The following is a 113,642-nucleotide window of genomic DNA, read 5'->3' on the forward strand; positions in this document are numbered from 1 at the left end:
TGTCTTGAGTCAAGAAGTTGGCAGGTTTTTTTGGTTAATTGGGTTTAGGTATGCCTGCTGTGGGGTGTGGTCCTGGATGGCTTGGTGTGGTCGGATGGTGTTGTAGATGATGCGGAAGCGGTGGGCTTCCATGTCGAGGGCGTCGCCGTCGCCGATATAGCCGCGGAAGAGGTGCTCGTATTTGAGGGTCTCGAAGAATCGCTCGATGACGCCGTTGGTCTGTGGTGTTTTGATGCGCGTGCGGATATGTCGGAGCAGCGGGTCTTGGCCGGTGAACAGTGTCTGGAAGTCTTTGCCGCGGTAGCAGGGGCCGTTGTCGGACACGATGGCGATAGGGGCCGGGGTGTGTCCGATGATGTTGTCCTGGTCGTCGAAGACGTCCATTTCGCCGCGATCGAGGCGCAGGTCAGCAAGGTTCAATATGTGAGTCGCCTCCTCGACGGCAAGCCGAATGCAGCGCACGGCATCGCGGCCACGCGAAGTCGGGGTGACGGTGATGGCCAGGCAGTACTTGCTGACGTAATCAATGACGGCGCTGATGCGCCAGATTCCGCCGTTGGCGGTTTCGAACTCGGAGAAGTCGGTCTGCCAAACCCGGTTGCGTTCGGTGGGCGGATCGTGAAAAACCCGTCGCCGCAGCGCTGCCCACGATTTGCGGTCAGCGCGGAAGCCTTGCGGCAACAACAGGCCACGGCGTCGCAATGCTCGTTGGACCGAGGAGTTGGTGACCTCGTGGCCGTCCGCCCGCATCAAAGCACCGATTTTGCGGTAGCCCCAGGCGGGCCATTCTTGGGCGTACTTGGCGGCCAGGTCCTCGATGCGGTCGACGACCGGGGCCGGCCATGGCCCCTTCGGTGGGTCACCGGCGCGCAGACGTGCCAGTCGGCGCCGGTAGGTCCGCTCCGGTATACGGGCTAGGAAGGCGAACCTCGAAACCGGCAGACCGGCTGCTTCTCTTAGGGTTTCGAGGTCTTGGAAGGGACCTGGTCGGCCATCTCCGCGCCGCGCCGCCAAATCCGCAGTTGAACGGTGGCCTCAGCCAACGCGAGCTTGAGTTCCTGGTTCTCCAACTTCAGTCGGCGTTGTTCGGGGCTCCCAGCGCGGCCGGCCGGGCCGCTGGGAACCTCCTGCATGCGAGCCGATCCGGCCTCCAGAAACTGATGCTTCCATTTGGTCACCTGCACCGCCGACACTCCGCACCGACGCGCGGCCTCTGCTCCGGTCATTTCCCCGGCCAGGATCGACAATACGATCCGGGCCTTGTCCTCAGCCGATACTTTCGACTGCCGTGATCTCGTCATCTGACACTCCTTCTGACATGTCGCCAGTCTTACCCCGACGAACATGACAAGAAGTTTGAGTCAGTAGAGAGGATACTTTCGACTGCCGTGATCTCGTCATCTGACACTCCTTCTGACATGTCGCCAGTCTTACCCCGACGAACATGACAAGAAGTTTGAGTCAGTAGAKCGGYGTATGATCGAACATAAGTTCGAATTGAGAGAGTGCTCCCGATCAGTATCTGGTGAGCCGTTGCTTGCGACGTATGTCGCCGATGGAGTTTGATCGCCCGCTTAGGGCTGGTCGAACAAGTGTGGCCTAGTTGGCCGAAGTGTCTGTCTATCTGTACCTTTCGTGAAAGGTTGGGTATCTGGCATGGACGCCGCCCATCTCGATACGTTCATCGACGCGCTCATTGATGACCTCACCCCCGCACCCCCACCCGATGACGATGACGATGCCGATCGCCGGCTGGTTGATCTGCTGGATAGTCCGCGGCGGGTGCTCGATGAGCAGCCCCTGCTGGCGGTGTTGGTGGCCGCGGTCACCGTCCGCAATCTTCTGGATCATGTGATCGCCCAGGCGGTTGCGGCCACCGAGCGGCTCGGGATCCCGGCACGTAAGCATCTTCGCTCGGGAGCTGATCTGCTCATGAGTTGTGGTGTGGCGCCCGGCGCGGCGCACCGGGCGGCGCGGGTGGGGCGCGCGGCGCACACGCTGCCGGCGTTGACCGCGGCCCAGCGCCTCGGTGGGATCGGTATCGAGTTCGCGGACGCCGTCGGCAAAGGAGTCGCCCACATCAACAGCCGAGTCCCGTTGTCCGAGGAGGACCGGGCCGCGGTCGTCACCAAGCTGATGATTCAGTCGACGCCCTCGCAGGTGGCCGAGAAAGCTCGCGCGATCGCCATCGACAAAGCTTCCAAGCAACCGCCGGTGGCCGGGGCAGTGCCCGTCGCCGAGAACGCTGACCTCAATGAGATGACTGCGGTGGTCACCGACGAAGGGCGGGTCAGCGCAAACCTGGACCTCGATGCGCTCACCGGCGAGGAACTGCTCACGGCATTNCCAGCGCCTCGGTGGGATCGGTATCGAGTTCGCGGACGCCGTCGGCAAAGGAGTCGCCCACATCAACAGCCGAGTCCCGTTGTCCGAGGAGGACCGGGCCGCGGTCGTCACCAAGCTGATGATTGAGTCGACGCCCGCGCAGGTGGCCGAGAAAGCTCGCGCGATCGCCATCGACAAAGCTTCGAAGCAACCGCCGGTGGCCGGGGCAGTGCCCGTCGCCGAGAACGCTGACCTCAATGAGATGACTGTGGTGGTCACCGAGGAAGGACGCGTCGCTGCCACCCTGAACCTTGACGCGTTCACCGGTGAGGAACTGCTCACCGCACTGGACCCGCTATGCCGGCCGATACCGCTGCCGGACGGTTCGCCGGACCCGCGCCCGGTCGGTAAGCGTCGCGCGGACGCCTTCGGTCTGGTGATGCGGACCTACCTGTCCAACTCACGACGCCCAGCCTCCGGGGGCGTGCTCCCACACGTCACCCTCATCCGGCCCACCGCAGCAGGATTCGTCGACACCCTCGGATTCACCGGACCGGTCACCGCCAGCACCGCCGACTTGATCACGTGTGACAGCACCATCACCTCGCTGATTGTCGACGGTGCGGGGGCGCCGTTGGATGTGGGGCGCAGCGAGCGACTATTCACACCCGCGATCCGAAAAGGCTTGGCGGTACGCGATGGTGGCTGCGCACACCCGGGCTGCGGACGCCCGGTGTCGTGGTGCGATGCCCACCACATCCAACCGTGGAGCAGCGGGGGCGCCACCAGCATCGACAACGGCGTGTTGCTGTGCCGACTGCACCACACCGCCATCCATCACGGCGGCTGGCAAGTCTATTTGGGCCCGGATCGGCACCCCTGGTTCATCCCACCCCACGACACGGATGGAGCAGAACCGGCACACCTGCGATCCCACGCACGACGCACCATGACTGATCTGCCCGCCGCCGCATAACCGACTTTCCAGGCACCTTGAAAACTACACAGAGAACACCGCCCACGCAGTGGGTCCGGCGGGAGATCACGCCGCCGGACCCACCGCGACTAGCGACCCTGCCGGCGCCGCACCAGCACCGACTGCTGGATGGCGCCGACGGCACCCTGTTCGTCGAACAGAGTGCCCAGGGTGGTGCCGATACCGTCGGGCCCGTAGTTCGTCTCGGCTCGGATGCCGATCCACGGCCCCTCCGGCACCCGGTGGATGTGCACCACCAGGTCGGTGTTGAGGAACGTCCATTGCCGGATGTCGATCTTGGTGCCGATCCCGTTCGCGTCATCGGCCACTGCGAACAGTCGCTGCAACGGCGTCATCGTTTCGCCCTTGACCACGTCCACGGTGGGCCTCAGCCAGGATTCCCCGGGTCCGTCGACCAAAGGCTCTGTCAGCCAACGCCAGTCGATGCTGTGCACGTAGTTGGTATCCCAGTCCTTGGCCATGTCGCGGCTGCGAGCTTCGGCAAGCGGACGCAGCGGTGGGGCGGGGGCGTGCTCGACCTCGGTGGTGTCCTGCTGCTGTAACCGCCACCCACTGGCACGCGCAACGGCTCGCGGGGCGCCGTCCGGCCCGGGGGCCAGCATCTCAGCGGTGATCAGTTCGATCTGCTTGCCCGCGCGTTCGCGGCGCGCCCGCACCCACAGGTCGCCCTCGGCAGGCACCGGCCCCAGCAGGTCGATCAGCACCCGGCTCAGCCGGGTGTCGTCGCGCTGTTCGCAGCGTTCCAGGGCACGCACCAACAGCGCCGACGGTGGCGCGCCGTGCTGAATGGACGCCGACCAGGTACTGCGCACCAGATCGGTGGCGGCGAACCGCTCGCCGACGGGTTCGTCGGCGTCGAGGAGTTCGTAGTAACAGTCCGACACGTGCGTTTCTCCAAAAGGTCAGGGAGCGGGGACATCGACGCTGATCGCATCGAGCCGGGACAACTTGGTGCCGATCAGGCGCTCCGGGTAGGCGTCGGTGCTGGACAGCAGGAAAAGGGTTCGCCCCTCCGGTCCGCCCAGTGCGCAGGCGATGGCGGTCCGCCCATCCATGTCGACACGGTCGGTGACGCCCTCGGGAGTGATGCGCTCGAACGTGTGCGCCAGGGTCATCGCCGCCCACACCCCGCCGTCGGCGTCCACGGCCAGCCCGTCGGGCGGCCCGCCCAACCCGTCGGCGAACACCCGCCGGTCGTGCAAAGCTCCGCCATCGCCGACGGTGAAGGCGCTCAGCAGCCGGGCCGTCGATTCGGCCACCACGAAGGTGCCGTCGGGGGTGATCACCATGCCGTTGGGAAAGCTGAGATCCTCGGCGACCACCGACACCCGGTCATCGGGGTCCAGGCGGACGATCACCCCGCCGTCGCGGGCCTGCGATCCGATGTACGCCCGGCCTGCGGAGTCGACCACCATATCGCCGAGGTCGGCCGGCACCAGGTTCGCGAGATCGGCCAGCACCGTGACGGTTTCACCGTCGTAGCCCAGTATCTGGCGCCGCCGGGTGGACGCGATCAGCAAGGTACCGTCCGGCCGGAACCCCAGTCCGGACGGCGCGTGGCCGGGCAGCGGCAGGGTTGACATCTCACCGTGCAGCGTGACGGTGTGCACGGCCTCGCCGAGCATGTCGGAGAACCAGACCAGGCCCTCGAACCAGCGCGCGCCCTCACCGAAGCAGAACCCGTTGGCCAACGGCTGGATGGTCATGAGGCCACGATAGCGGAACCGGCGGCCGCACCTTTACAAAACACGCCTCAAATGTCACGCTCGCTGGGTGCGTAAATACCACCGCCACACACTGCTGTATCTGCACGAGACCATCGGGCTGGGCAGCGGCGGCAGCGATGAGTTCAGCGAACGCTTCACCGGCGTCTACCACCCCATGATGGAAGAGCTGGGCGCCCGGTTGTTCGCACTCTGGGAGACGACGCCGTACAACGGGCACTGGCCGCAGGTCACCATCATCTGGGAGATCGACGCGTTCGCCGACTACGCCCGCATCGGTAAGGCGCAGGCCCGCGGCGGCAGCCACGCCGCCGCCGCCACCGAATGGGCGGCCTACCTGTCTGGGATCGGTGCGCACGGCGAGGGCCGGATCATGTATGCCGCACCGCAGAACCGCAACCTCGCACAGTTGCGGGAGGAGGGCTTCACCGCCGAACTGGTGATCCAGGAGGTCATGCAGACCAAGCCCGGCAAGCAGGATGACTACATCCGGGAACTGGAACGCCTCTACGTGCCGTGGTCGGAGAGTACCGGCAAGCGCTGGCTCGGATCGTTCACCACCACCTTCCGGTTCAACGAGGTCATCCACTACTGGGCGCTGGACGGCGGGTGGGACTGCTTCGAGAACCACTACCCGTCCTGGAAGGACGCCCCGCCCGCGGAGATCGTCACCTGGATGTCGGTGGCGCCCGCGCTGCGCGACGGCTGGGAGGACTCGATCCTGGCCGCGCTACCGGCGTCCCCACTGCAGTGAAAGCCACTGTGATGTCCGACTTCTCGTACGATCCGTTCGACCCGGCCGTGATGGCGGATCCACTGCCGTACTACCAGGTGCTGCGCGATGAGCACCCGGTGTACTACCTGCCCAAGTGGGACACCTACGCGTTGTCCCGGTTCGCCGATATCTGGGAGGCGCTGCGGCTCSCCGACGGCACCTTCGTGGCGTCGGAGGGGACGTTGCCGTCCGCGGCCGTGCTGGAGCAACACAACACCGGCCCGGTCGCGGATCCGCCGCTGCACCCCATGCCGTTTCACGCGAACTTCGATTCACCGATGTATGAGAACGTGCGGCGCTGCACCTCGTCACAGTTCCGGCCGCGGTCGGCGGCCAAGCTCGCCGACCGGATCCGGACGCTGGCCAACGAACGGCTCGACGAGTTGCTGCCCCGCGGGACCTTCGACCTGACCCAGGACTACGGCGGGCATGTCGCGGCTGCGATGGTATGTGAGTTCGTCGGCCTGCCAGTCGAACTGGCTCCCGAGGTGCTCGCCACCGTCAATGCGGGCAGCCTGGCGCAGGAGGGGGAGGGCGTCGAGGTCGCCAAGGCGCGGCCGGGTTTCCTGTCCTATCTCACGCCGATCATCGAGCGCCGCCGCGCGGAAGGCGCCGACGGCAGTGTCCCGATCGCCGACAGTCTGATCAACTTCGTGCTGCCGGACGGTTCGGGATTCAGCGACACGGAGGCCGCCACCCAGATGCTGGGGGTCTTCATCGGCGGCACCGAGACCGTCCCCAAGATCACCGCGACCGGTCTGTGGCAACTCGCCGAACACCCAGATCAGCTCGCTGCGGTGCGCGCCGACCTGGACGGCAACGTGCCCATCGCGCGGGAGGAGATCCTGCGCTACACCGCACCCGCGCAGTGGTTCGCCCGAACTGCCCGGCGCCCGTACGAGATTCACGGAAAAACCATCCAACCCGGCCAGCGCATCATCGCGTTGATGGCCTCGGCGGCCCGTGACGAACGCGAGTACCCGGACCCGGACGCGTTCATCTGGAACCGGCCCATCGAACGGCTGCTGTCCTTCGGGCACGGCCAGCACTTCTGCCTCGGGGTGCACGTCGCGCGCCTGGAAGTGACGATCATGATGCAGGAATGGTTCAAACGGGTCCCCGAATACCGCATTCTGACCGAGTCCGCCTCCCGGCCACCGTCGAGTTTCCAGTGGGGCTGGAATAACATCCCGGTGGAGGTCTAGATGTGGTGTTACCGACTGGTCGCCCCGTTCACGTTCGAACGCACCGATCTGCCCGAACCCGACCCGGCGCAGCTGGCCGACGGGCAGGTGCTGCTGCGCTTCCTGGCAGCCGGCATCTGCGGTAGCGATCTGCCCGGCTTCCGCGGCACGCAGGGCAAGCTGCCCGGTGACACCGGGTGCTGCGCCGCGGAGATGGACGGTTTCCCCATCCACGAGATCGCCGGTGGGGTGCTGGCCAGCGCCCATCCGGCGCACGCGGTGGGGGACCGGGTGGTCGGCTGGGCTTCCGGGTTCGACGGGCTGCAGGCGCAGGTGGTGGCCGATGGGGACGGATTGTCCAGCTACCACTCGGATCTGACGCCGCAACACGCCATCGGGCTGCAGCCGCTGGCCTGCGTGCTCTACGCCGTGGAACAGCTCGGTGACCTGACCGGCAAGCGGGTCGCGGTCATCGGTCAGGGCTCCATCGGCCTGCTGTTCTCCTATGTGGCCAAGGCCGCAGGCGCCGCCCATGTCACCGGTGTCGACCCGGTCGACCGCGAGGCGATCGGCCCGGTGTTCGGTGTCGACGACGTGGTCCGCGCGACCAGCGACCGGTGGGTCCGCCACCTCGGTGACAAGTTCGATGTCGTGGTGGAGACGGTCGGTCACCAGGTGGCCACCCTGAACCATGCCCTCGACGCCGCCGCGTTCGGCGCGACGGTGTTCTACTTCGGGGTGCCCGATGACGACAGCTACCCGATCAGCATGCGCACCATGCTGCGCAACAACCTGACCCTCAAATCCGGGGTGACGCTGGAACGCCGACGGGTACTGGCCGCCGCCGACGAGTTCGCCAGACAACATCCGCAGCTGCTGCCCGCCTACCTGACGCACACCTTCGGCGCCCACGAGGCGCAGGCAGCGTTCGAGCAGGCCTGCCGACCCGACCCGAAACGGGTCAAGATCGCGATCGTGGCATGAACACCCGGTTGCAGGCGGCGCTGGCGGCCAAGGATCAGATCTGGGGCGGCTGGGTGGTCGGGCCGACCATCATCGGGCCTGAGGAGTTCGCGCAGGCCGGGTACGACTACGTCGGATTCGATGTGCAGCACGGCTATCTCGATGACGCCGATGTCGCACTGCTGCTGCGCCGCCTGGAGCATGTACCGATTGCCACGGCGGTGCGGTTGCCGTCGGCGGACCCGGCGCCGATCGGCCGGGTGCTCGATGCGGGCGCCGACGCGGTGATCATCGCCATGGTCGAAACGCCGGAGCAGGCGGGTGCCGCGGTGGCCGCCACCCGCTACGCGCCGTCCGGTGTGCGCAGCTTCGGGCCGCTACGGGCCTCCCTCGGACTGGACACCGCCGCGCTGGAGGCCGCCGCCGACGTCTACGTGATGATCGAAACCGCGCGGGGGCTGGCCGCGCTCGACGAGATCTGCGCGGTGCCGGGACTGACCGGCGTCTACGTCGGGCCCGCCGACCTGGCCATCTCCATGGGCCACCGGCTCGCCGACGCCTGGACCCACCCGGATGTGCACGCGGCGATGGCCCAGATCCAGTCCACCGCCGGCGCAGCCGGACTGGTCACCGGCATCCACGCCGGCGCGGGCCAGCCCGGCAAAGCCATGGCGGAGCTCGGTTTCCGGATGATCACGCTGGCATCGGAATCACAGGCGCTGCGCCGCGGAGCGGCCGCGCATCTGAGCGAGGCGACCGCCGGCTCCGCCGCACCGACCCGACAGGACGGATACCTGCAGTGACAACGCAACCGGTGGCGCTGGTGACCGGAGCCGCCCGGGGGCAGGGGGCCGCGATCGTCGCACGCCTGCACGCCGACGGGTTCCGGGTGGCCGCCTGCGATCTGCTGCGCGACGAATTACACAGCAGCACAGCACAGTACGGTGACGCTGTCCTCGCTCTCGAACTCGACGTCACCTCCGAGGCACACTGGAGCTCCGCGGTGGCCGCGACCGTCGAACGCTTCGGTGCGCTGAGCGCGCTGGTGAACAACGCCGGCGTGCTGCACCGCGCCGCCATCGCCGACGAGACCGCCGCCGGGTTCGAACACAGCTGGCGGGTCAATTGTCTGGGCCCGTTCCTCGGCATCCGGGCCGCGCTGCCGCATCTGACCGAAGCCGAGGGCGCCTCGATCGTCAACACCTGCAGCACCAGCGCCATCCGGCCGTTCCCGAACCACACCGCTTACGGCTCGTCGAAGTGGGCGCTGAGAGGACTGACCCAGGCCGTCGCGGTGGAACTCGCGCCGGCGGGCATCCGGGTCAACGCGGTGTTCCCCGGACCCATCGCCACCCCCATGCTCGACGAACGCACCCAGACCCGGCTGGCCGAGACCTCCACTGCGGGCCGGCTGGGCACCCCGGCCGAGGTGGCCGACGCGGTGGCGTTCCTGGTGTCCGCCAACGCCTCCTTCATCACCGGGTCGGAGCTGGTGATCGACGGCGGCCAGATTTTGCGGATCGGTTGACCGGGATGGACATCACCGACCGCCTCGATCCGGCGCTGCGGCACCTGGTCGCGGCCCGCACCGACCTGTCCCCGGAACTACTGCCCTCGGTGCGCGACTTCCTGAATCAGCGCCGCGCCGAGGGTGCCGCCCAACTCGACACCGCCGGTGTGGTTATCGAGGACGCGGTGGCCTTCGAAGAGGTGCGGGTCCGCATCTACCGCGGCGGCACCGGCGGCGCGCTGGTGTACTGCCACAGCGGTGCCTTCGTGCTCGGCAATCTGGACACCGACCACCGGCAGTGCGTCGAACTGGCCCGCCGCGCCGCCGTCACGGTGATCTCGGTGGACTACCGGCTGGCCCCGGAACACCCCTATCCGGCAGGGATCGACGACGCGCTGGCGGTGCTGCACTGGACTGCCGACTGCGCCCCCGACTGGGGTATTGCCGCCGATCGGCTGGCGGTCGCGGGCAGCAGCGCCGGGGGAGCGCTGGCCGCCGGGCTGGCCCAGTGCGCCGCCGACGGGTCCGCTCCGCCGATCCGTTTCCAGCTGCTGCACCAACCGGTGCTCGACAACGGCGCCACCCCGTCCAAGCAGGAGTTCGACTGCACGCCCGGATTCGACGGCCCGGCAACGGAATTGATGTGGCGGTACTACCTGGCCGGAGAGCCACCGCCGGCCGGTGCGGTGCCGGCCCGGGCCGCCGACCTGACCGGTCTGGCACCGGCCTTCCTCAGCTGCTCGGAGCTCGATCCGTTGCGCGATGAGGCCGTCGACTACGCGCTGCGGCTCATGTGGGCGGGCGTGCCGACCGAGCTGCATGTCGTCCCGGGCACCTGCCACGGGTTCGACTCCCTGGTCCCGGAGTGGGAGCTCAGCAGACAGCTGTTCGACCTGCAGGGCGCGGCACTGCGCCGCGCCCTGGCGCTCAGCTGAGCGCGTCGAGCTCGCGGGCCACCGCGGCGTGATAGGCGTCGATGTGCGACGGGTTGACGATCCGGAAGAAACCGTCCCCCATCGGCGCATCGCGATAGGCCTCGATGGTCATGGTGCGCTTGAACAGCGTGACTCTCGGATCGGGTTGGCTGAAGTGATATTCGATGGTCATCCGGCCCTCGAATCCGCCGGCGCCGTCATAGTCGGCGCCGAGGCGGCCCACCGAACTGAACACCCACATCCGCGGTCTGGTGGCGATCGCCAGCTGCCAGGTGAACACCCTGTCCTCGGTGGGGTGGGCCTCCTGCCAGGTGTCACCCACCTGCAGCGGCAACGTCTCCCGTACGCCGGTGATACGCGGCCCGCCCGGGTAGGTCTTGGCCCAGTTGACCGGGTTGGTGACGAAATCGTAGATCGCCTCCGCGGATTGGGTGAACGCGGTTTCCGAACTGGTGGTGACGATGCCCAACAGGGTGCCTTCCTCGTGTGGTGAAAACTCAGGTGTGGCCGGTCGGCAGCTCGGCGAGGATATCGGTACGGGTGTCGTCGAAGCTCAGAAACCCGGTGATGGCAACCGATTCCGGCAGAGTCTCGGCATAGCTCCACGCCACGTCCTCGACAACCTGCTCGCCGACGACCGCCGACCAGTACGTCGCGTGCCCCTTGTAGTTGCAGTAGCTGGTGGTCTCGCTGCGGCGCAGCAGATCGGTGCGCACGGCGGCCGGATCGACGTACAGCCGTGGCGCCAGCGAGGTCTCGTACACGATCACGGTATCCACGGTGTCCACCAGCACGGTGCCGCCGACGCTCACCCGCAGACCCCGTTGCGTGGGCAGGCAGTCCACCCGGTGGTACGGATTCGGCGGGTAGTGCACCAGGGTGCGCCCCTCCTCGATCCAGCTGTCCACGGCATCCCAGGGCACCCGCACGTATCCCGGCTTCTCCGGTACCGCTTCGGTGAGCAGTCCGTCGATCTCGGCGACGGGGAAGGCATAGCTGAGCGGGTGGTCGCGGCGGTGCACCAGCAGGGCGGTCTCGGTGTCGATCACCGTGTGTCCGTCGAGCACCGCCTGCACCCGCCGCGGGTGGGGTTCGATGAACACCACATCCTCGGGGATCGCCGGAAAGAACCAGCCGGCGGGATCACGGCTGAGCGGGCCGCGTCCGGCGTAGAGCGTCATGTCGAGAGCTTTACAGATTGACGAATAAATGTCACGCTGATGGCACGGCCCTGCCGACTCCGCCCCGTTCCGGATTGTTGAAGGAGACGCCCCAGAGTGAAAGCCAACTCGATTCGGCGCGACGAGCGTCATCTGTTCGCCGAGCGCCGCGGTGTGGGGGTGCGCGCATCGGCGACCACCCTGCTGTCCTATGACCTGACGGTGGTGGCCACCGGCGCGACCGACGTGGTCGCCGGAGCCGGTGGCTGGCTCTACGACCGGGTCCGCGCCGGCTGGAAGGTCAGCGTCGTCGTCCCGGCGTCCTGCGATGTGCGGCCGTTGGAGATCCTCGGCGTGCGTGCCTACAGCGCCGGACGTGACGCCAGGGATCTGCCCGCCGAGCCCGCCGCGCTGGCCGTGCCCGCGCGGCTGTTCGAATCCGATCAGGGACTGCGCCGTCATGTCACCGGCGCTCTCAAGCGCGGCACCGCCGAGGTGACCATGTGGGGCGACTGTGCGACAGCTGATGTCGGCTACCGCGTCGATCGCACCCAGTACCGGCTCAGCCCCGCCGCGCGGGCCTTCAAGACCCACGCACTGTCCGCGGCCGGGGTCACCACCACGGTGGCGGCCATCGAGCAGTTCCACAGCTGCGCGCTCTGGTACCCCGCGGACGGACCGGATCTCACTGCCGTCCGCTAGCGGGCGCAACGAACCAAAAAGAAGCGCCCCGGAACCTGAGGTTCCGGGGCGCTTCGACGTCTGACGGGCTAGCGGTACCAGCCCCGGCTGCGCGCGATCCAGTCCCGCGCCACGATGCCCAGAATGATCACCGCGAAGAAGATCAGGAAGATGTCCTCGACATGCCCGACGTGATTGCCGTGGGTCATGGTCACCAGGAAGAGGGCGACGAAGATGCCGATGATGTGCAGGACGCGCGGGTTCTCGGTGGACCAGCCCCACTTCGCCGACGGCACGTCTTCCACGTCGACGCCGTTGTAGCGCTCGACCTCGGTCTTGCCCACGGTTACTCCTCACGCGAATGCCCGGAAATACTTGCGGCCATTCTGACATACCGCGGCGATATCGCCCGATGGGGCATGAGGGCGGGCCGTCAGTGGGTACCTTGCGAGCGTGATAACCAGTTGGCGCAGGAAATCGGTCGAACAGTCGATCGCCGATACCGACGAGCCGGGAACCCGGCTCCGCAAAGACCTGACGTGGTGGGACCTCACCGTGTTCGGGGTGTCGGTCGTCGTCGGTGCGGGCATCTTCACGGTCACCGCCTCGACCGCCGCCAACATCACCGGCCCGGCGATCTCGGTGTCGTTCCTGCTCGCCGCGGTGACCTGCGGCCTGGCCGCACTCTGCTACGCCGAGTTCGCCTCCACCGTCCCGGTGGCGGGCAGCGCCTATACGTTCTCCTACGCCACCTTCGGTGAGTTCGTCGCCTGGATCATCGGGTGGGACCTGATCCTGGAGTTCGCGATCGGTGCCGCCGTGGTCGCCAAGGGATGGTCGAGCTATCTGGGCACCGTGTTCGGGTTCTCCGGCGGTATCGCCCAGATCGGGCCGCTGAACTTCGACTGGGGCGCGCTGCTGATCGTCGCGGCGGTGGCGGTCCTGCTGGCGATGGGCACCAAGCTGTCCTCGCGCTTCAGTCTGGTCATCACCGCGATCAAGGTGGCGGTGGTGCTGCTGGTCGTCATCGTCGGGGCCTTCTACATCAAGATGGCCAATTACGACCCCTTCATCCCGCCCGCCGAGACCGGCACCGACGCGGCCGGTTCGGGGCTGGACCAGTCGGTGTTCTCGCTGCTGACCGGCGCGGCCGGCAGCCACTACGGCGTCTACGGTCTGCTGGCCGGCGCGTCGATCGTGTTCTTCGCGTTCATCGGCTTCGACGTGGTGGCCACCACCGCCGAGGAGACCAAGGACCCGCAGCGCGATGTCGCCAAGGGCATCCTGGCTTCGCTGGCCATCGTCACGGTGCTCTACGTGGCGGTCGCGGTCGTCCTGGCGGGCATGGCCCCGTATCTGGAACTGCGGGAGGCCGGTGAGGGACACCCGAACCTGGCGACCGCGTTCGAACTCAACGGGGTTGGCTGGGCCGCCAAGGTGATCTCCATCGGCGCGCTGGCCGGACTCACCACGGTCGTGATGGTGCTGATGCTGGGCCTGTCGCGGGTGCTGTTCGCGATGTCGCGGGACGGGCTGTTGCCGCGCCCGCTGGCACGTACCGGTGAGCACGGCACACCGGTGCGCATCACCGTGCTGGTCGCGGTGCTGATCGCCATTGCGGCGTCGGTGTTCCCGGTCGGCAAGCTGGAGGAGATGGTCAACGTGGGCACGCTGTTCGCCTTCGTGCTCGTCTCGGCCGGCGTGATCGTGCTGCGGCGCACCCGGCCCGACCTCAAGCGCGGGTTCCGGGTGCCGTGGGTGCCGCTGCTGCCGATCGCCTCGATCGTGGCGTGCCTGTGGCTGATGCTGAACCTCACCGGCCTGACCTGGTTGCGGTTCATCGCCTGGATGGCGCTCGGGGTGGTGGTCTATCTGTGCTACGGCAAGCGGCATTCGCTGCTCGGCAAGCGTGCGGCCGGCATCTCGCCGGGAGCAAACTGACGTGCAGTTCTGGAGTGGGACACCGTTCATGCCCACCCGTCAGGCGCTGACACTCGCGCAGATTCTCGACGAGGCCGAGTTCGACGGCGTGATCTGTGCGGACCACATGATCTACCCGCGCGAGCTGACGTCGCGGTATCCCTCCGACAGCGGGAAGCCGGGCTGGGCTCCCGAGACCGCGTGGCCGGACTCCTGGGTGATGATCGGTGCGATGGCGGCCCTGACGACACGGTTGCGCTTCTCCAACGCCGTCTACGTGGCGCCCTCGCGGCCGCTGCTCGAGGTCGCCAAGGTGGTGGCGACGGCCGCCGAGGTGTCCGAGGGCCGGGTGTCCCTGGGTGTCGGGGTGGGCTGGATGCGTGAGGAATACGAGCTGATGGGGCAGGACTTTTCGACCCGCGGCAAGCGGCTCGACGAGATGATCCCGGCGCTTCGGGCACTGTGGCAGGGCGGGTGGGTGTCCTGGAGCGGCGAGCACTATCGGGTTCCGGAATTGATGCTGGAGCCTCATCCGCCCGCACCGGTCCCGATCCTGTGCGGTGGTGAGTCCGAGGCGGCGCTGCGCCGGGCCGCCCGGCTGTGCGACGGCTGGATCGGCACCGCGTACGTGCTGGAGGAGGCGGTGCGCCATGTCGACCGGCTGACCGGGCTGCGCCGCGAGTACGGGCGCGCCGACGAGCCGTTCGAGGTGCTGCTCGCGCTGCTGGATCCGCCGTCGGTGGAGCTGTATCAGCGGGCCGAGGAGGCCGGCATCACCGCCGTCATGGTTGCCCCATGGGCTGCGGGACACGCCGCCGAGGATCAGCGCGGCGCCACACTGCGGTTCGCCGAGAAGGTCATCAGCCGCTTCCGGTGACTCAGCCGTAGGTGAACGAATACGCCTGCAGGCCCTTGCTCAACGACACCTCAAGGGTGCCCGCGCCGTCGGTGTCGTCGGCGACGATCTGGCGCATGTTGGGCGGGCCGCTGACGGCCAGTTCGGTGCTGACGCCGTCGCGGGTGATGCGCACGGTGCCGGTGCCGCCGACCACGAGATAGACGTTGCGTGCGTGGTAGTTCAGCGTGATCGCGGCGCCGTCGGACTGCGCGGTGACACCCTGGTAGTCCAGCGCCCATGGCCCGCGCAGCGCGAAGCGGTCCTCGGCCAACTGGGCAGGGAAGTCGAAGGTGTGGGTGCCCTCGTCGTAGACGCCGGTCCCGCCGTAGTTCACCACCTTGCCGACACTGAAATACGTCTCCGGGGTGGTGGGTGCGGTCGGGGTGGTGTCGGAGCGCTCGGTGGCGGCGGGCAGCGTGCGGTCATCTCCATCCGAAAGGAGTTGGCGGATCAGCTTTTCGGTGTTGGCGTAGTCACCTTCGCCGAACTTGATGTGCCGCACGACGCCCTGTTTGTCGATGAGGTAGTGCGCAGGCCAGTATCGGTTGCGGTAGTTGGTCCACGTCGAGAACGCGTTGTCCATCGCGACCGGATAGGTGATGCCGAGGTCCTCGGCGCCGCTGACGACGTTGGCCTGCTCCTTCTCGAAGGCGTACTCGGGGGTGTGCACGCCGATCACCTCGAAACCGCGCTCCCGGTAGGCGTCATACCAGTCGACCAGATGCGGTGTCGCGCGCTGGCAGTTGATGCACGAGTACGCCCAGAAGTCGATCAGCACGACCTTGCCGCGCAAGGACTTCAGGTCGACCGGCGCACCGCCGGGGGTGTTGAGCCACGTGGTGATGCCCTTGATATCCGGTGCGGTGCCGCAGCTTTCCAGCTCGGGGGCACCGTTGGTGCAGTTCGAGAGCTCGGCGTTCTGGTCGTTGACCAGGCCGCCGAGGTTGAGCTTCTCGCGCAACTGGTCCTCACCGCCCACCTGCTCCTGCAGGGCGCCGGTGTAGTCGGGGATCGCGCGCTGCAGCACGGCGGGCAGATTGAACACCAGCGCGACGGCCAGCAGGATGGTGACGATGCCTGCCACGACGCGGATTTCGCGCTGCCGACGGCGGAACGCGGCGACCCGTTCGGTCACCCGCCGGCCGGCCAGTGCGAAGAACAGCAAGGGCAGTGCGGCACCGACCGCGAAGGCGAGGGTGAGGGCGATGATGTCGGCGCCGATGGTGCCGGTGGCACCGGCGACGACGATCGCGGCCAGCACCGGACCCGCACACGGCACGTACAGCACACCCAATGTCAGCCCGAGGACGAAACCACTGCTACCGGAACCGAACTGCTTCTGCGGCAACCGGGCAAACGGCTTCTCCAGCAGGGCTTCGAACTGCGGGAAGATCAGCCCCAGGCCGATCGCCACCAGTGCGATCAGGGCCACCCAGCGGATGGTGTCCTGGGGCAGGTGCAGCAGCGACAACAGGGCCGACCCGGCCAGGGTGACCAGACTGAAGCTCAGCACCAGGCCCGCGATCACGAGATAGGGCCGCAGTCTCGACGACAACGCCGGCGCGGTGGCCACCGCGCCCGACCCTGCGGCTGCGGTGGTCCCGGCCGGGGTGCCGGAGAAGAAGATCACCGGCAGCACCGGCAGGATGCACGGCGAGATCCCGGTGATGAGACCGCCGAGAAAGCCGATCGCGATCAGAGTCGTCATATGAGTTATTCGTCACCACAACACTTTTGGATGGCCACGTACCGAATCAGCCCGGCCGTGGGAACGGCCGGGCTGATATCGGTGAGTGTGGATCACATCGGGGGCATCAGCACCGTGTCGACGAGGTAGACGGTCGCGTTGGCGGTCTGCACGCCACCGCACGCCACGGAGGCGTCGTTGACCTTGAGGTCGGCGGGCATCATTCCCATGGCCGCGTTGGTGACGGTCACATCGGCGCCCTGCATGGTCTTGTGCACGCCGACGACCTGCTCGGGGCTGGCCTGACCTTCGACCACGTGATAGGTCAGGATGCTGGTCAGCAGCGCCGAATCGGTCTTGAGCTTGTCGATGGTGGCCGGATCGATCTTCGCGAACGCCTCATCGGTGGGCGCGAACACCGTCAGCGACGGCGCGCTGTTGAGCGTGTCGACCAGGTTGACGTTCGGGTTCAGCTGACCGGAAAGGGCCTGCGTCAGGGTCTTGAGCATCGGGTTGTTGGACGCCGCGACGGCGACCGGATCCATGGCCATGCCGGTCACCGAGGCCGGGCCCTCCGGGTTCTGCGCAGCGTAAGCGGCACAGCCGGGGCCGACGAGTTCGGCGTTCGCCACACCGGTGGAGGCGAACAGCAGGCCGGAGGCCGCTGCCGCGGCACATGCGACGCCGGCGATCTTCTGGGTGTTCATCGAGAAATTCATCGAGTTGATCCTTCGTGTGATCGTCTTGGCTTCTGGTTGGTGGGAACGGTTCCGATGGGGCGAGGCAGCCAGGTCGGGGGAAAAGGCTGCCTCGCCGGCTCATCGGTCACCCGGGCAGCGCGGCTCAGGCTGCCGGGGGCATCAACACCGTGTCGATCATGTAGACGGTGGCGTTGGCGGTCTTCACGCCACCGCACACCAGGCCGGCGTCGCCGACCTTGAGGTCGTCACCGGCACCGGTGACGGTGACGGTCTCGCCCTGCACGGTCTTGTGGTCACCGGCGACCTGTTCGGGGCTCGCCTGGCCCGGCACCACGTGGTAGGTGAGGATCGACGTCAGCAGGTCCGAGTCGGTCTTCAGGGTCTCCAGCGTGGCGGGGTCGATCTTGGCGAACGCATCGTCGGTCGGGGCGAAGACGGTGAACTCGCCGCCGTTGAGCGTGTCGACCAGGTTGACATTGGGGTTCAGCTGGCCGGAAAGGGCCTGCGTCAGGGTCTTGAGCATCGGGTTGTTCGACGCGGCGACGGTGACCGGATCTGCGGCCATGCCCGTGACCGAACCGGGGCCGGTCGGCACCTGCTCGGCGTAGGCGGCGCATCCGGTGCCGATCAACGCACCGGCGGGCGCGGCTGCGGCGGAGCTTGTGGTCTCCGGCGCCATCGACGACGTCATGGAGGAGACCGACGAGCTGGCCTCACTGGCACTGCTTTCGGTGGACGAACTTCCGCCCGAACACGCGGACAACCCGAGAGCTGCCACCGCGGCAACTCCGGCGATGGCGATCCGATGGGGTGTGAGAGTCATAGGGCTCAACTTCCTTGTTGGCGGGCCGGCCGGTGCCGGGCCCGTGTCGCCGTACATCAGTCATTCGGCGCACCGGGGCGTCCGGATGGGTCGGACTTCACATCAGGGGCACAATGAACCGGTGACTTCTTCCACCGCACGCTGTCGCGTCCTGATCCTGGGCAGCACGGGATCCATCGGTACCCAGGCGCTCGAGGTCATCGCCGCCAACCCGGACCGCTTCGAACTCGTCGGGCTGGCCGCCGGCGGTGCCAACCCCGAGGTGCTCGCCGCGCAGCGCGCGCAGACCGGGGTGACCAACATCGCCGTCGCCGATCCGCGGGCCGCCGATCAGCTCGGCGACGTGCCGTATGTCGGGGAGCAGGCGGCCACCCGGATCGTCGAGGAGACCGAGGCCGACGTGGTGCTCAACGCACTGGTCGGCGCGCTCGGGCTCAAACCGACGCTGGCCGCGCTGCACAGCGGAGCCCGGCTGGCGCTGGCGAACAAGGAGTCACTGGTCGCGGGCGGGCCGCTGGTGCTCAAGGCCGCCGCGCCCGGTCAGATCGTGCCGGTGGATTCCGAGCATTCCGCGCTGGCGCAATGTCTGCGATCGGGGGGCGCCGATGAGGTGGACCGGCTGGTGCTGACCGCCTCGGGCGGGCCGTTCCGGGGCTGGGCCGCCGCGGACCTGGAGGCCGTCACCCCCGAACAGGCCGGCGCGCATCCGACCTGGTCGATGGGCCCGATGAACACCTTGAACTCGGCGTCGATGGTGAACAAGGGCCTGGAGCTCATCGAGACGCACCTGCTGTTCGGGATCGACTACGACCGCATCGACGTGGTGGTGCACCCGCAGTCCATCGTGCATTCCATGGTGACCTTCACCGACGGTTCGACCATCGCCCAGGCCAGCCCGCCCGATATGCGGCTGCCCATCGCGCTGGCGCTGGGCTGGCCGGAGCGGGTGCCCGGCGCCGCCACGGCGTGTGACTGGACGACCGCGTCGACCTGGACGTTCGAGCCGCTGGACGATGCGGTGTTCCCGGCGGTGAACCTGGCCCGGGAGGCCGGGCGGCGGGGTGGGAGCCTGACCGCCGTCTACAACGCCGCCAACGAGGAGGCCGCCGAGGCGTTCCTGTCGGGGCGCCTCAAATTCCCCGCGATCGTGCGGACCGTGGCCGATGTGCTGCACGCCGCAGATCAGTGGGCGGCCGAACCCGCTACCGTGGAAGAGATACTTGATGCGCAGGACTGGGCCCGCGACCGGGCCCGGAGTGCGGTAAACCGGGAGGTAGTAGCAAGCCGATGATGTTCGCGTTCGGCATCGTGGCGTTCGCGCTGGCCATCCTGGTGTCGGTGGCTCTGCACGAATGCGGCCACATGTGGGTGGCCAGGGCCACCGGAATGAAGGTGCGCCGCTACTTCGTGGGCTTCGGGCCCACGTTGTGGTCGACGCACCGGCCCAACAGGCTCGGCAGCACCGAGTACGGCGTGAAGGCAGTGCCGCTGGGCGGCTTCTGCGATATCGCGGGCATGACCTCGGTGGAGGAGATGGCCCCCGAGGACCGCCCGCACGCGATGTACAAGCAGAAGGTGTGGAAGCGCGTCGCGGTGCTGTTCGCCGGACCGGCGATGAACTTCATCATCGGGCTGGTCCTCATCTACTCCATCGCCATCATCTGGGGCCTGCCCAACCTGCATCCGCCGACCACCGCGATCGTCGGTGAAACCGCTTGTGTGGCACCGCAGGTCGCCAAGGGCGGGGAAGATCCCTACGGTCCCTGCCCGCAGCCGGGACCGGGGCCTGCCGCGCTGGCCGGCATCCAAGGCGGTGACACCATCGTCAAGGTCGGTGACACCGATGTGGCGACGTTCGCCGATATGGCGGCCGCCATCCGTCAGCTCGACGGCCCCGTACAGGTGGTCTATGAACGCGACGGGCAGCGCCTGTATACCGTCGTCGACGTCGCGCAGACCCAGCGCTTCACCTCGACCGAGGCCGAGACCCCCGACACCGTCGGTGCCATCGGCGTCAGCGCCGCGCTGCCGCCGGGCCCCACGCACTACAACCCGCTGTCGGCGATCCCGGCCACCTTCGCGTTCACCGGCGACCTCGCCGTCGAACTCGGCAAGGCGCTGGCCAAGATCCCGACCAAGATCGGCGCCCTGGTGGACGCCATCGGCGGCGGCGAACGCGATCCCGAGACGCCGATCTCGGTGGTCGGTGCCTCCATCATCGGCGGCGACACCGTCGACCACGGTCTGTGGGTGGCGTTCTGGTTCTTCCTCGCGCAGCTGAACTTCGTCCTCGGCGCCATCAACCTGATCCCGCTGCTGCCGTTCGACGGCGGTCACATCGCGATCGCCGTCTTCGAGAAGATCCGCAATATGATTCGAGCGGCTCGCGGCAAAGTCGCCGCGGCGCCGGTCAACTATCTCAAGCTGATGCCCGCCACCTATGTCGTGCTGGTGTTCGTGGTCGGCTACATGCTGTTGACCGTGACTGCGGACCTGGTCAATCCCATCCGACTCTTCCAGTAGCTCTGCACAGCCAGTAGGAGACGATCCATATGACGTCCATCGGTCTGGGCATGCCAGCCCCGCCACCGCCCACGCTGGCCCCGCGCCGCAAGACCCGTCAGCTGATGGTCAAGGATGTCGGCGTCGGCAGCGAGTACCCGATCGCGGTGCAGTCGATGTGCACCACCAAGACGCACGACATCAACGCGACGCTGCAGCAGATCGCGGAACTGACCGCATCGGGCTGCGACATCGTCCGCGTCGCGTGCCCCCGGCAGGAGGATGCCGACGCGCTGCCGGCGATCGCGAAGAAGGCCAACATCCCGGTCATCGCCGACATCCATTTCCAGCCCAAATACATCTTCGCCGCCATCGACGCGGGCTGCGCCGCGGTCCGGGTGAACCCGGGCAACATCAAGGAGTTCGACGGCCGGGTCAAGGAGGTCGCGAAAGCGGCTGCGGCAGCCAATATCCCGATCCGTATCGGGGTGAACGCCGGTTCGCTCGATCCCCGGCTGATGAAGAAGTACGGCAAGGCCACCCCGGAGGCGCTGGTCGAGTCGGCGCTGTGGGAGGCCTCGCTGTTCGAGGAGCACGGCTTCGGCGACATCAAGATCAGCGTCAAGCACAACGACCCCGTCATCATGGTGGCCGCCTACGAGCAGCTGGCGGAGCGGTGTGACTACCCGCTGCACCTCGGCGTCACCGAGGCCGGGCCGGCCTTCCAGGGCACCATCAAGTCCGCGGTGGCCTTCGGTGCGCTGCTGTCCAAGGGCATCGGCGACACCATCCGGGTGTCGCTGTCCGCGCCGCCGATCGAGGAGATCAAGGTCGGCAACCAGATCCTGGAGTCGCTGAACCTGCGTCCCCGCGGGCTGGAGATCGTGTCCTGCCCGTCGTGTGGGCGGGCCCAGGTGGACGTGTACAAGCTGGCCAACGAGGTGTCGGCGGGCCTGGAGGGCATGGAGATCCCGTTGCGTGTCGCGGTGATGGGCTGCGTGGTCAACGGACCCGGAGAGGCGCGCGAGGCCGATCTCGGGGTGGCCTCGGGTAACGGCAAGGGCCAGATCTTCGTCAAGGGCGAAGTGATCAAGACGGTGCCGGAGGCGATGATCGTCGAGACGCTGATCGAAGAGGCGATGCGGATCGCCGAGGAATCCGACGCGCAGGGAAGTCCCAGCGGCCCGCCGGTTGTCACCGTAAGCTGAAGCTCGACCCTGTGAGCGGGGTCACCTGATCCGGCTGGCCAAGAAAGAGTGCTCCAATGTCGGCTCCACCGCTGTCACGTGTCACTGACGACCGACAGGTGTCGGTGGTTCGCGACCTGGATGCGGTGCGTGGGGTGCTCGAAGCCGATCCGGTCGCGTCGTGCATGGTGGCCTGCCGGGTGCTCGACTTCGGTGTCGACCCCAATGCGATCGGTGGCGAGCTGTGGACGCGCCGGAACCCGGCCGAATCCCTGTGCTACGCCGGAGCGAACCTGATTCCATTGCGCGGCAGTGCCGATGACCTGTCAGCCTTCGCCGACAAGGCGCTCAGTGCGCCGCGCCGATGTTCCTCGCTGGTGGGCCGGGCCGAACTGGTGCTGCCGCTGTGGCAGCGGCTGGAGCCGGGCTGGGGAACCGCCCGCGATGTGCGGGCCGATCAGCCACTGATGGCGCTGAACGGGCCTTCGCACTGCGAGGCCGACCCGGCCGTGCGGCCGGTCCGGATGGAGGAGTTGGACGCCTATCTGGTCGCGGCCATCGAGATGTTCATCGGTGAGGTGGGCATCGACCCGCGTCTCGGTGACGGCGGCCGCAGCTACCGGCGCCGGGTGGCCGGGCTGATCGCGGCGGGCCGGGCCTGGGCGCGCTTCGAGCGCGGCGAGGTCGTCTTCAAGGCCGAGATCGGTTCGCAGTCCCCGACGGTCGGCCAGATCCAGGGCGTCTGGGTGCACCCGCGGTGGCGGGGCCGCGGCCTCGGAGCGGCCGGCACCGCCACGGTGTCGGAAGCGGTACTGCGCAGCGGGCGGATCGCCAGCCTGTACGTCAACGGGTTCAACGAGGTCGCCCGGGCCACCTACGCGAAGATCGGCTTCACCGAGGTCGGCACGTTCGCGACCATCCTGCTCGACTGAGTCTCAAGGCCGTAACGGTTCCGTCTCGGTGCGCCTCCGACGGATGCGGCCGTCACACTCTTAACATCAGCCACAATGACATCGCTGGCATCAATAACCTCAACAGCATCACGGGCATCGCGCGTGCTGAGTACGGCCGCGATCCTCGTCGCCGTCGCGACGGTTGCTTCTCTGACTGCCTGCACCCCCAAACCCGATGGGCCCGAACCGGTTGCCGCGCAGTTCTTCGAGGCACTGGTCACCGGGGACACCGCGGGTGCCGCCCACCTGTCCGACAAGCCTGCCGAGGCGCAGTCCGCCCTCAACGAGGCCTGGTCCGGGCTGCAGGCCCGGCGGCTGGACACCCAGATCACCGGCTCCAAGTACGCCGTCGACACCGGCACCGTGAAGTTCCGCTACACCTGGCACCTGCCCAAGGACCGAACCTGGACCTACGACGGCGAGCTGAACATGGTGCGCAACGAGGGCCTGTGGCAGGTGCGCTGGAACACCACCGCGCTGCACCCCGGCCTGGGCGCCAACCAGACGCTGGCGCTGCGCGCCGATCCGCCGGGACGGGCCTCGGTCAACGAGCGCGGCGGCAGCGATGTGCTGGTGCCCGGCTACCTCTACCACTACGCGCTGGACGCCCGCGCCGCCGGCGCCGACCTGATGCCGACCGCCCGCGCGGTGGCCGATGCGCTGCGCCCGTTCGACCCCGCCATGGACGCCCAGCGCCTCGCCGAGGAGGCCAGCTCGCGCACCACCCCGCTGAGCCTGATCACCCTGCGCAAGTCCGACTACGACCGGGTGTTCCCGGCCCTCGGCAACCGGCCCGGTGTGGTGATCACCCCGCAACCCGAAATGCTGGCCACCGACGACACTTTCGCGCCCGCCATCGTGCAGGAGGTCAAGAAGGCGGTCACCGAGGACCTGGTCGGGGAGCCCGGCTGGCGGGTGGTCAGCGTCAACCAGAACGGCGTCGACGTCGCGGTGCTCAACGAGCAGTCCGGCACCCCGGCGCCCTCGGTGACCATCAGCCTGGACCGTGCCGTGCAGAACGCCGCCCAGGATGCGGTGGACATGGTCGGCAAGAAGGCGATGATCGTCGCGATCAAACCGTCGACCGGTGAGATCCTGGCCGTCGCGCAGAACTCCGCCGCCGACGTCGACGGGCCGACCGCCACCATGGGCCTGTACCCACCGGGCTCGACGTTCAAGATCGTCACCGCCGCCGCGGCGCTGGAACGCGATATGGCCACCCCGAACACCCTGCTGGGCTGCCCGGGCACCCTCGACATCGGCCACCGCACCGTCACCAACTACAACGCCTTCGATCTCGGTACGGTCCCGCTGTCGCGGGCCTTCGCGAACTCCTGCAACACCACCTTCGCCGAACTCGCCAGCACCATGCCGCCGCGCGGACTGACCACCGCGGCCGCCCGGTACGGGCTGGGTCCGGACTTCGTCGTCGACGGGGTGCCCACGGTGACCGGGTCGGTGCCCCCGACGGTGGATCTGGCCGAGCGCACCGAGGACGGCTTCGGGCAGGGCAAGGTGCTGGCCAGCCCGTTCGGCATGGCCATGGTCGCGGCGACCGTCGCGGCCGGCAGGACGCCGGTGCCACATCTGATCGAGGGACGCGAGACCGAGGTCAAGGGGGAGACCGGTGAGCCGGTCAGCCCGGAGATCATGGACGGCCTGCGCCCGATGATGCGGCTGGTGGTGACCAACGGCACCGCCAAGGATCTCAACGGCCTCGGCGATGTCCGCGGCAAGACCGGTGAGGCTGAATTCAACGGCGGCTCGCACGCCTGGTTCACCGGGTACCGCGGCGACATGGCCTTCGCGGCCCTGATCGTCGGCGGCGGCAGTTCGGAGTACGCGGTGCGGATGTGCCGCGACATGCTCAACGGATTGCCGCCGGATTATCTGGCCTAATCTGTCTGTGGGATGAACAACGACGACCTCACGACACTGCGGGTGTCCGACGCCGACCGCAACGGCACCCTGCGCCGGCTGCACAATGCGGTGGCGCTCGGGCTGATCGACATCGGTGAATTCGAGGAACGCTCGGCGCTGGTGTCACAGGCCCGGCTGCACACCGATCTGGAAGCACTCGTCGGCGACCTGCCCGGACCCGGCGCCATCATCACCTCGGCCGCCGACCGGGTGGAACTGCGCGGTGTGCTGGGTTCGCTGAAACGTCATGGGGAATGGGTGGTTCCGACCCGGCTGGCGCTGCACCGCCGGATGGGTTCGGTGGATCTGGACCTGACCCGGGCGCGTTTTGCGGGCCCGATGATCGTGGTCGAACTCGATCTGCGGTTCGGTGGGCTGGACCTGCGTCTGCCCGACGGCGCGAGCGCCTCCATCGACGATGTCGAGGTGGTGGTGGGCAGTGCCAATGACCACCGCCGCGACGCGCCGGCCGAGGGCTCCCCGCACATCGTGCTCACCGGCAAGGTGGTGTGCGGTTCGGTGGATATCCGCGGGCCACGCCGGAACTGGAAGCCCGGTTTTCGCCGGTCCTAACGCGGTTCGAGCACCGCGAAGGTCAGCGTCGCGCGCGCGGCGAGCCGGTCGCGGGTGACATCGGTGACATCGACCGAGGTCACGATGAGCCGTTTTCCGGCCCGCACGATCTTGGCCTCGGCGCGGGCGGTGCCCATGATCGGGGCCAGGAAGTGGATGTTGAGATCGGCGGTCGTCACGTCGTGGCCGACGCCGGTGGCGTTGCCGGCCAGGATGCCCGCCGCGATATCGATGAGCGTCGCGACCAGCCCGCCCTGCAGTGCGCCACGGACATTGGCGAGATCGGGCCGGTTCTCCATCTCCAGCACCAGCCGGTCATCGGTCGATTCGATCTCCCGGTAGCCCAGCCGGTCCAGGATGTGCGTTTGGCTCACCGCCGTACGGTAACACCATTACCGCATCCGGAGAATGGTGCTCTCCGCGGGTCGGTGCCCCGCGCTGCAGGCACCGCCCGTGAGCCGACGATTAGGCTGTCCCCATGCCTGTGCGCGCGCCCCTTCGGTCCGGTGAGCTCTCCCCGACACTGCCGGTGCCCAAGTCCATCCCGCGTCCCGAGTACGCATGGAAGCCGACGGCGGTCGAAGGCCACGAACCGTGGGTGCAGACGCCGGAGGTCATCGAGAAGATGCGGGTGGCCGGACGGATCGCGGCCGGCGCCCTCGCCGAGGCCGGCAAGGCGGTCGCGCCCGGGGTGACCACCGACCACCTGGACCGCGTCGCGCACGAGTACATGCTCGATCACGGCGCGTACCCGTCCACCCTGGGCTACAAGGGATTTCCCAAGTCCTGCTGCACCTCGCTGAACGAGGTCATCTGCCACGGCATCCCGGATTCCACCGTCATCGAGGACGGTGACATCGTCAACATCGACGTTACCGCCTACCGCGACGGGGTGCACGGCGACACCAACGCCACCTTCCTGGCAGGCGATGTCTCCGAGGAGCACCGCCTGCTGGTCGAACGCACCCACGAGGCGACCATGCGTGCCATCAAGGCGGTCAAACCCGGCCGGGCACTGTCCATCGTCGGCCGGGTCATCGAGGCCTACGCGAACCGGTTCGGCTACAACGTGGTACGCGATTTCACCGGTCACGGCATCGGCGAGACCTTCCACAACGGCCTGGTCGTGCTGCACTACGACCAGCCCGCGGTGGAGACCGTCATCGAACCGGGCATGACCTTCACCATCGAACCGATGATCAACCTCGGCGCCCTGGACTACGAGATCTGGGATGACGGCTGGACGGTGGCCACCCGCGATCGCAAGTGGACCGCCCAGTTCGAGCACACGCTGGTGGTCACCGAGGACGGTGCCGAGATCCTGACGCTCGTGTGAGCGCACTGCTGATCGCCGGCACCACCTCCGACGCCGGCAAGTCGATGGTGGTCGCCGGGCTGTGCAGACTGCTGGCGCGCAGGGGAATTCGGGTCGCGCCGTTCAAGGCGCAGAACATGAGCAACAACTCCGCCGTCACCGTCGAGGGCGGTGAGATCGGCCGCGCCCAGGCCATGCAGGCGCGTGCGGCCGGGCTGGCGCCCAGCGTGCGGTTCAACCCGGTGCTGCTCAAACCGGGCAGCGACCGGACATCGCAACTGGTGGTGCGCGGTCAGGTCGCGGGCACCATGGCCGCCGGCGACTACCTGACCAAACGGCGTCAACTCGCCGATATCGTCAACGGCGAATTGGCAGCACTGCGAACAGAATTCGACGTGGTCATCTGCGAGGGCGCCGGGTCGCCGGCGGAGATCAACCTGCGGGCCACCGATCTGGCGAACATGGGACTTGCCCGCGCCGGCGATCTGCCGGTGGTGGTGGTCGGCGACATCGACCGCGGTGGCCTGCTGGCCCACCTGTTCGGGACCGTCGCGGTGCTCGAACCCGAGGATCAGAAGCTCATCAGCGGATTCCTGGTGAACAAGTTCCGCGGTGACCCGGCGCTACTGGAACCTGGGCTGCACCAACTGCGCGACCTGACCGGGCGGCCCACCTACGGCGTCATCCCGTACCTGGACGGGCTGTGGCTGGACACCGAGGATTCGCTGTCGGTGCAGGCCGGGCAGAGCCTCGGGCAGCCGATCCCGCCCCGCGGCGCGGAGTGGCTGACGGTGGCCGCGGTGCGCCTGCCGCGCATCTCGAACTCCACCGACGTCGAGGCGCTGGCCTGTGAGCCGGGGGTGGCGGTGCGCTGGGTCGCCGACCCCGCCGAGGTCGCCGAGGCCGATGTGGTGGTGCTGCCCGGCAGCAAGGCGACCGTCTCCGACCTGGCATGGCTGCGCGAGCGCGGCCTGGCCGCGGCGGTGCACGCGCACGCGGCGGCGGGCCGGCCGGTGCTCGGTGTGTGCGGCGGCTTCCAGATGCTGTGCCGGTCCATCGACGACCCAGTCGAATCCGGCGCCGGTGCCGTCGACGGGCTCGGCCTGCTCGACGCCGACATCGTGTTCGAGCCGGAGAAGACGTTGCGGCACTGGGAAACTCCGTTGCACGGCTACGAGATCCACCACGGTCAGGTCCGTCGCAGCGGCGACGACGACTGGCTGGGCGTCGGGATCCGCCGCGGTGCGGTCTACGGCACGCACTGGCACGGCCTGCTCGACAACGACGAGGTCCGGCGCGCCTGGCTGACCGAGGCCGCCGCGGCGGCGGGCCGGTCCGGCTTCGAGGTGGCCGGCGACGTCAGCGTGGTCGCCCGCCGCGATGCCCAGCTGGACCTGATGGCCGATGCGCTGACCACCCACGTCGATCTCGATGCGCTGCTGGGTCTGCTCGGCGGTGCTCCGCGGCGACCGGTCATCGCCTCGGCGCTGGGTAGCCTGGGCCCATGACGCCCATGGTTCGGTGGCTGCCGGCACTGCTCGCGGTGATGGCCACCGCGCTCACCGGTTGCACCAGCGCCGTACAGGGCAGCCCGACCTGGCCGGGGGAGCGACTGGAACGCGTGCTGCTGAGCTCGGCCGACTTCCCGGCGGGCGTGCAGTTCGACCGCATCATCGAGAACCCCGGCGAACCCGACGGCACCGGGGCGCCGCCGGCGATGCTGTCCGATCCGCCCGGGTGCAGCGAGGGCTTCACCAAGGTGATCACCGCGTCCGCCGAGCGCGGCGCCGGCAGCGCGGCCAAGTACACCGTCAGCTACGACGGGGCCCGGACGCTGGTGACGGTGCTGAGCTGGCCGCTGGACATGGAGGGGCTGGACGCCACCGCGCAGCGGTGCGCGAGCTTCGCGACCTACTTCGACCGCAACGCCGCACCCATCCCGATGACCACCGAACGACTGGACACCGAGCGCCCCGACGCGCTGGTCTATCAGCAGACGATGGATCTCGCCGGTGCGCAGAGCAGTGTCTGGTTCTCCTTCGAGAACGTCGATTCGATGGCCGTTTTCGCCGTCGCGTTCCCGACGGCCAACCCGTCGATCCCCGTCAAAGCCACGCTGCCGCAGACCTTTCTGGATGTCACCGGCAAACAAGCGCAACGTCTGCGGACACCCTGATGGCCGACGTGCAAGACCGGGAAAACGCCTGCGCCGAGCCCGCGGATGTCCTAGCGTGACCGACATGCCCCCCGAGACCGCTGGGTCGACCGTGACCGTCGACGGTTTCGCATTCCCGGTCGAGGTCGCAGGTCCGGAGAACGCCGGAGTGGTGGTGCTGCTGGGGTCCGTCCAGCATGCGCCGGCGGCCTACAGCGCGGTGTGTGAGCGGCTGCACACCGCATCGCTGCGCACCGTCGTCATCGCCCCGTCGCCCCGCCTGACCGCGGTTTCAGTTATCGCCATCCTGGACGCGCTGCAGGTGCGCTGGGGCACCCTGGTCGGCGACCGGGTCGGGGCCGAACTGGCCTGGGAGCTCGCGGCCACCCGGCTGGACCGGTTCACCGGGCTGGTGGTGATCGACCGCGGACATCCGCGCGCCCCCGATGAGGCCGGCGCCATCCGCGACGAGAACTGCCCGCCGGTGGAGGTGGCCACCACCGCGTTGGTGAGCACCGCCGCGGCGGCGAAAGTGGCGCGCGCCAGCCAGCGCTTCGTCTACGGCGACTTCCGTCTGGTCGAGCTGCTGGGGCGGCGCAACGCCGGCGAATCCACCGCGCAGCTGGCCGCCGAGATCGTGATGCGCACCAGCACCTGGTGACGGCGGGGCCCTCTCGCATTCCATTGGTCTGATGGCCTACCTTTAGAGGTGGCGCCGGGTCACCGCCGATCCCGCGCCGTAGCCGACGAGGGAGTGCGCCCCATGGTTGACACCGGAATGCTGTCGCAGGCCGATCTGGAACAGCTCGTCGCCGCCCGCGAGATCGACACCGTCATCGTCGCGTTCCCCGACATGCAGGGCCGTCTCATCGGTAAACGGGTGTCGGCGCGGCTGTTCGTCGAAGAGGTCGCCGCGCACGGCGCCGAGTGTTGCAACTACCTGCTGGCCGTCGATGTCGACATGAACACCGTCGACGGCTATGCGATGTCGAGCTGGGAGACCGGCTACGGCGACATGGCCATGACCCCGGATTTCGCCACCCTGCGCCTGCTGCCGTGGCAGCCGGGCACGGCGCTGGTGATGGCCGACCTGTCCTTCACCGACGGCCGGCCCGTCGCGGTTTCCCCGCGCACCATCCTGCGCACCCAGCTCGACCGGCTGGCCGAGCGCGGCCTGAGCGCGTTCGTCGGTACCGAGCTGGAGTTCATGGTCTTCGACGACACCTACCGCGAGGCCTGGAAATCCGGCTACCGCAACCTGACACCGGCCACCGATTACAACATCGACTACGCGATGCTGGCGTCCACCCGGATGGAGCCGCTGCTGCGCGACATCCGCCTCGGGATGGATGGCGCGGGCATGTACTGCGAGGGCGTGAAGGGCGAGTGCAACCTGGGTCAGCAGGAAATCGCGTTCCGCTATGACGAGGCCCTGGTCACCTGCGACAACCACACCATCTACAAGAACGGCGCCAAGGAGATCGCCGATCAGCACGGCAAATCGCTGACCTTCATGGCCAAGTTCGATGAGCGCGAAGGCAACAGCTGCCACATCCACATCTCGCTGCAAGCCACCGACGGGGCGGCGGTCTTCGCCGACGAGGATGATCCGGACGGCATGTCGGCGATGTTCCGCAGCTTCGTGGCAGGCCAGATCGCCACCCTGCGCGAGCTCACCTTCTTCTACGCACCGAACATCAACTCCTACAAGCGTTTCGCCGACGGCAGCTTTGCCCCGACCGCGATCGCCTGGGGGATGGACAACCGCACCTGCGCGCTGCGGGTGGTCGGTCACGGCCCCGGGATGCGGGTGGAGTGCCGGGCACCCGGCGGTGACGTCAACCAGTACCTGGCCGTCGCGGCGCTGATCGCCGGCGGTCTGCACGGTATCGATGAGGGCCTGGAACTGGAGGAAGCCTGCACCGGCAACGCCTACACCGGTGGCGCGCAACGGCTGCCGAGCACCCTGGCCGAGTCGGCGGCGCTGTTCGAGCACTCCGAGATCGCCAAGGCCGCGTTCGGTGACGAGGTGGTCGCCCACTATCTGAACAATGCGCACATCGAGCTCGCCGCGTTCAATGCCGCGGTGACCGACTGGGAGAGGGTGCGCGGCTTTGAGCGACTCTGAAGCCAGAGCGGTCCCGAGACCTGTCCTGGGCCTGACCACCTACCTGCAGCGCGCCCAGACCGGCGTCTGGGATGTCGACGCCAGCTTCCTGCCGGCCATCTACATCGACGGGGTGAACCGCGGCGGCGCCACCGCGCTGCTGCTGCCGCCGCAACCCGGCGGCACCGAGGTGGCCGACCGCGTCCTCGACGGCATCGACGGCGTGATCATCACCGGCGGCCGCGACGTCAACCCGGAAAGCTATGGCAGTCAACGGCACCCGACCACCGATGAGCCGATGGGCGAGCGGGACTCCTGGGAGTTCGCACTGCTCAACGCGGCGTTGCGGCGCGGTATGCCGGTGCTCGGAATCTGCCGCGGCGCCCAGGTGCTCAACGTCGCGCTCGGCGGCACCCTGCACCAGCACCTGCCCGATGTGCTCGGGCACAGCCGCCACCAGCAGGGCAACGCGGTGTTCAGCACCTCCTCGGTACGCACCGTGGCCGGGACCCGGCTGGCGGCCCTCATCGGTGAGACCTCCGATGCGCAGTGCTATCACCATCAGGCCATCGACGCGCTCGGTGCCGGGCTGATCGTCAGCGCCCGCGACACCGCCGACGGTGTCATCGAGGCGGTTGAACTCGAAGGCGACAGCTTCGTGCTCGCCGTGCAGTGGCATCCCGAGGAGCGCCTCGACGATGTGCGGCTGTTCACGGCGGTGGCCGACGCGGCACGCGAATACACAACAGAAAGGGTGTCCCGATGAGCACCTCGACGGTCATCAACCCGGCCACCGAGGACGTACTGCGCGATGTCGAACTGCTCGACATCGAGGCGGTGGACGATGCGGTGGCCCGCGCGGTCGCCGCGCAGCGGCGGTGGGCCCGGCTGGCGCCCGCCGAACGGGCCGGCGCGCTGCGGGCCTTCGCTGCGGTCGTCGACGCGCATATCGGTGAGCTCGCCGCCCTGGAGGTCGCCAACTCCGGGCACCCGGTCGGGCAGGCCGAATGGGAGGCCGGGCATGTCCGCGACGTGCTGACCTACTACTCGGCCGCCCCGGAACGCCTGCTGGGACAGCAGATCCCGGTGGCCGGCGGTATCGACATCACCTTCAACGAGCCGCTCGGGGTCGTCGGGATCATCACCCCGTGGAACTTCCCGATGACCATCGCGTCGTGGGGTTTCGCCCCGGCGCTGGCCGCCGGTAACGCCGTGGTGCTCAAACCGGCCGAATGGACGCCGCTGACCAGCCTGCGCCTGGCCGAGCTGGCGGTGGCGGCCGGGCTGGACCCCGACCTGTTCCAGGTGCTGCCGGGCGCCGGAGGGGTGGTCGGCGAACGCTTCGTCAGCCACCCCGATGTGCGCAAGATCGTGTTCACCGGATCGACCGCCGTCGGCACCCGGGTGATGGCCGGTGCGGCCGCGCAGGTCAAACGCGTCACCCTGGAACTCGGGGGCAAGAGCGCCAATATCGTGTTCGACGACTGCGACCTGGAGCGCGCGGCTGCCACCGCGCCCTACGGCGTCTTCGACAATGCCGGCCAGGACTGCTGCGCGCGCAGCCGAATTTTGGTGCAGCGCAACGTCTACGACCGGTTCATGGAACTGCTGGAACCCGCCGTCGCGAGTGTGAAGGTCGGCGACCCGACCTCCCGCGACACCGAGATGGGACCATTGGTGTCGCGCACACACTGGGAATCGGTGCGCGGCTACGTCCCCGACGATGCCCCGGTGGCCTTTCGCGGATCGGCACCGTCAGGTCCCGGCTTCTGGTTCCCGCCAACGGTGTTGACGCCGCAGCGCACCGACCGCACCGTCACCGAGGAGATCTTCGGGCCGGTGGTCACCGTGCTGCCGTTCGAGGACGAGGCCGACGCCATCGCGCTGGCCAACGACACCAGCTACGGGCTGTCCGGCTCGATCTGGACCGAGAACGTGTCACGGGCGCTGCGGGTCTCGCGTGCCGTGGAGGCCGGGAACCTCAGCGTCAACTCGCACTCCTCGGTGCGCTACAGCACCCCGTTCGGTGGCTTCAAACAGTCCGGCCTCGGCCGCGAGCTGGGCCCCGATGCGCCACTGCACTTCACAGAAACCAAGAACGTCTTCATTGCGATAACGGAGAACATCTAATGGAAAACGTAGATCTGACCCAGCGACTCAAGGACAAGGTCGCCGTCATCACCGGCGGCGCCAGCGGTATCGGGCTGGCGGCCGCCAAGCGCATGCAGGCCGAAGGTGCGATCGTCGTCATCGGCGATGTCGATCCGGCCGCGGGCAAGACCGTCGCCAACGATCTCAATGTCCAGTTCGTCCAGGTCGATGTCTCCGACCCAGCTGCGGTGGACAACCTGTTCGACACCGCCTTCGACGTGCACGGCGGGGTGGACATCGCCTTCAACAACGCCGGAATCAGCCCGCCCGACGACGATCTGATCGAGAACACCAGCCTCGACGCGTGGCAGCGGGTACAGGACGTGAACCTCAAATCGGTGTTCCTGTGCTCGAAGGCGGCGCTGCGGCACATGGTGCCCGCCCAGAAGGGGTCGATCATCAACACCGCATCGTTCGTGGCGGTGCTCGGCTCGGCCACCTCGCAGATCTCCTACACCGCCTCCAAGGGTGGGGTGCTCGCGATGTCGCGCGAGCTCGGCGTGCAGTACGCCCGCCAGGGCATCCGGGTCAACGCGCTGTGCCCGGGCCCGGTGAACACTCCACTGCTCAAGGAACTGTTCGCCAAGGATCCCGAGCGCGCCGCGCGCCGGCTGGTGCACGTCCCCGTCGGCCGGTTCGCCGAGCCCGAGGAACTGGCGGCCGCGGTGGCGTTCCTGGCCAGCGACGACGCGTCCTTCATCACCGGGTCCAGCTTCCTGGTCGACGGTGGTATCAGCTCGGCCTACGTCACGCCGCTGTGAGATAGCGGACACCATGACCTCCCCGCCGGATCCGCAGACCACCTCGGAGAGCCTGCTGCGACCGGTACGGCTGGGCAATGCCTTCGAGGACACCGTGGCGCGGCTGCTGCAGACCATCCGGCTCGGGGTGCTGGCGCCCGGCGAGTCGCTGCCACCGGAACGCGAGCTGGCCGCGCGGCTCGGCGTCAGCCGGGACACCGTGCGGGAGGCCATCAAATCACTGGCCGAGGCCGGCTATCTGGTGTCGCGGCGCGGACGGTACGGCGGCACGTTCCTGGCCGACGAGATACCCAGGCTGGCACCCGGCACCGAGGACGTCACCCGGGCCGACATCGACGATGCGCTGCGACTGCGCGAGATCCTGGAGGTGGGCGCCGCGCGGTCGGCGGCCGGCCGCACGCTGACCGAGGCCGAGCGCGGTGAGCTGTGCGCCCGGCTCGACGATGTGCGCGGGGCCGCCCCCGAGGACTACCGCCGGCTGGACTCCCGGCTGCACCTGGCGATCGCGGAGGCGGCGGGTTCGGTGTCGCTGGTGCCGCTGGTGGCCGAGAACCGGATGCGGGTCAACGCCCTGCTGGACCAGATCCCGCTGTTGCCGCGCAACATCGCGCACTCCGACGAGCAGCACGAGGCGATCGTCGGCGCCATCCTGGCCGCAGACGCCGCCGCGGCGGCCGACGCCATGTGCGCGCACCTGGCCGGCTCGGCCGCGCTGCTGCACGGCTTCCTGGACTAGATTGCCTTCCATGGAGGACGCGTCGGTGGTGCAGAAGGCGTCATCGGCGCTTGCCGACGTCGACACCTCCGAATGGGCGCGCCGGTTCGACCTGCTCTCGGACCCGCATCGCCTCGAGATCCTGCTCAGCCTGCACCGGGTTCCGGGCATCTGTGTCAGCGACCTGGCCGCCGCGCTGGGGCGATCCGAAAACGCGGTGTCGCAGGCACTTCGGGTGCTGCGCGGGCAGGGCTGGGTGACCAGCAGCCGAGCGGGCCGTTCGGTCAGCTACCGGCTCGCCGACGACATCGTGCATGACCTGCTGCATTGGATCGGTGCGGGTCACAACTGATCCGCGATTTCCGGACATTTCCGGCCAGGTTCGGATCAGCATGGATTGATGAACGCCACCGAGACGGATTCCGCCGACGCCGACCGCGCACTCAAGCTCAGACACCGCGCCCTGTGGGCCTCCGGCGACTACGTCGCGGTGGCCACCGAACTCATCCCCGAACTCGGCTCCGAACTGGTCGAGGCCTGCCGGGTCGGCGCCGGTGACCGGGTCCTCGACGTCGCCGCCGGCGCGGGTAATGCCGCCATCCCGGCCGCGTGCGCCGGGGCATCGGTCACGGCCGCCGACCTCACCCCCGAACTGTTCGCCGCGGGCCGCACCCGCGCCGCGCAACAGGGCGTCGAGCTGGACTGGGTGGAGGCCGACGCGGAGGCGATGCCGTTCGCGGACAACGCCTTCGACATCGTGATGTCCTGCGTGGGCGTCATGTTCGCGCCCCGGCACCAGGCCAGTGCCGACGAACTCGTGCGGGTATGCCGTCCGGGCGGCACCATCGGGCTGATCAACTGGACGCCGACGGGTTTCGTCGGGCAGCTGTTCGCCACCATGAAGCCCTTCGCGCCGCCGCCACCTCCCGGTGCGAGTCCGGCACCGTTGTGGGGGGACGAAACCCACGTGAGCGAATTGTTCGGTGACCGGGTCACCGGCGCCGACATGCAGCGCCGGACGGTGCGCCTCGATCACTGCAGCGAACCGCTGGAGTTCCGCGAGTACTGGAAGCGCAACTACGGACCCACCATCGCGGTCTACGCAGCCAACGCCGACCGGCCCGACCGGCTTGCCGCGCTGGACGACGCCTTCCTCGAATTCCTGGCGTCATCCCGGCGGGATGACGGCTGGGAGGCGGAGTACCTGCTGGTGACGGCGACCAGGCGCTGAACTCAGTCCAGCAGACCCAGCAGTGCGTTCTCGATCACCTCGGGCAGCGCGGGGTGGATCCAATACTGGCCGGTGGCAACCTCTTTGGCGGTCTGGCCGAAGCTGATCGCCTGGATCAGCGGCTGGATGATGGAGGACGCCTGATGGCCCATGATGTGGGCGCCCAGCAGCTTGCCGGTGGCGCGGTCGCCGATGAGTTTCGCGACGCCGGTGTGGTCCTCCATGGCCCACCCGTAGGCGGTGTCGCTGTAGTCCTGCACCTTGACCACGATGTCGTGGCCGGCCTCGCGGGCCTCGGCCTCGGTCAGCCCGACGGTGGCCATCTGGGGGTCGGTGAACACCGCCGACGGTACGAAACGGTGATCGCTGGCCACCATGGCCGCGGTGTCGTCCCAGTCGCGCAGCAGGTTGTGCCGGACCACCCGCATCTCGTGATTGGCCACATGCTTGAGCTGATACGCCGAGGACACGTCGCCCAGCGCCCACACCCCGCGCGCGGAGGTGCGCTGGTACTCGTCGACCACGACCATGCTGCCGTCGAGCTGGACCCCGGCCAGATCGGCGTCCAGCTGATCGCCGTTGGGCTTGCGGCCGGTGGCCACCAGCAACATGTCCGCGACCAGCTCGGAACCGTCGTCGAGTTCCAATACGACACCGTCACCGCCCTGCGGGCGCGACCCGACCACGTTGGTGTGCGTGCGCAGATCCCACTTGGCCGCCGCCAGATCGGTGAACCGGTGGCAGACCGTCTCATCGCAGTGGGTCAGCATTCCGGGTCCGCGCACCACGACGGTGATGCGCACTCCGAGCGCGGAGAACACGTGCGCGAATTCCGCGGCCACGAAACCGCCGCCGACGATCACCAGGTGCTCGGGCAGCGCCGCGATCCGCATGATGTTGTCGCTGGTGTAGTACTGCACACCGCATTCGGTGATGGCCGGCGGCACGACGGCGCGGGCCCCGGCGGCGATCACCACCTGATCCGAGCTGAACTCCGCACCGTCCTCGGCGCGCAGTGTGTAGCGTCCGTCGGCGGCGCCGGTGAACCGGGTGTGGCTGCCGTACACGTCGATGTTGGTCATGCTGCGCTTGTAGGCTTCGCCGCCGGCCGCGATCGGGTCGATACGGCCGAAGACCCGCGACACGATGTCGGGCCAGCGCACCTTGTCGATGTGGGAGTCGATGCCGAAGCGGGAACTCTCCCGGATGGTCTGCGCGACCTCCGCGGCGTAGACGAACATCTTGGTGGGGATGCAGCCGACGTTCAGGCAGGTGCCGCCGAAGGTGCCCTGTTCGCAGATCGCCACGCGCATATCGCCGTAGCGGGCGTCGAACTCGGCGTTGGGGATGCTGTTCCCCGAGCCGGTCCCGATGATGGTCAGGTCGTAGTGCTCCACGCGGGCCGTCCTTATCCGGAATGTGGTGTGGTCGATGGTGCCCCGGTCCTGAGATACCAGTCCAGCCACCTGTCCAGCTCGTAATAGGCGGCCGACCGCGGCTCGGCGAGCGACAGGAAGACATCGTGTTTGGCGTCGGTGATCGGTACCACCGTAAGCCGGTTGCCGACACAGCCCGCCCACCGGGCGATCTGGGCGACGTCGAGCACGGCGTCGCCGCGCTGGATGAGTTCCGGTTCGGGGGATTCGGTGACGCTGTGATCCGAGCGCAGGATCAGGCTGGGCACGCCGACGTCCAGGCCGCGGTGCAGTCGCAACTGGGCGCGCCGGATCGCGTTGATCCAGCCGAACGTCACCGGGAATCCGCCGACCGGCTTCCACTCCAGGTTGTATTCGAACTCCCCGGAGTAGTCGCGGTGCAGGCTGGTCCCGTATCCGCCCGCCGTCGGTTTGCGGACCACCTGCATCTTGCGCAGCCGAGCCAGCGCGATCAGCGCGGCCGAGGTCGGCGGGGTACGCAGGATCGCCGGTCCGTGCAGGTCGAGGAACGGGCTGTTGAGCACCAGCCCGCTGATCGGGGTGCTCACCTGGCGGCTGCGCAGCCGGTCCAGCCACAGCGACACGATCAGCCCGCCCGCCGAATGCCCGTACATCAGCACGTCGGCGGCGCCGATGGCGTCCAGCGCGGCTTCCAGCGCGCCGTCATAGTGCGCCAGATTGGAGGTGAAGTGCGGGGTCTGGCCGTCCCGGCGGGACCGGCCGCACTTGGGCAGATCGAGGGCATAGAAGGCGAATCCCCGGCCGGCGAAGTGATCGGCCAGCTCGGTGTGGAAGAAATAGTCGGTGTAGCCGTGCACCGCCAGCACGGCGCGCTCCCGGTGATTCTCCCCGTCGCTTCGCTCGCCCCGACCCGGCGGTTCACCACGACGGATGAGGGTGGCCACGAGGTCGCCCTCCCCATCGGGATCGGCGCCCAGGGCCAGCGGCCGCTGCCAATAGCCAGGTAATACGTCAGGCTCCCAGCCGGTCACCTCAGCCACTCTAGTGACCTGCACGGCCCGACCGCTTCTCTTGTCACCGGCGGGATAACCTTATTGCGTGTCTGACCCGAAAGTAGCCAAGACAGACGTCGTGCTCGTCGGCGCTGGAATCATGAGCGCCACGCTCGGTGCGCTGCTGCGCCTCCTGGAACCCGACTGGTCGATCACCATGATCGAACGCCTCGACGGTGCCGCCGCCGAGAGCAGCGATCCGTGGAACAACGCCGGTACCGGTCACTCCGCGCTCTGTGAGCTGAACTACACGCCGCAGAAGTCCGACGGCTCCATCGACACCGCCAAGGCCATCACGGTCAACGAGCAGTTCCAGGTGTCGCGCCAGTTCTGGGCCTACGCGGTGGAGAACGGTGTGCTGCCCGATGTGCGCAGCTTCCTCAACCCGATCCCGCACGTGAGCTTCGTGCACGGTGCGGCGAACGCGCAGTACCTGAAGGCCCGGCACGCGGCGCTGGTGACCAACCCGCTCTTCGCCTCGATGGAGTACATCGACGACAAGGACGAGTTCGCCCGCCGGCTTCCGTTGATGGCGGCCAAACGCGACTACACCGATCCCGTCGCGCTGAACTGGACACAGGCCGGCACCGATGTGGACTTCGGCTCGTTGTCGCGTCAGCTGATCGGCTACACCGCCAACAACGGCATGACCACCCTGTTCGGCCACGACGTGCGCGATCTGCACAAGGAATCCGACGGCAGCTGGACGGTGAAGGTCGTCAACCGGCGCACCGGCGCCAAGAGCAAGATCAACGCCAAGTTCGTGTTCGTGGGCGCCGGTGGCGGCGCGCTGCCGTTGCTGCAGAAGGCCGGTATCCCGGAGGCCAAGGGCTTCGGTGGTTTCCCGGTCGGCGGGCAGTGGTTGCGTACCGACAATCCCGAGCTCGCGGCAGCCCACCAGGCGAAGGTGTACGGCGCACCGCCGCTGGGTGCTCCGCCGATGTCGGTGCCGCACTTGGACACCCGCGTCATCAACGGCCGGTCCTACCTGCTGTTCGGTCCTTTCGCGGGCTGGACGCCGAAGTTCCTCAAGCAGGGAAAGTTCACCGACCTGCCGCTCTCGGTCAAGCCGAACAACATCGGTTCCATGCTCGGCGTCGGGCTCACCGAGATGAGCCTGGTGAAGTATCTGCTCGGCCAGCTTGCCCTCAGTGAGGCCGACCGTGTGAACGATCTGCGGGTATTCGCGCCCAGCGCACAGGATTCCGACTGGGACCTCGCCATCGCCGGTCAGCGGGTCCAGGTGATCCGCCGCAAGGGTGCCGGTGGTGTTCTCGAGTTCGGCACCACCGTGCTCACCGCCGGTGACGGCAGCATCGCCGGTCTGCTGGGCGCCTCCCCGGGCGCCTCGACGGCCGTGCCCGCCATGCTGGAGGTGATGGAACGTTGCTTCGCCGATCAGTACAAGGGCTGGCTGCCCAAGCTCAAGGAGATGGTCCCCTCGCTCGGCATCAAGCTGTCGGGGGAGCCCGCGCTGTTCCAAGAGGTGTGGGATTACGGCACCAAGGTCCTCAAGCTGGATGCGCCCGCGCCCGTATGACGGTCGCGCTGCGCCGAAGCTGGGCCAAGGATCTGGATGCGGCGACGCTCTATGAGCTGCTGAAGCTGCGCGTCGAGGTCTTCGTCGTCGAGCAGGCCTGTCCGTACCCGGAACTCGACGGCCGCGATCTGCTCGCCGAGACGCGCCATTTCTGGCTGGAAGGCGTTGACGGTCAGGTGATCTCGACGCTGCGCCTGATGGAGGAACATCCCGGCGGGGAGAAGGTGTTCCGGATCGGCCGGGTGTGCACCAAACGCGCCGACCGCGGGCACGGGCACACCTCACGGCTGATGCAGGCCGCCATCGCCGAGGTGGGCAACTATCCGTGCCGCATCGATGCCCAGGCCTATCTGCAGGACATGTACAGCGCGCACGGGTTCGTGCGCGACGGCGACGAATATGTGGAAGACGGTATCCCGCACGTGCCGATGATCCGGCCGGGAGCAGTGGCGCTGTGACGCGATCTGTTGCCCCCGTGCACTATCCCTTCAGCGCGCTGGTGGGCCACGACCGGCTGCGCCTGGCATTGGTGCTCTGTGCGGTGCGCCCCGATATCGGCGGTGTGCTGATCCGCGGCGAGAAGGGCACCGCGAAATCGACTGCGGTGCGCGCGCTCGCGGCGGTCTTGTCCCAGGTCGACGACGATGCGCGACTGGTCGAGTTGCCGATCGGCGCGACCGAGGACCGGGTGGTCGGTTCACTGGACCTGCAGAAGGTGCTGCGCGACGGCGAGCACGCCTTCTCACCGGGCCTGCTTGCCCGTGCCCACGGTGGCGTGTTGTACGTCGACGAGGTCAACCTGCTGCACGACCATCTGGTCGATGTGTTGCTCGACGCGGCCGCGATGGGCCGGGTGCACATCGAACGCGACGGCGTATCGCATTCCCACGACGCGCGTTTCGTGCTGATCGGCACGATGAATCCCGAAGAGGGTGAACTGCGCCCACAGCTGCTCGACCGTTTCGGGTTGACCGTCGACGTGGCCGCCTCGCGTGATGTCGATGTCCGGGTGCAGGTGATCCGCTCCCGGCTGGCCTTCGAGGCCGACCCGCCGGGATTCGCCGCCCGCTACGCCGGGGCCGATGCCGAGCTGGCTCGGCAGATCGCTGCAGCGAGGCTGGCATTGGCCGATGTGGTGCTGCCGGACAACGAGTTACGGCGCATAGCGGCCCTGTGCGCCGCCTTCGACGTGGACGGTATGCGCGCCGATCTGGTGCTCGCGCGCACCGCGGTGGCGCACGCGGCCTGGCGGAGGAGTCAGGACGGGGCGAGCGAAGCGACGGGGAAGATCACCGTCGAAGAGGAAGACATCCGGGTGGCTGCCGAGCTGGCGCTGCCGCACCGCCGCCGGCGCGACCCCTTCGATGACCCGGGCCTGGACCCGGATCGTCTCGACGAGGCGCTCTCGCAGACCGAAGAGGCCCCCGAGGACCCCGAACCCGACCCGGAGCCGCCCGGTGGCGGCGGCGTGGATGATCCGGCGGAAAGCTCAGCGCCACAGACCGATTCGTCGGGCAACGGCCAGCAGAAGGACGGCGGGCAGCCGTCGGGTAACGGTGCCCCGCCCACCCGGTCCAGCGCACCGCCGTCGGCCACCTTCCGCACCAAGGCGCTGGTGGTCCCCGGTGTCGGCGAGGGCGCCCCGGGCCGGCGTTCGCGGGCCCGCAACCGCACCGGCAGTACCGTGGGCTCCACCGAGGTGCCCGGCGAGGGGCACGGCACCCACGTGTTCGCGACGCTGTTGGCCGCGGTCAACAACCAGCGCCGGCCGGGCCGGCCCCGGGTGCAACCCGATGACGTCCGCCGCGCCGTGCGGGAGGGCCGGGAAGGCAACCTGGTGATCTTCGTGGTCGACGCCTCCGGGTCGATGGCGGCGCGGGACCGGATGTCCGCGGTCGGCGGCGCCACGCTGTCGTTGCTGCGCGATGCCTACCAACGCCGCGACAAGGTCGCCGTCATCACCTTCCGCGGTCAGCGCGCCGATGTGCTGCTGCCGCCCACCTCCTCGGTGTACATCGCCGGACGGCGGCTGGCCCGCTTCGACACCGGCGGCAAGACGCCACTGGCACAAGGGCTGCTGGCCGCCCGCGATGTGGTGCTGCGAGAGAAGGCTCGCGATCGGGCCCGTCGCCCGCTGGTCGTGGTGCTCACCGATGGGCGGGCCACCGGTGGCCCGGACCCGCTGGGCCGGACCCGGACGGCCGCCCGCCTGCTTGTCGCCGAGGGCGCCGCTGCCGTCGTGGTGGACTGCGAGACGTCCTTCGTGCGTCTGGGTTTGGCCGAGCAGTTGGCCCAGCAGCTGGAAGCGCCCGTGGTCCGCCTGGCCCAGCTGCAGGCCGGCGAGCTGACATCGCTGGTCAAGACCGCCGCGTAGGAGGCACCGTGCCACAGGGACAACCGCTGACCGTGCCCGATGACGGGCTGACCACCAGGGCGCGCCGCAACGCCCCGCTGCTGGCGGTGCACACCGGTCCCGGTAAGGGGAAGTCGACGGCGGCGTTCGGGATGGCGTTGCGCGCCTGGAACCAGGGTTTCGATATCGCGGTGTTCCAGTTCGTGAAGAGTGCGAAATGGAAAGTGGGCGAGGAGAGCGCCTTTCGGGAGCTCGGCAAGCTGCACGAGGAGCACGGCACCGGCGGGCCCGTGCAGTGGCACAAGATGGGGTCGGGCTGGTCCTGGACCCGTAAGCAGGGCAGCGATGTCGACCACGCCGAGACCGCGCGCGACGGGTGGGCCGAGATCAGCCGCCGGATCGCCGAGCAGCGCCACGACTTCTATGTGCTCGACGAGTTCACCTACCCGCTCAAGTGGGGCTGGATCTCCACCGACGAGGTGATCGCGACCCTGGCCGACCGCCCGGGTAACCAGCATGTGGTGATCACCGGCCGGGACGCCCCGCAGGCGCTGATCGAGGCCGCCGACCTGGTGACCGAGATGACCAAGGTCAAGCACCCGATGGACGCCGGCCGCAAGGGGCAGCGCGGTATCGAATGGTGAGCACCCCCGCCGTCATCATCGCCGCGCCCGCTTCCGGTAGCGGAAAGACCACCGTGGCAACGGGTTTGATGGGCGCGCTGCGCCGCGTCGGGCACCGGGTGGCACCGTTCAAGGTCGGTCCCGACTTCATCGATCCCGGCTACCACGCGCTGGCCACCGGTCTGCCCGGCCGCAACCTGGACCCGGTGATGCTGGGGGAGTCGTTGATCGGCCCGCTCTACCGGCACGGCACCGCGGGTGCGGACATCGCCGTCGTCGAAGGGGTGATGGGGTTGTTCGACGGCCGCATCTCCGAGGACGGGGTGGGCCCGGCCCGCGGATCCACCGCACACGTCGCCGGCCTGCTCGGCGCCCCGGTGGTGCTGGTGGTCGACGCGCGCGGCCAGAGCCACAGCATTGCCGCGCTGCTGCACGGCTTTTCGACCTACGACACCTCGATCCGGCTGGCCGGGGTGATCCTGAACCGGGTCGGGACCCCGCGCCACGAGCAGGTGCTGCGCCAGGCGTGCGAACACGCCGGTGTGCCGGTGCTCGGGGCGATTCCGCGCACCGCCGAACTCGAGGTGCCCTCACGCCACCTCGGACTGGTGACCGCCGTCGAATACGGTGCGCTGGCCGAACGTGCCGTGGGCGCCATGACCGATCTGGTGGCCCACCATGTCGATATCGCGGCCCTGGTCGCCGCCGCTGCCAGCGGGGTGAGCGCCGATCCGTGGTCGCCGGCGGCCGTCGAGCCGAGCAGCAGGGTGACGGTCGCGCTGGCCGCGGGGCGGGCGTTCAGCTTCGGCTATGCCGAACACCGGGAGCTGCTGACCGCCGCAGGCGCCGACGTCGTCGACTTCGATCCGCTGGTCGACGGGCTGCCCGAAGACACCGCCGCCCTGGTCATCCCGGGTGGCTTCCCCGAGCAGTTCACCGCCGAACTGTCGGCCAACGAGACCGTGCGTGCCCAGATCCGGTCGCTGGCCGGCGCCGGTGCCCCGGTGCACGCCGAATGCGCCGGCCTCACCTATCTGGTCGATGATCTCGACGGAGTGCCGATGTGCGGGGTGCTCGCCGGTTCGGCCCGGTTCACCGAGCGGCTCACCCTGGGGTACCGGGATGCCGTGGCGGTCACGGATTCGCCGCTGCACACCGTCGGCGAGCGCGTCAGCGGCCATGAATTCCACCGCACCGCAGTGACTTTCGGCCAGGATTATCCCAGTGCCTGGGGTTTCAGCTCGGCAGCCGGCGCGCGGGTGGCCGACGGCGCGGTGCTCGGCGGTGTGCATGCCGGTTACCTGCATACACACCCGGCGGCGCACCCCCATGCCAGCTCCCGCTTCGTCGCGGCGGCCGCAACCTTTAAGCTCGGCGGGTGACAGAGAACGCCTACCTGGTCGGCTTGCGTCTGGAAGGCCGCAAGGTCGTGGTGGTGGGCGGCGGCACGGTGGCCCAGCGGCGGCTCCCGTTGCTGATCGCCGCCGGCGCCGATGTCCATGTGATCACCCGCGCGGCCACCCCGTCGGTGGAGGCGTTCGCGCCGATCACGTTGACGTTGCGCGATTTCCGTGACGAAGATCTCGACGGCGCCTGGTATGTGCTGGCGGCCACCGATGATGCCGACGTCAACGCCGCGATCGTGGCCGGCGCCGAACGCCGCCGCATCTTCTGCGTGCGTGCCGACGTGGCCATCGAGGGCACCGCCGTCACCCCCGCCTCCTTCGACTACGACGGACTGTCGGTCGGCGTGCTGGCCGGCGGCGAACACCGCCGCTCGGCGGCCATTCGCAACGCGATCCACGACGCCCTGCAGACCGGCGTGATCGCCGACCGCAGCGGTGAGCCCGACGATGTGGTGCGCGAGGGCGTGGCGCTGGTCGGTGGCGGGCCCGGCGACCCGGAGCTGATCACGGTGCGCGGCCGCCGGCTGCTGGCGCACGCCGACGTGGTGGTCGCCGACCGGCTCGCCCCGCCGGAACTGCTCGCCGAGCTGGGACCGCATGTCGAGGTGATCGACGCCGCCAAGATCCCGTACGGCCGCGCGATGGCGCAGGAGGCGATCAACAACGTCCTGATCGACCGCGCCAAGGCGGGCAAGTTCGTCGTCCGGCTCAAGGGCGGGGACCCGTTCGTCTTCGCGCGTGGCTATGAAGAGGTGATCGCGTGCGCCGAAGCCGGGGTTCCGGTCACCGTCGTGCCGGGTGTGACCAGCGCCATAGCGGTTCCCGCGCTGGCCGGCGTCCCGGTCACCCACCGCCACGTCACCCATGAGTTCGTGGTGGTCAGCGGCCATGTTGCGCCGGACCACCCCGAATCGTTAGTGAATTGGGATGCGCTGGCCGCGATGTCGGGCACGATCGTGCTGCTGATGGCCGTCGAGCGCATCGAGCTTTTCGCCGCCGTGTTGCTGGCAGGCGGTAGACCAGCGGATACGCCGGTGATGGTGGTCCAGCACGGCACGACCGCCGCGCAGCGAACAGTGCGCGCGACGCTTGCCGATGTCGGCGAGAGGGTGCGTTCGGAGGGGATTCGACCGCCCGCAATCATCGTGATCGGGCCCGTGGCGGGCTTCGGCAGTTAAAGGATTCTTAAGATTACTGTAAGGTAACCCGGTATGACTGCTCTCAACGACGCTGGGCGCAAAGCCGGCCGCCGAGACGACGCAGATGGCAGCAACCGGGCCCTTCCAGTACACGTCGGCCGGGGGGATATGCGGCAAAACAGCAGGTTACCGGCATGGGTGCCGCCCTGGAACTTCATCGCCGCGGTCATTGCCATCGGCGGTATGCAGCTGCTCGCGACGATGGACAGCACCGTTGCGATCGTGGCGCTTCCTAAGATCCAGGATGAGCTGGGCCTCTCCGATGCAGGTCGTAGCTGGGTCATCACCGCCTACGTGCTGACCTTCGGTGGCCTGATGTTGCTGGGTGGACGCCTCGGCGACACCATCGGCCGCAAGCGCACCTTCATCGTCGGCGTCGCGCTCTTCACCATCGCCTCCGTGCTGTGCGGCGTCGCGTGGGATGAGGCCACCCTGGTCATCGCGCGTCTGCTGCAGGGCGTCGGCGCCGCCATCGCCTCACCGACCGGCCTCGCGCTGATCGCCACCACCTTCCCCAAGGGCCCCGCCCGGAACTCGGCCACCGCGGTGTTCGCCGCCATGACCGGCGTCGGCTCGGTCATGGGTCTGGTCGTCGGCGGCGCGCTCACCGAGGTGTCCTGGCGCTGGGCGTTCCTGGTGAACGTGCCGATCGGCTTGATCATGCTGTACCTGGCCCGCACCCACCTGACCGAGACCCACCGCGCCCGGATGAAGCTGGACGCCACCGGCGCGATCCTCGCGACGCTGTTCTGCACCGCCGCGGTGTTCGGATTCTCGATGGGACCGGAGAAGGGCTGGCTGTCGCCGCTCACGCTGGGCTCGGGTGCCGCGGCCTGCGTGTTCGGACTGGCATTCCTCTACGTCGAACGCACCGCGGAGAACCCGGTGGTGCCGTTCTCGCTCTTCCGTGATCGCAACCGGGTGGCCACCTTCATCGCGGTGTTCCTGGCCGGCGGCGTGATGTTCACCCTCACCGTGCTGATCGGCCTGTACGTGCAGGACATCATGGGTTACAGCGCGCTGCGCGCCGGTATCGGGTTCATCCCGTTCGTGGTCGCCCTCGGCGTGGGCCTGGGGTTGTCCTCGCAACTCGTCTCGCGGTTCGCGCCGCGCTGGCTGGTGATCTCCGGTGGCGTGTTCGTGCTCGCCGCGATGATCTACGGCTCCACGCTCAACGGCGACATCCCGTACTTCCCGAATCTGGTCATCCCCATCACGGTCGGTGGGTTCGGTATCGGCATGATCGTGGTTCCGCTGACCGTCTCGGCGATCGCCGGGGTGGGCTTCGACGAGATCGGCCCGGTCTCGGCGATCGCCCTGATGCTGCAGAACCTCGGTGGACCCGTGGTGCTGGCCATCATCCAGGCCGTCATCACCTCGCGGACGCTGTACCTGGGCGGCACGACCGGCCCGGTCAAGAACATGAACGAGGCGCAGCACAACGCGCTGGACGCCGGCTACACCTACGGCCTGCTGTGGGTGGCCGCGGTCGCCGTCGTGGTCGGTGCGGTGGCGCTGTTCATCCGCTACACCGCGGAGGAAGTGGCGCACGCCCAGGAGGTCAAGGACGCGATCGACGCCGGAGAGCTGGACGGCTGAGGAAGTCCCGCACCAGCGGCACGACCTCACCCAGATGCGTCTCCAGCAGCCAGTGCCCGCCGTCGAAGGTGTGCAGCTCGGCGTCCGGCAGATCGCGTAGATAGGCCCGCGCGGACGCTTCGGGCATGTACCCGTCGTGGACACCCCACACGATCAGCATGGGTGGACGGTGCTCACGCAGATAGGCCTGTTCGGCGTCGAATCGCTGCAGGGTGGCTGGCTGGTCCTCCAGCAGCCGGATCAGGTTGGCGATGCGCTCCGGGGTGGACATCAGACTCCAGTGCAGGGTCCACAGATCGGGGCTAATCCGGTCTGCGAGTGCCGCGGGCAGTTCGCCGACGAACTCGCTGCGAAACCCCTCCGGTGTCACGTGCTCGGCGATGGTGCGCCGGGCCTGCGGGCCGGGGTTCTCCCACGCCGCTTTGAGGAAATCGTATTTCGGGCCGAACGCGTCGGGGTAGATGTCGCCGTTCTGGATGATCAGACCGGTGACGCGGTCGGGCGCCGACATCGCCAGCTGCAGACCGAATTGCGAGCCGTAGTCGTGCAGCCAGAGTGTGTAGGAGTGCAGACCCACACCGTCGGCGAAGCCGCCCAGGAAGCGGGCGTAGGCATCGAAGGTGTAGCCGAAGTCCCGCGGCGCGGGCGTCGCACTGTGGCCGAAGCCCGGCAGGTCCGGCGCCAGCAACCGCCAGCGATCGCCCAGCGCCGGCAGCAGATTGCGGAACGCGTAGGACGAACACGGATAACCGTGGGGGAGCAGCACCACCGGCGCATCCGCGGGGCCCGCCTCCCGGTAGAAGGTGTCGATCCCATCGATGACGATGCGACGGTGCCGGACGGGGACGGGTGCCGGATCGGTCATGTGAGGTGTCTTGCCCACCGCCCAGGACGCCAAACACGGAGCGAAAAAAATTCGCGGAATGCATGTTTGGCCCCGTGCGTTACAGGGTAAAGGCTGGTTGATGCCATTTTCGTGCGCCACATTGTGCGCACCCGGTAGTGCTGTGCGTCGAAATCACACCCATGTAACTTGTCCACACCTGTGCATGAATCCTGTGGATAACCTTCCCGTCGGTTGCCGTCGGTAGGGTTGGAACCCATGTCGGGGTCGCAGAGTTCGGGTACGCGGCTGTCGGAAAGCGTGCTCGGTCCGGCCATCGTCGCGATCACCGGAATGCAGCTGATGGCCACGCTGGACGGCACCATCGTCATCGTCGCCTTACCCCGCATGCAGGCCGAATTGGCGCTGTCCGATGCCGGCAAGAGCTGGGTCATCACCGCGTATGTCCTCGCGTTCGGCGGCCTGCTGCTGCTCGGCGGCCGGATCGGGGACGCGGTCGGGCACAAGCGGGCGTTCCTGGCCGGCGTCGGCACCTTCACCATCGCCTCTCTGGTGTGCGGCCTGGCCACCGACGAGATCACCCTCATCGCCGCCCGTGCGCTGCAGGGCGTGGGCGCCGCGGTGGCCGCGCCCACCGGCCTGGCTCTGATCGCCACGACCTACGCCGTCGGGCACGCCCGGAACAAGGCACTGGCGGTATCGGCCGCGATGCAGGGCCTCGGCTCGGTGCTCGGGCTGATCCTGGGCGGTGCGCTGACCGAGCTGTCGTGGCGCTGGGCCTTCCTCATCAATGTGCCGATCGGCATCGCCATCATCTTCGTCGCGACGGTGTGGCTGGCCGAGACCCGGCACGAACGGCTGACTCTCGATGTCTCCGGCGCGCTGCTGGCGACGCTGGCCTGTACCGCCGCGGTGCTGGTGTTCACCCAGGGCCCGCCGCGCGGCTGGGTTGACCCGTGGGTCTTCGCCGCGGCTGCCGCGACGGTGCTGGCGCTGGTCGCCTTCGTCGTCGTCGAACGGCGGGCCGACAACCCGCTGGTGCCGTTCTCGGTGTTCGACAACCGCAGCCGCGTCGCGACCTTTGTGGCGTACTTCCTGGCCGGTGGCGTGATGCTGACGGTCAGCGTGATGATCGGCCTGCTGGTCCAGGATGTGCTCGGTTACTCCGCGCTGCACGCCGGCATCTGCTTCATCCCCTTCGCGCTCGGTATGGGTGTCGGCAACCTGGCGGCCACCCGGTTCGCGCCGCGCTTCGCACCGCGCTGGCTGGTCATCGGGGCGGGCAGCCTGGTGCTGGCCGCGATGCTGTTCGGGTCGACGCTGGAACGCGATGTGCCGTACTTCCCGGATCTGGTGGTGCTGTTCGTGCTGGGCGGCCTCGGCATCGGGGTGATCTCGGTGGTGCTGCCGCTGTGCGCGGTCGCCGACGTCCCGCCGCGGGACATCGGACCGGTGTCGGCGGTGACCCTGATGGTCTACAACCTGGGTGGCCCGATCGTGCTCGTCGTCATCCAGGCGGTGCAGACTTCCCGCACGCTCTACCTGGGCGGGACGACGGGCCCGGTGCACGATATGACGCCGGCCCAACTCGACGCGCTCGGTCACGGGTACACGTACTCGCTGCTGTGGGTGGCCGGTATCGCGGTGTTGGTCGGTGTCGCCGCGCTGGGCATCGGATTCACCGCCCGCCAGATCGCCAGCGCGCAACACACCAAAGAAGCCGTCGAGGCAGGGGAACTGTGAACCCGACCCGTCAGCAGATCTCCGATGCCACCGGCGCGCTGGGCTGGCGGCTGGTCCTGGGGGCGCTGCGGGCCCAGGTGCGGGTGAGCACACTGGCCGAAGCGGCCGAGGTCGCCACGCTGGCCGCGGCGGCGTGCCCGGATGCCCCCGGGCAGCTGTCGCTGGACCTGCGCGACGATCGCGTGCTGCTGGCAGTGCAGTCCGAGGCGCACGGTGCGGTGACCGATCAGGATCTGGAGCTCGCCGGGCAGCTGGCCGGCGCGCTGCAGGCCGCGGGCAGGACACTCGAACCCGGCGCCGGTCTGCAGGCGTTCGAGATCGCCATCGACGCCCTCGACATCGCCGCGGTGCGGCCGTTCTGGAAGGCCGTCACCGGCTACACGGATGCGCGCAGCACGACAGACCTGCACCGCGGCCTGGTCGACCCGGCCGGGCGCGGACCGGCGATCTGGTTCCAGCAGATGGATTCGCCACGCCCGCAACGCAATCGGATTCACATCGATGTCGACGTTCCACACGACGTGGCCGCCGCTCGCATCGAGGCGGCGCTGGCCGCGGGCGGTGTCCTGCTCAGCGATCACGCCGCACCGGCGTTCTGGGTGCTCGCCGACGCCGAGGGTAACGAGGCATGCGTCTGCACCTGGCAGGGGCGCGACTAGGCTGGCCCGCTGTGATCACCCGTATGTCCGAGCTGTTCCTGCGAACCCTGCGTGACGATCCCGCAGACGCCGAAGTCCCCAGCCACAAGCTACTGATCCGCGCCGGCTACGTGCGCGCCATCGGTCCCGGGATCTACAGCTGGCTGCCGCTGGGCCTGCGGGTGCTGCGCAAGATCGAGAACATCGTGCGCAGCGAGATGAACGCGATCGGCGGCCAGGAGATCCTGCTGCCCGCCCTGCTGCCGCGCGCCCCCTACGAGACCACCAACAGGTGGACCGAGTACGGCGACACCCTGTTCCGGCTGCAGGACCGGCGCAACAACGACTACCTGCTGGGCCCGACCCACGAGGAACTGTTCACGTTGACGGTCAAGGGGGAGTACTCCTCCTACAAGGACCTGCCGGTGCTGCTCTATCAGATCCAGACCAAGTACCGCGATGAGGCGCGTCCGCGCGCAGGCATCCTGCGCGGCCGCGAGTTCGTCATGAAGGACTCCTATTCCTTCGACGTCGACGAGGACGGACTCAAGACCGCCTACCACGCGCACCGCGAGGCCTATCAGCGCATCTTCAACCGGCTGAAGGTGAAATACGTCATCGTCTCGGCGGTGTCCGGGGCGATGGGCGGGAGCGCATCGGAGGAGTTCCTCGCCGAGAGCGAGGTCGGTGAGGACACCTTCGTGCGCTGCCTGGAATCCGGCTACGCCGCCAACGTCGAGGCCGTGATCACCAGGGCTCCCGCCGATGTGCCCATCGAGGGCCAGCCCGCCGCGCAGGTCCACGACACCCCGGACGCCCCGACCATCGCCACCCTGGTGGACTGGGCCAACTCGGCCAACCTCGCGCAGTTCGAGGGGCGCGCGGTCACTGCGGCGGACACCCTCAAGAACGTGCTGGTCAAGACCCGTGAACCCGGGGGCGAGTGGGAGCTGCTCGGAATCGGTGTGCCCGGTGACCGCGACATCGACGAGAAGCGCCTCGGTGCGGCGCTCGAACCGGCCGAGTTCGTGCTCCTCGACGAGGCCGACTTCGCCGCCAACCCCTTCCTGGTGAAGGGTTATGTCGGTCCGAAAGCGCTGCAGGACAACGGTGTCCGCTATCTGGTGGACCCGCGGGTGGTATCGGGCACGTCCTGGATCACCGGCGCCGACGAACCCAACAGGCATGTGGTGGGCTTCGTCGCCGGCCGCGACTTCACTCCCGACGGCACGATCGAGGCCGCCGATGTGCGCGACGGCGATCCATCGCCGGACGGCGCCGGGGTGCTCACCTCCGCCCGCGGAATCGAGATCGGCCACATCTTCCAGCTGGGCCGCAAATACGCCGACGCGTTCGGCGCCGATGTGCTCGGCGAGAACGGCAAGCCGGTGCGGCTCACCATGGGCTCCTACGGCATCGGGGTGTCACGGATGGTCGCGGTGATCGCCGAGCAGCAGCACGACGAGATCGGGCTGCGCTGGCCGGCTTCGGTCGCGCCGTTCGACGTGCACGTCGTCATCGCGAACAAGGACGTCGGTGCCCGCGAGGGCGCCACCGAGTTGGCCGGCGAACTGTCCCGGCTGGGATTCGAGGTGCTGTTCGATGACCGCACCGCCTCTCCCGGGGTGAAGTTCAAGGACGCCGAACTGCTCGGTATGCCGTGGATCGTGGTGGTCGGGCGCGGCTGGGCCGACGGTGTCGTGGAACTGCGCAACCGGTTCACCGGTGAGGCCCGTGAACTCGCGGCCGACGGTGCGGCCGCCGAGGTGGCCGCCCAGCTGCGGGCCTAACCGGTCTTCTCTGGCCCGCCCGGGAAAGCCGTGGTGATCTGGGGGACACCCAGCACCTGGTTCCAGCGGGCGGCCAGCACCGCGGCCTGGGTCATCGCGGTCACCGCGAAGCCGCGATCCTCCGGTGTCTGTGCCTGTTCGGCCACGGCCCGCCACGCGGTGGCGGTGTCGGACTCCATCCGCACCGCCAGCTCGGCGGCGTCGCCGGGGTCGGTCACCTCCAGCGGCAGCTCGTAACCGGCCGCGGGCAGCGGCGGGGTCACCGAGTTTTCGGCCAGCATGACCAGCGCCTCCTCCCGGCGGGTCCGGTGCTGGGTCATCGACTCGGCCACCAGGGCATTGTCTTCGGGTGTGGAATGCGCCGACACCACGCCGTAGCCGTAGATCGCGCCGTGTTCGTTCGCGACCGCGTCGAACAACGCGGCCCGGGCGGCGTCGGCCGGCCGGTCCGGGTCGGGAGCGGGCTGCGGTGAGGTCATGCCTTCTTCTCCGGATCACCCAGTGCCACTTGGTAGGCGGCGGTGCAGGAGGCAGCGATGGAGCCCAGTAGTCCGGCCCGGTAGCCGGCCATCTGGGTGGCGACCCGGGCGGCATCCTCGGCCGACATGCGCAGCGCCTTGGCGACGTCGGTGACGGTCGGTTTCGCGGCCGGGGCCGTCGCGGCGCCGGTGGTCGTGGTCGGTGCTGCACTGGTGGTGGGCGTCTCGCCGTCGGTCAGCCGGGTGATCTCATCGGCGAGGGCACGGGCGTGCGCGGTGCGCTCGGCGGCGATGGCGGTGAGGGTGGCCACCGTGTCCGGTGTCAGGGCCCGTCCGGGCGGCACCGTGGCGGCCTCACCGGCGAGCAGACTGTCGGCATTGGCGCGGTCGAACTGGGTCCGCAGGTCGGCGAGATCGGCCGGTGGAGGGGGCGGTGAACAGGCCGTCGTCCCGGCGAGCAACCCCACTGCCAACGTCGCGGGGACCGCGGCGATCAACAGGCGGCGCCGGGTCAGGGTGGGTGGGGCGCTCGGCACGCCCACATCCTGCCATGTTCTCCTGCACCCCTCGTTTGGTGATTGGCGGGACGCGCCTGGCGTATCGTTTGGTAACCGAACCCGGGTCCAGTCGACCGGGGAATGTGTCCGCACAACTCAAGATGAGGAGCTCGCCGTGGCATCGGATGACCCGCTGCGGTCTGCGCGATTACCGTCGCGGGAGCAGGTGATCGAACTCCTCGACGAGGAGTTCGCCCGGGCGGGCTACGAAGTCGAAGACGTAGTGCTCGGCGGTGGGCGTCCGCCCCGCCTCACCGTGATCGCCGATGCCGATGACGGTGTCGATCTGGATGCCATCGCCACCCTGTCGAAGGTGGCCTCGGCGGCCCTGGATGCCGCTGAGCAGGCCAATGGTGACTACGGCGCATACGTGCTGGAGGTGACCTCCCGCGGCGTCGACCGCCCGCTGACCACCGAAAAGCACTTCCGCCGGTCCCGCGGCCGCAAGGTCGAGGTCGCGCTGGCCGACGGATCGAGCCTGACCGGCCGGATCGGGCAGACCGCCGACGGGGTGGTGCACCTCGTCGTGGCGGTGGGCAAGGATTACGAGGTCCGTCCCATCGACGTCAGCGGGATCACCAAAGCGATTGTGCAAGTTGAGTTTTCGCCGCCGAATCGGCGTGAGTTGGAATTGTCCGAGCAGTCTGGAAAGGGGGGCGACGAATGAACATCGACATGGCGGCGCTTCATGCCATCGAGTCCGACAAGGGGATCTCGGTCGATATCGTCGTGGACACCATCAAGTCTGCGTTGCTGACCGCGTATCGGCACACCGAGGGCCACGAGGCCGACGCGCGTATCGACGTCGACCGCAAGACCGGTGTGGTCAAGGTGATGGCCAGGGAAACCGATGACGACGGCAACCTGATCAACGAATGGGACGACACCCCAGAGGGATTCGGCCGTATCGCGGCGACCACCGCGCGTCAGGTGATCCTGCAGCGGCTGCGCGACGCGGAGAACGAGCGGATGTACGGCGAGTTCTCGGCGCGCGAGGGCGATATCGTCGCCGGCGTCGTGCAGCGGGACGCCCGGGAGAACACCCGCGGCAACGTGGTGGTCCGGGTCGGCACCGAGGCCAAGGGCTCCGACGGCATGATCCGGCCCGCCGAGCAGGTGCCCGGTGAGGGCTACGAGCACGGCGATCGGCTGCGCTGCTACGTCATCGGGGTGTCCCGCGGTGCCCGCGAGCCCAAGATCGAGCTGTCGCGCACCCACCCGAACCTGGTGCGCAAATTGTTCGCGCTCGAGGTGCCCGAGATCGCCGACGGATCCGTCGACATCGTCGCGGTGGCGCGGGAGGCCGGACACCGCTCCAAGATTGCCGTGGCATCGCGGGTGCCGGGTCTGAACGCCAAGGGGGCGTGTATCGGCCCGATGGGCCAGCGGGTCCGCAATGTGATGAGCGAACTGTCCGGCGAGAAGATCGACATCATCGATTACGACGAGGACCCGGCCCGGTTCGTCGCCCACGCGCTGTCGCCGGCCAAGGTCGTGTCGGTGACCGTCATCGACGAGAGCACCCGGGCGGCCCGGGTGGTGGTGCCGGACTTCCAGCTGTCGCTGGCGATCGGCAAGGAAGGGCAGAACGCCAGGTTGGCGGCCCGTCTCACCGGCTGGCGTATCGATATCCGCAGTGACGCGGCACCCGAACCCGCGGCCGGGTGAGCTATCCCGACACGCGATTGAAGTCTGGACGTCCGGGAACGGTAGACTGAGCCGTGATCCAGCGCGAGACTTCGGCCATCCCGGCTCGTGCGCATCGGAGCCCAGACGGACCGGTGCGGACGTGTGTGGGATGCCGGAAGCGAGAACTGGCCGTCGAACTGCTTCGAGTGGCCGCTGTATCCGACAGGCCCGGCAATTGCGCCGTGACTGTGGACTCAGCGGGTAACCTGCCGGGGCGGGGTGCTTGGTTGCATCCCGACCAGCAGTGTCTTGATGCGGCACTCCGTCGGCGAGCGTTCGTCCGAGCGTTGCGCATCACCGGTTCACCGGACACATCCGCGGTGGTCGAGTACGTCAACGCCTCACCGGGCGCTGAGGAATCCGGCCCCACCGGCTAGAGAACAGGTAGCGAAGAACATGAGCACACCGTGAAGTCCCGATGACCATGCGTCATAGCTAAACCCGAGGCGCGGCCCCACCACCGCTGTCGCCTCCAAACGAGGAGAAGTAGTGGCAGGTAAGGCCCGCGTGCACGAGTTAGCGAAGGAACTCGGTGTCACCAGTAAGGAAGTTCTCGCCCGTCTGAGCGATCAGGGCGAATTCGTCAAATCGGCGTCGTCGACGGTGGAAGCCCCCGTCGCACGCCGTCTGCGTGAGTCGTTCGGAGGCGGAAAATCCGCCCCGGCAGATGCTCCCGCAGCCAAGGCGCCCAGCAAGCCGGCATCGTCCGGTGGCGGCCCCAAGCCCGGCCCGAAGCCGGCACCGCAGGCTCCGCCTGCACCCCCGGCCCCGGCGGCCCCGGCCCCCGTTGCTCCCGCAGCCCAGGCCCCCGCGCCTGCTGCACCGGCGGCTCCCGCAGCTCCGGCAGCTCCGCCCGAACCTCAGGCACCGGCTGCACCGGCGGCTCCCGCCGCATCGGCCGGTACCCAGACCCCCGGGCCCCGTCCGGGACCGACTCCGGGACCCAAGCCCGCGCCGCGCGCCCCGCGCGTCGGCAACAACCCGTTCTCCTCGCAGGCACCGGCCGAGCGTCCGGCCCCGCGTCCGCAGGCCGGCCCCGGCGGTCCCCGTCCGGGCCCCGGCCCCGGCGGGCCGCGTCCGGGCGCACCGCGTCCCGGTGGAGCCTCACCAGGCAACATGCCTCCCCGCCCGCCCGGCGCGCGTCCCGGTGCGACCGGTCGCCCAGGCGGTCCGCGTCCCGGTCCGGGCGGTCGTCCGGCTCCCGGTGGCCGTCCCGGTGGCGGTGGCGGCGGCGGTAACTACCGCGGCGGCGGCGCAGGCGGCGGTGCCGGTGCAGGTGCCGGTGCCGGCGGAGCAGCAGCCGGCGGTTTCCGCGGTCGTCCCGGCGGTGGTGGCGGCGGTGGTCGTCCCGGCCAGCGCGGCGGTGCCGCAGGTGCCTTCGGTCGTCCCGGCGGCGCGGTCCGTCGTGGACGCAAGTCGAAGCGGGCGAAACGCGCCGAATACGAGAACATGCAGGCCCCGGTCGTCGGTGGTGTGCGGTTGCCGCACGGCAACGGCGAGACCATCCGGCTGGCCCGCGGCGCATCGCTGGTGGACTTCGCCGACAAGATCAACGCCAACCCGGCATCGCTGGTGCAGGCCTTGTTCAACCTCGGTGAGATGGTCACCGCAACGCAGTCGGTGGACGATTCGACCCTCGAACTGCTCGGCAGCGAGATGAATTACGTCGTGCAGGTCGTGTCCCCGGAGGACGAGGACCGCGAACTGCTGCAGTCCTTCGACCTCACCTACGGCGAGGACGAGGGCGGCGAGGAAGATCTCGAATTCCGTCCGCCGGTCGTCACCGTCATGGGTCACGTCGACCACGGCAAGACCCGCCTGCTGGACACCATCCGGAACGCCAGCGTGCGCGAGGGTGAAGCCGGTGGCATCACCCAGCACATCGGTGCCTACCAGGTGGCCGTCGAGCATGAGGGCGCCGAGCGTCTCATCACCTTCATCGACACGCCCGGTCACGAGGCCTTCACGGCCATGCGTGCCCGTGGTGCGAAGGCCACCGATATCGCGATCCTGGTGGTCGCCGCCGACGACGGTGTCATGCCGCAGACGGTGGAGGCCATCAACCACGCGCAGGCGGCCGATGTGCCGATCGTGGTGGCGGTCAACAAGATCGACAAGGAAGGCGCGGACCCGCAGAAGATCCGGGCCCAGCTCACCGAGTACAACCTGGTGGCCGAGGAGTATGGCGGCGACACCATGTTCGTCGACATCTCGGCGAAGAACGGCGTCAACATCCAGGCGCTCGAGGAAGCGGTCCTGCTGACCGCCGACGCGTCGCTGGACCTGCGGGCCAACCCCGACATGGAAGCCCAGGGTGTGGCGATCGAAGCGCACCTGGACCGTGGCCGTGGCCCGGTGGCGACCGTGCTCATCCAGCGCGGCACGCTGCGGGTCGGCGACTCGATCGTGGCCGGCGATGCCTATGGACGTGTTCGTCGCATGGTCGACGAGCACGGCGAGGACATCCACGAGGCGCTGCCGTCTCGTCCGGTCCAGGTCATCGGCTTCACGTCGGTGCCCGGTGCCGGTGACAACCTGCTGGTGGTCGACGAGGACCGGATCGCCCGGCAGATCGCCGATCGCCGCAGTGCCCGCAAGCGCAACGCGCTGGCGGCCCGCACCCGCAAGCGCATCAGCCTGGACGATCTCGATGCAGCGTTGAAGGAGACTTCGCAGCTGAACCTGATCCTCAAGGGCGACAACTCCGGCACCGTGGAGGCGCTGGAAGAGGCCCTGCTGGGTATCGAGATCGACGACGAGGTGGAACTGCGCGTCATCGACCGCGGTGTCGGTGGTGTCACCGAGACCAACGTCAACCTGGCGTCGGCGTCGAATGCCATCATCATCGGCTTCAACGTGCGTTCCGAGGGCAAGGCCACCGAGCTCGCCAACCGCGAGGGTGTCGACATCCGGTACTACTCGGTGATCTACCAGGCCATCGACGAGATCCAGAGCGCGCTCAAGGGCATGCTCAAGCCGGTCTACGAGGAGAAGGAGCTCGGCCGCGCCGAGATCCGGGCCATCTTCCGGTCGTCGAAGGTCGGCAACATCGCCGGCTGCCTGGTCACCTCCGGCATCATGCGCCGCAACGCGAAGGCGCGCCTGCTGCGTGACAACGTGGTGGTCGCCGAGACGGTCACCATCTCGTCGCTCAAGCGGGAGAAGGACGATGTCACCGAGGTGCGCGACGGCTACGAGTGTGGTCTGACGCTGACCTACAACGACATCAAAGAGGGCGACGTCATCGAGGCGTACGAACTCGTCGAGAAGGAACGCACCTAAGTCATGGTTGATGTTGGACGTGCACGCCGCCTGTCGAAGCGCATCGGCACGGTTGTGGCCTCTGCCATCGAGTTCGAGATCAAGGATCCCCCGTTGGCCTTCGTGACCGTCACGGACACGAAGGTGACGGGAGACCTGCACGACGCCACCGTCTACTACACGGTGCGCGGTGCGACGTTGCAGGACGAACCCGACTACGAGGGTGCGGCCGCCGCGTTGGAGCGGGCCAGGGGCATTCTCCGGAGCAAGGTCGGTGCGGCCACCGGAGTGCGCTTCACGCCGACGCTGGCTTTCGTGCTGGACAAGGTGCCCGAGACCTCGGCGCACATGGAGGCCCTGCTGGCCCGGGCCCGGGAGGCGGACGCCGATCTGGCCCGGATCCGGGAAGGCGCCAAGCCGGCGGGGGAGGCCGACCCGTACCGCGTGACCACGGTCGAGGGTGACGTCGAGGGTGACGAGGCGACCGATGATGAGGATGCCGACGAACCGCGATCGAACTGACCGTTCTCGCAACTGATTCGCGTACCGGAAACGGGAAGGCCTTGTCGGCCTTCCCGTTTCCGTCGTTGACGGCCTGATTTCGGCCATTGCCAACGGGTTTCACCGGGGACGGCGGACCCGTCGCTGATCATCCACAGCCGACGTTGACGCTGAGCCCGCGGCCGATCAGAATTTGCTGAACCGTCAATCCGGTGTGGCTGCCCGGGGGGCGGCGATACCGAACCGGCCACGGCGGTGGCATGTGGCGAACGGTTTCCGGTGCGTCGTCGACGGCGATGTTTTGACATATCAGTTAATTCTTCTTGTCCATGGATGGTCGTTGTGCGGCCATTTCGCGAAAGTGCCTGAATCGGCAGTTTTGGGCGTATAGGGTCCTTCGCTAGTTAGCTATCAATTGCCAAATAGCTACTGATGAGCGCATTGACGCGCGAATGGGGGGATTGCTGATGAGTCCGATGAAGCCGCTCGGTGGCGTACCGAAAGCCGCGACGCCGAGGCATTCGATGCCAAAACGCGCGACGTCGAAACAGCTGACAGCAAAGCAACTGGCGCAGAAGGTGAGCGCTGGCCCGTCAAGCTACATCGGCCGCGTCGGAGCCTTGGCCGTCGCTTTGGGCATCGGTGCGGCGATCACGACCTGGATGCCGGTGGCGTTTGCGGACACCACGGGTACCAGTGATTCCTCGGACAGCCCGAGTTCATCGGGAGGCACTTCGCCGGACGACGCCGGGTCACCCGGTGGTGCACCGTCCGACCATGCGGATTCCCCCAACGGCGCCGGACCGTCGGACGGCGAGAGCTCATCGCACGACGACACGGACACACCATCACCGAAGACGAGGGCACGGGCCGGTCAAGACCACCGCAAGACAGCGCTGTCGCGCGCGCCCCGCGAGGTGAGAGCGCCGGTGGCGAGGTCGGCGTCGACCGCCGCCCCCGAGATGAAGTCGGCACCGGCGACCGATGCGAAGAAGGAGTCGGTCGCCGTTGACGAGTCGCAGGTGATCACGGCGGCGCCCAGCGCAGCGGCTCCCGCCCTCGCTGCACCGGTGGTGGCTGATCCGGTGATCGCGCCGGTATCGGTGGTGGCCGTGCCGGCGATCGCTGTTCCGGACACCGCCGGCGGCGGTCCCTCCGGCGCTCCGGTTGCGGATTCGTTGGTCTGGGCCGCCGCGGCGGGTGCGGTGCGGCGGGAGGAGACATCGCGGGCCCGCAGCGTCATCGACGAAACGGCCGCCCTGTACTCGGCCGATCCGGCCGAACCGGCACTGGTGACCGGTGATGACGCCGAGATCGCGCCGCTGGGACTGGTGAACGCGGCCGCGGTGCCGGCACTGCAGAGTTCGGTCGGCGCGCCCTTCCAGATCTGGATCGGTCAGGTGCTGCTCATCGGCAACGGCACGGCGGCACATCCCGACGGCGGCCTGCTCATCGGCAACGGCTACAACTGGACCGCGGTGACCTGTGTCGCGGTGGTCTGTCGCGGTGGCAACGGCGGGCTGTTCGGCGACGGCGGCGCCGGCTTCAACGGCGGCGACGGCGGGTCCGCAGGCTGGATCGGCAATGGCGGTGACGGTGGGGCCGGGGTCATCATCTTCAGCGCCGGCGCCGGTGGGCACGGCGGCACCGGCGGGCTGTTCTTCGGCAACGGTGGCCGCGGCGGTGCGGGCGCGACCGTCCTCACCGGCGTCGGCGGCGATGGCGGAAACGGAGGCAACGCCGGACTGCTGTCGATCGTGGGATCGGGCGGTCGTGGCGGTGCCGGCGGTAGCGGTGACGACGGTGGCGCGGGCGGTGACGGTGGCGCCGGCGGTCTGATCGGCGTGATCTTCGGCCCAGCCGGTGAGGGCGGTGTCGGCGGTGCCGGTGCCCTCACCGGAGTTGGTGGTGCCGGCGGCGACGGTGGCGCGGCAGGCCAGTTCAGTCTGATCAGTTGGGGTGCTGCCGGCGGGGCCGGCGGTGTGGGTGGTACCGGCGGCGAGGGCGGTACCGGAGGCGGCGGTGGGCTGTTCATCGGCAACGGCGGTATCGGCGGCGCAGGTGGCGAAGCACTCGACGTGAGTGCCCTCGGTGGCCGCGGTGGCCAGGGCGGCAATGTGGGCGCACTGTCCCTGTTCGGCAGCGGCGGTGCCGGTGGGGCAGGCGGCGCCGGTGCGAACGGTCTTGCCGGCACCGCGATTTCGGCAGCGGGCGCGGGCGGTACGGGTGGCGCGGGCGGTAACGGCGGGGCCGGTTCGTTGATCATCGGTCTGGGCGGCCTCGCCGGGATCGGTGGCCGCGGCGGCCGTGGTGGTGCCGGCTTCGGGGGCACCGACACGCTGTCGGCCGGTGCCGGCGGCGCAGGCGGACAGGGTGGCGTCGGCGGAACCGGGGGCGCGGGCCGTTTCCTGCTGGTGTTCGACACGAGCACCGGCTACGGCAACGGCGGCACGGGCGGAACCGGCGGGGACGGCGGCAGTACCGGTGCCGGTGCGGTGGCAGGTGCGGGCGGCGCAGGCGGCGCGGGCGGACTGGGCACGGCGGCCGCACCCGGTCTCGGCGGCGGCGGCGGTGGTGGCGGCGGCGGCGCCACGGTCCGAGAGTCCGATGGCGGTGCCGCCACCGGCAGCACCGCGCAGGGCGGCGCCGGAGGCACGGGCGGTGCCGGTACCACCACGGTGGCCGGCGGGCGCGGCGGCACCGGCGGAAACGCGTCGATTCTGTCCGACGGTGCGGGCAGCAGCGTGACCGGTACGGCGACCGGCGGGGCCGGCGGTGATGCCACCGGCACCGGTACGGGCGGGATCGGCGGATCGGCGCTTCTCGGGGCGGGGCTGGGTGGCGTGGTGACCGGCAGCGCCATCGGTGGCGCCGGGGGCGACGGTCTCGAGGGTGGCACCGGTGGCAACGGTGGTGGCTCCGCGGTCACCGCCGGCCGCGAGGGCGGCACTGGTGGCACCGCGTCCGGCGATGGTCTCGGCGGTGCCGGCGGCGCCGCCGTCGGGGTCGGCAGTATCGGCGGCAACGGCGGCAGCGGCAATGTGCAGGCCGGGTTCGTTCGGACGGGCATCGGCGGAAATGACGGCACGGCAATGGGTTCCGGGACCGGCGGCGCCGGCGGAAACGCCACCGGCGGTGGCACCGGGGGCAACGGCGGAACCGGAAGTGTGGTCGCCGGCGGAGTTGGCGCCGAAGCCACCGGTGCGGGCATCGGCGGCAACGGCGGCGACGGTCTTGTCGGCGGCGTCGGCGGTAACGGCAGTGCCGGCCAGGTGGGGGCGTTCGCGGCCGGGGCCACGGCCGCCGGCACCGGCCGCAGCGGCGACGGTGGTCAGGCCACCGGCGTCGGCAGCGTCGGCGGTAACGGCACCATCGGCAACATCCAGGCATTCGGTGTGGACAGCGCGGCCAGTGGCACCGCCACCGGCGGTGACGGCGGCGCGGCCGCAGCCGGTGGCCGTGGTGGCACCGGTGGACAGGGCCGGATCGTCGCCAACGCCACCGGCAGCATTGCCACCGGCAATACCGCGACGGCCGGCGCGGGCGGTGACGCCACCGACGGTGCCGATCACTCCACGGCGCTCGGTGGTCAGTCCTATGTCTTCGCAGGGGTGTTCGGTGACGCCGGCAGTGCCGGCGCGATCACCGGCAGCACGGCCGTCGGCGGCGCTGCCACCGACGTCAACGGAGGAATCGCCGAGATCACGGCGGTCAACGGGACGATCGTCGACAGCAGCGCCACCGCCGCCGACGGTGGCTCCGGCGGTCTGGGCGGCTATGCCACGGTGAGCGTGACCGCGGGCGGCAGCATCGTCGACAGCCACGCGATCGGCGGCGAGAACACTGACACCGCCGCCGGCGGCAATGCCACGGTCTCGGCTGCAGGCGCCGGTAGTTCGGTCACCGATGCGACCGCCACCGGTGGGGACGCCGGCAGCGGTGATGCCGACGGCGGTATCGGCGGGGCCGGCGGTGCGGCCACCGTCTCGGCCACCAACGGTGGCGATGTCCTCGACGCCGAGGCCCGCGGCGGCCACGGCGGTCACGGAAGCCACGGTGGTGTCGGCGGTGCCGGTGCCGCGGGCGGGGTGGTCGCGCAGCGCGCGGGTAGCACCGCATCGGGGACCGCCATCGGTGGTGCCGGCGGTGACGCGGACGGCACGGGCAGTGTGGGTGGCGCCGGTGCCGGCGGCACGGTGCAGACCGGCCTCACCGCCGGCATCGGCAACAACAGCGAAGCCATTGGCACCGCCGTCGGTGGCGCCGGTGGGGACGCGTCGACCGGTGGCAGGGGCGGTGCCGGCGGTTTCGCCACCGTCATCGCGTCCGGCACCGCTTCGACAGCCGATGGCAGCGCCTACGGTGGTGCCGGCGGAGCGGGCAGTGCCGGCGGGACCGGCGGCGCCGGGGCGCGGGCGCAGATCACGGCGCAGGGCAACGGATCCACCGCCACCGGCACGGTGACGGCCGGCGCCGGTGGGAGCGGCGCGGGTGCCGTCGGTGGTGCCGGCGGCCAGGCCGTCATCGGCTCGGGACAGAGTTCCGGTGTCGCCGGCGTGAACAGCACCGCCGAAGGTGTGGCGACCGGCGGCGCGGGCGGGTCGGGACTCGGCGGCGTCAACGGTGGTGCGGGCGGAGGGGCCACGATCACGGCCCGGCAGAACAACAACTCCATCACCGGCGGCATCGCGAGCGGTGGTGACGGAGCGACCGGAAGCGCCGGCGGTGCTGCGAGTCTCAACACCGCCGGGGGAACGATCATCGACAGCACCGCGATCGGCGGTGACGCGGGTGCCCGCGGCGTCGACGGTGGTCTTGGTGGCAAGGGCGGCGACGCGGTCGTCGAGGCGCTCAGCGGCGTCGTCATCAACGGCGGTCAGGCCACCGGTGGTGCGGGTGGCGTGGGTGGTGCCGGCGGCGTGAACGGTGCCGCCGGCGGAACCGGTGGAGCAGGTGGTGCGGCGAGCATCCGGCAGGGCACCGGCCTGATCGGATTCGGCGGTGACGGTGGTGACGGCGGCGCCGGCGGAACCTTCGTCGATGCCGGCCTCAACGGTGCGGGCGGTAACGGCGGCGTCGGCGGCGCGTCCGTCAACGTGGGCGGGACCGGCGGCGACGGTGGGGACGGCACGCCTGGTCAGGCCGACGGCACGCCCGGAACCAACGGCGTAGCCGGAACGCCGGCGCCGTAGGCTGCGGGTACAGCTGGAAGGTCCCGCACACCCCGGTGTGTGGGACCTTTCTGTGGGGAGGGTGCCGATGTCCACCGCGGCCTCGACCCGTAACGTGGACCGTGCGGTGGGGAAGCGGGGGACCGAACGCGTACGACTCCGAGGACAACGATGACGGCGATCGATCCGATGACTGATACAGCCTCAGTGGGCTCCCGTGTCGATGCGGGCGGGGCCGCCGACGTGCTGAGCGGGGCTGAAACCGTCGTCATCGTGGCGCACGTCTATCCCGACGCGGACACCATCGGTGCCGGACTGGCCCTGGCGCAGGTGCTGGAGCAGGCGGGCAAGAGCGTGGCGGTCAGCTTCGCCACACCCGACGAACTGCCCGAGTCATTGCGCACGCTGCCCGGCGGGCACCTGCTGGTCGCCCCGGAACTCCTGCGCCGCGACGCCGATCTGGTCGTCACCGTGGACATCCCGACCATCAACCGGCTCGGCAGTCTGAGTGAACTGGCCGAGGAAGCCCGCGAGCTGCTGGTGATCGATCACCACGCCTCCAACACCCTGTTCGGCACCGCTAATTTCGTGGATCCCAAGGCAGATTCGACGACCATGCTGGTGGCCGATCTGCTCGATGCGTGGGACAAGCCGATCGACGGTGCCGTCGCGCACTGCCTCTATGCCGGGCTGACCACCGATACCGGTTCCTTCCGGTGGGCCAGCGCGCGGGCCCATCAGCTGGCGTCACGGTTGCTCGACATCGGCGTGGACAACGCCGGTATCAGCCGGACCCTGATGGACACCCACCCGTTCGCGTGGCTGCCGATGCTGTCCCGGGTGCTGGGCTCGGCCCGGCTGCTGGAGGAGGCGGCCGACGGACGCGGCCTGGTCTATGCGGTTGTGGCGCATGAGGAATGGGCGAAGGCGCGGCCGGAGGAAGTCGAGAGCATCGTCGACATCGTGCGGACCACGGCCCAGGCCGAGGTTGCGGCGGTCTTCAAGGAGATCGAGCCGCAGCACTGGTCGGTGTCGATGCGTTCGAAGTCACTGGACATCGCGGCGGTGGCCGGCCGGTTCGGGGGTGGCGGGCACCGCAAGGCGGCCGGCTACTCGGCCACCGGTTCCGCCGATGAGGTGGTTGCCGCCCTGCAGGGTGCACTTGGCTGACGAACCTGTCACCGCCCGGCGGATCGCGGGTCTGGCGCTGCCCGCTCTGGGAGTGCTTGCCGCCGAACCCGTCTATCTGCTGTTCGACCTGGCGGTCGTGGGGCGCCTCGGTGCGCTGAGCCTGGCCGGCCTGGCGATCGGCGGGCTGGTGCTGGCGCTGGTCAGCTCGCAACTGACGTTCCTGTCCTATGGCACCACGGCCCGTTCGGCGCGGTTCTTCGGCTCCGGTGACCGGCAGGCGGCGGTCGGCGAGGGGGTGCAGGCGACCTGGCTGGCGCTGGGTCTGGGACTGATCGTGGTGGTCGCCGTCCAGGCATTGGCCGTCCCGATTCTGGACGTGATCTCCGGTGGCGGCGAGATCGCCGACGCGGCGCTGCCCTGGCTGCGGGTGGCCATCCTCGGCGCCCCGGCGATCATGATCTCGATGTCGGGGAACGGCTGGATGCGCGGGGTGCAGGACACCATCCGCCCGCTGCGCTATGTCCTTGTCGGCTTTGGTGTTTCGGCGGTGCTGTGTCCTTCGCTGGTGTTCGGTTGGCTGGGGCTGCCGCAGCTGGGGCTGACCGGGTCGGCGGTGGCCAATGTCGTCGGGCAGTGGATCGCCGCGGTGCTGTTCTGCCGGGCCCTGTTCGCCGAGCGGGTGGGGCTGCGGGTGCAGCCCGCGGTGCTGCGCGCCCAGATGGTGATGGGCCGCGACCTGGCGCTGCGCACGCTGGCGTTCCAGGCCTGTTTCGTATCCGCCGGCGCGGTGGCCGCGCGGTTCGGTGCGGCGGCGGTGGCTGCCCACCAGGTGGTTCTCCAGCTGTGGAATTTCCTTGCCCTGGTGCTGGATTCACTGGCCATCGCCGCGCAGTCCCTCGTCGGCGCCGCACTCGGCGCGGGCCAGTTCGCCCACGCCAAGTCGGTGGCCTGGCGGGTCACCATCTTCTCCACCGCCGCGGCGGCGGTGTTCGCGCTGGTGTTCGCCGCCGGTTCCGCGGTGCTGCCGGGACTGTTCACCACCGATCGGGCGGTACTCGACGAGATCGCGGTGCCCTGGTGGTTCCTGGTAGGCCAGCTCACCGTCGCCGGCATCGTCTTCGCCCTCGACGGGGTGCTGCTCGGTGCCGGTGACGCCAGGTTCATGCGCAACGCGACCCTGCTGAGCGCCCTGCTCGGGTTCCTGCCGCTGATCTGGCTGTCCCTCGGGTACGGCTGGGGGCTGGTCGGCATCTGGTCCGGCCTGTCCCTGTTCATGGTGCTGCGGCTGGTGTTCGTCGGCTGGCGCACCTTCTCGGGTCGCTGGCTGGTGGCCGGTACCGGTTAAGCCCCCAGGGTGCGCTGGATCTCGCCCTTCATGGCGTTGAGCTGTCCGCCCCAGTAGCCCCAGCCGTGGGTGCCGTTGGGCGGGAACTCGAAGGTACCGTTGGTGCCGCCGGCGTTCTGGTACTGACGGGCGAAATTGCGGTTGCTGTCCAGGGTGATGGTCTCGAGCACCTGCCCGGCGATGTCGCCGCCGCCGCCCAGCTCACCCGGGCGCCCGGTGCCGCAGTACACCCAGATGCGGGTGCCGTTGGCGACGAGCTTGCCGACGTTGACGGTCGGATCGTTGCGCCGCCAGGCCGGTCCGCCACCGAGTCCCCACATGGCGACCGAGTTGAAGCCGCCCGCGTCGCCCATGGCGAAGGTGACCAGCAGCGGCCACAGGCCCTGAGAGAGGTTGAGGTAGCCCGAAAGCGATGCCGCGTAGCTGAATTGGCCGGGATGGTAGGCGGCCAGCGTCAGCGCGGCGCTGCCCGACATCGACAGCCCGACCACGGCGTTCCCGCTGGGGGAGATGCCCTTGTTGGCGGCCAGGTAACCGGGCAACTCGGAGGTGAGGAACGTCTCCCACTGGTAGTTCTGGGTGGTGCCGTTGCCGACGGCCGGTCCCTGCCAGTTGGTGTAGAAACTGGACATGCCACCGACCGGCATGACGACCGAGACACCGGACTCGAAGAAGGTCTCGAAGGCGGCGGTCTCGATGTCCCAGCCGCTGTTGTCATCGCGGGCCCGGAGCCCGTCGAGCAGGTAGACCGCGCGCGGGCCGCCGCCCTGGAAGCGCACCGGGATATCGCGGCCCATTGCCGCCGAGGGCACCATCAGCGTCTCCACCGGAAGACCGGGACGGGAGAACGCCGCCGCGGTCGCAGACTGGCCGGCGACCGCGATCAGACCTGGCAGCAGGATCGCGGCCAGCAGGCCGGCCAGCAGCCGGCGGGGCAGGTTGTGCAAGGGTTTCATGGGTGCAGTCCTGTCTGAGCGAGCCCCCCGACCCACCGAATACGTCGTGTGGTGACCACTTTTCGTTACGGCGATGAGTTCACTGTCGGCGAACAGTCAGTACTGACATGCGCTCCTTGATCATCACGCAGAACATGACCATCGACGGCTCGGTCGAGATGCTGGCGGACTGGTTCGATCCGCAGTCGCAGGACGATGAGCTGCTCGCCGAGATGAGACGCCAGGATTCGACCGCGGATGCGCTGCTGCTGGGCCGCAAGACCTTCGAGGACTTCCGAAGCTACTGGCCGGCGCAGACCGACGACACCACCGGTGTGACCGACTACCTGAACACCGTCGACAAGTATGTGGTGTCGGCCACGCTGTCCGAGCCGGGCTGGCAGAACTCCACGATCCTGACCGGCGACCCGGTGGACCACGTACGCAAGCTGGTGGCAGGCCGGGGTGGTGACATCGTGGTCACCGGGAGCATCACCCTGTGCCAGGCCCTGATCGCCGCCGATGTCGTCGACGAGTACCGGCTGTTCCTGTACCCGTGCGTCCAGGGTGCCGGCCGACGGCTGTTCCCGGACGGCACAATGCTGTCGGGGTTCTCGCCGTCGGCCGCACCGCGCAGCTTTCCCGGCGGCGTGACCCTGGTGCGCTGGTCCCGCATCCGCTGATAGAGCGGGTCAGTCCGCGGTGCTGGAGCTGCCCAGCAGGTCGCGGACCCGGTTGGCCACCTTGATGAACTCCGGGCGTTCCATCGTCTCGGCGTACTCGCGCTCGGCGGGCAGGTCGACATCGAGGGTCTCGACGATGCGGCCCGGGCGGGGGCTCATGACGACGACCCGGTTGGCCAGGTACACCGCCTCGGCCACCGAGTGGGTCACCAGCACGACGGTGGTTCCGGTCTCACGCCAGATGCGGTGCAACTCGACGTTCATCTTCTCCCGGGTGAGCGCGTCGAGCGCACCGAACGGTTCGTCCATCAGCAACACACCGGGCTCGTGCAACAGCGCGCGGCACAGCGAAACACGTTGCTGCATACCACCGGACAGCTCGTGCGGCAGGGCGTTCTCGAATCCGGTGAGCCCGGTCATCTCGATCAGGTAGTCGCAGCGGGCCTGGGCGGCCTTGCGGGGCATGCCGCGCATCTCGGCCTGCAGCAGGATGTTGCGGCGCACCGAGCGCCACTCCAGCAGGGCGGCCCGCTGGAAGACGTAGCCGATCTCGCGCTGCGGGCCGCGCACCGCCTTGCCGCGGAGCCGGACATCGCCGGAGGTGGCGTCGGTCAGACCGGCCACCACCTTGAGCAGTGTCGATTTGCCGCAGCCGGAGGGCCCTGCGATGGAGACGAATTCACCGTCGGTGACCCGCAGGCTGACGTTGTCGACGGCGGTCACGGTGGACCGTTTCGACGAGAAGGTCACGGTGAGGTTGTCGATGGTGATGGCGTCGGAGGTCACGGTGGTCCTCGGTGCGGTGATGGTTGCGGAGGTCATGGTGGGTTTCCCTATTCTCCGGCCGCGGGAACGAACGAGGAGGCCCAGTAGTCGGCCGGGGCCTTGTTGGACGTGAGCAGGCCCGCCTCGTTCAGCGTGGCGATGGTCGAGGTCCAGTCCTCATCGGCGTTGGTGCCGGGGGCCTTACCGGTGGTGGCCGGCGTGGTCAGCAGCGGAATGGTCTCCTGCCACTGCTGCAGCAGGACGTGCTCGGGCGGGGTCTGCGGATCCACGCCGACCATGGCCTTCGCCGCGGCCTCGGGGTCTTCCTTGGCCGCCGCATAGGAAGCGCTGACGGCGTCGAGCATCGACTGGACCAGTTCGGGCTTGTCGCTGATCGTCGAATTGTGGGTGATCAGACCGTTGCTGAAGAAGTTCAGGCCGGCATCGGAGTAGCGGAAGTAGCGCATCTCCCGTCCGCTCTTGTTGGCGATCGTCGGGCCCTGGTCGTGGGCGAAGCCGATCAGCCCGTCCACCCGGCCGGCCATCAGCGCGGCCATCTTGCCCGCGGAGTCCAGGTTCTGCTCCTTGACATCGCCGGGCGCCAGGCCGACGTCGGCGAGGAACATCGGGAAGGTGGTGGTGGGGGCGTCGCCGGCCGAGACGGCGATGGTGCGCCCGGCCAGGTCGGCCGGTTCCTCGATGCCGGAGTCGGCGAAGACCTGCACCGCCGAGGGGGTGGTCTGCAGGAACACCCCGACACTCTTGATGTCGACGCCCTGGTCGATATTGCTCAGCACCGCGGCGGTGTCGGACCAGCCGAAGTCGACCTGCTTGCCGCCGACCGCCTGGGCGGTGCGGGTGGAGCCCTGCCCGGGATCGATGGTCAGGTCGATACCGTGCTCGGCAAAGATGCCCTCCTGCACGCCGTAGTAAAGCGGGGCGTGCTCACCGTAGGGATACCAGTTGAGCATCAGCGTGACCGGTGTCGTGCCTTCGGCGCCCTCGGCGGCCGAGTTGTTCTCGCCTGCACCTCCGCCGCCACAGGCGGCCAGGGTGAGAATGGCGGTGGTCGCGGCGACCGCGGTGGTGACGCGACGGCTGAATGAAAACATGTGTGTCTCCTGATCGGGTTTCGGAAGGGTCAGACCGCGGTGGAGGCGGAGTTGGAGGTCCGGCGTGAGGCGTGCCAGGGGATGAGGAGCTTCTCGGCGATCTCGATGATCGCGAACAACACGATCCCGAGCAGCGACATGATGATCAGCGCGGCGAAAAGCATTGCGGTGTCCAGGCTTCCGTTGGCCTGCAGAATGACGTAGCCGAGACCTTCGTTGGCGCCCACGAATTCGCCGACCACCGCACCGGTGACGGCCAGGGTGGCGGCCACCTTGAGCCCGGACATCAGCTGCGGCAGCGAGGCGGGGAAGCGGACCTTCATGAAGGTCCGGAACTTGCTGGCACCCATGGTCGAGGTGAGTTCCAGGATCTCCGGGTCCACCGAACGCAGGCCGGCCAGCCCGGAGATGACGATGGGGAAGAAGGCCATCAGCACGGCGACCAGGATCTTGGGGGAGGGGCCGAAACCGAGCCACACGATGAACAGTGGTGCGATGGCGATCTTCGGAATCACCTGGGCGAACAGGATGAGCGGGTAGACGGTCTTCTCGAAGCTCGACGAGTAGATCATCATCACCGCGAAGAAGATGCCGACCACGGTGGCGATGACGAAGCCGATCACCGTCTCCCAGGTGGTCACCCAGGTGTTCTGGGCGAGGTAGGCGGCGTTCTGCTGTGCCGCCGCCCAGGTGTCTCCGGGGGACGGCAGGATGTAGGGCGCGACGAGTTCGGCCTCGGTGGCGGCCCACCAGCCGGCCAGGAGCGCGACGACCAGCACGACGGGTCGCCACAGGTTGGCCGCGGTGCGGCGCGGGGAGAAGGACCAACGTGCTCGTGGGGGTGCCGGCCGGGAGGCCGGGCCGGAGTCCGGTGACTGGACGCGGGCCGATGCGGTGACCGCCATGGATTGTCCTCAAGGTCGCAGTGGAACGGGTCTGATGTCCACCCGTTGGGAATGCGCTTTCCGAAGCGAATCCGACACTAACGTGACCTGGCGCACACTGTCAACCAAGAGGTGACCCGTGCCTGAAGATCCACTCAGCCAAGGCGCGTGCTGTCCCGCAGCACGATCCGCCCCGGGATCCGTTCCCGCAGGTCATCGGCATCGGTGTCGATACGCAACGCCAATTCGACTGCGCGCGCGCCGATCTCCTCCAGCGGCAGCGCGACCGTGGTCAGGCTGGGGGTGTGGTCGCGCAGTGTCGGGATGTCGTCGAAACCGGCGATGCACACGTCGCGCGGCACGCTGAGGCCCTGCTCGCGCCAGGCGGCGATGGCCCCGATGGCCATCACGTCGGTGACCGCGAACACGCAGACCGGTTCGCGGGTGCCGCCGGGGCTGAGGTCGAGCGCGGCAGCGAGCCGGCGGGCGGCGGAATGGCCCCCGTCGCGGGTGAAGTCTCCGGACACCTCCACCAGCGTGGTCAGCCCGTGTCTGCCCAGCGCCTCGGTGAAACCGTTGCGGCGGTCCACCGAGGTCCGGATGTTTCCGGGCCCGCCGATCACGGCGAACTGCCGGTGCCCGGCGGCCACCAGTGCATCGGCCAATTCGCTTGAGGCAAAGTGATTTTCCGGCTCGACGGCGCCGCCGAAGGCCAGTGGCTGCCCGATCACGACCACCCGCCCGCCGTTGGCGCGGTAGTGGCCGAACTCGGCTTCGAGTTCGCGGTCCAGGTCGCCGCTCTGCCGGGAGCCCGCGAGCACGATGGCGTCGGCGCGGTGGGCGATGAAGGTGCTGACGGATTCCCGCTCGATGTCAAAGTCGCGGTCGGTGCCGGCCAGCAGCACCTGCTTGCGGGCGGCGCGGGCGGCGGACTGCACACCGCGCGCGATCGAGGAGAAGTACGGGTCGGCGATATCGTGCACGATCAGCCCGAGTAATCCGGTGGAGGCCCGCGCCAACGCCTGTGCCTGCGCGTTCGGCACATAGCCGAGCTCACGCGCCGCGGTGCGCACCCGATCGGCAACCCCCTCGCCGGGAACCCGATTCGAGCCGTTGAGCACGCGTGATGCGGTGGCCTGGGAGACCCCGGCCCGCGTTGCCACGTCCAGCAGAGTGACCGCCGCCATGCCCGCTCCCGCCCTTGTCGCCGAACCCCGGGGTTGACCGGAGCGCTCGCACAGCTTACCTTGGAAAGCGCATTCCGAAGTGCTGACGGCGCCGCCGACTCCGTGACGAGTTCGGTGGGGGCGCCGGATCCCCTGTTCGCAACGTCCCGATAAGACGCCGTCTTCATCAGACAAGGAATTCGCACATGCCTGCATCTCCCGAAACGCCTCGCCGCACGCTGCGCATCGCCATGAACGGCGTGACCGGCCGGATGGGCTACCGCCAGCACCTGCTGCGCTCCATCCTCCCGTTGCGCGAGACCGGCCTGCTGCTCGAAGACGGCACCCGTGTCGACGTGGAGCCGATCCTCGTCGGGCGCAACGCCGAGAAGATCGCCGACCTCGCCGCCGAGCACGGCATCGACGCCTGGACCACCGACACCGCCTCCGTGATCGCCGACCCGACCGTCGACGTGTACTTCGACGCGCAGGTCACCTCGCGGCGGATGGAGGCGCTCTCCGGCGCCATCAAGGCCGGCAAGCACGTCTACACGGAGAAACCGACGGCCGAAACGCTCACCGAGGCAATCGAACTCGCTCGTATGGCGGAGAACGCCGGGGTGGTGGCCGGGGTGGTACACGACAAGCTGTACCTGCCGGGTCTGGTCAAACTGCGCAGACTCATCGACGAAGGCTTCTTCGGGCGCATCCTGTCGATGCGCGGCGAGTTCGGCTACTGGGTGTTCGAGGGCGACGGCCAGCCCGCCCAGCGGCCCAGCTGGAACTACCGCGCCGAGGACGGCGGCGGTATCACCGTCGACATGTTCTGCCACTGGAACTACGTGATGGAGGGCCTGCTCGGCACCGTGCAGTCGGTGACCGCGCGCACCGCCACCCACATCCCGACCCGCTGGGACGAGCAGGGCAACGCCTACAAGGCGACCGCCGACGACGCCGCCTACGGCATCTTCGAGATCGAAGGCGGCGTCATCGCCCAGATCAACTCATCCTGGGCGGTCCGGGTACACCGCGACGAACTCGTCGAGTTCCAGATCGACGGCACGCACGGCTCGGCGGTCGCCGGGTTGCGCGGCTGCGTGGCACAGCAACGTGCCCACACCCCGAAACCGGTGTGGAATCCCGACCTTCCGGTCACCGAGAAATTCCGCGACCAGTGGCTCGACGTCCCGGCCAACGCCGACCTCGACAACGGCTTCAAATTGCAGTGGGAGGAATACCTGCGCGATGTCGTCGCAGGACGGTCCCACCGTTTCGGCCTGCTGTCCGCCGCCCGCGGTGTGCAATTGGCCGAACTCGGCCTGCGCAGCTCCGTCGAAGGACGCCGCCTGGATGTCCCGGAGATCGTGCTGTGACCGCCACGATCCGAGCCGGCGACACCGCGCTGCGGCTGCCGATCGACGGTGCGCTGCGTACCCACGTCCTGGGTGAGCCCGGTCCGTGGCGGCGGCCCGGCGGTCCGATCACCTCCCGGATCGCTTACGCGGCAGCCCATGTCGTTCCCAAGGCCACCGCCGACAGCAGCCCCGGCGCGCCCGCCGACCTGGACTGGGACATCACCATGGCCTACCGCCACGAGCTGTGGTCCTACGGACTGGGCGTGGCCGACGCGATGGACACCGCGCAACGCGGGATGGGACTGGACTGGGCCGCCACCCGCGAGCTGATCGCGCGCAGCGGCCGGGAAGCCGCCGCGGTGGGCGGACGGCTCTCCTGCGGCGCCGGTACCGACCAGCTGGTCACTGCCGACCTCCCGGCCGGGGCGGCGGGGCTGGCCGCCATCACCGATGCCTACCGGGCGCAGATCGAGGTGGTGCGCGACGCGGGTGCCCAGGTGATCCTGATGGCCTCCCGGGCCCTGGCCACGGTTGCCGAGTCACCAGCGGACTATCTGTCGGTGTACGGCACGCTGCTCGCAGAGGTGGACCGACCGGTGATCCTGCACTGGCTGGGGGACATGTTCGACCCGGCGCTGCGCGGCTACTGGGGCAGTGCCGATATCGACTCGGCGACAGCAACCTTCCGCGAGCTCATCGAAACCCACGCCGACAAGGTCGACGGCGTCAAGGTGTCGCTGCTGGACGCAGGACACGAGGTGGCGTTGCGCCGCGCGCTGCCCGCCGGGGTCCGGCTCTACACCGGAGACGATTTCAACTATCCCGAGCTGATCATCGGTGACCAGGCCGGGCATTCGGATGCCCTGCTGGGCATCTTCGCCGCCATCTACCCCGCGGCCTCGACCGCCCTGCAGGAACTCGATGCCGGTGACAGTGCGCGGGCGCACGAGATCCTGGCGTCCACCCAGGAACTGGGCAGGCACATCTTCGCCGCGCCGACCTATTACTACAAGACCGGGATCGCCTTCCTGTCCTGGCTCAACGGTCACCAGCCCGGGTTCTCGATGGTCAACGGACTGGCGTCCGGCCGGTCGGTGGGGCACCTGTGCCGGCTCTTCGTGCTCGCCGACCGTGCCGGCCTGCTCGCCGATCCCGCGCTGGCCGCCGCGCGGATGCGCACCTATCTCGCACTGAACGGAGTCCACGGATGAGCGCAACCTTCGCGCGGTTGTCACTGAACACCATGACGACGAAGTCCTGGAACCTGCGCCAGGCGGTCGAGGCGACCGCGGCGGCCGGCCTGCCCGCGATCGGGTTGTGGCGCGACAGGGTCGCCGAGGCCGGTGTGGACGAAGCGGCGAAGCTGGTACGTGACAACGGTCTTCGGGTGTCCAGCCTGTGCCGCGGCGGGTTCCTCACCGGAGTCGGGGACGGTGAGGCCGCACTCGCGGACAATCGCCGGGCCATCGATGAAGCCGCCACCCTGGGCGCACCGGAGCTGATCATGGTCGCCGGCGGCATCCCCGATCGCGATCTGCCCGGTGCGCGCGCCCGGTTGGCCGACCGGTTGGCCGCATTGGTTCCGTACGCCGCCGAGCGCGACGTGCGACTGGCGCTGGAGCCCCTGCATCCGGTGTTCTGCGCCGACCGTGCGGTGATCTCGACGCTGGGTCAGGCGCTGGCACTGGCCGCACCGCACCCGGCCACCGCGGTAGGGGTGGTTGTGGACACCTTCCACGTCTGGTGGGATCCGGATCTGGCGACGGGGATCGCGGCCGCCGGCGCGCAGGGCCGCATCAGTTCCTTCCAGATCTGCGACTGGCTGGTCCCGATGGCCGCCGACCCGCTGGTATCCCGCGGGATGATGGGCGACGGCGTCATCGACTTCGGCGCTGTCGCCGCACTGGTGACCGCCGCCGGGTACGACGGCGATATCGAGGTGGAGATCTTCAACGAGGAGGTCTGGGCGACCGACGGTCACACCGTGCTGGACACCATGAAGAACAGGTACCGCGACCTGGTGCTGCCCGGGCTGTGAAGGTCCTGATCGCCCCGGACTCGTTCAAGGGGACCGCCTCGGCCACCGAGGTGGCCGAGGCGCTCGCCCAGGGTTGGTCGGGGGTGTACCCCCATGATCACGTCATCGCACTGCCACAGGCCGATGGCGGCGAGGGCACGCTGGAAGCGGTTGCGGCGTCGGGGGTTTGGCGGTGGCACCAGAGCGAGGTCGACGGCCCGGACGGCCGGCCGGTGTCCGCACGCTGGCTTCTCGACCACGACGGGCAACGCGCCGTCATCGAGCTTGCCGAACCCTCCGGGATCGCGTTGCTGGACCGGCTGGAACCCTGGCGGGCCGACACCCACGGACTGGGCCGGCTCATCGGCACCGCGCTGGCCGCCGGTGTCCGGTCGGTGCAGATCGGGCTGGGCGGCTCGGCCAGTACCGACGGCGGTGCCGGCGCCCTGATGGCGCTGGGTCTCAAGGCCTTCGATGTGTCGGGCCGACCGATCGACCGTGGGGCGCACGGACTTCGCACCGTCGCATACGTCGACACCGACGGCCTGGCCCCGCTGCCCCCGGACGGTGTCGAGTTGCTGGTCGACACCGCGGCCCCGCTGCGTGGCCCACAGGGTGCCGCGGCGGTGTTCGGGCCGCAGAAGGGTGCGACACCGGCCGACGTCGAGCAGCTCGATGACGGCCTCATCCGGTGGGCCCGGATCCTGAATGCCGCAGGCCTGGAAGCCGACCCGGGCACCCCCGGCGCCGGCGCGGCCGGTGGTGCGGGCTTCGGCCTGATGGCCTGGGGTGCCGCAGCGACATCCGGTGCACAGCGCATCGCGGAACTCACCGGCCTGGAGGCCCAACTCGCGACGGCCGACCTGGTGCTCACCGGGGAGGGACGTTTCGACGGCACTTCATGGACCGGCAAGCTCGTCGGCCACGTACTTGACGCGGCCGCCCGCCACGAGGTGCCCGCCGTGGTGGTGGCCGGGCAGGTCGCGGCGCGATGCGAAGTGCCGACGGTGTCCCTCACCGATATCGCGGGGTCGCCGGGGGCCGCGATGACCGACCCGCTGCACTGGCTGCGCGCAGCGGGTTCGGTGGCGGCGCGACGATTCGCCGGGACGATTCAGTAGCCCGACCCGGCCTCGCCACCGGCCGACGACAACAGCGCCCGAGACCCGGACACACCGAGCCGGGTGGCACCGGCGGCGATCATCGCGCGTGCCTGCTCGAGCGTGCGCACCCCGCCCGAGGCCTTCACGGCCAGTCCCGCATCGGCGACCGTGCGGTGCATCAGTTCCACGGCGTGCACGGTGGCACCGCCGGAGGGATGGAAGCCGGTCGAGGTCTTGACGAAATCGGCACCCGCGGCGACCGCTGCCCGGCAGACACCCACGATCTCGTCGTCGGTCAGGGCGGCCGATTCGATGATCACCTTGAGCACCACCGGAGCGGGTGCGGCCGCGCGCACCGCGGCGATATCGGATTGCACCAGGTCGAAAGCACCGGCCTTGGCGGCGCCGATGTCGATGACCATGTCGATCTCGTCGGCGCCGTTGGCCAGCGCCTCGGCCGCCTCGGCGGCCTTTACCGCCGAGGTGTGCTTTCCGCTCGGGAAGCCGCACACCACCGCGACTTTCAGGGTGTCGGGCACGGTGATCGGCAGCATGGACGGCGAGACACACACCGAGTAGGTGCCGAGCTCGGCGGCCTCGGCCACCACGGCGGCGACATCGGCGGCGGTGGCCTCGGGCTTGAGCAGGGTGTGGTCGATCATCGCGGCCACGTCGGCGGCGGTGTCGGTGGGCGTGCTCATGAATTCCTCTGTTCTGTCGTACGTGGATGAAAGGGAGTGTCAGGCGGCGCTCTTGGACTGCCTGTCGATCAGGTAGTTCATGATGAGCGCGGCGATCAGGATCAGACCGGTCACCAGCATCTGGAAGAACGAGCTCAGCCCGAGCAGGTTGAACAGGTTGCGCAACACCGACAGCAGTAGGACGGCGATGAACGTGCCGAGCACACCGCCCTTTCCGCCGAACAGACTGGTCCCGCCGAGCACCACCGCGGCGATCGCGTCGAGTTCCAGCCCGGTGTTCGCGGTCGGCTGACCGATGGTAAGCCGTGCGGTCAGCAACACGCCGGTGAGGGCCGCCAGCCCGCCGCAGATGACATAGGCCGCGGTGGTGATGCGCTGCACCGGCAGGCCGGACAGGCGCGCGGCCTGCGCGTTGCTGCCCACCGCGTAGATGTGTTCACCGAAGGTGGTGCGGCGCAGCACGAATCCGACGATGAGTGCCGTCGCGACGAAGATGACGCCGACCACCGGGATGCCGGCGATGGAGCCCGCGCCCAGGAACCGCAGGCCCATCGGGATTTCGGCGGTCGTGGGCGTGCCGTTGGTGGTCAGGTAGGTCATGCCCCGGATGCTCTGCATCCCGGCCAGGGTCACCATGAAAGCCGGCAGCACCAGATACGCGCTGAGACCGCCCATCACGCCGCCGAGCACCAGACCCGATCCGATCGCCAGGGCCATGGCCACCGGCCAGGGCAGTCCGATGCCGATGAAGATCGCCACCAGCATCCCGGACAGTGCCGCGACGCTGCCCACCGACAGGTCGATGCCCGATGTCAGGATCACCACGGTCATACCGATCGCGACGATGCCGGTGAGACTGGACTGCTGCAGCAGGTTGGCCATGTTCTGGGTGGTGAGGAACTGCGGTGCGGACACCGAGGCCACCACGAACAGTGCGATGAAGATGAACAGCAGGTTGAAGCGCATGATGATGCCGCGCCGCTGGCTCTTCGGTGTGGCGGCCGCCGGTTCAGGGGTGGCGGCGCGGTCGATCAGATCAGTCATTGGCGTACTTCGTTCTTCCGGTGACGATGCAGCGGGCGATATCCGCTGAGGGGGTGGTCAGGGGCTCGTACTGGGCAATGTTGAGTCCCTCGTGCAGAACCCAGATCCGATTGCAGTTCTCGGTGAGTTCACTCAGTTCGCTCGATGCCATCAGCACACCGACGCCCGCATCGGCGAGCGCATGGACCTGTTCGAAGAGGTCGGCCTTGGCGCCGATGTCCAGACCGCGGGTGGGCTCGTCCAGCAGCAGCAGGTCGATCCCGCGCGCCATCCACTTGGCGAGCACCACCTTCTGCTGGTTGCCGCCGGAGAGCTGGCCCACGGGCTGGTCGACGCTGGCAAATTTGACCCCCAGCCGGGTCAGCGGAGGGTGGCACACCTCGCGGGCCCGGGCCATCGGGTTGATCCGGAACGGTTTGAGCGCCGCGATCGCGGCATTGCGCAGAATGGACTGCTCCAGGAACAGGCCCTGCCGTTTGCGGTCCTCGGGCACCAGTCCGATACCGAGCCCGACGGCGGTCCGTGGCGTCAGTGACACGATCTGCTGATCGCCCAGCGTCATGTCGAGTTCGGCCTTACGGTCACCGAAGATGGTGGCCAGCAAGGTGGATCGGCCGGCTCCGCCCAGGCCGGCGAGACCCACGATCTCACCGCGACCCACGGTGATGTCGCGGATGTCGATCACGCCGGGGATGCTGGCCCGACGCACGTGCAAGAGCGGGCCGGACCCGGGGCTGTGCCGCCGGGGCGGACGAACCTGCACGGCGCGGCCGATCATCGACTCGACGAGTTCCTCCTTGGTCACCGAGGCGATGTCGAACACACCCACCGTGGCGCCGTCACGCATGACGGTGGCCCGGTCACCGATCTCCTTCACCTCGTCGAGCCGGTGTGAGATGTAGATGACCGACTTTCCGGCCGCGGTGAGTTCGCGGATGACCCGGAACACCGCCGCCAGATCGTGATCGGTGAGGGTGGCGCTGGGCTCGTCCATCACCACGATGCGGGCATCGGTGGTGAGTGCCTTGGCGATCGCGGTGAGCTGCTGATCCGATACCGACAGTTCGCCGACGACGGCGGTCGGGGAGAAGATGCCGCCGACCCGCGCGATCGCCTCGGCGGCACGCTCGTCGCGTTCCCTGCGGTTGACCAACGGGCCCCGACGCGGTTCGTGGCCGAGGAACAGGTTCTGCGCGACCGTCAGGTCGGGCACCAGGTCCAGCTCCTGGTAGATGGTGTTGATCCCGGCGCGCACCCCGTCGATCGGCGAGGTGAACGTCATGGGCTTCCCGCCCAGGGTGATGGTCCCGGAATCGGCTGTGTAGGAACCGGAAAGGATCTTCATCATGGTGCTCTTGCCTGCGCCGTTCTCGCCGAGCAGGCAGTGCACCTCACCCTGGGAGACCTGCAGGCTCGCGCCGTCACAGGCCTTGGTGCCGGGAAAGGCCTTGACGATATCGGTCATCGTCAGCATGTCATGCCTCCAATGCCTCGGCGGTGCTGTGCTCCAGCACTGCGTTCACGGTGGGTTCGTCGGTGATCAGCACGGTGCACAACCCGCTGCGCAGCGCCGCGCGCACCACCGCAACCTTGTTCGGGCCTGCCGCGACGGCGATGGCGCATTTGGCGTTCCTGACGTCATCGAGACCCAATCCCACTGTCCTGCTGTCGATATCCGGATGAGCGATCTCACCGTCGGCGGTGAGGTAGTGGGCCAGGATGTCCCCGCAGGCGCCTCGCGCCTCGAGCTCACGCAGTTCGGCGGGGGTCACCGCGCCGGACTCCACCAGCACCGAGGTCGGCCCCGGGGCGCCGAGTGAGAACAGCAGCGCGTCGGCCTGGCGGGCACCGGTGAGCACGTCACCGACAAAGCCCTCGGCGTAGAGCGCGTCGCGGGTCTCGATGCGTTCCACGATCGCCGGCACCGGGAGCAGGGTGGCGCGCCCGTTTCCGCTGTGCGCGATGCTGGTGGCGATGTTGGCCGCGGTGGTGGGGCGCACCGACCGGCTCACCCCGCCGTTGGCCTGGATGACCTCGATGCCGCTGGTCCATCCGGCCGGCAGTACGGCGGCGATGTGCTGCAACGTGTTTCCCCACGAGACGGCCAGCGTGGAGATGCCTGACGAGTTGGCCTGCAGATAGCCGGCGGCCGCCGCGGCGATGTGGGTGTCGGAGCCCGGCGACTCCGGTCCCGGGACCACGATGCATTCGCGCAGCCCGAACTCGCTGCGCATGGCGACCTCGAGCTGGGTGCGGCGGGCCTGCGGGTGCACGATCCTGATCTGCACGATGCCCACCTCGCGGGCCTCGTCGAGCAGCCTGCCCACCTTCCACCGGGTCAGGTGCAGTTCGCGGCCGATGTCCTCCTGGGTGCGGCCCTGCTCGTAGTAGTGCTGGGCCACGTGCAGCATGAGTTCGACGTGGCTCTTCTCGTGGGGTTGGGACATCAGCTCGGAACCCCCGTCGGAGCCGCGACCGGAACTCCGGCCAACCGGTCGGCACTGTCATGCATGAATGGCTGCAGAATCGCCGTCAGCCGTTGGTAGTCCTCGAAGGTGCCCTGATACAACGCGATCCGGTCCGGATCGGGTTCGATCAGCCGGACCTTCGGGGCGAAGAGCTGTGCGCCGTCGTGCAGCGAACCGGCGACGCCGGCCGCGGTGGCGGCAATGACCGCGCAAGCCCGAAGTGTCAGGTTCTCCCCGACGACGAGCTCGGCGGGCCGGCCGAGGACATCCACGGTGACCTGCTGCCACAGCGGGTTCCGCTCGATACCTCCGGAGAACACCAGTCGTTCACACGACACTCCGGACCGCTCGAAGGAGTCGATGACGCTGCGGGTACCGCAGGCCACCGCCTCGACCATGGCGCGATACAACTCGGCCCTGGTGGTGCCCAGCGACAACCCCACCACGGCGCCGCGCAGCCGTGCCTCCCGGTACGGAGTGCGGTTACCCATGAAGTAGTCCAGCGCGCGTAGGCCGTGCGCGGCCGGATCGACCAGGGCGGCCTCATCGATGAGCGTCGACAGCTCGCCGCGGGGGACACCCATCACCGACTCGCCGGTCCACTTCAGCACCGAACCGCTGGTGACCTGCCCGCCCTCCACCAGCCACTTGTTCTGGCGCAACGCCCTCGGGTACGGGCCCCAGATCTCGTTCGTGCTGGTCGGCACGTCGATCTCGGCGGTGATCGCCGAGGAGGTGCCCGCGACTACGGAGACGAGCCCGTTCAGTTCACCTCCGCACGCCAGCAGGGAGACGTGCGCGTCGATACCGCCGACGGCGATGACCGGACGGGCGGTGATGCCGAGTTCGGTTGCGGCGGAGGCGGACAGCGTGCCCGCGACACCCCCGACCTCGACGATGCGGTCGGGCAGCTTGTCGGCCAGATCCTGCACTCCCAGCGCGGCATACAACTCGACGGGCAGCCGCCCGGCGATCGGGTCGTAGTTGTACTTGCAGACGGCGTTCATCTGGGAGCCGACCCACTGGCCGGTGAGCCGGAACGTCACATAGTCGACGGCCTCGACGATCCGTGCCGCGCGGTCGTAGTTGTCCGGGTCGTGCGCCCGCAGCCACATCGCCTTGGGCACCAGCCACTCCGCGGCATCCGAGCCGCCCGACCATTCCAGGATCGGGTGGTCCGGTGCGAGCTGCGCGGTGCGCTCGGACTCCGCGCCGCTGCGGCAGTCCATCCACAGGATCGCCGGGCGCAGCGGTTCACCGGCGGCGTCGAGCACCGCCACGGTGGACGCGGTCGTCGCGGCGGCGATGGCGACGACCTCGCCGGCACGCCTGCACTCGTCGGAGCTCAGCAATTGGCGGGTGGCCGCGGTGATGGCCGCCCACCAGTCCCGCGGATCCTGTTCGGCCCAGCCCGGTCTGGGGAACCGTGTCTGGTACGGGCGGTGGGCGGTGCCCAGCGCGCGGCCGTCCTCGGTGAAGGCCCCGACCCGGGCACCCTCGGTGCCGAGATCGATCGACAGCAGAATTCCCATGCTCAGTCCTCGTTGGGTAGGAAGAGCACCTTCGAGGAGAAGATCGAACGCTCACCCAGTTGTTGCATGGTCCGCGGAAGTTCCGACAGCGGTAGCTCGTGGGTGATCATGAACTCCCACTCGAGTTGCCCGGTGGCCATCATCTTGGCCGATGTCCGCCACTCGTCGCCGGGAAACGGCGCAGAGAACGAGTTCCACGATCCGTGCAGTGTGGCCTCCTGCCGCATGAATTGGTTGAACGTCTCCTTGCCGAGCGGTACGGGTGCGTGCGGGATACCGATGAACACGGCATGGCCGTGCGGCCCGGTCAGGTTGGCGGCCATATCGGCGGTCGCCGGCACACCGGCGGATTCCAGCACGATGTCGAATCCGCGCCCGCCCAGTGCGCGGGCTTCCTCGGCGCCCTGGACCGCGGCCCCGGCACCGGCCTGGCGCGCCATGGCCGCCTTCTCTTCGCTGAGGTCGACCGCGACGACCTCGGTGGCGCCGTGCAACCGGGCCCACTGCACGGCGAAAAGCCCGATCGGGCCGGCACCGATGACGAGTACCCGGTGCCCGGCCCGCAGGCCGGTTTTCCACAATCCGTGCAGAGCGATCGCGGCCGGGTCGAGCATGGCCGCCGCCCGCGGGTCGATACCGGCGGGCATCTTGAGCAGGTTGCCCACCGGCGACACCGTGTACTGCGCGTAGGCACCGTCGCAGCGGCTACCGAAGTAGTCGTAGTTCTCGCACAACCCGAACGCACCCTTGAGGCAGTAATCGCATGTGCGGCAGGGGATCAGCGGCGGCACCGAGACCAGTTCGCCGATCTCGAAACCTGTGACACCGTCCCCGAGTTCGACCACCCAGCCGGAGAACTCGTGGCCGCAGATGATCGGCATGATGTAGCCACCGTTGCGCAGCATGCGCGGGATGTCGGACCCGCAGACCCCGCAGGCGGCGATCTTGAGCAGAACCTGGCCGGGCCCCGGGCGGGGCACCGCGACCTGTTCGACCCGGATGTCACCGGGTGCGTGCATCACGGCGGCGGTCATCGTCTGGGGAAGGGTCTCCCGGGTGGACAGATCCCGGGTGGGCGCTTCGGTTGTCATGAGGTGATGGCTCCTGAGGTGCTTCGTGGAAAGGGGGTGGCGGTGCGTGGATCAGGCCGGAGGGGCCTGCGGCGCCTCGGCGAAGGTGGTGTCGCCCACCAGCGCCGGCGCATTGGACTTGTTGATCAAACCCGTTCCGGCGTCGATGAATTCGGCCACCGATTCACCCTTGGCGACCTTGACGGCCGTCTCGACCGCGAGCCGGCCTTCAGCATTGGGGTCATTGAGGGCGGTCGCGGTGTACTGGTCGCCGTCGGCGATGGCGCGTACCGCCTCCATCAGTCCGTCGACGCCGAACACCTTGACGTCGCTGCGATTGTTCTCGGCGAGCACCTGCAGCGCACCGAGCGCCATATCGTCGTTCTGCGCGTAGACGGCTCGCAGATCCGGGTGCGCCTGCAGCAGATCCTGCATGGCGGTGACGGCGTTGGACCGGATGTAGTCGCTGTACGGGCCGTCGATCACGGTGATGGTGGGCTGGGCTGCGACCGCGGCGGCGAATCCGTCGTGACGGTCGCGGGCCACCGCACCGCCGGCGTCGCCCTGGATCTCGATGATCTTGCCGCCCTCGGGGCCCAGCGCTGCGACAGCGGCCTCGCCGACGATCTGGCCCATGGCCTTGTTGTCGCGTCCGACGAACGACGCCGCGCCCGACTCGATGGGGCGGTCGACGGTGACGACCTCGATGCCCGCGGCGTCCGCGGCGGCCAGCGAGGGCGCGATGCCCTTGGGGTCGACGGGATTGATCACCAGCACGTTGATCCCGCGGGTGATCAAATCCTGCACATCGTTGTTCTGCTTGGTGACATCGCCGTTGGCATCGGCGAAGAAGAGCTCATTGCCGTCGCGTTCGGCGGTCTGCTTGGCCGCATCGGTGAGCGCCACATAGAACGGGCTCTGCTGGGTGGCTTGGCTGAAGCCGATCTTCAGTGCTCCCTCGGCGGGGGCGCTGCCGCCACCGGCGGTGTTCTCGCCGGGCATCGTGCACGCGGACGAACCGATCGCCACCGCGGCAGAGATTGCGCACCCCGCCATGACCTTTGCGAATCGCATTGTTGCTCCTTACTGGCGCCTCGACGTCGAAGCGCGTGACCTCCATCACCGTAGGAAGCATCGCCGTAACACGTCAACATATGCGCATAACTTTGCTCATATGAGCAAAGCGAAGGAGTGGCGGGGCGCGGGGACCCCTACGCCTGCACTTGCGACCTACCCCGCTCGATCACCGATGCCCGGCTCGCGGCGATATCGTCGCCGGTCGCGACGGACATCCAGGCCCGCGCCGATTCGGCCTCGATCCACAGTCCGGCCTGGGTCTGCTCGGCGTCGATGCGGTGGTAGGAATCCAGCAGCGCTGCGACGGCGCGCTGGTTGTTGCCCACGATGGATGCGGCGATCCGCCGCGCCGCCGGCAGCAGATCGTCGTGCGCGACGACCTCGGTGACCAGTCCGGTGCGCAGCGCATCGGCCGCCGAGAGGTAGTCACCGGTCAGGCTCATCCGGCGGGCCATGCCGACGCCGACCTTCTGCGGCAGCCGCACCGACAGCCCCCAGGTCGGCAGCAGCCCGACCCGGGCGTGGGTGTCGGCGAAGCGGGCCTGCTCGGAGGCGATCAGCACATCGCAGTACAGCGCGATCTCCAGACCGCCGGTGACCGCGGCGCCGTTGATCGCCCCGATCACCGGTTTACGCATGGCCGGCCACTTGGGGGAGATGTCGGGCAATTCGGTGGTGTCGCCCAGTTCTTTGAGATCGAGGCCTGCGCAGAACACCGGATCGGCGCCGGTCAGGATCACCACGTCGACCGCGTCATCGGTCTCGGCGGCGCGCAGCGCGGCGAACAGTTGGGTGCGCAGCGCCAGGGATAGCGCGTTACGCGCCTGCGGCCGGTTCAGCGTCAGGGTGCGCACCCGGTCGGCGGTCTCGATCAGCAGGACGTTTTCGGCAGCGTTGCTCATCGGCACACCGTATCGACACCCGTCAAGCGCCTATCGTGGAGGTCATGTGCCGAAACATCACCGAGCTGCGTGGTCTGGAACCGGCAGCGACATCCGAAGAGATCGAGGCCGCCGCGCGGCAGTACATCCGCAAGATCAGCGGTGTCACCCGTCCCACCGCGGCCAATGCCGACGCGTTCGAGGCCGCCGTCGCCGAGGTCACCGCCACCACCGAACGGCTATTGGCGCAGTTGCCGCCGCGCAGGCAGCCACCCAAGACGGTGCCGCCGCTGCGTCGCCCCGAGGTGCGGGCCCGGCTGGGTCTGTGACGACCACCGCGCTCAAGGAATGGGGCGCGGCCGTGCACGCTCTGCTCGACGGCCGCCAGACGGTGCTGTTGCGCAAGGGCGGTATCCACGAGAAACGCTTCGATCTGGCGGCCGGGGAATTCCTGCTGTTCCCGACGGTCGCGCACAGCCACGCCCAGCGGGTGCGTCCCGAGCACCGCGAACTGCTCGACAGCGCGGCCGACAGCACCGAACAGGCGATCGTCGTGCGCGCCGGCGCGAAAGTGGTTGCCGCCATTGAGGTCAACCGGCCGGAGGCGATCGCCGATATCGCCAATCTGCACATCTGGACCGAGGAGTCGGTGCGGGCCGACCGGCTGGATTTCCGCCCGAAGCGCCGGCTGACGGTGCTGGTGGTGCAGGCACGTGCGCTGGCCGAACCGGTGCGGCTGCCACGCATCCCCGACTACGGCGGCTGCTCCAGCTGGGTGCAGCTGCCGGTGCCCGAAACCTGTTATGCCGCACCGGTACACGACATCGACACCCTCAGCGCGGTCGCGCAGCGGGTACGCGACTCAGTGGGCTGACGGCGGTCCCGCCGCGGCGGGCAGGATCAGCCTGGATCGGGCGTCATGGACGACGGTGTGGGTCGCCGGACGCAGCGCCTCGCCGGAGACCGCGGGTTCACCGGTGCCGAGGTTGCGGGCGTAACGCGGATGCGAGCCGCCGGCCACCAGCACGCGGATCCGGGAACCCGCCGGGAAGCGATGGGCGAGGGCATCGAGTTCGATACGTACCAGCCCTGATTCGGCACCGGCCGAGAATCTGCGGTACCCGTCGCTCACATTGGTCGAGCGGCCCCGGGCATCGACCTCGCTGATCCGGACGAACACATCATGGTGCGGGTTGTCGGAGCGATGCGCGAGTTCCAGCACCGGGACACCGACGGTATAGAGGTCGGCGGCCAACGGCTCACCGGTGAAGGTGAGCACATCGGGGCGGGTGGCCAGTGCCGAGTCGTCGCGGTAACCGCCGTCGGGGGACAGCAGCCGGCCACCGAGCGTGGGGGTGGGGTCCGCGGGGTGATAGGTGAAGCTCGAGGTCGCCCCCGGGTCGGCGGGCGGCGCATCGCCCAGCCGTGCCCCGGGCAGCAGGTACAGGTCGCGGTGCTCGGTGGCCGGCGGCCAGTCGGGCAGATCCACCCAGCCGTCACCGTGGATGTTGATGCGCACCGGATTGCGCCGGGTATCTCTACCGCCGGAGGCCAGATGAGTGTCCAGCCACTGCAGGGTCTCCCGGATCACCGTCGGGCCGCCCTTGGTCATCATCTGGCTGTGCGTCCAGGGGCCGATCGTCATCGCGGTCGGCACCTCGCGTGCGCGCAGATGGCGGTACTGGTCCAGCGTCTGGTCGAGGAACAGGTCCTGCCACCCGCTGAGCAGCAGCACCGGGATGTTCACCCGGTCCAGTGCCTCGGTGGCGGCCAGCCGCCGCCAGTGCTCGGGGTCCTCCTCGGGTGGTTGCAGCCAGGACTCGTACCACTGGGCGCCGTCTCCGAGCAGGGCCCGTCCACCCGCGCCCAGCGGTAGATCCAGCGCGGCCGCGCCGACGCGGCGGCCCGCGGTGGCCTGACGGACCACGGCCTGGGCCAGGCCCGGCTCCTCCTGATGCGACACCATGTCGCTCCAGCCCAGGAAGTCGTTGAGCGAGAACGACCCGGTGCCCCATGAGGATTGGGCGAAATCGTGCGGACCGACGGTGATGACGGCGGCGGCCAGCTCCGGCGGTGGATCGGTGAGCAGTGCCCACTGGGTGAACCCCAGATAGGACAGGCCGATGGTGGCGAAGGTGCCGGTGAACCAGGGCTGTTCGCGCAGCCACCCGACGGTGTCTGCGCCGTCGTCGGCCTCGTTGACCATCGGGGTGAACTCGCCGCCGGAGCCGAATGTGCCTCGCACGCTCTGGAATACGACGTGGTAGCCACGCGTGGCATAGATGCTGCCGAACAGCACGGTGAACGGGAACCGTCGGCCGTAGGGTGCGCGGACCAGCAGGGTGCCCGCCGGGCGCGCGGTCAGCGGTTCGTAGTGGTCGGCGAGCAGTTCCACGCCGTCGCGCATCGGCACCGGGACCCGGCGATGTACGACGTAGTCGGTGGTCGGGGTGGGCAGGTGCAGGGCCCGACTCAGTGCGTTCCGGGCATACCGCGAAGTTCGTGAGCTCACCTAATAAAGGCTACGCGGGGCTAGAACTTGTAGTACGGCACCAGTTCGTGGGCCCGCTGCATGTTGATCTGCAGGCAGTCCGGCCGGTCCGGCGAATGGATCGGGGAGTAGAACACCGACTGCTGCAACACGCCGTAGCTGGTCTTGAAGGCGATCATGCAGGTGACCCACCAGCGGTCGTTCCAGTCGGTGGGCTTCATGATCCAGAACTGGGCGGCGCGGTGCCCGTCGATGTCGAGTTCGACGGCGTCGGCGGGCAGGGTCGCCTCATAGGTTCGCCAGACGAATGCCTCGACGGCCATCTGATAGTTGCCTGCGTCGTAATGGCAGCGCAGCCCGTCTTCGGGTGTGGGCGGGGTGACCGCCAGCCCGATCCGCTGCACGACGTCGAGCGGAATCTCGGCGCACGGGTCGAACGGCTTGGGATCGACGGTCTCGATGACCGGCCACTTGATGGTCGTGGACACGTTGGTCATCGGCAGGTCACTGGCCCGGACCTGGGCGGGAGTCCCGACCGGATTGGCCTGCCACACCACGATCACCGCGGCGACGAGCGCACACAGCGCCGACAACAGCCGCAGCTTGGCAGCCATCACACCCCCATACATCGTCATCCGACCCGAGGGTCCGAGCGGAGCCCTGCCGGGAGTCTAAACGAGAACAGGTTCTAGTTTGCCTCCTTCGGTCATCTCGAAGGCAACCGGGGCTGCCAGTAGGCTGGACCGTTGTGTCCATGCCGTCACGAGAACAACGCCGACCGGTGCTGTGGGCGATCAGCGACCTGCACACCGGTCACACCGGTAATAAGCCCGTCACCGAGTCGCTCTACCCGTCGAGCCCGGACGACTGGCTGATCGTCGCCGGCGACGTCGGGGAACGCACCGATGAGATCCGCTGGGCGCTCGATCTGCTGCGGAAACGGTTCGCCAAGGTGATCTGGGTGCCGGGCAACCACGAGCTGTGGACCACCAACAAGGACCCGATGCAGATCTTCGGGCGGGCCCGCTACGACTACCTGGTCGACATGTGCGACCAGATGGGCGTCGTGACGCCCGAGCATCCGTTCCCGGTGTGGAACGAAGAGGGCGGACCGGCGACCATCGTGCCGATGTTCGTGCTCTACGACTATTCGTTCCTGCCCGAGGGCACGGCCACCAAGGCCGAAGGTCTGGCGCTGGCCAAGGAGCGCAATATCGTGGGCACCGACGAGTACCTGCTCTCGGCCGAGCCGTACGCGACGCGCGACGCCTGGTGCCGCGACCGGGTGGCGCACACCCGCAAGCGGCTCGAAGACCTCGACTGGATGACGCCGACGGTGCTGGTGAACCATTTCCCGCTGGTGCGTGAACCCTGCGATGCGATGTTCTATCCGGAGTTCGCGCTGTGGTGCGGCACCACGGCCACCAAGGACTGGCACACCCGCTACAACGCCATCTGCTCGGTGTACGGGCATCTGCACATTCCGCGGACCACCTGGTATGACGGGGTGCGGTTCGAGGAGGTCTCGGTCGGCTATCCGCGAGAATGGCGGCGCCGCAAGCCCTATCGCTGGCTGCGACAGATTCTGCCGGACCCGAAGTACGCCCCCGGGTATCTCAACGACTTCGGGGGACACTTCGAGATCACCGAGGAGATGCGGGAGAACGCCCAGAAGATGCAGGACAGGATCAAGTCGCGGAGGGGCGTCTAGTGCTGCTGCCCGCTGTGGTGCCGGACCTGGTGTTCACCGCCGAGTTGTACGACGATCCGCCGGACCTGGTGCCGCTGCCGGAGGAGGAGCCGCTGGTGGCGCGCTCGGTGGCCAAGCGCCGCAACGAGTTCGTCACCGTGCGGCACTGTGCCCGGATCGCCCTCGGTCAGATCGGGGTGGCGCCGGTGCCGATTCTCAAGGGCGACAAGGGTGAGCCGTGCTGGCCCGACGGCGTCGTCGGGAGCCTCACGCACTGTGACGGTTTCCGCGGCGCGGTGGTCGGGCGCCAGAGCGAGATCCGGTCGGTGGGTATCGATGCCGAGCCGCACGATGTGCTGCCCAAGGGAGTGCTGGACGCGATCAGCCTGCCGGTCGAGCGCACGCAGCTCTCGACGCTTCCGCACGATCTGCACTGGGATCGAATCCTGTTCTGCGCCAAGGAGGCCACCTACAAGGCCTGGTACCCGCTGACGCATCGCTGGCTGGGTTTCGAGGATGCGCACATCACCTTCACCCTCGACGCCTCCGGCAGCGCGGGCACGTTCCGGTCCCGCATCCTGATCGATCCCGCGGCTGAGCACGGTCCGCCGCTGACCGCGCTGGATGGTCGGTGGTCGGTGGCCGAAGGTATCGCGCTGACGGCGATCACACTGTGAGCAGGCCGCCGGCGGGCAGGAGCGCAGCGACCGGGGGATCGACGCAGCCCGAACCCGGTCTGGTGATCGTCGACAAGCCGGGCGGGATGACCAGTCATGACGTCGTGGGCCGCTGCCGGCGCCTGTTCGGCACCCGCAAGGTCGGCCACGCCGGCACGCTGGACCCGATGGCCACCGGGGTGCTCGTCATCGGGATCGAGCGCGCCACCAAGATCCTCGGCCTGATCACCGGCACCGACAAGTCCTATGCCGCCACCATCCGGCTGGGGCAGACCACGTCCACCGAGGACGCCGAGGGAGACGTGCTGCAGACCGTCCCGGCCGAACAGGTGACCGATGACCAGATCGCTGCCGCGGTATCCGCGCTGCGCGGCAGCATCGACCAGGTGCCCTCGACGGTCAGTGCGATCAAGGTGGCCGGGGAGCGTTCCTACACGTTGGCCCGCGAGGGCCGCGCCGTCGAACTGCCCGCCCGGCCGGTGCGTATCGAACGCTTCGACGTGCTCGCGGTGCGCAGACACTCGGGCTTCGCCGATGTGGATGTGGTGGTCGACTGCTCGTCGGGCACCTACATCCGGGCGCTGGCCCGCGACGTGGGCGACGCCCTCGGGGTGGGTGGGCATCTCACGGCGCTGCGGCGCACCGCGGTCGGCCGGTACGGACTCGGCGAGGCCCGCACGCTCGATGATCTCGCCGAACAGGCCCAGTTGTCCTACAGCCTGGACGAGGCCTGCCTGCTGGGCTTCCCGCGCCGCGATCTCACCGAGTCGGAGGTGGTCGACACCAGTCACGGCCGCCCGCTGGCGCCGGCCGGGATCTCCGGGGTGTACGCGGCCACCGCCGCCGACGGACGGGTGATCGCGCTGCTGGAGGACGGCACCTCGCGCACCAAGCCCGTGGTCGTGCTGCGGCCGGCCACACTCTGAGGAGCGAGCGTTGTGCGCCGCGCGCAGTTTGCTGAAGCGCCGGCTCGACGCCCCCGTACCGGTCTGCGGGACGGGTGCGGTTCGGCGCACAACCGTTCACCCAAACTGCGACCCGGAACACACGCCACGGGCCATTTCCGGCCCCGCCGCATGTCCATATGCCCCTTGCTGTGGAACGCAAACCCCGTTATCAGGTTCCCGTCAGCTTCCGGTGCGTTTTATTAGCCAAATCCCAGGCTTTCGGCGAACTTTTGCCGAACCTCGGGCGTTGTAACAGTCATGAGCGCACATGCACCGATTTGCGACCACCCGCTGTTCAACTACCAGCCCGCGTGGGCACAGGGCCGCGGCGCCGCCGTGGGCCACGTGACCCGGCACGCGAACCTGTCGGCCACCCCGGCCGCGCTGTGGTCGGTGCTCGCAGATCCGCGCACCTGGTCCGACTGGCTCACGGTGCACCAGCGCTGGATGGCCGAGCCGCGCGCACAGTTCGTGCCCGGCGCCCGCATGACGGCCGAGACCGTGATGCTGGGGGTCTCCAACACCGTCGAGTGGACGGTCGAGTCGGCGATCGCGCCCGGGACGCTGGTTCTCATCGGCGCCGGCGAGTCCGGCATGCGCACCCGGCTGACGTTCTGGATCAGCCCCGCCGAGGAGGGCTCGCGGCTCACCATCACCTCCGAGGTGGCCGGTGAGCTGCTGAACGACGCCATCGTCGGAGCCATCGAGCAGGACGGCGCCGAGCAGTTGGATCGCAGCATTGCGCTGCTGGAGGACCTCGCCATCGTGGTGCCCGAGCAGCAGCCTGTCCGTCCGTCGCTGCGTCTGGTGCATTCCGCGCCTGCCGCCACCGACGAGCCCCGGCGGACCGGCAGTGCGCACCTGAAGATGGCGCGTTAGACGACCCAGATCGCTTCTGCGGCAGGGCTGCCCAAGTCCACCGTGGTGACGGATCCCTCGGTGTCGGCCGGACTGTGCACGGCCACCGAGATCATCCCGGCGAAATCGCGGCGGGCGACCACCTGCAGACGCGAATCCAAGGCGATACCGACACTGTCGAAATAGCGCAGCATCTCGGGGTCGGCATCGGAGATGCGGGCCACGGTGCCGTCCTCGCCGTCGGCGCAGATGGAGAGCTGGCGTGCCGGCGGTGTCGGAACCCGCCCGTCGGGCGCCGGAATCGGATCGCCGTGCGGATCGCGGGTCGGGAACCCCAGCTTGGCGTCGATCCGGTCCAGCATCCGGTCGGACACCGCGTGTTCGAGGATCTCGGCCTCGTCGTGCACCTCGTCCCAGCCGTAGCCGAGTTCGCGCACCAGGAACGTCTCCATCAGGCGGTGCCTGCGCACCATCGCCAACGCGGCCTGCCGGCCCGCTTCGGTGAGCGTCACCGCGCCGTACTTCGCGTGATCGACCAACCCCTGATCGGCCAGCTTGCGGATGGATTCCGATGCGGTGCTCGCCGAGACGCCGATGCGCTCGGCCAGCAGCTTGGTGCTGACCTTGTCCGGTGACCATTCCTGGGCCGTCCAGATCACTTTCAGGTAATCCTGCGCAACCGTCGTCAAGTCCTGCGGGTTGCTGTTGGAATCCACGGTTACTGAGTTTAGGCAATCTTTGCCTCATCCGGGTATCCGAAGCTGACGGCGGCGACCGCGCGCCGTAGGCTTGCGGCTGTGCAGCGGTGGCGGGGCCGGGACGACATCCCCACAGACTGGGGCCGATGTGTCCTCACGATCGGCGTGTTCGACGGTGTCCACCGTGGCCACGCCGAACTGATCAGCCATGCCGTGAAGTCCGGGCGGTCGCGCGGAGTTCCCACGGTGCTGATGACCTTCGACCCGCACCCCATGGAAGTGGTGTTCCCGGGCAGTCATCCGGCGCAGCTGACGACGCTGACCCGGCGGGCCGAACTCGTCGAGGAAACCGGCATCGACGTCTTTCTGGTGATGCCGTTCACCGCCGACTTCATGAAGCTCACCCCGGAGCGCTACATCCACGAGCTGCTCGTCGAGAGCCTGCATGTGGTCGAGGTCGTGGTGGGGGAGAACTTCACCTTCGGCAAGAAGGCCGCGGGCAACGTCAACCTGCTGCGCAAGGCCGGTGAACGATTCGGTTTCGCCGTGGAAGGGATGACGCTGGTGTCCGAGTCTGACCGCGACGAGTCCGTCACCTTCTCTTCCACCTATATCCGGTCCTGCGTGGACGCCGGTGACGTGGTCGCCGCCGCCGAGGCGCTGGGCCGACCGCACCGGGTCGAGGGTGTCGTGGTCCGCGGTGACGGCCGCGGCCGGGTCCTGGGTTTCCCGACCGCCAATGTGGCGCCGCCCATGCATTCGGCCATTCCGGCCGACGGCGTGTACGCGGCGTGGTTCACCGTGCTCGGGCACGGACCGGTGGTCGGCACCGTGACTCCCGGGGAGCGCTATCAGGCGGCGGTGTCGGTGGGCACCAACCCGACGTTCTCCGGGCGCACCCGCACCGTTGAGGCCTTCGTGCTGGACACCGAGGCCGACCTGTACGGCCAGCATGTCGCCGTCGACTTCGTGGCGCGCATCCGCGGGCAGGAGAAGTTCGATTCGGTCGACGATCTGGTGGTGGCCATGGGTGGTGACACCGACCGGGCCCGCACGATTCTCGCCGCGGGTTGACCAGCTGCTAATATCTCCTGCGACCCAGCGCGCGCTGCAGTTCGCGGCGGCCGCGCCTTCGTTAACCTTCGCGGACCTATTTTGATGGAGTTGTTTCGTGGCGCTCACAGCCGAACAGAAAAAAGAGATCCTCGGCCAGTACGGCCTGCATGACACCGATACCGGTTCGCCGGAGGCTCAGGTCGCACTGCTGACCAAGCGGATCTTGGATCTCACCGAACACCTCAAGCTGCACAAGCACGATCACCACTCGCGGCGGGGGCTGCTGCTGTTGGTCGGTCGCCGGCGCCGGCTGCTCAAGTACGTCGCTCAGGTCGACGTCGCGCGCTACCGGTCGCTGATCGAGCGCCTCGGTCTGCGTCGCTGACACAGCGTCGCTCAACCTGCGCCGTTCTCGGCGTCCTGGTTGTTGGAGTCATGGGGGGACTCACCGGTTGTTCGTCGGCCGCTGCCGCCGCTTTTCAGGCCGGAGACTGCCTGAAAGTGGGCGGCACCCCCGACAAGCCGGACGCTGTCAAAGCCGAATGCGGTACCCCCGACTCGACTTTCAAGGTCATCGCCACGGTCGCAGACAGTGATCAGTGCCCCACCGATGTGGATTCCTACTACGCCACGCACAGCACGTTCAGCGATACCAGCAACACCGTGTGCATGGATATCGACTGGGTGGTGGGGCAGTGCATGAGTATCGATCCCGAGAACGGCCGTGATCCGGTGCGCGTCGACTGCAGTGACGGCAACCAGCCGCACCGCCAGCGGGCCACCGAGATCCTGCAGGGGGTGGCCAACGCCGACCAGTGCCGCAGCGGCACGGGCTATCCCTATGACCAACGGCAGTTCACCGTGTGCGTCGACGACGTCGATTGACGGTCGGTGATCAGCCCCGGTGTAGCATGGAATCGTTTTGGGCCACCAATTCTGTCGAGTGGTCCGAACAGGGTGCGGTTCGCGCAGTACCGCGTGCACCGTTCCCGCGCGTCACAGCAGTACCCGCCTGATCGGGCGGTCTTCGGTAGTGGTGGCCGGAGCGTTCCTTCAATGGATCCGCCCCGGCCGCTTCGATCGACGGCCGTAGCCGAGTTCAGGGCATCGCTGGCGCGTGACGACGCAAAACAGTTGAATACCCAGAAAGGCTGCTATGTCTGCAGTTGAAACCGACGAAGGCGTGTTCGAATCCACCGCCGTCATCGACAACGGGAGCTTCGGCACCCGCACCATCCGTTTCGAGACCGGACGGCTGGCCCAGCAGGCCGCCGGCGCCGTCGTCGCCTACCTCGACGACGAGACCATGCTGCTGAGCGCCACGACCGCCAGCAAGACCCCGAAAGACCATTTCGACTTCTTCCCGCTGACCATCGACGTCGAGGAGCGGATGTACGCCGCGGGCCGCATCCCCGGCTCGTTCTTCCGTCGTGAGGGCCGTCCCTCCACCGATGCGATCCTGACCTGTCGCCTGATCGACCGGCCGCTGCGCCCGACCTTCGTGTCCGGTCTGCGCAACGAGATCCAGGTCGTCGTCACCATCCTGAGCCTGGATCCCAAGGATCTGTATGACGTGCTCGCCATCAACGCCGCGTCGGCATCCACCCAGATCTCCGGCCTGCCGTTCTCCGGCCCGGTCGGCGGTGTGCGCGTCGCGCTGATCAACGGCCAGTGGGTGGCGTTCCCCACCGTCGAGCAGCTGGAAGACGCCGTGTTCGACATGGTGGTCGCCGGCCGTAAGGCAGGCGATGACGTCGCGATCATGATGGTCGAGGCCGAGGCCACCGACAAGGTCATCGAGCTGATCGCCGGCGGTGCCGGTGCCCCGACCGAGGCCGTCGTCGCCGAGGGACTGGAAGCGGCCAAGCCGTTCATCGCTGCGCTGTGCACCGCGCAGGAAGAGCTGCACGCCGCCGCCGGTAAGGCGACCGCGGAGTACCCGCTGTTCCCCGATTACCAGGACGACGTCTACACCCAGGTCGCCGCGGTGGCCACCGATGCGCTGTCGCAGGCGTTGACCATCTCCGGCAAGGCCGAGCGCGATGACCGCACCAACGAGCTCAAGGGTGAGGTGCTCGAGCGCCTGGCCGACACCTTCGCCGGTCGTGAGAAGGAGATCGGCGCGGCGTACCGCTCGCTGACCAAGAAGCTTGTGCGCCAGCGCATCCTGACCGACCACTTCCGCATCGACGGCCGTGGCGTTACCGATATCCGCGCGCTGTCCGCCGAGGTCGCCATCATCCCGCGGGCGCACGGCAGTGCTCTGTTCGAGCGCGGCGAGACCCAGATCATGGGTGTCACCACGCTGGACATGGTCAAGATGGCCCAGCAGATCGACTCGCTGGGACCCGAGACCTCCAAGCGCTACATGCACCACTACAACTTCCCGCCGTTCTCGACCGGTGAGACCGGCCGGGTGGGCTCGCCCAAGCGTCGCGAGATCGGCCACGGCGCGCTGGCAGAGCGGGCCCTGATGCCCGTGCTGCCGAGCGTCGAAGAGTTCCCCTACGCCATCCGCCAGGTGTCGGAAGCGTTGAGCTCCAACGGTTCCACCTCGATGGGCTCGGTGTGCGCCTCGACGCTGTCGCTGCTGAACGCCGGTGTGCCGCTGAAGGCTCCGGTCGCCGGTATCGCGATGGGTCTGGTCTCCGATGAGGTCGACGGTGAGACCCGCTACGTCACGCTCACCGACATCCTCGGTGCCGAGGACGCGTTCGGCGACATGGACTTCAAGTGCGCAGGCACCAAGGACTTCGTCACCGCCCTGCAGCTGGACACCAAGCTCGACGGCATCCCGTCCAAGGTGCTGGCCGGTGCGCTGGCCCAGGCCAAGGACGCGCGTATCACCATTCTCGAGGTCATGGCCGAGGCCATCGACGAGCCCGACGAGATGAGCCCGTACGCGCCGCGCATCACCACCATCAAGGTGCCGGTCGACAAGATCGGTGAGGTGATCGGGCCCAAGGGCAAGATGATCAACTCGATCACCGAGCAGACCGGGGCGTCGATCTCGATAGAGGACGACGGCACCATCTTCGTCGGCGCCAGCAATGGCGAGTCGGCTCAGGCCGCGATCGATCTGATCAACGCGATCGCCAACCCGCAGCTGCCCAAGGTCGGCGAGCGGTTCCTCGGAACCGTGGTCAAGACCACCGATTTCGGTGCGTTCGTGTCGCTGCTCCCGGGTCGCGACGGCCTGGTGCACATCTCGAAGCTGGGTCGCGGCAAGCGCATCGCCAAGGTCGAGGATGTGGCCACGGTCGGCGACAAGCTGCGCGTCGAGATCGCCGATATCGACAACCGCGGCAAGATCTCGCTGGTGCTCGTCGCCGAAGATGAGGCAACCGAGGCTCCGGCCGAGGCCCCCACTGAGGCCGCGACCGCTGACGCCTAAGCCGGCTTTACGCCGCGCAACCCGCGGCGCAGACACCTCCGAGGCAGTGCGGGTGACCGCACTGCCCGGAGGGTTGCGGGTGGTCACCGAATACATCCCCTCGGTGCACTCGGCCTCGGTGGGTGTGTGGGTGGGTGTCGGTTCACGCGACGAGGGAAGTTCGGTCGCGGGGGCCGCACACTTCCTGGAACACCTGCTGTTCAAGTCCACGCCGACGCGCAGCGCGGTCGAGATCGCCCAGGCCGTCGACGCGGTCGGTGGTGAGCTCAACGCCTTCACTGCGCGCGAACACACCTGCTATTACGCGCATGTGCTCGATTCGGATCTGGAATTGGCCGTCGACCTGGTGGCCGATGTCGTCCTGCGTGGCCAGTGCGCCGCTGATGATGTCGAGATCGAGCGCGACGTCGTGCTCGAAGAGATCGCCATGCGCGACGACGATCCCGAGGACACCCTGGGTGATGTTTTCCTGTCGGCGATGTTCGGCTCGCACCCGGTCGGACGGCCCGTCATCGGCAGTGTGGAGTCGATCTCGGCGATGACCCGCACGCAGTTGCATTCGTTTCACCAGCGCCGCTACACGCCGGAGCGGATGATCCTCGCGGTGGCGGGCAATATCGATCACGGCGAGGTCGTTGCCCTGGCGCGTGAGTACTTCGGGCCACGGCTGGTCCGCGGCCGCACCGCGGTCCCACACCGCAAAGGCACCGGACGGGTGACGGGCAAGCCTGGTCTGCAACTGGTCAACAAAGATGCCGAGCAGACCCATCTGTCGCTCGGGGTCCGGACACCGGGCCGGCAGTGGGATCACCGCTGGGCCCTGTCGGTTCTGAACTCCGCACTCGGCGGCGGCCTGAGTTCGCGTCTGTTCCAACAGATTCGGGAAACCCGCGGGCTGGCGTACTCCGTCTACTCCACGATCGACACATTTTCCGACACCGGGGCGTTCTCGGTGTACGCGGCCTGTCTGCCGGAGCGTTTCGACGAGGTGGTGCGGGTGGCGACCGACGTGCTGGCCGATGTGGCTCGTGACGGCATCACCGAATCCGAATGCCGGATCGCCAAGGGATCGCTGCGTGGCGGCCTGGTGCTCGGCCTGGAGGATTCCGGGTCGCGGATGCACCGGATCGGCCGCAGCGAACTGAATTACGGAGCGCACCGCACCATCGCGCAAACCCTTGAGCAGATCGACGCGGTGAGCCTCGACGAGGTCAACAGCGTGGCGCGCCGTTTGCTGGCTCGGCCGATGGGCGCGGCGGTGCTGGGCCCGCACAGATCCAGAAAGTCCTTGCCGCAGCGGCTTCGGGATATTGCGGGGTAGGTGGGTACAGTCGGGTGATGCTCCTGTCACGACGAAGAGTTCTGTTCGGCGGTATGGCATTGGCGGCGGCAGGGGCGCTGGCCGGCTGCGCGGACGAATCCGCGTTGGCGGCTCCGGCGCTCACACTCGAAGAGCAGATCCGTGAGCTCGAGGCGCGCTACAACGCCTTCGTCGGTCTGTACGCGGTGAATCTGCAGTCCGGCTTCGCGGTGGAGAATCGTGCCGACGAGGCCTTTGCGCTCTGCTCGACCTTCAAGACCTATGCCGCCGCCCGGGTGCTACGCGGCGTCGCCGACGGTGAATTGACCTTGGAGCAGCAGGTTTTCGTGAAACCCGAAGGCTTGCTGCCGAATTCGCCGGTGACCGGCGAACGTCTGGGCCAGGAGATGACGCTGGCCGAGCTGTCCCAGGCGGCCCTGCAGCGCAGCGACAACCTCGCGGCGAATCTGTTGTTGGAGACCATCGGCGGACCGCAGGAGATCACCGCGTTCGCCCGCAGCGTCGGCGATGACCGGACCCGGCTGGACCGCTGGGAGATCGAGTTGAACTCGGCGATACCGGGGGATCCCCGCGACACCACCACACCGCGGGCACTGGCGGCCGGCTTCCGCAATCTGTTGGCCGGTGACGCTTTACCGCCCGCGCAGCGCGAAATACTCGACGGCTGGATGCGCGCAAACCAGACCTCCAGCATGCGGGCCGGTCTACCGCCCGGGTGGACCACCGCCGACAAGACCGGTAGCGGGGACTACGCGACCACCAACGATTCCGGTGTGGCGTACGGGCCCGACGGCGCACGGGTGCTCCTGACCATCATGACCCGGACACAGTCCGCCGATCCCGAGGCCGAAGGCTTGCGACCGTTGGTCGGTGAGGTCACGGCCCTGGTGCTACCGCATCTGCTCGGGCGGCGATGAGTTTTCGTCGGCGCCGCCGTCTGTTCTGATGACGATGCCGACGAAAGGAACTCAGATGTCCGATTACTCCGCCCCCGTGGGGGCACCCGTCTGGTTCGACCTGGTGAGCAGTGATCCCGCCGTGGCCGCCGAGTTCTATCGGGCGATCTTCGGCTGGGAGCTCGAGGGGCCGGCCCAACCGGAGTTCGGTGGATACCAGAACTTCCTGCACCACGGGAAGCGCGTGGCCGGCCTGGTCCCGTACATGGCCGAGGCCGGCGGCGTCGCCAACGTGTGGTCGGTGTATCTGCACACCGAGGACGCCAGGGCGACCGCCGACACCATCGTGGCCGCCGGTGGGTCGGTGATGGTGCCGCCGATGCCCGTCGGCGACATGGGCTCGATGATGGTCGCGACCGACACCGCGGGCGCGGTCATCGGTTTCTGGCAGCCGGGAACGCACGTCGGCTTCACCGAGTGGGGCGAGCACGGCACGCCGTACTGGTTCGAGTGCCAGAGCAAGGACTATGACAAGTCGGTGGCGTTCTACTCCGATGTCATCGGGGCACGCCTGGAGGAGATCGGCACCGGCGGCGATCCCGCCGCGGTGGGCCCCGACCGCTACTCACAGGTGTTCGTCGGCGAGAGCGCCTATTCGGGGATCATGGATTCCGCCACGCTGTTTCCGCCCGAGGTGCCGTCGTTCTGGCAGGTCTACGTGATGGTCGACGATGTGGCGGCGACCGTCGCGCTGGCCGAGTCCCTGGGCGCGGAGAGCCCCATGCCGGGCGAAGAGACCCCGTACGGCACGTTGGCCGTGATCAAGGACCCGCTCGGCGCGATCATCTGCCTCGGTCATCCACCGGCCGGCATGTGAGATACACCGGTATCTGAAATACACGTCGCCCGGCCGGATTGCTCCAGCCGGGCGACGGTGGGGGTCGGCGGTTACGCCAGCAGTTTCGCGGGGTCGGTGAACGGCAGATCCAGGTCGGCCGCCACCTGCTCGGACAGCAGTGCGCCCTCGTGGGTGGACAGACCCTTCGCGAGGGCACTGTCAGCACGACTGGCCTCGCGCCAACCCTTGTCGGCCAGCTTGAGCACGTAGGGCATCGTCGCGTTGGTGAGCGCGTAGGTCGATGTCCGCGGCACGGCACCGGGCATGTTCGCCACGCAGTAGAAGACCGTGTCATGCACTGCGAACGTCGGGTCGTCGTGGGTGGTGGGCCGGGAATCCTCGAAGCAGCCACCCTGGTCGATCGCGATGTCGACCAGTACCGCACCGGACTTCATCTGGGCGACAGTCGCATTGGTGACCAGCTTGGGGGCCTTGGCGCCGGGCACCAGGACCGCACCGATGACCAGGTCGGCCTGCTTGACCGCGTCCTCCAGGTCCAGGCTCGACGAGTAGCGGGTCTCGATGGCGCCGCCGTACTCGGCGTCGATCTTGCGCAGGATGTTGATGTTGAGGTCGAACACGGTCACGTGCGCGCCCATGCCCCAGGCCACCGCGGCCGCGTTGTCGCCGGCCATGCCGCCGCCGATGACCACGACCTTGGCCGGGGCGACACCGGGAACACCGCCCATCAGGACGCCGCGACCGCCCTGGGTGCGCATCAGGTGGTAGGCACCGACCTGTGCGGCCAGTCGTCCGGCGACCTCGCTCATCGGTGCCAAGAGAGGAAGTGCGACAGAGTTGTCCGGGCCGGCGGTCTGCACGGTCTCGTACGCGATGGACGTGGTGCCGGAGGCCAGCAGCGCGTCGGTGCACGGCTTGGACGCGGCCAGGTGCAGGTAGGTGAACAGCGTCTGGCCCTTGCGCAGGCGCGCGTATTCGGCCTCGATCGGTTCCTTCACCTTGAGCAGCAGGTCGGCCTCGGCCCACACCTGTTCGGCGGTGGCGACGATCTGCGCGCCGGCAGCCTTGAAGTCGTTGTCGGAGATGGCAGAACCGTCACCGGCGCCGGCCTGGATGACGACGTCGTGGCCGCGGCGGCTGAGTTCGGCAACGCCGGCCGGGGTGATGGCGACGCGGAATTCGTTGTTCTTGATCTCGGTCGGGATGCCGACGAGCATGATCGCTCCTTGCGATTGAGGTGGTGAGACAATTGTGAAGAAACTCCGGGACTGTGGCAATAAATATGGCGACACTTCGTTAAAGTCGTCCTATGGGTGAACAATCATCAACGCCGAGGGCTCGCCTGGCACCAGCTCCGAAGGATGTTCGGCCGGCCGAGCTCGACGACATCGACCGGCGCATGCTGCTGGCGCTGCACGCCGACGCCCGCATCTCCAACAGTGCGCTGGCCGAGACCGTCGGCATTGCGCCCTCGACCTGTCACGGTCGGCTGCGGCGGCTGCAGGATCTGGGCGTGATCCGGGGTTTCTTCACCGATATCGATCCCGCGGCGGTCGGGCTGACTCTGCAGGCGATGATTTCGGTGAGCCTGAATTCCACTGCCCGGGGCCGGATCCGCGATTTCATCCAGCAGATCCGCCGGCGACCCCAGGTGATGAACGTGTACTTCCTGGCCGGCGGCGATGACTTCATCCTGCACGTCGCCGCGCGCGACACCGAGGATCTGCGAGCCTTCGTGGTCGAGAACCTCAACGCCGACGCCGATGTCGCGGGCACCCAGACCTCGCTGATCTTCGAGCATCTGCGCGGGGCCTCGCCGCTGTGAGCGTCGAGGACGAGTTGGCGACCCTCTACGGCGTACCGCCCGAGGAGTTCACCGCGCTGCGCAAGGAACTGGCGAACGCGGCCAAGAAGCGCGGCGATAACGACGCGGCGCGGGTGATCGCAGCCGCTCGGCGCCCGACCACGGCGGCCTGGGTGGTCAACGAACTCATCCGGTCCGACCGGACCGCCAAAGACCGGATCGCGGAGTTGAACGCACAGCTGCGGGCCGCGCACGCGGCGATGGATGGTGTCCGGATCCGCGAACTGTCCACGCAGCAGCGAAAACTGGTGAGTCAGTTGGCGCGTACCGGGTTCGCAGCGGTCGGTATGCCCAACCCGTCGGCGGCGATCCGCGAGGATGTCACCGGCACGCTGCAGGCCGCGATCGCCGACCCCGAGGTGGCGAAACAGCTGGGCCGGCTGGAGAAGGCCCAGGAGTGGTCGGGTTTCGGCGACTTCGGCGCTCCGACGGAAAGTGCCTCACCGCGCCGGAAGGCCGAACCGGAACCGGCACCGGAACCCAAGGTCGACCGTCGCGCCGCCGAGAAGCGGCGTCGCGCCCTGGCTGCCGCCCAACGTGCACACCACGACGCGACGGCGGCGGTGTCGGACCGGACGACCGCCCTCGCGACGGCTCGGCGCCGCTACGAGGAGGTGCTGCACGCCCTGAGCACCGCGGAGCAGGCCGTGGCCAGTGCGGAGGAACAGCTGCAGAGGGCGAATGTCGATCTCGACCAAGCTGATTCGGCGCTCGCCGAGCTCAGGGGTGAGTCGCCGACCTGAGTTCGGCCAGTGACTCGCCGATGAGATCGGTCAGCGGCCGCTCGGCGGGATCATCGAGCCAGCGCTCGAATGCCACCTTGAAGACCGCCACACCCGTCTGGGCCAGCAGGTCGGCCGCCGGGTCGCTGACACCGCGTCTGCGCAGCGCATCGGCCATGGTCGTGGCCAGGGATGCAAGCTTGATGAGCTCACGCTCCTGCAGGGCGGGGTGGGCATTGATGACGGTCTGGCGGGTGCGGGCGTGCGGGCGGCGGTCGCGGAAGAAGTCCGATGTCGCATCGAGTGCCGCGGCCACCGCGTCCAGCGGTGCGGTTCCCTCGGGCACGGCGTCGATCGCGCCGGCCATGGCCTCGGCGAGTTCTTCACCGCGGAACAGCACCTCGCGTTTGTCGGTGAAATGGCGGAAGAAGGTGCGCTCGGTGAGTCCGGCGCGGCCGGCGATCTCGGCGACCGTCGTCTGGTCGTAGCCGCTCTCCAGATAGAGCTCGAGCGCGGCCCGCTCCAGGCGTCCGCGCGCATCCGGTTCCCAGCGACCCATGTACGGAGTCTAGGTGATGACAGCGACTGACTTCGCGAGTAGCGTCGGTGATGTCATTGACTGACATCGACGAGGGAGAAGTGCACATGCGTGTTTTCGTCACCGGCGCCAGCGGCCACATCGGTTCGCTGGTGGTCACCGAACTGCTGACCGCCGGCCATCAGGTCACCGGCCTGGCCCGATCCGACGCGTCGGAGGCGGCGTTGCGGTCGGCCGGGGCGCAGGTCCGGCGCGGAGCGCTGCAGGATCTCGACGTCCTGGCTGCGGGGGCGGCGGATGCCGACGGGGTGATTCACCTGGCGTTCATCCACGACTTCGCCGACTACGCCGCTGCCGGAGCCGCCGACCTGGCGGCCATCGAGGCCATCGGATCGGCCCTGGCCGACTCGGGCAAACCGTTCGTGACCACCTCGGGAACGGCGATGCTGGCTTTCGGGTTCGGCGGTTCGGCCACCCTGGGCACCGAGGACAGTGAAGTCGATCCGTCCGGGCCGCGGGTGGCCTCCGAGAACGCCACCGTCGCACTGGCCGGCCGCGGGGTGCGCTCCTCGGTCATCCGGCTCGCGCCCACGGTCCACGGCCCGACCGACCGGCGCGGCTTCGTGCCCACCCTCATCGCGAACGCGCGTGAGACGGGCCGGTCACTCTATATCGGCGACGGGGCCAACCGCTGGCCCGCTGTGCACAATCTGGATGCGGCACACCTGTACCGGCTGGCGCTGGAAACCGCACCCGCCGGATCGCGGCTCCACGGCGCGGCGGAGTCGGGCATCGCCTTCCGTGAGATCGCGCAGGTGATCGGTGACCGTCTCGGGGTGCCCACACTCAGCGTCACCGCCGAGCAGGCGCTCGACGAGATCGGTTTCGTGGGCGCGATTGCGGCACTGGACAATCCAACGTCCAGCGATGTCACCCGCACCCTGCTCGACTGGCATCCCGAGCACCCGGGGCTGCTCGAGGATCTGCGTTCGGGACGCTACTTCGACGCGGCCTAGGTTCCGACCAGGTCGGGGTGGAACTTCGTCACCATCCGGCGGATGCCGTCGCGCCAGTCCACCGAGGTGGTGCCAACCAGCTCGTGCATCCGCGTCGTATCGGTCGGGCCACCGCGCAAGGCCTGCGCACTCTCCTCGAACACCGGTGCGCTGCCGACGAGTTCGCCGATGTAGGCACACCACTCCTGCAGACTGACCGTCTGGTCGCCACACCAGTTGACCGTCGTCGCGGGCACCGACGCGGCTTCCAGCATCTTGGGCAGCGTCGCGATGATGTCGTCCTCGTGGATCGGGTTGTAGCGGGCGGGTCCACCGGGCGGGACGGGGATCGGCACGCCGGCGCGCAGCATCTCCATCTGATAGAACGGCCAGCCGCCGTTGTCGCCGTAGGGCACGTTCAGCCGGGCGATCACCGTCGGCACACCCAGCGCGCGGGCCATCGTCCGGGCCACCACCTCGCCGGCGATCTTGGAGATCGAGTACGTCGGGAACAGCGCCTTGTGGTTGTCGCCGAGTGCCGCGGCCTCGGTGCGGGGTTCGTCGTCCGGCGGGTCGTACACCGCGGCCGACGAGCAGTGCAGGAAGGCTTTGGCGTCCGCGCAGTGCGCCATCAGCAGGCCCACCGATTCGGCGTTGGCGCCCAGGTCCTTGTCCCAGCGTCCGCTCTTGGCGACCGCCAGGTTCAGGACGTAGTCGAAATCCGACGGGATGCCGCTGAAGTCGCCGGCGGCCAGGTTGACCTTCTCGCAACGAATTCCGGCGCGCTCCAGGTTCTCCCGGGCCGCGGCATCGGTGAAGCGGGCGATACCCCACACCTCGTTGTCGGCCGCCAGCGATAACGCCAGCGGTGCCGCGACCTGTCCGGTGGGGCCGGTGATGAGGATCTTTGAGCCACGCATGGCCAGATGCTACTCGGCGCGCAGCACCAGTCCGTCGCCTTTGGCGCCGCTCAGTGTCAGCCGGTCGGCATCGACGATGGCCTCGACGGGACCGTCGAGCACGCGCCGAACCGCCTGTTCGATCTCGCCGACTTCACCGGCACAGACCGGGCCGCTGACGTTCATCGGCCCGAACGTGATGGTGTCGTCGAGGACGTCGGCGCGGCCGTAGAAGGTGTTGCAACCGGTCCACCCGGTGACGCTCTGATCGGCGCGGACGGTTAGCCCCGGCCTCGACTGCTCCAGTGCCACCGAGGTCATCACGGCCTGGCCGGAGATCAGGCTCTCCACCCGCCAGCTGGTGCCGATGAGCGGACGATCCGGGTCCACTACCGCCTTGTCGCGCAGCGTGACGGTGGTGGCATCGGTGGTCAGCGTCAGGGTGTCCGCGCTCAGCGACCATGCGGGCCGGGCCTCCAGGAACCGCCCCATCCACGCATCGGCGTCACCGAAGGGCGGCGGGCAGCCCATCATCGTGGTCGCCAGCCGCGTGCTCAGGTGCCCGTCGGAGAGTTCGGCCGGACCGGATCCGCGGTTGCAGCCCGCGTAGGCCGACAGCTGGCCGTCGGCGAAGCTCAGCGTCAGCGGGCCGCCGCCGGGGATCTGCTCGCCCGCTACCGTGACCGACACGAAGGTGCGGCCTTCCGGCGACGTCTCGTCGGCCGCGGCGGTACTCGTACAGCCGGCGGTCATCAACGCGGCCAGGAGCAACACGATCAGACGCATGGGTCCACGGTACGTCGGCTACGGACGGCGACGATACCGCCGGCGATGACCAAGGCCGACCCGAGATAGCTGAACAGGGTCGGCGGATGGTCCCAGATGACCCAGTCGATCACCGCGGTGAACACGATGACCGAGTAGATGAACGGGCCGACCTTCTCGGCCGAGGCGTACCGGTAGGCCAGCACGATGAGGGCCTGCGAGAGCAGCTGTGCGACACCGAGTCCGATCAGCCATCCCCATGCGGGCACGGGAATCGGAGCTCGGTCGATCGCCGCAATGGGAATGGACAGGACGGTGGACAGCAGGAAGTAGTAGAACAGGACTCTGGTGATGGGTTCGGTGGCGCCGAGCCAGCGCACCGACATCATCGCGATGGCCAGCATGAGTGCGCCTGCGAGAGCAGAGATTTCGCCGAGCCCGAAGGTTCGGTTCTGCGGCTGCAGGACGAGCAGTACTCCGACGAATCCGATGCCGGCTCCCAGCCAGGTCCGCCCGGCCACCGGTTGGCGCGTCACCGCCCAGGCGATCAGCGGCATCCACAGTGGGGCGCTGTAGGTCAGCAAGGTGGCATTGGACAACGGAATTCGGGTGATGGCGAAGAACAACGCATACCAGCACGCGGTACCCGCGGCGGCCCGCACGACGTGCAGCCCGGCCCGGCTGGTCCGCAGCGACGCCCAGCCGCCGCGCGCCGCCACCGGGATGATGAAGACCAGGCAGATCGCGTTCTGGAAGAGCAGCAGCACCCCGGTCGAGGTGTACTGTCCCGCCACCTTCGCCAGCGTGCCGACCATCGCGACACAGAAGAACGCCGCCGTGGTCAAGACCGCTCCCAGCGGCAGGTTCTCGGGTCTGCGGCCGGCCTGGGTCACCGGCCCGCTTCCGCGAGGGCCTCCTCGACATCGGCCTGGGTTTCGGCCAGAAAGCCCTCGAACTCCGCCCCGGTCATGAAGGTGGTGGTGAACCCGCTGCGCTCGGCGATCCGCTGCCAGGCGGGTGTGGCCACCATTGTTTGGAGTGCCTGCTGCCAGTAGGTGACCGCCGTCGGCGGCATGTCCGGCGGTCCGTACAGGCCGCGCCAGTTCGACAGGGTGACGTCGAATCCCTGCTCGGCGGCGGTGGGTACGTCGAGTCCGGGCAGCCGTTGCTCGGCGAGCACCCCGAGCCCCTGTAACTCCCGGTCGCTCAACAGGTCGACGAACTCGCTGACCCCGCCGATGGCCACGTCGATGGTTCCGTCACGCAGGGCGGCGATCTGGTCGCCGCCGCCTTCGAAGCCGACGTAGCCGACCGAGGACGGATCGCCCCCGGCGGCCGCCACCAGCAGGTCGAACGGCGCCTGATCGTCGTTGGCGGCGCCGACGGTGACGCTGCCGGGGTCGGCGGCGATGGCCGCCATCACCTCGCCGAGGGTGTTGAGCGGGGAGTCTGGACGCGTGACGACGACGTAGTACTCGGTCATCAGCCGGGCGATCATGGTGACATCGGGGTATCCGTAGTCGGACTGCCCGCGCAGCTTGTTCACCATGATCGACAGCGAGGTGACCGAGATCTGGTCATCGTGGCCGCGGTACTGCTCGACCATGGTGGCCAGGAAATCGGCGCCGCTGGCACCGGGACGGTTCTGGATCGGCAGCGCCACCTCCACGATCTTGTCCTGTTGCAGGGCCTCGACAACCCCGCGGATGGTCAGGTCGAAGCCGCTTCCCGGGTTGGCCCCGGCGGTCATGGTGACCGGGCCCGATGGATAGTCCTGGGCCTCGGCCCGCTGGCAGCCGGTCAGCACCACGGCCGCGGTCAGCGCGATGCCCATGGCGGTTTTGATCCTCAATGTGGTTCTCTCCCTCTGGAGTTCATCCGATCGGTTTCGCGCTCGAGCAGCTCGTTCAGCAGGCGCGGCGCCACCACGTCGAGCGCCCGCAGTGCGAGGGCCTTGCGGGGTGCGATGCGGATCGGTCTGGTCCGGGCGGCGGTCACCAGCCAGTCGGCGGCCTCGTCTGCGCTCAGTGCGGCGATACCGTCGTAGGCGCGGGTGGGGGCGATCATCGGGGTGGCCACCAGCGGGTAGTACACCGTGGTGGAATGCACGCCTGCGTGCCCCCATTCGGTGTCGATGACACGACTGACGGCACTGAGCGCCGCCTTGGATGCGTTGTAGGCGGCGAACATCGGTGAGGATTCCGGCAGCACCCGCCAGGTCGCGATGTTGATGATGTGACCATCGCCGCGGTCGATCATCCCCGGGACCACGCCCCGGATGAGTCGCAGCGGCGCGTAGTAGTTCAGTGCCATCACGCGCTCGATATCGTGCCAGCGGTCCAGCGATTCGAGCAGCGGCCTGCGGATGGACCGCGCCGCGTTGTTGATCAGGATGTCTACCGGGCCAACGGCTTTCACCAGCTCGTCCACCTGTGCCAGGTCGGACAGGTCGGCCGGGATTGCGGTGGCGGTGCCGCCGCGAGCGGTGATCTGTCCGACCACCTCGGCGAGCAGATTCTCCCGGCGCGCGACCGCGGTGACATGCGCGCCCAGTGCGGCGAGTTTGTGCGCCGCGACCGCCCCGATACCCGAGGACGCGCCGGTCAGCAGGATGCGTCGGCCGCGCAGGTCCACCGGATTGCGGTCGGGCCATCGGGGCAGGGGGCGCATGCCGGCCAGCCGCAGGGCCCGTCTGACGTCGGCCACCTTCCCTGCGGTCATCCAGATGTTCCGATCTGCCGCAGCGGGTGATGCCCGAACAGTAGACGAGCAGTACGGGGCGGGGAGCCGGATGCGCCGAATCCCGCCGCAGTAGGCTGCCAGCCATGCGAGTTGCAGTGTTGGGTGCCAAGGGCAAGGTCGGCGCCACCATGGTCAAGGCCGTTCAGGACGCCCCCGATCTGGAGTTGTCGGCGCAGGTCGACGCCGGTGATCCGTTGTCGATGCTGACCGACAGCGGTACCGAGGTCGTCATCGACTTCACCCATCCCGATGTGGTGATGGACAACCTGAACTTCCTGATCGAGAACGGCATTCATGCGGTGGTGGGCACCACCGGGTTCACCGACGAGCGCCTCACCCAGATCCACATCTGGCTGTCGGCGCGGCCCGACGTCGCGGTGCTGATCGCCCCCAACTTCGCCATCGGCGCCGTGCTGACCATGCATTTCGCCAAGCAAGCCGCTCGCCATTTCGAATCCGTCGAGGTGATCGAGCTGCACCACCCGCACAAGGCCGACGCCCCGTCCGGTACCGCGGCACGCACCGCCAAGCTGATCGCGGAGGCGCGAAAAGGCTTGCCACCCAATCCCGATGCCACCAGCACCGGACTCGACGGTGCACGCGGCGCGGACGTCGACGGTATCCCGGTGCACTCCATCCGGCTGTCCGGGCTCATCGCGCACCAGGAGGTGCTGTTCGGCACCGAAGGGGAGACGCTGACCATCCGGCACGACAGCCTGGACCGCACGTCCTTCGTGCCCGGAGTGCTGCTCGGGGTGCGCAAGGTGGCCGAACGGCCCGGTCTCACCATCGGGATTGAGCCGCTGCTCGACCTGTCATGAACGACGGCGCGCGCACACTGCGTATCCAGCTGCTGATCGGGTTCATGTGTGTCGCACTGCTGGTCTACTTCCTGATGCTGGGCCGAACGGCACTGGCGTTCATCGCCTCTGGCGAGCCGGCCGCGATCGGTCTGGGCGTGGCGCTGCTGGCGCTGCCGATCATCGGCCTGTGGGCGATGCTGGCCACGCTGCGGGCCGGGCTGGCGCATCAGCGTCTGGTCCGGCTGGCGCGCGAGGCCGATATGGATCTCGACGTCAGCGATCTACCGCGCAGGCCGTCGGGCCGGATCGAGCGCGACGCCGCCGACGCGTTGTTCGAGAAGACGCGCGACGAGCTGGAAGCCGATCGGGACAACTGGGTGCGCTGGTACCGGCTGGCCCGGGCCTACGACTATGCCGGTGATCGCAGCCGGGCGCGCGAGACGATGCGCACCGCCGTCGAGATGGAACGCGCGGGCCGCAGGTGAGGCTGCTCGTGGTGCATCACACGCCGTCGCCGCACTGCCACGAGATGTTCGAAGCCGTCATCGCCGGCGCCACCGACCCTGAGATCGAGGGGGTGGAGGTCATCCGCCGCCCGGCGCTCACGGTGTCGCCGGCGGAGATGCTCGAGGCCGACGGTTACCTGCTGGGCTCTCCGGTCAATCTCGGCTACATCTCCGGCGCACTCAAACACGCTTTCGACGGGGCCTACTACCAGTTGCTGGACAGCACCCGAGGCCGGCCGTTCGGGCTGTACCTGCACGGCAACGAGGGCGCCGAAGGCGCCGAGCGGGCGGTCGACGGCATCACCGCCGGGCTGGGCTGGGTGCAGGCAGTCGAGCATGTAGTGGTCTCCGGCAAACCCACCAAGGCCGACCTGGAGGCATGCTGGAATCTCGGTGCCACCGTTGCCGCGCAGCTGATGCAGTGAGGCGGGTCTCAGGGACCCAACCAGGTGGCACACTGGCCGCGACGCTGACGTAACGACGACAGGGGGAACACATGCCGGGAATCGCCGAACTCGCGCTGGGGGCGGCGCCGATCGCCGGCGGCGCGATGCTGGGTGTCATCGCGGGCAACCTGAAACCGCCGGACGTGCGGGGGTTGATCGCCAAGGACATGGATCTGCTCGAACGCCTCCCGGCGGACCAGCCAGAACGCCGCGCCCGGTTGCAGGCGAGCATCGATCAGCGCATCGACGAGCTGATCACCGCCGGTGAACGCAGCCGCGAACTGCGCGATGCGGCGCTGTCCTACCGCGGGAACTGGCGCGACATCGTGCTGTTCCTGTGCGCGGTGCTGTTCACCATCGTCTGGTGGAACGTCAGTCACGCCCGGACGAACTGGCTGGTGATGTTCATCGCGATGATTCTGTTGTCGGCAGCCACCGGCATCTATGCGGGCCGCGGGATCGCGCGCGCGATTCGCACCTTCCTGCACCGCGACGACGCGTAGTCAGCTCAGCGTGCTGCCGAACACCTGGCTCATCGCCTCCCAGTGCTGCCGGGCCGCCGCCTCGTCATAAGGCAGGTTGTCCGGCACCGCGAAACCATGTGCGGCGGAATAGAACTCGATGGTGTGATCGACTCCGGCCTCGGTGAGCGCCGCTTCCAGGATCAGCGAGTGCTCGACGGTGAACGAGGTATCGTCGCGGGCGCCGCCCACGTAGACCCTGGCCTTGATCTTGTCGGCGAGCAGGTGCGGGCTGCCCGGATCGTCGGCGGCCAGGCCGCCGCCGTGAAACGACATCGCGGCCGCCACCCGGTCGGGGACGCGCCCCGCGACCACCAGGGAGGTCCGTCCGCCCATGCAGTACCCGGTGGTGCCGAACGTGTCGCCGGAGACGTCGGGACGGGACTGCAGATAGTCGAAGAATTCGGTCGCGTCGGCGGCCATGATGTCCGGGGTGACCTTGGCGATCATCCCGAACAGCCGCTTGCGTTCCTCGTCATCGCCGAACACCGAACCCATGTCGAACGGCGCCCACCCGGCGTCGCGGTAGTAGACGTCGGGAACCAGCACGACGTAGCCGTACCCGGCCAGCTGGGCGGCCATCTCGTCGAAGGTGTCCCGGACACCGCCGGCGTCGGGGTACATCACCACTGCGGGCCAGGGCCCGTCCCCGTCGGGCGTCGCGACGGTGACCCGGCATGCGCCGTCGGCGGTGGTGATGGTGTCTGCGGTGGTCGGCATAGGTCCGTTCTACCCGACGGCGCTGAACATCGGTCACGCAATGTCACCCTGACAGCGTCGCCGTAGATATATATGCCTGGCGCCGCTCTCAGCGCGACATTGCGATCGAGAACGCGCGGTCCCACGTAAGCTGACCGTGTGCCGATTGCGACCCCTTATGAGGATCTGCTGCGCCTGGTGATGGACCGGGGGACTCCGAAATCCGATCGCACCGGCACGGGGACCCGCAGCCTGTTCGGTCATCAGCTGCGCTACGACCTGACGGCCGGTTTTCCGCTGATCACCACCAAGAAGGTGCACACCAAGTCGATCGTCTACGAGCTGCTGTGGTTCCTGCGCGGCGATTCGAACGTGCGCTGGCTGCAGGAGCGCGGGGTCACGATTTGGGACGAATGGGCCTCCGACACAGGCGATCTGGGTCCGGTGTACGGAGTACAGTGGCGATCCTGGCCGACACCGTCTGGCGAGCACATCGATCAGATCAGCGCCTCGCTCGAACTGCTGAAGCGCGACCCCGACAGCCGCCGCAACATCGTCTCGGCCTGGAACGTCGGCGAGATCCCGCAGATGGCGCTGCCCCCGTGCCACGCGTTTTTCCAGTTTTACGTCGCCGACGGCAAGCTGTCCTGCCAGCTGTACCAGCGCAGCGCGGACCTGTTCCTCGGCGTGCCGTTCAACATCGCCAGCTACGCGCTGCTGACCCACATGATGGCGGCCCAGGCCGGCCTGGAGGTCGGCGAGTTCGTCTGGACCGGCGGGGACTGCCATATCTACGACAACCACGTCGACCAGGTGCAGCTGCAGCTGTCCCGCGATCCGCGGCCTTACCCCGAACTCGTTCTGGCGCCGCGAGATTCGATCTTCGACTACACCTATGAGGACATCGCCATCGTGAACTACGACCCGCACCCGGGCATCAAGGCCCCGGTGGCGGTATGAGATTGATCTGGGCGCAGTCGACCTCAGGGGTGATCGGGCGGAACAACGGAATTCCGTGGCGGCTGCCGGAGGACCAGGCCCGCTTCAAGGAGCTGACGACGGGCCAGACCGTGGTCATGGGCAGGCTGACCTGGGAGTCGCTGCCGCCCAAGGTGCGCCCGCTGCCCGGCCGCCGCAACGTGGTGGTCTCGCGGGATCCCGATTACCGCGCCGACGGGGCGGACGTGGTGACCGAACTGCCCGCGTCGCGGGACATCTGGGTGATCGGCGGCGCGCAACTCTATGCGCTGGCGCTGCCGCTGGCCGACCGGTGCGAGATCACCGAGGTCGACATCGACCTTCCGCGCGATGACGACGACGCGACCGCACCCGTGCTCGACGAAACCTGGGTGGGCACCGAGGGGGACTGGCTGACCAGCGACTCGGGCCTGCGATACCGGTTCAGCAGCTACCTGCGGACCTGACCGCGCCGACCGGTTTGTCGGTGCCGTAGGGAACGATGACGGCGTGCCTACTCTGACCTCCGCGCAGGCCCGGCGGGTCGCCGTCGCCGCCCAGGGCTTCCACGAGCCCAAGCCGGGCGTGTTGACCCGCGGACACCTGAAACGCCTCATTTCCAGGATTCAGGTGCTGCAACTGGATTCGGTCTCGGTCGCGGTGCGCGCCCACTACGCGCCGGTGTTCAGCCGGCTGGGCCCCTATGACCGCGAGGTGCTGGACCGGGCGGCGTGGACACACACCGCACGGGCGCCCCGCCTGCTGGTCGAGTACTGGGCGCATGAGGCCGCACTGATGGCCGTCGACGACTGGCCGCTGCTGCGGTGGCGGATGGCCGAGTACGAACACGGCCGCTGGGGCACCGAGATCGTCAAGCGCAACGCCCGGCTGGCCGAGAACATCGTCAACGCGATCGCCGAGCTGGGCCCGTCCACCGCGGGGCAGATCGAGGCGCATCTGGAGGCCGAACCCCGGGGCCGCAAAGGTCCGTGGTGGGACCGCAGCGACACCAAGTGGGTGGCCGAAGCGCTGTGGTCCGCAGGCGTGCTCACCACCGCGACGCGCGTCGGGTTCGCCCGGCACTACGACCTCACCGAACGCGTCCTGCCCCCGGAGGTGCTGGCCCGCACGGTCTCGGACGAGGAGGCGGTGCGCGAGCTGATCCTGCGGGCCGCCGGCGCGCTGGGGGTGGGCACCGAACCGGATCTGCGTGACTATTTCCGGCTCAACCCCAAACAGAGCAAGCCCGCGGTCGCCGCACTGGTGGCCGAGGGCAAGTTGGAGCCGGTCGAGGTGGCGGGCTGGAATGCCCTGGCCTACCTGCGTGCCGGGCA

The 113,642-nt window shown here is 68.6% G+C and carries 114 protein-coding genes (1 of these 114 running past the window's edge); 73 read left to right on the forward strand and 41 right to left on the reverse strand.

Annotation, left to right across the window (positions count from 1 at the left end):
• Positions 1-9: 9 nt before the first annotated feature.
• Positions 10-1,014 (reverse strand): integrase core domain-containing protein, encoded by a 1,005-nt coding sequence (locus ASE48_RS18560; protein WP_082614284.1) that lies wholly within the window; start codon positions 1,012-1,014, stop codon positions 10-12.
• Positions 957-1,301 (reverse strand): transposase, encoded by a 345-nt coding sequence (locus ASE48_RS18565; protein WP_057168983.1) that lies wholly within the window; start codon positions 1,299-1,301, stop codon positions 957-959. The genes ASE48_RS18560 and ASE48_RS18565 overlap by 58 nt, the downstream gene beginning before the upstream one ends.
• 1,106 nt (positions 1,302-2,407) lie before the next feature.
• Between ASE48_RS18565 and ASE48_RS18575 the strand changes: the two genes are divergently transcribed.
• Positions 2,408-3,301, forward strand: a complete 894-nt coding sequence (locus ASE48_RS18575; protein WP_235571386.1) for an HNH endonuclease signature motif containing protein — start codon at positions 2,408-2,410, stop codon at positions 3,299-3,301.
• A gap of 89 nt (positions 3,302-3,390) precedes the next feature.
• On the opposite strand, the gene ASE48_RS18580 is transcribed toward ASE48_RS18575, so the two are convergent.
• Both ASE48_RS18580 and ASE48_RS18585 read right to left on the reverse strand, forming a co-directional pair.
• Positions 3,391-4,206, reverse strand: a complete 816-nt coding sequence (locus tag ASE48_RS18580) for a thioesterase family protein (protein ID WP_057168630.1) — start codon at positions 4,204-4,206, stop codon at positions 3,391-3,393.
• An 18-nt stretch (positions 4,207-4,224) separates the two neighbouring features.
• Positions 4,225-5,028 carry an SMP-30/gluconolactonase/LRE family protein gene (locus tag ASE48_RS18585; protein ID WP_057168631.1) on the reverse strand — a complete coding sequence of 268 codons (804 nt, stop codon included), beginning with the start codon at positions 5,026-5,028 and terminating at the stop codon, positions 4,225-4,227.
• Between the two features lie 67 nt (positions 5,029-5,095).
• On the opposite strand from ASE48_RS18585, the gene ASE48_RS18590 reads away from it, so the two are divergent.
• Genes ASE48_RS18590 through ASE48_RS18615 form a run of 6 tightly spaced genes read left to right on the forward strand, consistent with a single transcriptional unit; the run spans position 5,096 to position 10,413 of the window.
• Positions 5,096-5,800, forward strand: coding sequence for a hypothetical protein (locus tag ASE48_RS18590; protein ID WP_057168632.1), 705 nt, complete (start codon positions 5,096-5,098; stop codon positions 5,798-5,800).
• An 11-nt stretch (positions 5,801-5,811) separates the two neighbouring features.
• Positions 5,812-7,026 (forward strand): cytochrome P450, encoded by a 1,215-nt coding sequence (locus tag ASE48_RS18595; RefSeq protein ID WP_057168984.1) that lies wholly within the window; start codon positions 5,812-5,814, stop codon positions 7,024-7,026.
• Positions 7,027-7,989, forward strand: coding sequence for a zinc-binding dehydrogenase (locus tag ASE48_RS18600; protein WP_057168633.1), 963 nt, complete (start codon positions 7,027-7,029; stop codon positions 7,987-7,989).
• Positions 7,986-8,771 (forward strand): HpcH/HpaI aldolase family protein, encoded by a 786-nt coding sequence (locus tag ASE48_RS18605; protein WP_057168634.1) that lies wholly within the window; start codon positions 7,986-7,988, stop codon positions 8,769-8,771. The genes ASE48_RS18600 and ASE48_RS18605 overlap by 4 nt, the downstream gene beginning before the upstream one ends.
• Positions 8,768-9,496, forward strand: coding sequence for an SDR family NAD(P)-dependent oxidoreductase (locus ASE48_RS18610; protein ID WP_057168635.1), 729 nt, complete (start codon positions 8,768-8,770; stop codon positions 9,494-9,496). Before ASE48_RS18605 ends, ASE48_RS18610 begins: the two co-directional genes overlap by 4 nt.
• A gap of 5 nt (positions 9,497-9,501) precedes the next feature.
• Positions 9,502-10,413 carry an alpha/beta hydrolase gene (locus tag ASE48_RS18615; protein WP_057168636.1) on the forward strand — a complete coding sequence of 304 codons (912 nt, stop codon included), beginning with the start codon at positions 9,502-9,504 and terminating at the stop codon, positions 10,411-10,413.
• Here ASE48_RS18615 and ASE48_RS18620 read toward each other — a convergent pair.
• Positions 10,406-10,882 carry a hypothetical protein gene (locus ASE48_RS18620; protein WP_057168637.1) on the reverse strand — a complete coding sequence of 159 codons (477 nt, stop codon included), beginning with the start codon at positions 10,880-10,882 and terminating at the stop codon, positions 10,406-10,408. The two genes, ASE48_RS18615 and ASE48_RS18620, sit on opposite strands and share 8 nt — an antisense overlap.
• 28 nt (positions 10,883-10,910) lie before the next feature.
• Positions 10,911-11,594 carry a DUF427 domain-containing protein gene (locus ASE48_RS18625; RefSeq protein ID WP_057168638.1) on the reverse strand — a complete coding sequence of 228 codons (684 nt, stop codon included), beginning with the start codon at positions 11,592-11,594 and terminating at the stop codon, positions 10,911-10,913.
• Between the two features lie 96 nt (positions 11,595-11,690).
• Here ASE48_RS18625 and ASE48_RS18630 point away from each other — a divergent pair, with 96 nt between their 5' ends.
• Entirely contained in the window at positions 11,691-12,275 is a 585-nt protein-coding gene (locus ASE48_RS18630; protein WP_235571322.1) for a hypothetical protein, read from the forward strand.
• Between the two features lie 68 nt (positions 12,276-12,343).
• Here the strand turns inward: ASE48_RS18630 and ASE48_RS18635 are convergent, their stop codons facing one another.
• On the reverse strand, positions 12,344-12,598 hold the full coding sequence (locus ASE48_RS18635) for a DUF2631 domain-containing protein (RefSeq protein ID WP_057168639.1): 255 nt from the start codon (positions 12,596-12,598) through the stop codon (positions 12,344-12,346).
• Positions 12,599-12,707: 109 nt separating this feature from the next.
• Here ASE48_RS18635 and ASE48_RS18640 point away from each other — a divergent pair, with 109 nt between their 5' ends.
• Together ASE48_RS18640 and ASE48_RS18645 are read left to right on the forward strand one after the other, a co-directional pair.
• Positions 12,708-14,195, forward strand: a complete 1,488-nt coding sequence (locus ASE48_RS18640; RefSeq protein WP_057168640.1) for an amino acid permease — start codon at positions 12,708-12,710, stop codon at positions 14,193-14,195.
• A 1-nt stretch (position 14,196) separates the two neighbouring features.
• On the forward strand, positions 14,197-15,051 hold the full coding sequence (locus ASE48_RS18645; RefSeq protein ID WP_057168641.1) for a TIGR03619 family F420-dependent LLM class oxidoreductase: 855 nt from the start codon (positions 14,197-14,199) through the stop codon (positions 15,049-15,051).
• 1 nt (position 15,052) lies between these two features.
• On the opposite strand, the gene ASE48_RS18650 is transcribed toward ASE48_RS18645, so the two are convergent.
• The 3 genes from ASE48_RS18650 to ASE48_RS18660 form a co-directional block, all read right to left on the reverse strand.
• Positions 15,053-16,780 carry a cytochrome c biogenesis protein DipZ gene (locus ASE48_RS18650; RefSeq protein ID WP_057168642.1) on the reverse strand — a complete coding sequence of 576 codons (1,728 nt, stop codon included), beginning with the start codon at positions 16,778-16,780 and terminating at the stop codon, positions 15,053-15,055.
• A gap of 92 nt (positions 16,781-16,872) precedes the next feature.
• The gene (locus ASE48_RS18655) at positions 16,873-17,478 is read right to left on the reverse strand and encodes a fasciclin domain-containing protein (RefSeq protein ID WP_235571324.1); all 606 of its coding nucleotides are present in this window, start codon (positions 17,476-17,478) and stop codon (positions 16,873-16,875) included.
• Positions 17,479-17,602: 124 nt separating this feature from the next.
• Positions 17,603-18,283: a fasciclin domain-containing protein gene (locus ASE48_RS18660; protein WP_057168643.1), complete on the reverse strand. Its 681-nt coding sequence runs from the start codon at positions 18,281-18,283 to the stop codon at positions 17,603-17,605.
• An 85-nt stretch (positions 18,284-18,368) separates the two neighbouring features.
• Here ASE48_RS18660 and dxr point away from each other — a divergent pair, with 85 nt between their 5' ends.
• The 6 genes from dxr to ASE48_RS18690 all read left to right on the forward strand — a co-directional run bounded on the left by dxr (position 18,369) and on the right by ASE48_RS18690 (position 25,418).
• Positions 18,369-19,574, forward strand: a complete 1,206-nt coding sequence (gene dxr, locus ASE48_RS18665) for a 1-deoxy-D-xylulose-5-phosphate reductoisomerase (RefSeq protein WP_057168644.1) — start codon at positions 18,369-18,371, stop codon at positions 19,572-19,574.
• Complete coding sequence (locus ASE48_RS18670) at positions 19,571-20,806, forward strand: M50 family metallopeptidase (protein ID WP_057168645.1); 1,236 nt, start codon at positions 19,571-19,573, stop codon at positions 20,804-20,806. Before dxr ends, ASE48_RS18670 begins: the two co-directional genes overlap by 4 nt.
• 29 nt (positions 20,807-20,835) lie before the next feature.
• A complete protein-coding gene (gene ispG / locus ASE48_RS18675) occupies positions 20,836-21,993 on the forward strand; it encodes a flavodoxin-dependent (E)-4-hydroxy-3-methylbut-2-enyl-diphosphate synthase (RefSeq protein WP_057168646.1) in 1,158 nt (385 codons plus the stop codon).
• A 56-nt stretch (positions 21,994-22,049) separates the two neighbouring features.
• The gene (locus ASE48_RS18680) at positions 22,050-22,904 is read left to right on the forward strand and encodes a GNAT family N-acetyltransferase (protein WP_057168647.1); all 855 of its coding nucleotides are present in this window, start codon (positions 22,050-22,052) and stop codon (positions 22,902-22,904) included.
• A gap of 75 nt (positions 22,905-22,979) precedes the next feature.
• The gene (locus ASE48_RS18685; RefSeq protein WP_057168648.1) at positions 22,980-24,824 is read left to right on the forward strand and encodes a penicillin-binding transpeptidase domain-containing protein; all 1,845 of its coding nucleotides are present in this window, start codon (positions 22,980-22,982) and stop codon (positions 24,822-24,824) included.
• A gap of 12 nt (positions 24,825-24,836) precedes the next feature.
• Complete coding sequence (locus ASE48_RS18690; RefSeq protein WP_057168649.1) at positions 24,837-25,418, forward strand: DUF1707 SHOCT-like domain-containing protein; 582 nt, start codon at positions 24,837-24,839, stop codon at positions 25,416-25,418.
• Here ASE48_RS18690 and ASE48_RS18695 read toward each other — a convergent pair.
• Entirely contained in the window at positions 25,415-25,792 is a 378-nt protein-coding gene (locus ASE48_RS18695; RefSeq protein ID WP_057168650.1) for a PaaI family thioesterase, read from the reverse strand. The two genes, ASE48_RS18690 and ASE48_RS18695, sit on opposite strands and share 4 nt — an antisense overlap.
• Before the next feature lie 104 nt (positions 25,793-25,896).
• On the opposite strand from ASE48_RS18695, the gene map reads away from it, so the two are divergent.
• The 11 genes from map to ASE48_RS18750 all read left to right on the forward strand — a co-directional run bounded on the left by map (position 25,897) and on the right by ASE48_RS18750 (position 35,853).
• On the forward strand, positions 25,897-26,754 hold the full coding sequence (gene map / locus ASE48_RS18700; RefSeq protein WP_057168651.1) for a type I methionyl aminopeptidase: 858 nt from the start codon (positions 25,897-25,899) through the stop codon (positions 26,752-26,754).
• Positions 26,751-28,241: a cobyric acid synthase gene (locus ASE48_RS18705; RefSeq protein ID WP_268766315.1), complete on the forward strand. Its 1,491-nt coding sequence runs from the start codon at positions 26,751-26,753 to the stop codon at positions 28,239-28,241. The genes map and ASE48_RS18705 overlap by 4 nt, the downstream gene beginning before the upstream one ends.
• 5 nt (positions 28,242-28,246) lie before the next feature.
• Entirely contained in the window at positions 28,247-28,909 is a 663-nt protein-coding gene (locus tag ASE48_RS18710; RefSeq protein ID WP_057168652.1) for a hypothetical protein, read from the forward strand.
• A gap of 64 nt (positions 28,910-28,973) precedes the next feature.
• Positions 28,974-29,549 carry an alpha/beta hydrolase gene (locus ASE48_RS18715; protein ID WP_057168653.1) on the forward strand — a complete coding sequence of 192 codons (576 nt, stop codon included), beginning with the start codon at positions 28,974-28,976 and terminating at the stop codon, positions 29,547-29,549.
• Positions 29,550-29,651: 102 nt separating this feature from the next.
• Positions 29,652-31,016 (forward strand): glutamine synthetase family protein, encoded by a 1,365-nt coding sequence (locus ASE48_RS18720; protein ID WP_057168654.1) that lies wholly within the window; start codon positions 29,652-29,654, stop codon positions 31,014-31,016.
• Positions 31,003-31,761 carry a gamma-glutamyl-gamma-aminobutyrate hydrolase family protein gene (locus ASE48_RS18725; protein WP_057168655.1) on the forward strand — a complete coding sequence of 253 codons (759 nt, stop codon included), beginning with the start codon at positions 31,003-31,005 and terminating at the stop codon, positions 31,759-31,761. The genes ASE48_RS18720 and ASE48_RS18725 overlap by 14 nt, the downstream gene beginning before the upstream one ends.
• Positions 31,758-33,125 (forward strand): aldehyde dehydrogenase family protein, encoded by a 1,368-nt coding sequence (locus ASE48_RS18730; RefSeq protein ID WP_057168656.1) that lies wholly within the window; start codon positions 31,758-31,760, stop codon positions 33,123-33,125. Before ASE48_RS18725 ends, ASE48_RS18730 begins: the two co-directional genes overlap by 4 nt.
• The gene (locus ASE48_RS18735) at positions 33,125-33,907 is read left to right on the forward strand and encodes a 3-oxoacyl-ACP reductase (RefSeq protein ID WP_057168657.1); all 783 of its coding nucleotides are present in this window, start codon (positions 33,125-33,127) and stop codon (positions 33,905-33,907) included. Before ASE48_RS18730 ends, ASE48_RS18735 begins: the two co-directional genes overlap by 1 nt.
• 13 nt (positions 33,908-33,920) lie before the next feature.
• Positions 33,921-34,643, forward strand: a complete 723-nt coding sequence (locus ASE48_RS18740) for a FadR/GntR family transcriptional regulator (RefSeq protein ID WP_057168658.1) — start codon at positions 33,921-33,923, stop codon at positions 34,641-34,643.
• A gap of 10 nt (positions 34,644-34,653) precedes the next feature.
• Positions 34,654-34,974, forward strand: a complete 321-nt coding sequence (locus ASE48_RS18745) for an ArsR/SmtB family transcription factor (protein WP_057168659.1) — start codon at positions 34,654-34,656, stop codon at positions 34,972-34,974.
• Positions 34,975-35,022: 48 nt separating this feature from the next.
• Positions 35,023-35,853, forward strand: coding sequence for a class I SAM-dependent methyltransferase (locus tag ASE48_RS18750; protein ID WP_057168660.1), 831 nt, complete (start codon positions 35,023-35,025; stop codon positions 35,851-35,853).
• A 2-nt stretch (positions 35,854-35,855) separates the two neighbouring features.
• On the opposite strand, the gene mtr is transcribed toward ASE48_RS18750, so the two are convergent.
• Together mtr and ASE48_RS18760 are read right to left on the reverse strand one after the other, a co-directional pair.
• Positions 35,856-37,250 carry a mycothione reductase gene (gene mtr, locus ASE48_RS18755; RefSeq protein WP_057168661.1) on the reverse strand — a complete coding sequence of 465 codons (1,395 nt, stop codon included), beginning with the start codon at positions 37,248-37,250 and terminating at the stop codon, positions 35,856-35,858.
• An 11-nt stretch (positions 37,251-37,261) separates the two neighbouring features.
• Entirely contained in the window at positions 37,262-38,281 is a 1,020-nt protein-coding gene (locus ASE48_RS18760; protein WP_057168988.1) for an alpha/beta hydrolase, read from the reverse strand.
• A gap of 67 nt (positions 38,282-38,348) precedes the next feature.
• On the opposite strand from ASE48_RS18760, the gene mqo reads away from it, so the two are divergent.
• From mqo to ASE48_RS18795, 7 genes are all read left to right on the forward strand, one after another.
• Positions 38,349-39,842: a malate dehydrogenase (quinone) gene (mqo, locus tag ASE48_RS18765; protein ID WP_057168662.1), complete on the forward strand. Its 1,494-nt coding sequence runs from the start codon at positions 38,349-38,351 to the stop codon at positions 39,840-39,842.
• On the forward strand, positions 39,839-40,300 hold the full coding sequence (locus tag ASE48_RS18770) for a GNAT family N-acetyltransferase (RefSeq protein WP_057168663.1): 462 nt from the start codon (positions 39,839-39,841) through the stop codon (positions 40,298-40,300). The genes mqo and ASE48_RS18770 overlap by 4 nt, the downstream gene beginning before the upstream one ends.
• A 17-nt stretch (positions 40,301-40,317) precedes the next feature.
• Complete coding sequence (locus ASE48_RS18775; RefSeq protein WP_156409297.1) at positions 40,318-42,216, forward strand: magnesium chelatase subunit D family protein; 1,899 nt, start codon at positions 40,318-40,320, stop codon at positions 42,214-42,216.
• Between the two features lie 8 nt (positions 42,217-42,224).
• Positions 42,225-42,839: a cob(I)yrinic acid a,c-diamide adenosyltransferase gene (gene cobO, locus ASE48_RS18780; protein ID WP_057168665.1), complete on the forward strand. Its 615-nt coding sequence runs from the start codon at positions 42,225-42,227 to the stop codon at positions 42,837-42,839.
• Positions 42,833-44,200 carry a cobyrinate a,c-diamide synthase gene (locus ASE48_RS18785; protein ID WP_057168666.1) on the forward strand — a complete coding sequence of 456 codons (1,368 nt, stop codon included), beginning with the start codon at positions 42,833-42,835 and terminating at the stop codon, positions 44,198-44,200. Before cobO ends, ASE48_RS18785 begins: the two co-directional genes overlap by 7 nt.
• The gene (gene cobA, locus ASE48_RS18790; protein ID WP_057168667.1) at positions 44,197-45,402 is read left to right on the forward strand and encodes a uroporphyrinogen-III C-methyltransferase; all 1,206 of its coding nucleotides are present in this window, start codon (positions 44,197-44,199) and stop codon (positions 45,400-45,402) included. Before ASE48_RS18785 ends, cobA begins: the two co-directional genes overlap by 4 nt.
• 129 nt (positions 45,403-45,531) lie before the next feature.
• Positions 45,532-47,022, forward strand: coding sequence for an MFS transporter (locus tag ASE48_RS18795; RefSeq protein WP_235571327.1), 1,491 nt, complete (start codon positions 45,532-45,534; stop codon positions 47,020-47,022).
• Here the strand turns inward: ASE48_RS18795 and ASE48_RS18800 are convergent.
• On the reverse strand, positions 46,985-47,887 hold the full coding sequence (locus ASE48_RS18800) for an alpha/beta fold hydrolase (protein ID WP_057168669.1): 903 nt from the start codon (positions 47,885-47,887) through the stop codon (positions 46,985-46,987). The two genes, ASE48_RS18795 and ASE48_RS18800, sit on opposite strands and share 38 nt — an antisense overlap.
• A 237-nt stretch (positions 47,888-48,124) precedes the next feature.
• Between ASE48_RS18800 and ASE48_RS18805 the strand changes: the two genes are divergently transcribed.
• From ASE48_RS18805 to ASE48_RS18815, 3 genes are read left to right on the forward strand one after another with little or no spacing between them, the layout of a single operon-like run.
• Positions 48,125-49,609: an MFS transporter gene (locus ASE48_RS18805; protein ID WP_156409275.1), complete on the forward strand. Its 1,485-nt coding sequence runs from the start codon at positions 48,125-48,127 to the stop codon at positions 49,607-49,609.
• Complete coding sequence (locus tag ASE48_RS18810) at positions 49,606-50,268, forward strand: VOC family protein (protein WP_057168671.1); 663 nt, start codon at positions 49,606-49,608, stop codon at positions 50,266-50,268. The genes ASE48_RS18805 and ASE48_RS18810 overlap by 4 nt, the downstream gene beginning before the upstream one ends.
• Before the next feature lie 11 nt (positions 50,269-50,279).
• Positions 50,280-52,037 carry a proline--tRNA ligase gene (locus tag ASE48_RS18815; protein ID WP_057168672.1) on the forward strand — a complete coding sequence of 586 codons (1,758 nt, stop codon included), beginning with the start codon at positions 50,280-50,282 and terminating at the stop codon, positions 52,035-52,037.
• On the opposite strand, the gene ASE48_RS18820 is transcribed toward ASE48_RS18815, so the two are convergent.
• Together ASE48_RS18820 and ASE48_RS18825 are read right to left on the reverse strand one after the other, a co-directional pair.
• Complete coding sequence (locus ASE48_RS18820) at positions 52,034-52,516, reverse strand: ferritin-like domain-containing protein (RefSeq protein ID WP_057168673.1); 483 nt, start codon at positions 52,514-52,516, stop codon at positions 52,034-52,036. The two genes, ASE48_RS18815 and ASE48_RS18820, sit on opposite strands and share 4 nt — an antisense overlap.
• On the reverse strand, positions 52,513-53,052 hold the full coding sequence (locus ASE48_RS18825; RefSeq protein WP_057168989.1) for a hypothetical protein: 540 nt from the start codon (positions 53,050-53,052) through the stop codon (positions 52,513-52,515). The genes ASE48_RS18820 and ASE48_RS18825 overlap by 4 nt, the downstream gene beginning before the upstream one ends.
• Positions 53,053-53,188: 136 nt before the next feature.
• On the opposite strand from ASE48_RS18825, the gene rimP reads away from it, so the two are divergent.
• From rimP to rbfA, 5 genes are all read left to right on the forward strand, one after another.
• Complete coding sequence (rimP, locus tag ASE48_RS18830; protein WP_057168674.1) at positions 53,189-53,740, forward strand: ribosome maturation factor RimP; 552 nt, start codon at positions 53,189-53,191, stop codon at positions 53,738-53,740.
• On the forward strand, positions 53,737-54,741 hold the full coding sequence (gene nusA, locus ASE48_RS18835; RefSeq protein WP_057168675.1) for a transcription termination factor NusA: 1,005 nt from the start codon (positions 53,737-53,739) through the stop codon (positions 54,739-54,741). Before rimP ends, nusA begins: the two co-directional genes overlap by 4 nt.
• Before the next feature lie 167 nt (positions 54,742-54,908).
• Entirely contained in the window at positions 54,909-55,139 is a 231-nt protein-coding gene (locus ASE48_RS32245) for a YlxR family protein (protein ID WP_442928733.1), read from the forward strand.
• A gap of 112 nt (positions 55,140-55,251) precedes the next feature.
• Positions 55,252-58,044: a translation initiation factor IF-2 gene (infB, locus tag ASE48_RS18845; RefSeq protein WP_082614288.1), complete on the forward strand. Its 2,793-nt coding sequence runs from the start codon at positions 55,252-55,254 to the stop codon at positions 58,042-58,044.
• A gap of 3 nt (positions 58,045-58,047) precedes the next feature.
• A complete protein-coding gene (gene rbfA / locus ASE48_RS18850) occupies positions 58,048-58,545 on the forward strand; it encodes a 30S ribosome-binding factor RbfA (protein WP_057168678.1) in 498 nt (165 codons plus the stop codon).
• Positions 58,546-59,122: 577 nt separating this feature from the next.
• Here rbfA and ASE48_RS18855 read toward each other — a convergent pair.
• Entirely contained in the window at positions 59,123-59,368 is a 246-nt protein-coding gene (locus tag ASE48_RS18855) for a hypothetical protein (RefSeq protein ID WP_057168679.1), read from the reverse strand.
• A gap of 85 nt (positions 59,369-59,453) precedes the next feature.
• Here ASE48_RS18855 and ASE48_RS33695 point away from each other — a divergent pair, with 85 nt between their 5' ends.
• The 3 genes from ASE48_RS33695 (at position 59,454) to ASE48_RS18875 (ending at position 66,171) form a co-directional block, all read left to right on the forward strand.
• The gene (locus ASE48_RS33695) at positions 59,454-63,716 is read left to right on the forward strand and encodes a beta strand repeat-containing protein (RefSeq protein WP_156409276.1); all 4,263 of its coding nucleotides are present in this window, start codon (positions 59,454-59,456) and stop codon (positions 63,714-63,716) included.
• Positions 63,717-63,866: 150 nt separating this feature from the next.
• Positions 63,867-64,865: a DHH family phosphoesterase gene (locus ASE48_RS18870; RefSeq protein ID WP_057168682.1), complete on the forward strand. Its 999-nt coding sequence runs from the start codon at positions 63,867-63,869 to the stop codon at positions 64,863-64,865.
• Complete coding sequence (locus tag ASE48_RS18875; protein WP_057168683.1) at positions 64,828-66,171, forward strand: MATE family efflux transporter; 1,344 nt, start codon at positions 64,828-64,830, stop codon at positions 66,169-66,171. Before ASE48_RS18870 ends, ASE48_RS18875 begins: the two co-directional genes overlap by 38 nt.
• On the opposite strand, the gene ASE48_RS18880 is transcribed toward ASE48_RS18875, so the two are convergent.
• On the reverse strand, positions 66,168-67,127 hold the full coding sequence (locus tag ASE48_RS18880) for an alpha/beta hydrolase (RefSeq protein WP_057168684.1): 960 nt from the start codon (positions 67,125-67,127) through the stop codon (positions 66,168-66,170). The two genes, ASE48_RS18875 and ASE48_RS18880, sit on opposite strands and share 4 nt — an antisense overlap.
• 107 nt (positions 67,128-67,234) lie before the next feature.
• Between ASE48_RS18880 and ASE48_RS18885 the strand changes: the two genes are divergently transcribed.
• Positions 67,235-67,789 carry a dihydrofolate reductase family protein gene (locus ASE48_RS18885; protein WP_057168685.1) on the forward strand — a complete coding sequence of 185 codons (555 nt, stop codon included), beginning with the start codon at positions 67,235-67,237 and terminating at the stop codon, positions 67,787-67,789.
• Positions 67,790-67,798: 9 nt separating this feature from the next.
• Here the strand turns inward: ASE48_RS18885 and ASE48_RS18890 are convergent, their stop codons facing one another.
• The 4 genes from ASE48_RS18890 to ASE48_RS18905 all read right to left on the reverse strand — a co-directional run bounded on the left by ASE48_RS18890 (position 67,799) and on the right by ASE48_RS18905 (position 71,737).
• Positions 67,799-68,611, reverse strand: coding sequence for an ABC transporter ATP-binding protein (locus ASE48_RS18890; protein WP_057168686.1), 813 nt, complete (start codon positions 68,609-68,611; stop codon positions 67,799-67,801).
• A gap of 11 nt (positions 68,612-68,622) precedes the next feature.
• Entirely contained in the window at positions 68,623-69,666 is a 1,044-nt protein-coding gene (locus tag ASE48_RS18895; protein WP_057168687.1) for an ABC transporter substrate-binding protein, read from the reverse strand.
• 29 nt (positions 69,667-69,695) lie between these two features.
• Entirely contained in the window at positions 69,696-70,571 is an 876-nt protein-coding gene (locus ASE48_RS18900; RefSeq protein ID WP_057168688.1) for an ABC transporter permease, read from the reverse strand.
• 134 nt (positions 70,572-70,705) lie between these two features.
• Positions 70,706-71,737 carry a LacI family DNA-binding transcriptional regulator gene (locus ASE48_RS18905; protein ID WP_057168689.1) on the reverse strand — a complete coding sequence of 344 codons (1,032 nt, stop codon included), beginning with the start codon at positions 71,735-71,737 and terminating at the stop codon, positions 70,706-70,708.
• Between the two features lie 185 nt (positions 71,738-71,922).
• On the opposite strand from ASE48_RS18905, the gene ASE48_RS18910 reads away from it, so the two are divergent.
• Genes ASE48_RS18910 through ASE48_RS18925 form a run of 4 tightly spaced genes read left to right on the forward strand, consistent with a single transcriptional unit; the run spans position 71,923 to position 76,209 of the window.
• On the forward strand, positions 71,923-73,089 hold the full coding sequence (locus ASE48_RS18910) for a Gfo/Idh/MocA family protein (RefSeq protein WP_057168690.1): 1,167 nt from the start codon (positions 71,923-71,925) through the stop codon (positions 73,087-73,089).
• Positions 73,086-74,282: a dihydrodipicolinate synthase family protein gene (locus tag ASE48_RS18915; RefSeq protein ID WP_200962209.1), complete on the forward strand. Its 1,197-nt coding sequence runs from the start codon at positions 73,086-73,088 to the stop codon at positions 74,280-74,282. The genes ASE48_RS18910 and ASE48_RS18915 overlap by 4 nt, the downstream gene beginning before the upstream one ends.
• The gene (locus ASE48_RS18920; RefSeq protein ID WP_057168691.1) at positions 74,279-75,109 is read left to right on the forward strand and encodes a sugar phosphate isomerase/epimerase family protein; all 831 of its coding nucleotides are present in this window, start codon (positions 74,279-74,281) and stop codon (positions 75,107-75,109) included. The genes ASE48_RS18915 and ASE48_RS18920 overlap by 4 nt, the downstream gene beginning before the upstream one ends.
• The gene (locus tag ASE48_RS18925; protein ID WP_057168692.1) at positions 75,106-76,209 is read left to right on the forward strand and encodes a glycerate kinase; all 1,104 of its coding nucleotides are present in this window, start codon (positions 75,106-75,108) and stop codon (positions 76,207-76,209) included. Before ASE48_RS18920 ends, ASE48_RS18925 begins: the two co-directional genes overlap by 4 nt.
• Here ASE48_RS18925 and deoC read toward each other — a convergent pair.
• The 8 genes from deoC to ASE48_RS18965 form a co-directional block, all read right to left on the reverse strand.
• Positions 76,203-76,892, reverse strand: coding sequence for a deoxyribose-phosphate aldolase (gene deoC / locus ASE48_RS18930; RefSeq protein WP_057168693.1), 690 nt, complete (start codon positions 76,890-76,892; stop codon positions 76,203-76,205). The genes ASE48_RS18925 and deoC overlap by 7 nt on opposite strands.
• A gap of 39 nt (positions 76,893-76,931) precedes the next feature.
• On the reverse strand, positions 76,932-77,936 hold the full coding sequence (locus ASE48_RS18935; protein WP_057168694.1) for an ABC transporter permease: 1,005 nt from the start codon (positions 77,934-77,936) through the stop codon (positions 76,932-76,934).
• Positions 77,929-79,401 carry a sugar ABC transporter ATP-binding protein gene (locus tag ASE48_RS18940; RefSeq protein WP_235571329.1) on the reverse strand — a complete coding sequence of 491 codons (1,473 nt, stop codon included), beginning with the start codon at positions 79,399-79,401 and terminating at the stop codon, positions 77,929-77,931. Before ASE48_RS18940 ends, ASE48_RS18935 begins: the two co-directional genes overlap by 8 nt.
• A gap of 10 nt (positions 79,402-79,411) precedes the next feature.
• Positions 79,412-80,383, reverse strand: a complete 972-nt coding sequence (locus ASE48_RS18945; protein ID WP_057168696.1) for a sugar-binding transcriptional regulator — start codon at positions 80,381-80,383, stop codon at positions 79,412-79,414.
• Entirely contained in the window at positions 80,383-81,936 is a 1,554-nt protein-coding gene (locus ASE48_RS18950) for an FGGY-family carbohydrate kinase (protein WP_057168697.1), read from the reverse strand. Before ASE48_RS18950 ends, ASE48_RS18945 begins: the two co-directional genes overlap by 1 nt.
• A 2-nt stretch (positions 81,937-81,938) precedes the next feature.
• The gene (locus ASE48_RS18955; protein WP_057168698.1) at positions 81,939-83,027 is read right to left on the reverse strand and encodes a galactitol-1-phosphate 5-dehydrogenase; all 1,089 of its coding nucleotides are present in this window, start codon (positions 83,025-83,027) and stop codon (positions 81,939-81,941) included.
• A 51-nt stretch (positions 83,028-83,078) separates the two neighbouring features.
• Complete coding sequence (locus ASE48_RS18960) at positions 83,079-84,080, reverse strand: substrate-binding domain-containing protein (protein ID WP_057168699.1); 1,002 nt, start codon at positions 84,078-84,080, stop codon at positions 83,079-83,081.
• A gap of 137 nt (positions 84,081-84,217) precedes the next feature.
• Positions 84,218-84,985, reverse strand: a complete 768-nt coding sequence (locus ASE48_RS18965) for an enoyl-CoA hydratase (RefSeq protein WP_057168700.1) — start codon at positions 84,983-84,985, stop codon at positions 84,218-84,220.
• A 44-nt stretch (positions 84,986-85,029) separates the two neighbouring features.
• Here ASE48_RS18965 and ASE48_RS18970 point away from each other — a divergent pair, with 44 nt between their 5' ends.
• Positions 85,030-85,293, forward strand: coding sequence for a DUF2277 domain-containing protein (locus ASE48_RS18970; protein WP_057168991.1), 264 nt, complete (start codon positions 85,030-85,032; stop codon positions 85,291-85,293).
• Positions 85,290-85,838, forward strand: a complete 549-nt coding sequence (locus tag ASE48_RS18975) for a DUF1802 family protein (protein ID WP_057168701.1) — start codon at positions 85,290-85,292, stop codon at positions 85,836-85,838. Before ASE48_RS18970 ends, ASE48_RS18975 begins: the two co-directional genes overlap by 4 nt.
• Here ASE48_RS18975 and ASE48_RS18980 read toward each other — a convergent pair.
• The gene (locus tag ASE48_RS18980) at positions 85,827-87,476 is read right to left on the reverse strand and encodes a CocE/NonD family hydrolase (RefSeq protein WP_057168702.1); all 1,650 of its coding nucleotides are present in this window, start codon (positions 87,474-87,476) and stop codon (positions 85,827-85,829) included. The genes ASE48_RS18975 and ASE48_RS18980 overlap by 12 nt on opposite strands.
• 20 nt (positions 87,477-87,496) lie before the next feature.
• Entirely contained in the window at positions 87,497-88,069 is a 573-nt protein-coding gene (locus ASE48_RS18985) for a DUF3558 domain-containing protein (protein WP_057168703.1), read from the reverse strand.
• Between the two features lie 140 nt (positions 88,070-88,209).
• Between ASE48_RS18985 and ASE48_RS18990 the strand changes: the two genes are divergently transcribed.
• The 4 genes from ASE48_RS18990 to ASE48_RS19005 all read left to right on the forward strand — a co-directional run bounded on the left by ASE48_RS18990 (position 88,210) and on the right by ASE48_RS19005 (position 91,648).
• A complete protein-coding gene (locus tag ASE48_RS18990) occupies positions 88,210-89,166 on the forward strand; it encodes a metallophosphoesterase family protein (RefSeq protein ID WP_057168992.1) in 957 nt (318 codons plus the stop codon).
• The gene (gene pptT / locus ASE48_RS18995; RefSeq protein ID WP_057168704.1) at positions 89,166-89,822 is read left to right on the forward strand and encodes a 4'-phosphopantetheinyl transferase PptT; all 657 of its coding nucleotides are present in this window, start codon (positions 89,166-89,168) and stop codon (positions 89,820-89,822) included. Before ASE48_RS18990 ends, pptT begins: the two co-directional genes overlap by 1 nt.
• The gene (gene truB, locus ASE48_RS19000; RefSeq protein ID WP_268766316.1) at positions 89,819-90,748 is read left to right on the forward strand and encodes a tRNA pseudouridine(55) synthase TruB; all 930 of its coding nucleotides are present in this window, start codon (positions 89,819-89,821) and stop codon (positions 90,746-90,748) included. Before pptT ends, truB begins: the two co-directional genes overlap by 4 nt.
• Positions 90,749-91,027: 279 nt before the next feature.
• On the forward strand, positions 91,028-91,648 hold the full coding sequence (locus ASE48_RS19005) for a type II toxin-antitoxin system Rv0910 family toxin (RefSeq protein ID WP_057168705.1): 621 nt from the start codon (positions 91,028-91,030) through the stop codon (positions 91,646-91,648).
• Here ASE48_RS19005 and mntR read toward each other — a convergent pair.
• Positions 91,645-92,343, reverse strand: coding sequence for a manganese-binding transcriptional regulator MntR (gene mntR, locus ASE48_RS19010; protein WP_057168706.1), 699 nt, complete (start codon positions 92,341-92,343; stop codon positions 91,645-91,647). The two genes, ASE48_RS19005 and mntR, sit on opposite strands and share 4 nt — an antisense overlap.
• A gap of 81 nt (positions 92,344-92,424) precedes the next feature.
• On the opposite strand from mntR, the gene ASE48_RS19015 reads away from it, so the two are divergent.
• From ASE48_RS19015 to ASE48_RS19045, 7 genes are all read left to right on the forward strand, one after another.
• A complete protein-coding gene (locus tag ASE48_RS19015) occupies positions 92,425-93,399 on the forward strand; it encodes a bifunctional riboflavin kinase/FAD synthetase (protein WP_057168707.1) in 975 nt (324 codons plus the stop codon).
• Between the two features lie 97 nt (positions 93,400-93,496).
• Positions 93,497-93,766, forward strand: coding sequence for a 30S ribosomal protein S15 (gene rpsO / locus ASE48_RS19020; RefSeq protein ID WP_057168708.1), 270 nt, complete (start codon positions 93,497-93,499; stop codon positions 93,764-93,766).
• 50 nt (positions 93,767-93,816) lie between these two features.
• Positions 93,817-94,266, forward strand: coding sequence for an LppU family putative lipoprotein (gene lppU / locus ASE48_RS19025; protein WP_057168709.1), 450 nt, complete (start codon positions 93,817-93,819; stop codon positions 94,264-94,266).
• Between the two features lie 271 nt (positions 94,267-94,537).
• On the forward strand, positions 94,538-96,775 hold the full coding sequence (locus ASE48_RS19030; protein WP_057168710.1) for a polyribonucleotide nucleotidyltransferase: 2,238 nt from the start codon (positions 94,538-94,540) through the stop codon (positions 96,773-96,775).
• A complete protein-coding gene (locus tag ASE48_RS19035; RefSeq protein WP_082614290.1) occupies positions 96,717-98,096 on the forward strand; it encodes a M16 family metallopeptidase in 1,380 nt (459 codons plus the stop codon). Before ASE48_RS19030 ends, ASE48_RS19035 begins: the two co-directional genes overlap by 59 nt.
• A gap of 14 nt (positions 98,097-98,110) precedes the next feature.
• Positions 98,111-99,013: a class A beta-lactamase gene (gene bla, locus ASE48_RS19040; RefSeq protein WP_156409278.1), complete on the forward strand. Its 903-nt coding sequence runs from the start codon at positions 98,111-98,113 to the stop codon at positions 99,011-99,013.
• 55 nt (positions 99,014-99,068) lie between these two features.
• A complete protein-coding gene (locus ASE48_RS19045; protein ID WP_057168713.1) occupies positions 99,069-99,869 on the forward strand; it encodes a VOC family protein in 801 nt (266 codons plus the stop codon).
• A gap of 71 nt (positions 99,870-99,940) precedes the next feature.
• On the opposite strand, the gene ald is transcribed toward ASE48_RS19045, so the two are convergent.
• On the reverse strand, positions 99,941-101,068 hold the full coding sequence (ald, locus tag ASE48_RS19050) for an alanine dehydrogenase (protein WP_057168714.1): 1,128 nt from the start codon (positions 101,066-101,068) through the stop codon (positions 99,941-99,943).
• A gap of 92 nt (positions 101,069-101,160) precedes the next feature.
• Between ald and ASE48_RS19055 the strand changes: the two genes are divergently transcribed.
• Complete coding sequence (locus ASE48_RS19055; RefSeq protein ID WP_057168715.1) at positions 101,161-101,676, forward strand: Lrp/AsnC family transcriptional regulator; 516 nt, start codon at positions 101,161-101,163, stop codon at positions 101,674-101,676.
• Positions 101,673-102,458, forward strand: a complete 786-nt coding sequence (locus ASE48_RS19060; protein ID WP_057168716.1) for a hypothetical protein — start codon at positions 101,673-101,675, stop codon at positions 102,456-102,458. Before ASE48_RS19055 ends, ASE48_RS19060 begins: the two co-directional genes overlap by 4 nt.
• Here ASE48_RS19060 and ASE48_RS19065 read toward each other — a convergent pair.
• Positions 102,436-102,996: a TetR/AcrR family transcriptional regulator gene (locus tag ASE48_RS19065; RefSeq protein ID WP_057168717.1), complete on the reverse strand. Its 561-nt coding sequence runs from the start codon at positions 102,994-102,996 to the stop codon at positions 102,436-102,438. The two genes, ASE48_RS19060 and ASE48_RS19065, sit on opposite strands and share 23 nt — an antisense overlap.
• A gap of 50 nt (positions 102,997-103,046) precedes the next feature.
• Between ASE48_RS19065 and ASE48_RS19070 the strand changes: the two genes are divergently transcribed.
• Entirely contained in the window at positions 103,047-103,991 is a 945-nt protein-coding gene (locus ASE48_RS19070) for an SDR family oxidoreductase (protein ID WP_442928738.1), read from the forward strand.
• Here ASE48_RS19070 and ASE48_RS19075 read toward each other — a convergent pair.
• Genes ASE48_RS19075 through ASE48_RS19095 form a run of 5 tightly spaced genes read right to left on the reverse strand, consistent with a single transcriptional unit; the run spans position 103,988 to position 108,355 of the window.
• Positions 103,988-104,890 (reverse strand): NAD-dependent epimerase/dehydratase family protein, encoded by a 903-nt coding sequence (locus tag ASE48_RS19075; protein WP_057168719.1) that lies wholly within the window; start codon positions 104,888-104,890, stop codon positions 103,988-103,990. The two genes, ASE48_RS19070 and ASE48_RS19075, sit on opposite strands and share 4 nt — an antisense overlap.
• A 9-nt stretch (positions 104,891-104,899) precedes the next feature.
• The gene (locus ASE48_RS19080; RefSeq protein WP_057168720.1) at positions 104,900-105,655 is read right to left on the reverse strand and encodes an META domain-containing protein; all 756 of its coding nucleotides are present in this window, start codon (positions 105,653-105,655) and stop codon (positions 104,900-104,902) included.
• Positions 105,646-106,527, reverse strand: coding sequence for a DMT family transporter (locus tag ASE48_RS19085; protein ID WP_057168721.1), 882 nt, complete (start codon positions 106,525-106,527; stop codon positions 105,646-105,648). The genes ASE48_RS19080 and ASE48_RS19085 overlap by 10 nt, the downstream gene beginning before the upstream one ends.
• Entirely contained in the window at positions 106,524-107,486 is a 963-nt protein-coding gene (locus tag ASE48_RS19090) for a tripartite tricarboxylate transporter substrate binding protein (protein WP_235571331.1), read from the reverse strand. The genes ASE48_RS19085 and ASE48_RS19090 overlap by 4 nt, the downstream gene beginning before the upstream one ends.
• Positions 107,483-108,355: an SDR family oxidoreductase gene (locus ASE48_RS19095; RefSeq protein ID WP_057168723.1), complete on the reverse strand. Its 873-nt coding sequence runs from the start codon at positions 108,353-108,355 to the stop codon at positions 107,483-107,485. Before ASE48_RS19095 ends, ASE48_RS19090 begins: the two co-directional genes overlap by 4 nt.
• Before the next feature lie 104 nt (positions 108,356-108,459).
• Between ASE48_RS19095 and dapB the strand changes: the two genes are divergently transcribed.
• The 4 genes from dapB (at position 108,460) to ASE48_RS19115 (ending at position 110,634) form a co-directional block, all read left to right on the forward strand.
• Positions 108,460-109,197 (forward strand): 4-hydroxy-tetrahydrodipicolinate reductase, encoded by a 738-nt coding sequence (dapB, locus tag ASE48_RS19100; RefSeq protein WP_057168724.1) that lies wholly within the window; start codon positions 108,460-108,462, stop codon positions 109,195-109,197.
• Complete coding sequence (locus ASE48_RS19105) at positions 109,194-109,664, forward strand: hypothetical protein (protein WP_057168725.1); 471 nt, start codon at positions 109,194-109,196, stop codon at positions 109,662-109,664. Before dapB ends, ASE48_RS19105 begins: the two co-directional genes overlap by 4 nt.
• Positions 109,665-109,708: 44 nt before the next feature.
• On the forward strand, positions 109,709-110,110 hold the full coding sequence (locus ASE48_RS19110) for a flavodoxin family protein (RefSeq protein ID WP_057168994.1): 402 nt from the start codon (positions 109,709-109,711) through the stop codon (positions 110,108-110,110).
• A gap of 71 nt (positions 110,111-110,181) precedes the next feature.
• Positions 110,182-110,634, forward strand: coding sequence for a hypothetical protein (locus ASE48_RS19115; RefSeq protein ID WP_057168726.1), 453 nt, complete (start codon positions 110,182-110,184; stop codon positions 110,632-110,634).
• On the opposite strand, the gene ASE48_RS19120 is transcribed toward ASE48_RS19115, so the two are convergent.
• Positions 110,635-111,372 (reverse strand): dienelactone hydrolase family protein, encoded by a 738-nt coding sequence (locus tag ASE48_RS19120; RefSeq protein ID WP_057168727.1) that lies wholly within the window; start codon positions 111,370-111,372, stop codon positions 110,635-110,637.
• Between the two features lie 138 nt (positions 111,373-111,510).
• Here ASE48_RS19120 and ASE48_RS19125 point away from each other — a divergent pair, with 138 nt between their 5' ends.
• The 3 genes in view from ASE48_RS19125 to ASE48_RS19135 are tightly spaced (at most 43 nt apart) and all read left to right on the forward strand, a layout consistent with a single transcriptional unit that may run on beyond the window.
• The gene (locus ASE48_RS19125; protein WP_057168728.1) at positions 111,511-112,311 is read left to right on the forward strand and encodes a thymidylate synthase; all 801 of its coding nucleotides are present in this window, start codon (positions 111,511-111,513) and stop codon (positions 112,309-112,311) included.
• Positions 112,308-112,775 carry a dihydrofolate reductase gene (locus ASE48_RS19130; RefSeq protein WP_057168729.1) on the forward strand — a complete coding sequence of 156 codons (468 nt, stop codon included), beginning with the start codon at positions 112,308-112,310 and terminating at the stop codon, positions 112,773-112,775. The genes ASE48_RS19125 and ASE48_RS19130 overlap by 4 nt, the downstream gene beginning before the upstream one ends.
• 43 nt (positions 112,776-112,818) lie before the next feature.
• Positions 112,819-113,642, forward strand: the 5' portion of a protein-coding gene (locus ASE48_RS19135; RefSeq protein WP_057168730.1) for a winged helix-turn-helix domain-containing protein. 385 nt of this gene lie beyond the right edge of the window; the window shows 824 of its 1,209 coding nt (coding positions 1-824); its start codon is at positions 112,819-112,821; the stop codon falls past the right edge of the window.

It is taken from the genome of Mycobacterium sp. Root265 (genome assembly GCF_001428895.1).
Lineage (GTDB): Bacteria > Actinomycetota > Actinomycetes > Mycobacteriales > Mycobacteriaceae > Mycobacterium.

Excerpts from the sequence above, each read along its gene's own strand:
- ASE48_RS19030 (WP_057168710.1), top strand. The coding sequence starts at position 94,538 with ATGTCTGCAGTTGAAACCGACGAAGGCGTGTTCGAATCCACCGCCGTC.
- ASE48_RS19075 (WP_057168719.1), bottom strand. The coding sequence starts at position 104,890 with ATGCGTGGCTCAAAGATCCTCATCACCGGCCCCACCGGACAGGTCGCG.
- ASE48_RS18660 (WP_057168643.1), bottom strand. The coding sequence starts at position 18,283 with ATGACTCTCACACCCCATCGGATCGCCATCGCCGGAGTTGCCGCGGTG.
- ASE48_RS18770 (WP_057168663.1), top strand. The coding sequence starts at position 39,839 with ATGACGGTCGCGCTGCGCCGAAGCTGGGCCAAGGATCTGGATGCGGCG.
- ASE48_RS18785 (WP_057168666.1), top strand. The coding sequence starts at position 42,833 with ATGGTGAGCACCCCCGCCGTCATCATCGCCGCGCCCGCTTCCGGTAGC.
- ASE48_RS18795 (WP_235571327.1), top strand. The coding sequence starts at position 45,532 with ATGCGGCAAAACAGCAGGTTACCGGCATGGGTGCCGCCCTGGAACTTC.
- ASE48_RS18685 (WP_057168648.1), top strand. The coding sequence starts at position 22,980 with ATGACATCGCTGGCATCAATAACCTCAACAGCATCACGGGCATCGCGC.
- map (WP_057168651.1), top strand. The coding sequence starts at position 25,897 with ATGCCTGTGCGCGCGCCCCTTCGGTCCGGTGAGCTCTCCCCGACACTG.
- ASE48_RS18910 (WP_057168690.1), top strand. The coding sequence starts at position 71,923 with ATGCCTGCATCTCCCGAAACGCCTCGCCGCACGCTGCGCATCGCCATG.
- ASE48_RS19045 (WP_057168713.1), top strand. The coding sequence starts at position 99,069 with ATGTCCGATTACTCCGCCCCCGTGGGGGCACCCGTCTGGTTCGACCTG.
- ASE48_RS18875 (WP_057168683.1), top strand. The coding sequence starts at position 64,828 with ATGAGGTGGTTGCCGCCCTGCAGGGTGCACTTGGCTGACGAACCTGTC.
- ASE48_RS18670 (WP_057168645.1), top strand. The coding sequence starts at position 19,571 with ATGATGTTCGCGTTCGGCATCGTGGCGTTCGCGCTGGCCATCCTGGTG.
- ASE48_RS18870 (WP_057168682.1), top strand. The coding sequence starts at position 63,867 with ATGACGGCGATCGATCCGATGACTGATACAGCCTCAGTGGGCTCCCGT.
- ASE48_RS18935 (WP_057168694.1), bottom strand. The coding sequence starts at position 77,936 with ATGACTGATCTGATCGACCGCGCCGCCACCCCTGAACCGGCGGCCGCC.
- ASE48_RS18880 (WP_057168684.1), bottom strand. The coding sequence starts at position 67,127 with ATGAAACCCTTGCACAACCTGCCCCGCCGGCTGCTGGCCGGCCTGCTG.
- ASE48_RS18945 (WP_057168696.1), bottom strand. The coding sequence starts at position 80,383 with ATGTCCCAACCCCACGAGAAGAGCCACGTCGAACTCATGCTGCACGTG.
- ASE48_RS18890 (WP_057168686.1), bottom strand. The coding sequence starts at position 68,611 with ATGACCTCCGCAACCATCACCGCACCGAGGACCACCGTGACCTCCGAC.
- ASE48_RS18885 (WP_057168685.1), top strand. The coding sequence starts at position 67,235 with ATGCGCTCCTTGATCATCACGCAGAACATGACCATCGACGGCTCGGTC.
- ASE48_RS18650 (WP_057168642.1), bottom strand. The coding sequence starts at position 16,780 with ATGACGACTCTGATCGCGATCGGCTTTCTCGGCGGTCTCATCACCGGG.
- ASE48_RS18950 (WP_057168697.1), bottom strand. The coding sequence starts at position 81,936 with ATGGGAATTCTGCTGTCGATCGATCTCGGCACCGAGGGTGCCCGGGTC.
- deoC (WP_057168693.1), bottom strand. The coding sequence starts at position 76,892 with ATGAGCACGCCCACCGACACCGCCGCCGACGTGGCCGCGATGATCGAC.
- ASE48_RS19120 (WP_057168727.1), bottom strand. The coding sequence starts at position 111,372 with ATGCCGACCACCGCAGACACCATCACCACCGCCGACGGCGCATGCCGG.
- ASE48_RS18985 (WP_057168703.1), bottom strand. The coding sequence starts at position 88,069 with ATGGCTGCCAAGCTGCGGCTGTTGTCGGCGCTGTGTGCGCTCGTCGCC.
- ASE48_RS18970 (WP_057168991.1), top strand. The coding sequence starts at position 85,030 with ATGTGCCGAAACATCACCGAGCTGCGTGGTCTGGAACCGGCAGCGACA.
- ASE48_RS18710 (WP_057168652.1), top strand. The coding sequence starts at position 28,247 with ATGGTTCGGTGGCTGCCGGCACTGCTCGCGGTGATGGCCACCGCGCTC.
- ASE48_RS18745 (WP_057168659.1), top strand. The coding sequence starts at position 34,654 with ATGGAGGACGCGTCGGTGGTGCAGAAGGCGTCATCGGCGCTTGCCGAC.
- dxr (WP_057168644.1), top strand. The coding sequence starts at position 18,369 with ATGGGTCGGACTTCACATCAGGGGCACAATGAACCGGTGACTTCTTCC.
- ASE48_RS18940 (WP_235571329.1), bottom strand. The coding sequence starts at position 79,401 with ATGACCGATATCGTCAAGGCCTTTCCCGGCACCAAGGCCTGTGACGGC.
- ald (WP_057168714.1), bottom strand. The coding sequence starts at position 101,068 with ATGCTCGTCGGCATCCCGACCGAGATCAAGAACAACGAATTCCGCGTC.
- ASE48_RS18720 (WP_057168654.1), top strand. The coding sequence starts at position 29,652 with ATGGTTGACACCGGAATGCTGTCGCAGGCCGATCTGGAACAGCTCGTC.
- ASE48_RS19105 (WP_057168725.1), top strand. The coding sequence starts at position 109,194 with ATGAACGACGGCGCGCGCACACTGCGTATCCAGCTGCTGATCGGGTTC.
- ASE48_RS19035 (WP_082614290.1), top strand. The coding sequence starts at position 96,717 with ATGAGGCAACCGAGGCTCCGGCCGAGGCCCCCACTGAGGCCGCGACCG.
- ASE48_RS18750 (WP_057168660.1), top strand. The coding sequence starts at position 35,023 with ATGAACGCCACCGAGACGGATTCCGCCGACGCCGACCGCGCACTCAAG.
- ASE48_RS19080 (WP_057168720.1), bottom strand. The coding sequence starts at position 105,655 with ATGCGTCTGATCGTGTTGCTCCTGGCCGCGTTGATGACCGCCGGCTGT.
- ASE48_RS18625 (WP_057168638.1), bottom strand. The coding sequence starts at position 11,594 with ATGACGCTCTACGCCGGACGCGGCCCGCTCAGCCGTGATCCCGCCGGC.
- ASE48_RS18585 (WP_057168631.1), bottom strand. The coding sequence starts at position 5,028 with ATGACCATCCAGCCGTTGGCCAACGGGTTCTGCTTCGGTGAGGGCGCG.
- ASE48_RS18565 (WP_057168983.1), bottom strand. The coding sequence starts at position 1,301 with ATGACGAGATCACGGCAGTCGAAAGTATCGGCTGAGGACAAGGCCCGG.
- ASE48_RS18960 (WP_057168699.1), bottom strand. The coding sequence starts at position 84,080 with ATGCGATTCGCAAAGGTCATGGCGGGGTGCGCAATCTCTGCCGCGGTG.
- ASE48_RS19055 (WP_057168715.1), top strand. The coding sequence starts at position 101,161 with ATGGGTGAACAATCATCAACGCCGAGGGCTCGCCTGGCACCAGCTCCG.
- ASE48_RS19065 (WP_057168717.1), bottom strand. The coding sequence starts at position 102,996 with ATGGGTCGCTGGGAACCGGATGCGCGCGGACGCCTGGAGCGGGCCGCG.
- ASE48_RS18920 (WP_057168691.1), top strand. The coding sequence starts at position 74,279 with ATGAGCGCAACCTTCGCGCGGTTGTCACTGAACACCATGACGACGAAG.
- ASE48_RS18905 (WP_057168689.1), bottom strand. The coding sequence starts at position 71,737 with ATGGCGGCGGTCACTCTGCTGGACGTGGCAACGCGGGCCGGGGTCTCC.
- ASE48_RS19070 (WP_442928738.1), top strand. The coding sequence starts at position 103,047 with ATGTCATTGACTGACATCGACGAGGGAGAAGTGCACATGCGTGTTTTC.
- ASE48_RS18740 (WP_057168658.1), top strand. The coding sequence starts at position 33,921 with ATGACCTCCCCGCCGGATCCGCAGACCACCTCGGAGAGCCTGCTGCGA.
- lppU (WP_057168709.1), top strand. The coding sequence starts at position 93,817 with ATGGGGGGACTCACCGGTTGTTCGTCGGCCGCTGCCGCCGCTTTTCAG.
- ASE48_RS18820 (WP_057168673.1), bottom strand. The coding sequence starts at position 52,516 with ATGACCTCACCGCAGCCCGCTCCCGACCCGGACCGGCCGGCCGACGCC.
- ASE48_RS18600 (WP_057168633.1), top strand. The coding sequence starts at position 7,027 with ATGTGGTGTTACCGACTGGTCGCCCCGTTCACGTTCGAACGCACCGAT.
- ASE48_RS18615 (WP_057168636.1), top strand. The coding sequence starts at position 9,502 with ATGGACATCACCGACCGCCTCGATCCGGCGCTGCGGCACCTGGTCGCG.
- ASE48_RS18715 (WP_057168653.1), top strand. The coding sequence starts at position 28,974 with ATGCCCCCCGAGACCGCTGGGTCGACCGTGACCGTCGACGGTTTCGCA.
- ASE48_RS18680 (WP_057168647.1), top strand. The coding sequence starts at position 22,050 with ATGTCGGCTCCACCGCTGTCACGTGTCACTGACGACCGACAGGTGTCG.
- ASE48_RS19130 (WP_057168729.1), top strand. The coding sequence starts at position 112,308 with ATGAGATTGATCTGGGCGCAGTCGACCTCAGGGGTGATCGGGCGGAAC.
- ASE48_RS19095 (WP_057168723.1), bottom strand. The coding sequence starts at position 108,355 with ATGACCGCAGGGAAGGTGGCCGACGTCAGACGGGCCCTGCGGCTGGCC.
- ASE48_RS18730 (WP_057168656.1), top strand. The coding sequence starts at position 31,758 with ATGAGCACCTCGACGGTCATCAACCCGGCCACCGAGGACGTACTGCGC.
- rbfA (WP_057168678.1), top strand. The coding sequence starts at position 58,048 with ATGGTTGATGTTGGACGTGCACGCCGCCTGTCGAAGCGCATCGGCACG.
- ASE48_RS18990 (WP_057168992.1), top strand. The coding sequence starts at position 88,210 with ATGCCGTCACGAGAACAACGCCGACCGGTGCTGTGGGCGATCAGCGAC.
- ispG (WP_057168646.1), top strand. The coding sequence starts at position 20,836 with ATGACGTCCATCGGTCTGGGCATGCCAGCCCCGCCACCGCCCACGCTG.
- ASE48_RS18965 (WP_057168700.1), bottom strand. The coding sequence starts at position 84,985 with ATGAGCAACGCTGCCGAAAACGTCCTGCTGATCGAGACCGCCGACCGG.
- ASE48_RS18800 (WP_057168669.1), bottom strand. The coding sequence starts at position 47,887 with ATGACCGATCCGGCACCCGTCCCCGTCCGGCACCGTCGCATCGTCATC.
- dapB (WP_057168724.1), top strand. The coding sequence starts at position 108,460 with ATGCGAGTTGCAGTGTTGGGTGCCAAGGGCAAGGTCGGCGCCACCATG.
- ASE48_RS18895 (WP_057168687.1), bottom strand. The coding sequence starts at position 69,666 with ATGTTTTCATTCAGCCGTCGCGTCACCACCGCGGTCGCCGCGACCACC.
- ASE48_RS18605 (WP_057168634.1), top strand. The coding sequence starts at position 7,986 with ATGAACACCCGGTTGCAGGCGGCGCTGGCGGCCAAGGATCAGATCTGG.
- ASE48_RS19115 (WP_057168726.1), top strand. The coding sequence starts at position 110,182 with ATGCCGGGAATCGCCGAACTCGCGCTGGGGGCGGCGCCGATCGCCGGC.
- nusA (WP_057168675.1), top strand. The coding sequence starts at position 53,737 with ATGAACATCGACATGGCGGCGCTTCATGCCATCGAGTCCGACAAGGGG.
- ASE48_RS18900 (WP_057168688.1), bottom strand. The coding sequence starts at position 70,571 with ATGGCGGTCACCGCATCGGCCCGCGTCCAGTCACCGGACTCCGGCCCG.
- ASE48_RS19110 (WP_057168994.1), top strand. The coding sequence starts at position 109,709 with ATGTTCGAAGCCGTCATCGCCGGCGCCACCGACCCTGAGATCGAGGGG.
- ASE48_RS18655 (WP_235571324.1), bottom strand. The coding sequence starts at position 17,478 with ATGAATTTCTCGATGAACACCCAGAAGATCGCCGGCGTCGCATGTGCC.
- ASE48_RS19005 (WP_057168705.1), top strand. The coding sequence starts at position 91,028 with ATGAGCGCACATGCACCGATTTGCGACCACCCGCTGTTCAACTACCAG.
- ASE48_RS18735 (WP_057168657.1), top strand. The coding sequence starts at position 33,125 with ATGGAAAACGTAGATCTGACCCAGCGACTCAAGGACAAGGTCGCCGTC.
- ASE48_RS18955 (WP_057168698.1), bottom strand. The coding sequence starts at position 83,027 with ATGACAACCGAAGCGCCCACCCGGGATCTGTCCACCCGGGAGACCCTT.
- ASE48_RS18690 (WP_057168649.1), top strand. The coding sequence starts at position 24,837 with ATGAACAACGACGACCTCACGACACTGCGGGTGTCCGACGCCGACCGC.
- ASE48_RS18805 (WP_156409275.1), top strand. The coding sequence starts at position 48,125 with ATGTCGGGGTCGCAGAGTTCGGGTACGCGGCTGTCGGAAAGCGTGCTC.